Here is a 115,343-nt window from a genome sequence, read left to right on the forward strand (position 1 = left end):
AGTTATGGATACCGGCGGACGTATCGACAAGTTCAACAAGCGTTTCGGTATGCTTGGCAAGAAGTAATTCTTCTGCAAAGAACTCTGAAAAAGGCGCCTATATGGCGCCTTTTTTGTTGCCAGTGACTTTATCTTGTCGATCGGCACGAGAAGAATGCTCATTGATACTAAGGTTATGATATAACTGGTTACTAAGCCGTTAATCTAGGGAAGCGATTAATTATGGGTAAGACTCTGGCATTCTCTCTTTACCTCTGGTCGAGCCTGACCGCCGCTAGCACAAGTGTATGCGCTCCTACCCATTACGACGAGACCGTGGTGTTTAAGTCGGTGATCGATGGCGATACTTTAATGCTGGAAGATGACCGTAAGCTCAGGCTTATCGGCATCGACTCTCCTGAAATTGATACTCATTACCCTGAATTGTCGGAGCCCTTTGCCGATCAGGCGAGAAATTTTCTGGCAGAGCGCCTGGTACCTGGTCAGAAACTCCTGTTGTCTTATGATCGTAAGCGACTGGATCCACAAGGAAAGACACTTGCCTATGTCTATACCGAGTCGGGAGAGCATCTGCAGGAGATCATGCTCAGTCAGGGGTATGCCAAGGCGCGGGTTTATCAAAATGACTATTTCTGGCAGTGTCTGGCCAATATCGAGCTTCAGGCCCGTCAGCAGAAGCGTGGATTATGGAGCCATGAAAGTTATCAGGCCAAATCGCCCAATGAGCTCGATCGCGATGATCGTAATCGCTGGAGAGAGGTCAGAGGAGTGGTGACAGGTTTTGAAAGAAAAGGTCAGCATTTGTGGCTGATTATCGATGAAAGTTTTTATGTGGGTATACCTAGAGAAGAATCTGGTAAATTTAGCAACATTTTGACCCTAAACCTGCTTGAAAGTCCGGTAATAGTGCGTGGTGAGTTGTATTATTCCTACAAAAAGTGGCAGATGATTGCCCATCATCCCTCACAGATAAGTTTGCAAAATAAGCCTTAGACCTTTTAGCTTCATAATAAACTGAAATTTTCTAATATCTTGTTTAAAAATCGTCTAATTTCGAGTATCTTAGCGCCCTAATGGCTCGTGTCGTTTTTCTCGGTCGATGAGGGAGCGAGACGGGGCAAATAAGACCTTACTCTGAATACACTTGTCGCATTTTTTGCAGGATTACTAAAATGGCCGATTTCCGTCAGCAAGCCCTTGACTATCATGAGTTCCCCGTACCTGGCAAAACCGCCGTTAGCTTGACTAAGCCCGCCGAGACCAGCATGGATCTGGCGCTTGCCTATAGTCCGGGTGTGGCAGAACCTGTACGTGAGATCGCCGCCAATCCTGACGATGCCTATCGTTATACCGCTAAAGGGAATACGGTTGCCGTTATCTCTAACGGAACGGCCATCTTAGGTTTGGGTAACCTGGGGCCATTGGCTTCTAAGCCTGTGATGGAAGGCAAGGCATTGCTGTTCAAGCATTTTGCCAATATTGATGCTACAGATATCGAAGTGAAGCACCGCACCGCTGAAGAGTTTATCAACACGGTTGAGGCAATTGCCGATACCTTTGGTGGGATCAACTTAGAAGATATCAAGGCGCCCGAGTGTTTCGAGATTGAGAAGGCTCTGATTGAGCGTTGTAACGTACCAGTGTTTCACGACGATCAGCACGGTACGGCTATTGTTACCGCAGCGGGTATGATCAATGCCTTAGAGATCCAGGGCAAGAAGTTGGAAGACGCGGTATTTGTCTGTATGGGCGCCGGTGCGGCCGCTATCGCCTGTATGACCATGCTGGTCAAGTGTGGCGTGCAGCGTGAGAACGTCTATATGCTGGATCGTAAGGGCGTTATTCACACCCGCCGCGAAGATATCAACGAGTATAAGGAGCTGTTTGCTAACAACACTGACAAGCGTACCCTGCAAGATGTGATCAAGGGCGCCGACGCTTTCCTAGGTCTGTCGGGTCCAGACGTTTTAAGTGCTGAAGATGTAGCCCTGATGGCCGACAAGCCGGTGATCTTCGCCTGTTCAAACCCAGATCCTGAGATCAAGCCTGAGCTGGCGCACGATGTGCGTAAGGATCTCATCATGGGTACGGGGCGTAGTGATTACCCGAACCAGGTCAACAACGTACTCTGTTTCCCCTTCATCTTCCGTGGCGCCCTAGATGTTCGCGCCTCGCAGATCAACGATGAGATGAAGATTGCCGCGGTACATGCCATCGCTTCCTTGGCGAAAGAGCCTGTTCCTGCCGAAGTGTTGGCGGCTTATCCAGATGTGTCTGAGCTGAAGTTCGGCCCAGACTATGTGATCCCTAAGCCAATGGATCCACGTCTATTATCAAATGTGGCGAAAGCCGTGGCACAAGCTGCCATCGAATCGGGTGTGGCGGCATTGCCTACACTGCCTGAGCATTACATGGCCTAATCAGGTCATAGCGATAAGAAAAGGGCCTTAGGGCCCTTTTTTATTGTGCCTTTACTGCTTTATTTGTATGGTAAGTGATGTTACTCAGCTTCGCAGCTAAAGCCTTTTGTTATCCTTGAAGTTAAAGCGGTTTCAGTCGTAAAAAATAATAATAATCCTGCAGGAAGCGGAAATGAAATTAACACAACTCCTCACTAAGAAGTTAACTGGCTTTTGGCTGCTTTCCCTTGCTGCGGTGGCGTTTATCTTTCTGCTGACCGCCCTGGTCAGTTTTATTCAGCTCACCTATAAGTTTCAACAGCAGCAGATCAGCGAGCTTGAAGAGATGTTGCTGCAACATCAGGTGCGCCATGAACTTCAACACCTAGATATCTGGCTACCTCAGATTTTGGCTGCCTACGACGCACAAACATTTACCCTGATCCGGGGTGATGAGACGCTGTACCGCTTCGACCGGGGTAATCATGATCAGAGTGTGGTCAACTACGACAGGGTACTCAACGAGACCTTAGACCTGCATTTTCATATCAGCCTGCCTCAGCCCTTCTTGCTGCATAACATCAGTTGGCATGGCGGCCTGGTCTTTCTGCTGGGCTGTATCGCCGTAATCCTGCTTGTGAGGCGAGGCTACCTCTGGCTGGCCCAGCAGCTGCAAGGCATAGAAGATCTGGCCAAGCGCAGCCATCTCATTCTCTCGGGGGATTATGATAAGGCACTGGCGGAGACAGGTCATGGCCGACCAAGACTGATCAACCGCGCCCTGACACAGATGCTGCTTGAACTGGACGATGCACAGAAACAGCGCGCCAGGTTCGATCAGTTTATCCGCTCCAACACCTTCCTCGATCCCGAATCAGGCATAGGTAATCGCCTTTTTCTCAAGAATCGTCTTGATGCGCTGAGCAACAAGGATGGCATGATGGCCCCTGGGGTGCTCTTGCTGCTGGAGATGGAAGATCTGGATTTGCTACAGCAGGAGGCCGATGAGTTTAGCATCCAGGAACTGCTCAGCCAGACGATTGCCGGTATCAGTCATCTGCTGGATAGTCAGGCCAACAGTATTTTCTCCCGCCGTTCCTACAACCAGTTTGCCATCGTGGTGCCGCAGATCTCTTTGGCTGACGCCGAAAAGCTGGCCGCCCGATTGCTAAAGGTATGCCTGAGTCAACCTCTCGAAGGGGTGAATAACCGTGACGACTTTTTCCATATCGGCGTGGCCTACTTTAAGGTTGGCGAGAGCAAAGAGCAGCTGATCGAAGAGGCAGAGATGGCGCTGCGTGCGGCGCAGTTCCAGGGTAATAGCGGTTGGTTTATGTATGACAAGGGCGCGGTGGATGAGGAGTTTGCCCGAGGCTCTGTGCGCTGGCGCAGTTTTCTTGAATATGCCTTAGTCAATAAACGTGTGGTGCCCTTTACTCAGTCTGTACTGGACAGCGATGGTGAGGAGCATCATAGCGAGGTCTCATGTCGGCTACGTGACAATAATGGCAATCTGGTGCGGGCCACGCTGTTTTTACCTATGGCGATCAAGTGCGGTCTGATCCCTCAGATTGAGCGTCAGGTGATCGAGGCCGTGTTATTCGATCTGTTACCGCGCTCCCCCAAGGATGGTCGCCAATACAGTATTAATCTCTCTTTGGATACCTTAACCAGCCGAGCCTTTATCCGTTGGCTGAAAACCACTTTACTGGAGTATCGTCATCTGACACCTCGGCTGATCTTCGAGATCAATGAAGATATCTTGGTGAACAACCTGACTAAGTTGAAGGCGCCGCTGGATATGATCGCCAAGATGGGCGCTAGCCTGTGTGTCGACCGGGTAGGCCAGCAGGTGGTGAGCACTCAGTATATTCAGTCTTGTCGTTTCGATCTGATCAAGCTACATCGTTCTATTGTGCGTCAGATACACTTACGTCAAGAAAATCAGTTGTTTGTAAGAAGTCTTATCGGTGGGCTATACCGCAGTGAAGTGCAGGTTTTTGCCGAGGGAATCGAGTCGTTTGAAGAGTGGCAGACCCTAAAAATTCTAGGGGTGAGTGCCGGTCAGGGCAGCTTTTTTAGTGAGCCCATGGAAGTGGGGTGATTTTGTTACCGCCTTGCAGGGCTTGATAAAGGCTTGTTAGTGCTGGGTTACTGTTCTATGTTTATCCAAGTGTATCTAATTGATATTTGTTTTTTCTATAAAATTAGGCGATTAGTCGCTACAATAACGCTATTATTTTGACGCTTTCCTCGAGGCAATATCGGCCCTCGTTTTGAGGTAGAGCGATTTGGGACACTCATGGCGCGTGAGTATCAAATTGATGGATATGCCTTAAAATGGAAAACAGTCTTTTGAGTAAGTTTGCCTTTTGGCAAAAAAAACACGATAGAGTCAATTTGGGCGTCTACATAAACGCCGCTACTGTTACCTTTTTTCAACGCGATGGCGATGCTATCCCTTTCTCTCTAGCCATCGATGGCAATAACTGGTCTGCGTTATTCAAGGCATTGACCGACAAGATCCCCGCTCCGCATCTGCAACTTGTGCTCAGTGAAGACTTTTACCAACTGCTGGTGGTCGACAAACCTATGGTCGAACCCGAGGAGTTGCATCAGGCGTTGGTGTGGTCGATCAAGGATATGGTGTCTGAGCCAGTTGAACTGCTGCATCTGGATTATTTTGAGGCACCTGAGTCGACCACCAATAAGGTGACCGTCGTGGTGGTGAACCGCGCTTGGCTTCAGGAGCTTGTAAAGGCGGCGGCACAGCATGATGTGACGATAGCCGGGATCAGTATCGAAGAGATGGCCATTAGCAACTATGGCGCCGAGGACAAGTTGGCGCACATGGTGCTGTGTCATAAGCCAGGTAACGAACTCTTGTTGACAGTGGTCAAGCAGGGCCAGCTCTATATGCAGCGTCGTATTCGTGGATTTAGCCAGATAGACAAGGTGTCGAGCCAAGATCTGCAGCTAGGTGTGGCCGATAATCTTAGCCTAGAGCTACAGCGCTCCATGGACTATTTCGAGAGTCAGCTACGCCAGGCGCCCGTGGCGTCCATTGGACTCCTGATGGGCGGAGAGCATCAGCTATTAGCCCAATTGCTGGCGAAAAATTTTGATCAAGGGGTCGAGGTGATCGCCTGCGACAGGGTGCAGGATAAATTGGCTCAGTGGGCGCTCAATGAGCTTGAACGCCAAACGGAGGAGTTAGCTTAGATGAATCCGAAACTGCGAGTTAACCTCTATAACGCTTCTTTGTTGCCTCCGGCGCAGCGCCTCTCCTTTGCGCGTCTAACACAGTTGGCTCTAGGCCTATTGGTGCTGATGTTGACGGCCAACTTGCTGGCCTATTTCAATCTTAACAGCCTGGAAAGCGACAAGGCTCAGCTGCTTGAACACAAACGCGCTTTTGACCAGCAAAAGGCGCAGCTTGAACAGGCTATTGCTAAGCGCCGCGCCTCGGCCGAGTTGGTGCAAGAGGTGGATTTACTGTCGCAGCAGGTCGAGCTAAAGCGGTTGCTGCTTGGTGAGTTATCTCAGGTAGAAAGTTTGACCAGCAAAGGCTATTCGCCACTGCTTATTGGGCTGGCACAGGTGACCGACGATCAGCTCTGGCTGAGCCGTATTCAGGTGAAACAAGATCAGTTTGTCTTTGAAGGCTTTAGCGCGGCGCCAAATGCCGTGCCGCTTTGGCTGGCACGTCTGCAAGGGGTCGAGCCGCTTAAAGGGCAAGCCTTTAGCACGCTCACCATGAATCGTGGTGACAAGCAGCCGCTGGGCTTTGTGCTGCGCAGTCAGCGTGATGAGGAGCCGATGAAATGAAGCAGCTGATGACACGTTGGGGTGAAGCATTTAATCAGTTAAGCCAGCGGGAGCGAGTGATGATCGCTTTGGCGGTCGTGGTGGTGATTGGCATGCTTCTCTATCTGCCGCTGGAGTCTCAGCTGGAGCAAAGGGGCCGTTTGCAGACCAATATTAACACCTTAAATGCTGAGAATAAGATCTCTCAGCAACAGATAGCCCTGTATCAGGAGACCCTGGCAAAAGACCCAGATCAAGAGTACCGCCAACGTCTGGCCAGTTTGCAACAGCAGATGGCAGATATCGACCAACAGTTGTCGTTTCAGATGGTTGATATGGTGCCGGCCGACAAGATGCCGACCATGCTAGGTGAGTTGTTAGGGCGGGTAAAAGGGATCGAGCTACAGGGGTTTGAATCCTTAGCGCCCACGCCGTTACTGGCTCTGGGCGATGAACAGAAGCTCAATCTTTATAGCCATGGGATTAGGCTTGAATTTGTTGGCGACTATTTTGCCACGCTCAAGTTCATTCAGGCAGTTGAGTCTATGCCAAGCAAGCTTTACTGGCGCCATCTGGATTATGTCGTGGGCGACTACCCCAAGGCGAAGGTGATGTTAGAGGTCTACACCCTCAGTATCAATAAGGATTTTATCAGTGTTGCGAATCAAGAGTAATGTGTGGCTGGCGGTGCTTCTCTGCCTTAGCGTGACTCAAGTGTCGGCGCAGACCCTGAGGGACCCGACTCGCCCCGGCGCTGGGGTGACAAGCGCTGGCTTGGGGCAGGGTGGACAGCCACTGGTATTAAACAGCCTAATGATCACCAACCAGTCGGCGACGGCCATTATTAATAACAAGACGTTCACCAAAGGTGACAGGGTAGCCGGTGTGAGGATCACTCGCATCACTCAGCAGGGAGTCTGGCTTGCCGATGGCCGTCAGCTCAAGCTCTACCCGGAAGTAACAGTGACTAAGGGACAATAAATGACTGCGATGAAAACCATAACACCTCTGATCGTGCTGATGTTAGCCGCCTGTCAGACTACGGATCGTCCCCAGCCAGTCGAGTCAAAGTCGGCTATCGATAATTCGATTGCAGCGGCGCAGACTAAACCTAAAACACCGCCGCCAGCGGCAGTGATGCCTGATTCGGTGCAGCGAGAATTACAGTCATCAGCCTTGTTGAGTTCTCTCTCGCCTAGCCAACCCAGTGAGCGTCGTTTCGATGTGTCGGCTAAAGATGTGGATGCCAAGGTCTTTTTTCCTAGCTTGGTACAGGGTACGCCCCTGAGTGTGGCAGTGCATCCGAATGTGACCGGCACTGTGTCCCTGTCGCTTAAGGGAGTCACCCTGAGTGAGGCGCTGCAGGTGGTTGAGGATATCTATGGTTATGAGGTGAGCCGCGAAGGACGCATTTTACGGATTTTCCCCGCAGGTATGCGCACCGAGACTATTCCGCTGAACTATCTCTACATGGAGCGTCAAGGCCTGTCGTTGACCTCGGTAAATTCCGGACGGATCTCAGACAACAACAATAACAACAGTAATAACAATGGCAACAATGGCAATAATTACAACAATAACTCGAACAACAGCAACGACAGTAGTAACAACAATAGTAACGAGACCACCAATGGTACCTTTATTCGCTCAAAGACTAAGACAGATTTTTGGGGGGAGCTGAAGGATACCCTGGAATCGATAATCGGCAGTACCGGCGATGGCCGACAGGTGGTGGTCAGCCCACAGGCGGGCTTGGTCACCATCAGAGCCTACCCCAATGAACTGCGGCAGGTGAAGACCTTTATCAAGACCGCCGAGAGTCATCTGCAGCGTCAGGTGATCCTCGAAGCCAAGGTGCTTGAGGTTACCCTGTCTGACGGTTATCAGCAGGGGATCCATTGGGAAAGCGTATTGGGTCAAAGCGGTAACAATAGTGTAGAGTTCGGCACTTCGCCCTCTCCTGATGGATTGGGTGATGTGATCACTTCAGCCATTGGCGGTATTACGTCTCTACAGGTGAAGGGCAAAGACTTTAGCACCATGATTAATCTGCTCGATACCCAGGGCGATGTCGATGTGCTCTCCAGCCCCAGGGTCACGGCATCGAACAACCAGAAGGCGGTGATCAAGGTAGGCCGCGACGAGTACTTCGTAACCGATGTCTCCTCGACCACAGTGGCAGGAACCACACCTGTGACCACGCCCGAAGTGGAACTGACTCCCTTCTTCTCGGGTATCGCCCTGGATGTGACGCCGCAGATCGACGAAGAGGGCAATGTGCTGCTGCATATCCATCCTTCGGTGATCGACATCAAGGAGCAGAACAAGTCGATTAAGGTGTCAGACAACACACTCGAGCTTCCCTTGGCACAGAGCGAGATCCGCGAGTCAGATACCGTCATCAAGGCCAATACCGGCGATGTCGTGGTGATCGGCGGCCTGATGAAGAGCGAGAATATAGAGTTGGTTTCTAAGGTACCTTTATTGGGGGACATCCCATTTCTGGGCGAAGCCTTCACCAACCGCTCTAATTCACTACGCAAGACTGAGCTGGTGATCCTGCTTAAGCCTACGGTCGTGGGCGCCGATACCTGGCAGACCGAGCTGCAGCGATCTAAGGCGTTGTTGGATCGCTGGTACCCAGAAGAGAAGCAGGAGTAAAGGCTGTGTATCTGCAGCACTTTAACCTCGTTGAGGCGCCGTTTTCGTTGACGCCCAATACCGGATTCTTTTTCGGTTTGGCGCCCCATGTCGAGGCGCTGCAAGTGCTGCAAACGGCCCTGCAGACGGGTGAAGGTTTTATCAAGGTGACCGGCGAGGTGGGTACAGGTAAAACACTGATCTGCAGAAAGTTACTTAACGATATTCCCGAGCGTTTTCATTGTGCCTATCTGCCCAATCCCTATTTGAGTCCCAGCGAGCTACGCTGGGCCGTGGCGCTGGAGCTTGGACTGAAATATAACGCCGAGCTTGATCAGCAGCGATTAACCACTCTGATCCAGCAGCAACTGATCGCGCTGAGCGCCCATGGTCATTCAATCGTCTTAGTGCTCGATGAGGCCCAGGCCTTGCCAGATGAGAGTCTGGAGGCGCTGAGGTTGTTCACTAATTTGGAAACCGAGAGCCGCAAGCTGTTGCAGGTTGTGCTATTTGGTCAGCCAGAGTTGGATAATCGTCTGCAGCAGGCTAATTTCCGCCAGCTTAGGCAGCGAATCACCTTTAGCTATAACCTCAGGCCGATGACCAGCGATGAGACTCGCGCCTATCAGGCCCATAGACTTCAGGTGGCCGGCTATCGCGGCCCGGATCTATTTGGTCATCGAGAGAGTCGGCTTATTGCCCGCGCCGCCAGAGGAATTCCAAGACTCATCAATATCTTGTCCCATAAATCTCTGCTGCTGACCTATGGCGAAGGGGCGCAGCAGGTGACAACTAGTCATGTGAAGGCGGCGATTGCCGATACCCAGGATGCCGCAAAAAGCAGTTTAGCCAGCTGGTGGTTGGGCACCGCAGGAGCGCTGTCGCTGTGTGGTGGTGCGCTCTGGTTTTGGTTGACTAGGGGGCTGGCATGAGCGTCATCAATACCATGCTTAAAGATCTGGATAAGCGCCAGCAGTCCCATGGCCTGGATGAGCTGCCTGTACCGCCACTGCAATATCGTCAGGCGCCGCAGTCGCGTCTGCCCTGGTTGCTGCTCTTGCTGCTATCACTCTCGTTACTGGTTTTGGGTTATTTTGCCTGGGCACGATTTGGCGCGTTAGAGCGAACCAATCTGGCACTGCAGCAGGACAATCAAGCGCTGACCCAGGAGATCGCCGCCGGTAATAACAATCCTGTGGTGGGGGAAGAGGCTCTAGCATCAAGTGGAGTTGAGCCCTCAGCTAAGGAAGAGCCTTCAGCTAATAAAGAGCCTTCAGCTCAGGAAGAGCCCTCAGCTAATAAAGAGCCCTTAGCTAAGGAAGAGTCTTCAGCTCATGAACAGCCCTCAACATCAATAGTAAATGCGGCTCTAGGTGAAGAGCCTCTGCTGCCAGCAAAGGCATCCTTAGATACTCGGTCTGACAATAGAGGCGAAAGCATCAAGGCCGGCCCTAAGCATGAGGCTGAGCCCAACACCGTCAAACCCGCTGGCACCATGGCGGTGACCGAGGTGCAGCTGTCGCCAGAGGCAATGGCCGAGAAACGCCTTAGTCAGGCCAAGCTGGCCCAAGAGGGTGGAAACTTGTCTCAGGCCGCAGGTGATTTTACCGAGGTGCTGCGTCTTAATCCCGCGCTGCATGAGGCGCGGCAACATCTGGCGGCGCTCTACTATGGTCAGGGGCGTTTCGACCAGGCTGAATCTGTGCTGGCGCAGGGGCTTGCTCTTTATCCACAAGAGTTTGATTATGCGCTCCTGCTGGCCCGAGTGTTGGCAGACAAGGGCGATGATGCCGGGGCACTCGCAGCGCTTGGAAAAATCCCCGACCAGCACTTGCTCGCCAAACAGAAGTGGGTAATGCAGAGTCATCTGGCCCAGAAGAGTGGAGTATATGCCTTGGCTGAAGAGAGTTATCGACACTTGGTAAGCGTCGAGCCTCGTCAGGCCAAGTGGTGGATGGGGCAGGCCTACGCCTTAGATTCCCAGCAAAAGTATGCCAGTGCCAAGCAGGCTTATGGTCAGGCGCTGGCCTTACCCGGCTTGTCAGAGCAGGCGAGCGCCTTCGTTCAGCAGCGACTGACCCAGTTAGGAGATATTGAGTGAAACCCAAGTTAAAGATGCGCCTCGGCGACTTATTGGTACAGGAAGCGATCATCAGCGAAGCGCAGCTGGGTCAGGCTCTGGCCGAGCAGCGAAACACAGGCAAAAAGCTTGGGCGAACCCTTATTGATCTCTCGTGCATCACTGAAGAGCAGTTGCTTAAGTTTTTGTCGCAGCAGCTTAATATTCCCTTCTTGGATATCAGCCGCCGGGCGATACCGCCGCAGGTGGTGAATCTTCTGCCCGAGGTGCAGGCCCGTCGCTATCGCGCGCTGGCGGTCGAAGATAATGGCGACCATGTGCTGGTGGCTATGAGTGATCCGGCCGATCTACAGGCGATGGATAATATCGAGGTCTTGCTGGCGCCTAAGGCGATCAAGATTGCGGTGGTCACCGAGACTCAGCTGCTGGAGGCCTTCGATAATCTTTATCGCCGCACCGGTGAGATCGCGCAGATCGCCGGAAGGCTTGAAGAGGAATATGCCGCCGACGATCAGTTCGATCTGGCTAGCCTGACCGATGCCGACAGCGATAACGAAACCACAGTGGTTAAGCTGCTGCAGTCGATCTTTGAAGATGCGGTGCAGATGCGCGCCTCGGATATTCATATTGAGCCGGGTGACAAGGTGCTGCGGATCCGTCAGCGTATCGATGGTCAGCTTCAGGAGAACACTCTGCAGGAGGTGAATATCGCCTCGGCGCTGGTATTGCGTCTTAAGTTGATGGCGGGGCTGGATATCTCCGAGAAGCGACTGCCCCAGGATGGTCGTTTTCACATGGAGATCAAGGGCCACAAGATAGATGTGCGTATGTCGACTATGCCTATCTATCACGGAGAGTCAGTGGTGATGCGCCTGTTAGATCAATCCGCGGGCTTGTTGACCTTAGATGAAACCGGCATGCCAGCCGAGATGCTGGCGCGGGTGCGCAAACAGATCAAACGCCCTCACGGCATGCTTCTGGTCACCGGCCCTACGGGTAGCGGTAAGACCACGACGCTTTATGGCGTGCTGAGCGAACTGAACACCGCCGATCGTAAGATCATCACGGTGGAAGACCCGGTGGAATATCAACTGCCGCGTATCAACCAGGTACAAGTTAACCATAAGATAGGCTTGGATTTTTCCAATGTGCTGCGCACCACCTTGCGTCAGGACCCGGACATCATCATGGTCGGTGAGATGCGTGACCAGGAAACGGTCGAGATCGGCCTTAGAGGTGCACTTACGGGCCACTTTGTGCTATCGACCCTGCATACCAACGATGCGGTCACCAGTGCCTTGCGTCTCTTAGATATGGGCGCTGCCAGTTACCTGGTGGCCAGTGCCCTAAGAGTGATCATCGCTCAGCGTCTGGTGCGCCGCGTGTGTCACAACTGTGCTCAGCCCCATCAACTGAGCCCTGCCGATCAGGCTTGGCTGGGCAGCATCAGCGAGCGTGATTTTAGCCAGGCGAAATTCAGTATAGGCACGGGTTGTCAGAGCTGTAACGGTAGCGGCTATCGCGGCCGTATCGGGGTGTTTGAGATCCTGGAGCTGGATGAGTCGATGATTGAAGCGATGCGTAGCGGCAATCCGCAGGCGTTTGCCAAGGCGGCTTATCAGAGTCCTAACTTTACGCCGCTGGCCGAGTCGGCGTTGCAATATTTGGCCGAGGGAATGACAACTATCGAAGAGGTGGCCAAGCTTATTGAAGATGCCAGCGATGCCCAGATCCCGCTCTCCCAGGAGATGATCCACCAACATGAGATTGAGGGCTAACTATGCCTGTATATCAGTACAAGGGTCGTGATGCGCAGGGCAAGGCGGTGACGGGGCGTGTCGATGCGACTAACCAGAGCGCCGCAGCCGATCAGCTGCTTTCTCGCGCCGTGATCCCTCTGGAACTGGTGGAGGCTAAGGCCGCGCGGGAATTTCAGTTAGCTAGCCTGTTCAAGAGCAAGGTGGGCCTGGATGAGCTGCAAATTTTTACCCGGCAGATGTATTCGCTGACCCGCTCTGGCATTCCCATTCTGCGCGCTATCGCTGGCTTGTCGGAAAGCTCTCATTCTAAGAGGATGAAGGAGGCCCTGAATGATATTTCAGATCAGCTTATCTCGGGGCGGCCGCTGTCGTCGGCGATGAACCATCATCCCGATGTGTTTGATGCCTTGTTTGTCTCCATGATCCACGTAGGTGAAAACACGGGTAAGTTGGAAGATGCCTTTATTCAGCTGTCGGGTTATATCGAGCGTGAGCAGGAGACCCGTCGGCGCATCAAGGCCGCGATGCGTTACCCCATTTTTGTACTGATCGCTGTGGCGCTGGCCATGGTGGTGCTCAATATCATGGTTATTCCTAAGTTTGCCGACCTGTTTGCCCGCTTCGGTGCCGATCTGCCCTGGGCCACCAAGCTGTTGATCGGTACCTCTAACTTCTTCGTCAACTACTGGTACCTGCTGCTTGCGATGCTGGTGGCGGGCTTCGTGGGGATCCGTTACTGGCATAACACAGAGAAGGGCGAGAAGCAGTGGGACAGATGGAAGCTTAAGATCCCGGCGGTGGGCAGCATCATAGAGCGCTCGACCCTGTCGCGATATTGCCGCAGCTTCTCCATGATGCTGAGTGCGGGCGTGCCCATGACCCAGGCATTGAGCTTGGTGGCCGATGCCGTGGATAACGCCTATATGCATGATCGCATTGTGGCTATGCGTCGGGGGATAGAGTCCGGCGAGTCTATGCTGAGGGTGTCGAACCAGAGTCAGCTGTTCACCCCGTTGGTGCTGCAGATGGTGGCAGTTGGTGAAGAGACGGGCCAGATAGATCAACTGCTTAACGATGCTGCTGATTTTTACGAGGGTGAGGTCGATTATGACCTCAAGAACCTGACCGCCAAGCTCGAACCGATTTTGATCGGTATCGTGGCGGTGATTGTCTTGATCCTGGCGCTGGGTATTTACCTGCCTATGTGGGACATGCTCAACGTTGTGAAAGGTGGTTAGCCATGATGGCCTTAAGCCTCTTATTTGCCGAGAATTGCTGATGAAAAATCAACAGCGAGTCGATGGAGAGCTAATGCAGGCCTATGGCAAGGTAGTGGCAATCTTGGTGCTCTTGTTGATCTTAGGCGGGCTGGGTTATGGCTATTTCGCTAAGGTGGATCAGGTGTCATCTCAGGGGCTTAGGTTTGAGCATAATCGCTTGTTGAATGTGTTGGCTATGGTACGTTCTCAGTGGTTGGTGCAGGGACGCCCCAAAGAGATGCGTCTCGATTGGTCGACGGCTATCGATCTGGGAGACGGCCAACAGCCATTGATTAAGATGAGCGACCAAGGTTGGCCAACCTTAAGCAAAGTGACTCAAGACGGGTGTAAAACACTCTGGTGGCAACTCCTGGGTGGAAGAAACGAGTTGTCTAAAATTATTACCCAGGCGGATGAAGCCGGAGAGGTTTGTAGTTATATTGCTAATAATGGTGATCGATTGAGTTATCAGCTGCACTCCGGGCAAGTTATTTTTTTGACGGATCGTTGAATTTAATCATGTCTAAGGTTTTATAGTTTGATGTAAATGCTAGAATTATCAGGATTATCTAAGGGAGATTTTTATGAACATGCGAGCCCGCAATAAGGCAGCCAATCAGAGTGGTTTCTCTCTGATCGAGCTAGTGATTGTGATAGTGATTCTGGGGATTTTAGCGGCAACGGCCATTCCACGTTTTTTGAATGTGACCGATGATGCCGAAGATGCTAGCGTAGATGGTGTTGCGGGCGGTTTGGCCACGGCGGTTAGCTTCGTGCGTTCGCAGTGGGAAGTCGATGGGCGTAACAATGCTAACGTGGTCTTGGATGGTACCCAGATCTCTCTCGATACCCGCTTTGGTTTTCCTACAGGGTCAACCTCAGGCAGTGGTATCGTTAGCGCTACAGGTATGACAGACGCCGCCTGCCAGGAGGTTTTCCAGAATATTTTGCAGGGCGCACCGCGTAATGTGTTGTTCAATCAAGATGCCCGTAATCAGCGCTTTACCGCACGGGTATTAGATGGTGCTGGTGGCAATGGCGTGGCGATCGATGGTACCCAGGTGACCAACTTAGACCTCTGTGTTTATCATCAGGTGACTTCCCTGGTGTTAAATACCACTACAGGTGTGCCCACACCCGCGCCGGATCTCGATACGGCCAATGCCAAAGGGATCCTTTATAACCCAGGTACCGGCCAGGTGTTGAGTTTTACGAATTAATTTTGAGCTTTGCCCCGGGTGAGGCTAACAACATTTAATGCAAGAGCGCATAACAAGGAAAAGCAATGAAGAAGCAAAAAGGCTTTACACTGATCGAGTTAGTGGTCGTGATCATCATCTTAGGGATTCTGGCCGTGACCGCAGCGCCTAAGTTTATTAACTTACAGAGTGATGCGCGTGCATCTACATTGGAAGGTTTGAAAGCATCATTACAAGGTGCGAATACCTTAGTTTACTCCAAAGCAGCTATCCAAGGGCAGGAGTCAAAGTTGGCTGGAACTGTCATTTTAGATGATAAAGGTGATAGTGATGCGAGTAACGATATAACAATCAATTCAGTGTATGGTTATCTAAAGCAAGCATCTGCAGATTTGGTTTTGGCCTTAGATATAGATACGACTTCTACTCAGCCCGAATGGACGATAGTTGATACACCTTCAGTTACAACGACTTTAGCTGACGCAATTATTATTCATCCAGGTGATAAAGCACCATCAGATACGTCTAAATGTTGGGTCGAGTACAAAGAGTCCGCATCTAATGGTGCGCTTCCACAATATAAAGTTGAAAAATCAGGTTGTTAATTAGGGTATGGCGAAAATGAATAATCAAAAAGGTTTTACACTAATCGAGTTAGTTGTAGTTATCATTATCTTAGGCATTTTGGCTGTTACAGCCGCACCTAAGTTTATTAATCTTCAAAGTGATGCTCGTAAATCAACCGTCTCTGGATTGGAAGCCGCTATAAAAGGCGCCGATAGCCTAGTGCAATCTAAATCATTGATTGCCGGTAACGAAACTCAAGCAAGTACAGCGACTCCTGCTCCGACTGTAACGGTAGATGCTGCTGGTACAACAGTGGCATTGAATTATGGTCATGCCAAGGCTGTTTGGGCGGGTAGCTTGGCAAATGCCTTAGACATTAATGCATCGGAATCTGATAACAGTACAGAATGGTTATATGTTGAAGATTCGGCTACGAATAGCATTTACTTCTATCCACAGGGTCAGGCTAGTCCTAAAGCTCAGCAAAATCCTGGCACCTGTTATGTGCAATACGTAAACGGATTAACCGCTTATGGAGCGATTACTGTCAATACCGTGGTTACTGGCTGTTAAGCCTGTCTCATTTCCAAAGGCCTGCAATGCAGGCCTTTTTTGTCTTAGGCCAAGAGACTAATTACTGAAATAGATGGCAATATTTGCCATACTCTGTAGGTTATTAGAAAGTTTAACGCTATCAGCGTGTTGCGGCTGGGGTGTCGATGAATAAACAACAAGGTTTTACCCTTGTGGAGCTGGTTACAACCATCATCTTGATTGCCATTTTATCTGTGGTGGTCTTGCCGCGCTTCTTTACCGCCTCGAGTTACAGTGCCTATACCCTGAGAGATGAACTGATTAGTGAGTTGAGAAGGGTGCAGCTGATGGCGCTTAATAATCTGGATCGTTGCTACAAGGTGAGCGTGACAGAAGCGGCCTATCGGGCCGACACCTACGGCGCCGACTGCAGCAGCCTGTTGGTCACAGGAACGCCTCAGTCACTGCCCCGTCAGACCAGCTTAAGCTTAGGTGGGCTGAACAGTTTTACCCTGCAGTTCGATCGCGATGGTAGGGTGGCGGGGAGCTGCACGGCCGGTTGCAATATAAAGGTGGCCGCCGATGACACCTTAGATCTCATCATAGAGAGTCAGGGGTATATTCATGGACGCTAGCAGATTAAAGGCATCTCGGCGCGCTTCAGGCTTTACTTTGGTTGAGCTGGTCGTGGGTATGATAGTGCTGGGGATCGCCCTGACCATGTTGACGACTTTGTTGTTTCCCCAAGCGGATCGCGCCGCCGAGACGCTGCACAGGGTGCGCTCTGCCGAGCTGGCTCACTCGCTGCTTAATGAGATTTGGGGTAAGCGTTATGATCAAAATGCTAACCCCAATGGCGGTGTGCCTGCCTGTGGTGCGGCGGCGCGGCCAGACCTAGGTTTGCCTGCTGGACTTCCCTGTACCGACGAGGCCAACTTTGGCCCGGGCGGCCTCGCACGTAACGCCTATCGCGATGTGGATGACTATCATGGCCTGACTCAGGCCAGCAAGATGCTCAACTCGGATCGCACCTATGCCCAGGAGTACCTCAACTACCAATTGTCGGTCAGCGTCAGCTATTCCGATAGCGATAAGAGCAGCAAGCTGGTGGCGATCAATGTGACCACCCCAAGTGGTGAGGTGATCACCTACCATGCCCTGCGGAGTAACTATTGATGCGCCAGTCACCGCAGATGAGCAGACAAGGTAATAGGGGCTTTACTCTGGTAGAGATGGTAACCGTTATCATCATTCTCGGTATCTTAGTCGTCGGGGTGAGTAGCTTCGTTATCTTGGGAACCCGTATTTTCGTTGAATCCAGCTCTGTGGATCAGGTGCTCAGTCAGAGCCGATTTGTGATTGAGCGGATGACGCGGGAGCTGCGTAATGCTTTGCCAAACAGCATTCGGGTGGCCAGCTCAAGCGATGCACAATGCATAGAGTTTATGCCCATTACCGCGAGCGCCAGCTATATTAGCCTGCCAATTGCACCAGAGAATGCAGCACGCAGCGGCAGTGTGATGCTCCCAGCGCAGGGCATTAACCTGGCCCACAAGATAGTGGTCTATCCGCTATCGCCAGGGCAGATCTATCAAGACACGCCTTCGACGACTCAAGGGCGCATCTTCAATGTTAAACAGTTGATCGGCAATCAACTTGAGTTTGATAATCCGCTACGTTTCGATGAGGCCTCGCCCCAGCGGCGTTACTTTATGGTCAATGGTGCCGTGAGTTACTGCTTCTTAGGCAGCGGTGATATCAGGCGCTACGACGGCTATGGGATTCAGACCAGCCAGCCGACACCCGTGCAGATGGGGACGGGCGCCCTGATGGGCCAGCATGTGGTTAACAATCTGAGCAGTGAGGCGCCGATCCATTACACGCCGGGCACCTTGACTAATAATGCCGTGGTACAGTTGTCGCCCCGTTTTGAAGTGAATGGCCAGACCTTTCAATATCAACATCAGGTACAGGTGATCAATGTTCCTTAATCGAGCCAGGCAGCAAGGCAGCGCCCTAGTGATAGGTATCTTCATCATTACCGTGATGTTTTTAATGGCGGCGGCACTCGTCAATATCGTCAGTGATGCCGATGAGGGGGTGAATCTGGAGGTTCTGGCGACCCGCGCCTTTGCCGCAGCCAATAGCGGCGCCGATGCCGCCCTTGCGCAACTATTTCCCTTAAGCGGCGCCGTGGTGGGGTGCGCTAGTGTGTCATCGAGCTGGACGCCGCCCGATGTCGTGGGTTTTCATGGCTGCAGCGTGGCGTTAACTTGTAGTCAGACTTCTGTCGGGGCGGGGAGCGACATGGTAACCCAGTATCTTATCGGCAGTGAGGCGACCTGCGCCGTGGGCAACTGCGACGGCGATGCCTGTCTGCGTGTCAATCGCAAGGTGGAGGTCGAAGCCCGTGAATAGAACGCTTCTATCCCTGCTCGCTGGCCTGCTCTATCTGCTCTTCTCCACAGCCGTTTTCGCTGTACCTCAGTGTGACGAGATTTTTACCGACCCACCAACGGGCAACCATAATCCTGGTTTGGTGCCTCCCGAAGATATTGGACCTCGGCTAGGCAATCTCACCTGTACCAAGTGGGGATGTAATTGGCCCAATTCGGAGTTCTCACCTGGGGACTATGACTTTGCTACTGGTGATTTTCAAAATAAATCCTATATGAGCACCACGGGGAAAACGGCTCGCCTCTACTTCGATAACCTGTCGATGAATAATGCCAGCATCAATGCATCTGGCAATACCGAAAACTTGATCATCTATGTCAGGGGCGATCTCTCTGTCGCCGGGCAGAACTATATCAACGGCATCCTCTATGTTGCCGGCACTGTGACCTTTACCGGCAATGCCTGGATAGATGGCGCCATCGCATCCGGGGGGAGTCTGAGCTTTGGCGGCAATGGCGGTGCGGATGTCGATCTCGATGTGGTGGATGATGCCGATTTCGACGGCATGTGCGACAAGGGCGGTGTAAGTGTCGATCATTACCGATTGGAATTTACCTCTGATGCACTGAGCTGCGTGGCCAAAGATATCCTGCTGCGTGCCTGTGTTAACGATGACTGCTCCACTCAGGCAACTATCTCTTCCAGCGTCCAGCTGACTAAGAATGGTGTGAAATATGCGGATGTTGGTTTTATCGGTTCGACTCAGACCCAAGTGTCGCACCCTGATGGCGGCAGTGTGCTTCTTGGGCTTGGCACCACGGTGCCCTCCGCGTCCTATCGTTGTTATATCGACGGCAGTTTGGTGGCTAATTCTCAGTGTTTGCTTAACTTTGAAGACACGGGGTTCTATTTCGATGTGCCCGACAGCACAGCCTGTAAGACGGGTAGCAGTTTTAACCTATTCGCGGTGACCAAAGATACCCAGACGCAGCAATGTAAGCCCCTGTTTGCTAATCAGACTAAGACTGTCAACTTCGGCTTCGATTATCTGCGCCCGGCCGTGGTCAACAACCCAGCTCAGCTTACCCTGAATAGCCTGTTAACCCCGGCGGATACGGTAGCGATTGATGGTGGCGGCGCTCAGGCAATGCAGGTGCACTTCAACAGTGAAGGGGTGGCGAGCCTGTCGGCCAATTATCCCGAGGCGGGCGTGGTGAAGCTTAGCGCCGAACATCGCCACACGGTTTCGCAGCCTACGGGCGGCACAGAGACCCTGATTCTCACCCACAGCGACAGCTTTACCTCGGCGCCCGCGGGATTTCATTTTGCCAATGTCAGTGCCAATGGGCGCTGTGATGCCAGCGATCCCTATGACGCAGGCTGTAAGGTACTGGCCGCGGCGGGTAAGCCCTTTAGCATGCAGGTGACCGCCGCCTGTTGGCAGAGCGATGATGACAAAGACTTCACTAACAACAGCGCGCTGCAAAATTTCGAACATGGCGGCCTGTCTGTGGTGTCACAGGTAGTGCAGCCTGATGCCGGGGTCAATGGCGTGTTAGGCCGTGATAGTTTGGCTTTTTCGCTATCACCTGGTGCCTCGGCGCAGATCATCGATGATCAAAGCTGGAGTGAGGTAGGTACCATGCAGGTGGCGCTTGGCGCGGATGTCAGTTACGAGGGAGTAACCATTTCTGCCAGCCACTCCAGCAGCGAGGTGTTTGGCCGCTTCACACCTGCTTATTTGGATGTGACGGCTAATAGCCCTGAGGCACTAACAAGTTGCGGCGCCTTCACCTATCTGGATCAGCCCTTTGGTTTTACCACAGGTCTGGAGCCGCGTATTCAGGTGGCCGGTTTTAATGCCGAGGATAAGGTGACCACCAACTATCAGATAGCTGATTGGTGGCGCTATAAGCACAGAGATGAGGTAGAGCGCAATCAGTGGGCTGAGCGCAGTTATCAAGACAGCACAGGGCTGGCGGTGATAGCCGATAGTCAGGTGCCTGCACTCTCGGGTCAGGTCAATTACCTTAGCTCCCCCAACATCGCCGAGTTGATCGGTGCCGAGCCCAGTTATCAGCGTACCCAAACGCCACTGGCGCCTTTCGATGCCAAGTTTGATCTGGTTTTGTCTGTGCTGGATGTCAGCGATGAAGATGGTATCTGTTATCGCGACAGCGCCACGGCTGCTTGTCGCGGATTTACCTTTAGCGATATTGCCGACGGCAAGGCCTTTGAACTTCGCTATGGACGCCTGGTGCTGGAAAACGGCTATGGCCCTCAGTCGGAGAGTCTACGTCTGCCGCTACGCAGCGAATATGTTTCAAGCGTGACCGCTGGTGTGCCCACCTGGACATTAAACGGCGACGACAGCTGCTCTGTGTTTAATACCCAGACCTCCTTAGATGCTGGCGAGAGTGCAACGACCGGCCTGTACCGCACACTACCCACGGATTTTCCCGATCTGCAGGCCTATAGCAACGCCGCTTTGTCACTGCGCAGTGGCGTTTTAGTCAACGGCGTCGCTAATCTTTATTTTTCGATCCCAAACCAGGCGGGTGAGGTGCCGCTTAAACTGCATGTTTCGCCATGGCTCAAGGGATATTGGAATTATCCGGGAGACGCCGCGAATACCCTGTTTGATCCTAGAGCAAATGCTTATTTTGGTACCTATCGTGGGCACGATAAGATTATCTTTTGGCGTGAAGTGAAATAGTCGGCCTAATAATTGCTGAGCGAGTGTTCACTTAGGCTGACACAAGGCCCAATGATGAACAGATATTTATCTAAGGATCAGCATAATATCCTTGTGGAATGCAGGGGGCATTGATAAAGTTACCTGATTTTTATTTTTCCGACTCCACTGAGACAGGCTGGTTACATGTTCAAGAAGCTGCGTGGCATTTTTTCTAACGATCTATCGATCGATTTGGGTACGGCTAACACCTTAATTTACGTTCGCGAAGAGGGCATAGTGCTAAATGAGCCTTCGGTTGTTGCAATTCGAGGCGAACGGGGCAGCGGCGGGCAAAAATCGGTTGCCGCCGTGGGCACTGAAGCTAAGCAGATGTTGGGTCGTACGCCGGGTAACATCCAGGCAATTCGTCCTATGAAAGATGGCGTGATCGCCGATTTCTATGTGACCGAGAAAATGCTACAGCATTTCATCAAGCAGGTGCACAACAACAGCGTTTTCCGTCCAAGCCCACGCGTCTTAGTGTGTGTGCCAGTGGGCGCGACACAGGTTGAGCGCCGTGCAATTCGTGAATCGGCTATGGGTGCCGGTGCTCGCGAAGTGTATCTGATTGAAGAACCTATGGCGGCCGCTATCGGTGCTGGATTGCCTGTATCGGAAGCAACGGGTTCTATGGTGGTCGATATCGGTGGTGGTACCACTGAAGTTGCCATCATCTCGCTAAATGGCGTGGTCTACTCTTCTTCTGTTCGTATTGGTGGTGACAAGTTTGACGATGCCATCATCAACTATGTGCGTCGTAACTACGGCAGTCTGATCGGTGAAGCCACGGCTGAACGCATCAAGCACACCATAGGTACTGCCTATCCTGGTGATGAAGTGCTGGAGATCGAAGTGCGCGGCCGCAACTTGGCCGAAGGGGTACCACGTAGCTTTACCCTGAACAGCAACGAGATCTTAGAAGCACTGCAAGAGCCATTATCTGGCATCGTCAGTGCCGTCATGGTAGCACTGGAGCAGTCTCCGCCAGAATTGGCGTCTGATATCTCTGAGCGCGGCATGGTGCTAACCGGTGGTGGCGCATTGCTGCGTGACCTCGACCGTCTGTTGATGCAAGAGACCGGCATTCCAGTGATGGTTGCCGACGACCCGCTGACTTGTGTGGCTCGTGGTGGCGGAAAGGCACTAGAGATGATCGACATGCATGGTGGCGACCTCTTCTCTGACGAAAACTAATTCGGCCCAAATAAATAGGCAGCAAGACTTTGGTTTGACCCCGGGCGAGACATCGACTTAGATGGTTCGCCGCCCAGATACCGCAAGGTGTTTGGGTAAAAAGCGGGCACCGGGTGTCGCTGCCTTAAGTGTTTTATGAAACCTATTTTTGCCCGCGGTATTTCGAATCAATTCAGGCTCACATTGGCAATTATTTTGTCGGTGATCTTACTGGTGGCCAACGATAGGCTGGAACCAGTGCGTCAATCTATCTCCTCTGTGCTTAGCCCATTGCAATATGTTGCGAATATTCCTGGCGCCGTGCTCGATTGGTCGGCCGAGAGCATCGCCACGCGCAACATGCTGGCCAAGCAAAATAAACAACTGCTTAGACAACAACTCCTGATGAGCGAGCGTCTGCAACGTTTCGAACACCTGAGACAGGAAAACGATCGTCTGCGCGCCTTACTGGGCTCTCCGGTGCACATGGACTCCAAGAAGGTGGTCGCCGAGGTGATGGAGGTGGCCAGCGATCCTTTTCGTCACTATGTGGTGTTAAACCATGGTGCCCGCAGCGGTGTCTTTGTGGGCCAACCTGTGGTCGATGCCCACGGCGTTGTCGGCCAGGTGGTTGAAATCAGTGAGTTGACCAGCCGTGTATTGCTGATCTCGGATGTGACCCACGCCATCCCTGTGCGGGTGACCCGTAACGACGTGCGTCTGGTGGCACAGGGAACCGGTGAGCTTGATGAACTCGAGCTACGTCATGTGGCTAAGAGTACCGACCTTAGAGTGGGCGACCTTCTCGTATCGTCCGGTTTAGGCATGCGTTTCCCTGAGGGCTATCCTGTGGCGCGCATCATGAAGGTGGAGCGCGACGACGGTCAGAGTTACGCCACAGTGACGGCGCAGCCATTGGCAGCATTGGATCGAATCCGCTATCTCTTGCTGATCTGGCCCGAAACCAATCAGCAGGAGCAAGCCGAGCCTGTCGAAGCCGAGCCGAAAACCGAGGAGACGCCATGAGCATGCATATTCCCCACGGACGTTGGGTAGTCTGGCTGAGTTTCCTACTGGCCATGTTATTTCAGATCATGCCTTTGCCTGGCATCGTAGAGCCGTGGCGCCCGGACTGGTTGCTGCTGGTGATGATCTACTGGGCGATGGCACTGCCGCATCGCTACAACATACTGTCGGCCTGGTTGTTGGGGGTGATGTTGGATATTTTGTTGGGGGCGCACCTTGGTATTAGAGCGCTTTCCATGTCACTGGTGATCTATGTGGTCGTGCTGCACTTTCAGCGGATGCGTAATTTCCCCATGTGGCAACAGGCATTAATGGTCGCCAGTTTAGTCTGTTTGCATCATCTGTTGGTGTTCTGGATACAGTTTGTGGTGAACGTGGCTAGCTTCGAGGCTAGTCTATTTCTACCAGCCCTGTCGAGCTTGGTCATTTGGCCCTGGGTGTTTTGGATATTACGGCGTATTCGTCGAATTTATAAAGTGAGATAATGATGCAGCTGGTATTAGCCTCTTCTTCCCCCCGCCGTCGTGAACTCTTAGCTCAGGTGGGCTTTGGCGATCCTGAGTTTGGTTTCGAGGTCTTAGCCGCCGATATCGATGAGAGCCATAGGGCTGGAGAAACTGCCGAAGATTTTGTCGTGCGCCTGGCAATTGAAAAGGCCAGTGCAGGCTTGGCGCTTTGGGGAAAGCCAGATGCTGTGGTGCTCGGCTCAGATACCATAGTCGTATTGGACGGTGAAATCTTAGGAAAGCCTAAGGATGAGCTTGATGCCAAGCAGATGCTTAGCGCCTTGTCGGGCCAGTGCCATAGCGTGATGACGGCGGTGGCAGTGACTGATGGTAAGCAAACCCTGTCGCGATTAGTTGAAACTAAAGTGCAATTTTGCGGCCTAACAGAACAAGATATCTTGGCCTATATTGCCACAGGTGAACCCATGGATAAGGCCGGTGCATACGGTATTCAAGGACTAGGCGGTTGTTTTGTCGAGTCTATCGATGGCAGTTATTCAGCGGTGGTCGGTTTGCCTTTAGTGGAGACCCGAAACCTGCTCGACAAGATCAAGGTAGCAGCGATTTAGGCCTGGCTCTGAAGAGTGAGCCGTTTAGGTGTAAGCTATATCTATGATTAACGGTCCGTTTGGGCCGTTAATGCATTAATCCTATTTAAGTGAGTAAGCATGAGTCACATAGTCAAAAACAAAGTACAGAAAAAGATAGGTTCTGAGCTATTGATCAATGTGACGCCGACCGAGGCCCGTGTTGCTCTGGTGGAATACGGTATCTTGCAAGAGGTGCATATCGAGCGGCGCATGAAGCGCGGCCTGGTAGGCAACATCTATAAAGGCAAGGTCAGCCGGGTGTTACCAGGCATGCAGGCGGCCTTTGTCGATATCGGTCTGGATAAGGCGGCGTTTCTGCACGCCTCAGATATTGTGCCTCATACCGAGTGTGTGGCCGATGTCGAGAAGGGCAACTTTGTGGTGCGCGATATCGGTGAGTTAGTGCGTCAAGGCCAGGACATCATGGTGCAGGTGGTTAAAGATCCGCTGGGTACTAAGGGTGCGCGTCTTACCACAGATATTACCCTGCCTTCTCGTTATCTGGTATTTATGCCAGGCTCCAGCCATGTCGGCGTGTCGCAGCGCATCGAATCTGAAGAGGTACGTGCGCGGCTTAAGGGATTGACCGAACCTTTTGTCGACGAAGATGGTGGCTTTATTATTCGCACTGCCGCCGAGAATGCTGGCGAGCAGGAACTGGTGCAGGATGCGGCTTTCCTTCGCCGAGTTTGGGCTAAGGTGTGTGAACGCCGTAAGCGCCCAGGCGTCTCGCTGTTATATCAAGACCTTGCCCTGCCGGTACGCATAGTGCGTGACTTTGTCGGCACAGAGCTGGACCAAATTCAGGTGGATTCGGGGCAAACCTATGAGGAGCTACTGCAGTTCACTCAAGAGTTTATGCCCGAGATCGCCGATAAGATAGAACACTATTCGGGCCGAGTGCCCATCTTCGATCTCTATGATGTGGAGAACGAGGTGCAGCGCGCCTTGGGACGTAAGGTAGAGCTTAAATCTGGCGGCTACCTCATCATAGATCAGACCGAAGCCATGACCACAGTCGATATCAATACCGGCGCCTTTGTTGGTCACCGTAACTTAGAAGAGACCATCTTCAACACTAACCTGGAGGCGACCCACGCCATCGCTCGTCAGTTGCGCCTGCGTAACTTAGGTGGGATCATCATTATCGACTTTATCGATATGCTGAACGAAGATCATAAGAAGCGTGTGCTGAGCACCTTAGAGGCCGCGCTGGCCAACGACAGGGTGAAAACCAATGTCAGCGGTTTCTCCGGCTTGGGGCTGGTTGAGATGACACGTAAGCGCACCCGCGAAAGTCTCGAGCATGTGCTGTGCGGCGAATGCCCCGCGTGTTTGGGGACGGGCACCTTGAAGACGGTCGAGACAGTCTCCTATGAGATCTTCCGCGAGATCATCCGCCTCAATCGAGGTTATGATGCCGATGAGTTTTTGGTTTACTGCGCGCCGGCTGTATATAACAGCCTGACCGGAGAAGAGAGTCATCTGGTAGCGGAACTGGGTGCCTATATTGGCAAGCGTGTACGTCTGCAGAACGAGCCTATGTATGCACAAAATAAATTTGATGTGGTGATAATGTAGTGTCACGCCCATTTTGCCCTCGCACCTTTGGCCGTCTCTGCTGGCAGACGATCGCCATCATAGTGGTGATCTTTGCCCTGAGCGTGAGTCTGTTTAGGGGACTGCTGCCCAAGCTAGACCAAGTACGCCAGGAATTGGTTAACTATATCTACCAAGAATATCAGGTGAAGGTTGAGGTGGGTGAACTCACCGCCGAGTGGCAGGCATTTGGCCCTGCGGTGACGGTCAAAAATCTGGTATTACCCGTGCAGGAAAACCTGCCGGTCACCTTCATTATAGACAATGTTCATCTTAAGTTGGATTTTTGGGACACCTTAGTGTCTGTCTCGCCGCAGATTGAAAATGTGATTTTCGAAGGGGTTAAGGTCGCCCTGGATATGGATCGCATTCATCGCCAGGAGCAGACCAGCGATGCGCCCGTTGTGGAGCAAAACACCGACTGGATATACTCCCTGCTACTGGAGCAGTTCGAGCGCTTTGCTATCACAGATGTGACCATGCAACTGATCAGCAAGCATCACAAGTTCCGTCCTATTCATATCAAGAATCTGCGTTGGTATAACCTTAATGACAGTCACCGCGCCGAGGGGGCCTTGTATCTTGATGAAGATGCCTCGGAGGTTGAGCGCCTGTTATTGGGGGTCGATATTCGTGGCGATGGATACAGCCCTGAGTCTTTGACTGGCCAGTTCTATCTGTCGGCAAACGCCCTGGATCTCGGGAAGTGGGCCTCACGGCAGGAAAATCCTTATGATTCGAGCAAGAAACTCCCCCTAGAAGGCGTGGTTAACTTGCAGGCTTGGGCTGAATTTAGCCATCGGCAGTTCAATGCTGCCACAGTGGCCTTTAAGCCCAGTTGGTTACAATGGCAGCTTAATGGTGAGCAGCAAAAATTTGAGATCCAGGGAGGACAGCTTAATTGGGCTCCTCAGGCATCGGGCTGGCAAGTCAGTAGTTCAAACCTTGCCTTTGTCACTAATGAGCAGAGCTGGCCTGAGCTGGATATTGGAGCCCTGAGTCGTGATGGTCGGCTAAGTGCCTATATCAATCAGCTCGATGTGCAGATGTTACTTCCGCTATTGCCACTCGTGCCAGCCGTGGAGTTAAACGCTCTTAATCACTGGCAGACGATGCAGCCCAAGGGAAATATCAAGCAACTTAAGTTTGGTTATAACACACAGGAAGGCTTTGCCCTGTCGGCTCAGTTAGCGCAGGTCTCCTGGCAAGGGGTTAAAGCTATTCCAGGATCTGAGCCTATCGATCTGACACTCGGCATACAGGGCGATAACCTCTATCTGTCTGCACCAGAGCAACAATATTTATTGGATTTCAACGGAGGTTTCGAGGAGCCTTTGTCGCTGGCGGGGGACGCTTTTACGGTCAAATATGCCCTAAGCCAAGCCGCCCTCTTTGCACCTAAGCTGCATTTTTACAATGATGATTTAGATCTGGATGCTGCCATGCAGTTCGGCTTTGCCGATGAGGCAAGTTTGAACCTGCTGGCCGATGTGCAGATTAAAGATGCCGCCAGAGCCAAATATTATTTTCCCAAGCGTGGCATGAGCGCCTCGCTCATCGCCTATCTTAGTGGCGCCCTTAAGGCCGGACAGAGCCAGAATGCCAAGGTAGTATGGAATGGCCCCTTGAGTCATTTCCCTTATGACGACAACACAGGCGTATTTCAGGCCGGTTTCACTTTAGAACAGGCGCGCTATGAGTTTCAGCCGACTTGGCCTGAGGTGACTCAGCTTAGTCTTGATGCCCTGTTTGAAAATGCCGCTATGGATATCTGGGTCAACAAGGGGATGTTAATGGACGTCCCGGCCGATGGCGCTCATGTGGCGATTCCACGCATGAACCACCAGAGCCTGCTGACGGTTAAGGCGGATCTTCGTACTCAAGGCGAAGCCGCCAAGCAGGTGTTGCTGCGCTCGCCGCTGGCTAAAACGGTGGGAGCGACCCTTAAAGTGGTACAGGTGCAGGGCGAGGTCTCGGGTAAACTGGATCTCACGATTCCTTTGTATCAAGGGGGGAAGGAGCAGATTCTGGGTCAGGTGACATTTGACGATACCCCTGTGTATATCAGTGAGCCGGGTGTGCAGCTCGTGGGTGTTAGTGGTGAGGTCTATTTTGCCAATGAGGTAGTGACAGGTGAGGGGATCAAGGCCCAATTATTTGAACAGCCGGTGACTTTTACCTTTGATACCGGTCGGAGCAATAAGCATTATGGCCTTAACCTGGATATGCAGGGGCTGTGGGATCTGCAACAGTTGCCCGATGCCCTCAATAATCCACTGAGCGATTATTACCAAGGACAATTGGACTGGCAGGGAGCGATGACGCTGATCTTTGATGAGCTGGGTTACCGTATTCAGGCACAAGTAAAGAGTGACATGCAGGGCGTGGAGCTTAGCCTGCCGGGTAAGTTTGCTAAGGCCGCCGACAGTAAGAGGGCGCTTTCCTTCGAGCTGATTGGTGACAACAAGCAGGCTTCTTTAGGGGCAAAGCTTGGCGATCAGATGGAGTTTTGGGGGGGATTCGATGAGCAGTCTGGGGATCACCTGGCTCATTTCGATCTACTGCTGGGACGCCTGTTTAAGCCAGGCGATCAGCTAAAGCGTCAGGCAGGACATCTGCAACTGGATATGCCTAATACCGAGTTTGGGCCTTGGCTGCCTATCATCAAGGGTTTTATGGGCAAGCAGCAGCTCGAATCATCATTGGATCTGGCCATGCGTCAGGTGCTAGCCGAGCAGTCATCTGAGACGCCCATGATAGACACAGTTGCCGAAGTTGAATCGAATGGCTTCTTCCCGCCGCTAATCTCGGTAGAGGGACAGATACAGCAGCTCAATCTTTATGGTCAACCACTTAGCGAGCTAAACCTGGAGGCATATCCTACAGAACATGGTTGGCGTTTTGAGGGGAATGCCCAGGAGTTTAGCGGTCGGGTGGACTTTTACCCAGATTGGTCGACCCAAGGGCTTAAGCTGGTGGCCAGCCGCTTTAATTTGACGCCCCTGAGTGAGACACCGGATGCCGAAGCGGTTAGCAATCATGAGGTGCTCAATCATCTGCCCCCCTTGGCGGTGGATGTAGATCAGTTTAGTGCCTATGGTAAGTCGCTTGGGCATCTAGTGTTGCAGGCAACACCAAACAATGGCGATTATCAGATCCAGACGCTGACGCTCACCACGCCTGGGATCACCCTTAAAGGCAAGGGAGCCTGGTCGAACAGCGAAGGGCAGAATCTGACCGAGTTACAATTTGATCTTAATGCCAAGCAGTTTGACGAGGTGTCAGAGCGTTTAGGGATAGACCCTGGCCTCAAGGAGGCGCCGCTGGATCTGCAGGCCCAGCTTTCTTGGCATGGTGCCCCTTATGCATTCTCGCTCGAAACCCTAAATGGCCAGATAAACTATAAGTTGGGCAAAGGCCATCTGTCTGAGGTGAGCGATAAGGGCGCGCGTATCTTCTCCCTGTTCAGTCTGGATTCCTTGCTGCGTAAGTTGTCGCTGGATTTCTCGGATGTGTTTGGTAAGGGGCTTTACTTCAACTCCTTTACAGGCACCTTGAAGCTGGACAATGGCGTAGTGAAAACTACAGATTCTGAAATGGACGCCGTGGCTGGCAATATGAAGGTGCGGGGCTATACCGACCTCACCACAGAAAGCCTTAACTATGACATACGCTTCGTGCCCCAACTTGCTTCTAGCGTGCCGACAGTGGTGCTACTTAGTACAGGTGGTTGGACGCTCGGCTTAGGCGCCTTTGCCTTAACCAAGGTGTTAGAGCCGGTGATCGAAGTGATCTCTGAAATCCGTTTCAGGCTGACAGGTACCATGTCAGAGCCTAAGCTTGAAGAATTGGAGCGTAAGAGCAAGGAGATAGAGATCCCTGAGTCTGTCTTGCCACGTCAACCGGCGCAGCCAGAGCTACAACCAGAGTCACAACCAGAGTTACAACCAGACTCACAGCCTGAGCCTGAGTTAAAGTCAGAGCCTATTGAGCCTTCTGAGCAGGTGATGCCTTCAGGCGTTGAGATCCCCAAGCCTGCTGTTGAAGCTATGCCAGACTTTAAGGAAAACCGTCCTCAGCAGGAAATGCCAAGTAAGCCAGAGTCACAAGACAAGCCAGTGCAGAAGGAGTCGGTCGATGCAGGTCAGCTTATTACAATGTCAGAGTGGTCGCGACGTCGAGGAGAACCTCAGTTTTATTCGCGAGCAGCTTGACGCATTAACTATAGGGGAGGCGCCACATCTGGTGGTGTTGCCCGAGTGCTGTTTACTGTTTGGCGGCCACGAGAGCCAGCAGTTGGCCCATGCCGGTGATGATGCAGCGAGTGAGTTGAAACAGGCGCTGGCCGCGATGGCGAAGCAATATGGCATCTATTTAGTGGCCGGAACCATTCCCATCTTAGCCGATGACGGACGAGTCTATAGCCGTAGTTACCTGTTTAATGACAAAGGGGAGACCCTGGGCCATTATGACAAGTTGCATCTGTTTGATGTTGACGTCGATGATGGCACTAAATCCTACCGAGAAAGTGATACCTTTTGTCCCGGTGAAAACATAACCGTGGTCGATACGCCTTTCGGTAAGGTCGGGATGGCGATATGCTATGACATTCGATTTGCCGATCTGTTTCGTGCCATGCGGCTGCAAGGTGCAGAGATCATCGTTCTACCGGCGGCCTTTACACGAGTGACCGGACGCGTCCACTGGTTACCCTTGCTGCAGGCGAGAGCGATTGAAACTCAATGTTTTGTATTGGCCGCTGCCCAGTGGGGCGAGCATAATCAAGGGCGGCGTGAGACCTGGGGACATTCTTGTGTCATCGACCCTTGGGGTGAACTGGTCGCGGTAAAACCTGAGGGATGTGGCTGGTTGTCGACAGAGATAAGCTTAGATGCTATCGAAAAGATCCGCCGTAACATACCTGTGGTTGAACATAATCGTTTTGCAGCGCCGACATTGCAGGCGGCCCGCCAGAAAGAGACTATAAAATAGCGCCATGTAGCGCTTCAAAGAGAGAGAATTAATGCCATTTTTAACCCAAGTAGAACAGAGCCTTTTGCAAGATGGATTGTCGCTGGATCAGTTGCAAGGCTATATCAATAGCATTCATCAGCATCAGGTGGATTTTTCCGATCTCTATTTTCAGGGAAGCCGTCATGAGTCTTGGGTGTTAGAAGATGGCATAGTTAAAGAGGGCAGCTTTCATATCGAGCGTGGTGTGGGCGTGCGTGCGATCAGTGGCGAGAAGACAGGTTTTGCCTATGCCGATGAGATCACGCCAGTGGCGCTGAGCGCTGCAGTCGAAGCGGCTCGCGGCATCTCCATGGCGGGTAATAGTGGCCGTGTTCAGGCCTGGAAGCAACAAAAGGCGACGCCTTTGTATCAGAGTGCCGATCCCATTGCCGCCATGGAAGAGGTCAAGAAGATCGAGCTGCTTAAGCAGGCCGATGCCTATGTGCGCAGCTTAGATACACGCATCATCCAGGTGGTGATCAGCTTGTCAGGCGTGCATGAGGAAATTTTAGTGGCGGCGAGCGACGGTACCCTGGCAGCCGATATTCGTCCGCTCGTGCGTTTTAACTGTAGCGTAGTGCTAGAGCAAGATGGCAAGCGTGAGCGCGGCGCCAGCGGCGGCGGTGGCCGTCATGATTATCAAGTCTTTTTCGAGTCGGGCGACAATGGTTTGCCAAGCTGTTTCGCTTTTGCCCGCGAAGCGGTGCGCCAAGCTTCTGTGAACCTGACGGCTATCGATGCACCAGCAGGTGAGATGCCAGTCGTATTAGGTGCAGGCTGGCCAGGTGTCTTACTGCATGAGGCCGTGGGTCATGGCCTGGAAGGTGACTTTAACCGTAAGGGCAGCAGTGCCTTTAGCGGTCTTGTCGGACAGCAAGTCGCCTCTAGTTTGGTCACCGTTGTCGATGACGGTACCCTGGTTAATCGCCGCGGTTCGCTGAGCATAGACGACGAAGGCGTGCCAACACAAAAGACGGTATTGATCGAAAACGGCATCTTGAAAGGCTATATGCAAGACAAGCTCAACGGCCGTCTCATGGGACAGGCATCTACGGGTAATGGTCGCCGTGAGTCTTATGCGCACCTGCCGATGCCACGCATGACCAATACCTATATGGAAGCGGGCGACAGCTCGCCTGAAGAGATCATCAAGTCGGTGGACAAGGGGATCTACGCCCCTAACTTTGGTGGTGGGCAGGTGGATATCACCTCTGGCAAGTTTGTCTTCTCGGCATCAGAAGCCTATCTTATCGAGAAGGGCGAGATCACCCAGGCGATCAAGGGAGCGACCCTGATCGGTAACGGCCCTGAGGCCATGGGGCAGATCTCTATGGTCGGTAACGACTTGGCGCTCGATAAGGGCGTTGGTGTCTGTGGCAAAGATGGGCAAAGTGTGCCCGTAGGAGTGGGTCAGCCGAGCCTGAAGCTCGACAGGCTGACAGTGGGGGGAACGGCCTAGCAAGTGGCTGCGGCGTGTCTGCTGAGACGCCGCGATTGATGAGGGTTTTTGCCCTTAATTGCCAGGTCATCTTTTCAACACTCCCTTAGGGTGTTAACATTCGCCAAGGAAATAGAGTAATAACTCTAGAGGTATTAATGAAATATTTGTATACGATCTGGCTGTCCTTGGTGGTCCTGGCGGCGCAGGCCGCTCATGGCCAAGAGCTTGCCTTTGGCGAGGCGTGGCAGCAGCTATTGCAGGTGAGTGATAAGCTGCAGGCCAGTCAGCAAGAGGTTAATCGTGCCCTGGCGGAGAAAGACGCTGGGGATGATCTTAATCTGCCCTCGCTGTCGATTAATGGCAGCTATACACGCTTGGAGAAGCCACTAGAACTGGACTTAAGGGATCTCAATCCCTTAGCGACTCTCGATCCTGCAAGTTTACCCCCAGCCCTTGGCTCTGCCTTGGGGGCGATTCCCGGCTCACTGTTTATCACTCCTTTTACCGAGCAAGATATCTTCCGCTCTAGCTTGCAGGCGATGTGGCCCATCTATACCGGTGGTCGTATCAGCGCCGCCCAGGGCATACATGAGGCTCAGGTGGCCGAGAAGGAGCAGCAACATCAGCTATCGACGCGGGATCTCTTTGTCCAGCTGGTGGATAGATACTATGGTGTGGCAGTAAGCCATGCCCTGATGGCGACAAGAAGCCAGCTGGTCGATGCACTGACCGAGCATGCCGATCATGCCGTTAAGCTCGAGCAGCAGGGACAGATCGCCAAGGTGGAGCGTCTTAACGCTCAGGTGGCATTGGAAAATGCCCGGGTAGACTATGCCAGTGCCCAACGTCAGCTAGAGATGAGTCAGATTGCCCTGTCACGCATGTTGCATCAGCCCAATGTCGATACCGTCTCTAAGTTGTTTCTTCTGGAAACTCCGCCTTCTTTGGGCCAGCTGAGTCAACTGACGCTTTCTAGTCATCCGGCCCTTAAGTTGCTGGAGGCCAAAGAGCTTCAGGCCAATGGCCTTATCGATGTGGAAAAGGGCAGCTATTACCCTACCGTCTTTCTTTACGGTAACTATACCCTGTATGAAGACGACTCCCTGCTAGCCAAGATGGAGCCTGACTGGATGGTCGGCGTTGGGGTTAAGATTCCGCTTATCAGTCGCGACGGTCGCAGTGGTAAGGTCGAGGCCGCCCGTAGCGCCCTGTTGCAGGCGCGTTATACCAAGGCCCAGACTCAGCAAGATCTCAGTCTCTTGCTGGATCAGAGCTATCGTCAGCTGCAGCAGGCCAGAGAGGAGACAGAGTCGTTAAACCTCTCCTTGTCTCTCGCTAAGGAAAACAAACGCCTGCGAGATCTCGCCTTCAGTCAGGGACTGTCTACGTCGATTGAGAAGGTGGATGCCGAGCTTAAGCTAAGCGGAGTGCAGACCCAACAGTTGGCTGCTCAGTACCGCTATGTACAGGCCTACGCCAGATTGATGGCCATCAGCGGTCAGTTAGATGAATTTATCGGTCGTTCACGCACCGCCCAGGAGAGAGCAGATGCGCACTAACAGAATCTTAGCCCTTGTTGCCCTAGTCGCCTTGATTGTCATCTTGGCCTATGGACTCCATTTGGCTCACACTCCTAAGGTCACGCGTTTGCAGGGACAGATCGAGGCCAGAGAATATAATGTTTCCTCCAAGGTGCCCGGGCGGGTTGCTCAGGTCATGGTTCGCCGGGGTGACCAGGTGGCCGAAGGCGATCTACTGTTTGCTATCGACAGTCCTGAGCTCAATGCCAAGTTAATGCAGGCACAAGGGGGGCGTGATGCCGCCAAGGCGTTGCAGCAAGAGGCGGATAATGGCGCCCGTAAACAACAGGTATCGGCGGCGAAAGAGCAGTGGTTAAAGGCAAAAGCGGCGGCCACCTTGGCCGAGACCACCTATAACCGGGTAGAAGCCCTGTTCAGTGAGGGCGTGCTGGCGCGTCAAAAGCGTGATGAAGCCTTTACCCAGTGGCAGGCAGCCAAGTATACCGAGCAGGCGGCCTATGCCATGTATCAGATGGCGGAAGAGGGAGCCCGTGAAGAAACCAAGGCGGCGGCCGAGGGTAATGCCCGCATGGCCGAAGGGGCCGTTAAAGAGGTCAGTGCCATCTTGGCTGACAGTCAAATGCGCTCGCCTAAATCGGGTGAGGTTAGCGAGGTGCTTCTGCAAGCTGGCGAACTGGCGCCTAGCGGTTTTCCTGTGGTGAGTGTGATCGACATGCAGGATGCCTGGGCAGTGTTCCAGGTTCGAGAAGATCAGCTTAAAGACTTTAAGGTAGGCGATACGCTAGAGGTGGAGCTCCCTGCGCTCGGCCAACGTTTTCCCTTTAAAGTGGCGCACATTAGCGTCATGGGACACTTTGCCACCTGGCGCTCTACCGAGAGTGGCCAGGACTTTGATATGCGCACCTTCGAGATGGAGCTAAGACCAATGGAGCCCATTGCCGACTTAAGGGTGGGTATGACCAGCTTACTGGTGCCTTAAGCCTTGGCTTCCATGGTCAATCTTATAAAGCGAGAGCTCAGGCGACTATGGCAGTCGCCCTGGCAACTCGCCCTGGTCAGCTATCTGCCTCTGCTGGGCACGCTAGTGCTTTGGTGGTTGTTTAGCGCAGGATTGCCGACCGCACTGCCAGTGGCGGTTGTGGATCAGGATCAGAGTCAGCTAAGCCGTATGCTGGTACGTCAGTTAGCGGCCAATTCGGTTGTTAAACCCATTAGTTATCAAGATATAGGTCAAGCCCAAGCGGCTATGGAGAAGGCCGATGTCTATGCCGTGATGATATTGCCATTTCAGCTTAACCGTAAGCTAGTGCTTGGCCATCAACCCACGATAGATATTCGTTACAACGCCCAGTTTTTACTGGTGGGAAAATTGCTCTCCAGTCAGATACAGATGAGCCTGGCCGACGGTCTTAAACAGAAGGCAAGACTGAAAATGCTGGCCTCTGGCGTGTCCCCCGAGCAGGCCAATATCAATCTGAACATGATAAAGACTCAGAGCAGTGCACTCTACAACGCCAATAACAACTATGTCGCCTTCCTGGTACCACCTATTTTGATCGCCTTGGTGCAGATAGTGGCCATGTTGGTGTTTGCCAATGCTTTGTCTGATGAGCTAAGACACAATACCTTGCCCGAGTGGTTTGCCTTAGGTACTTACAAGGTGCTTTGGGCTAAGGTGCTGGTTTATACGCCGCTGCTGATGTTACAGATGGGGGTGATATATGCTTGGCTCTATGGTTATCTCGGCCTGCCGCTAAGCAGTGGTCTGGGTCAGTTGTTTGCCGCACAGGTGATGATGTTGCTAGTGGTATGGTTGATCGTGTTGACCATCTTTGCTGTGCTGCAGGACGGTGCAAGGGTGATCAGTCTCTGCACCGCTCTGTTTGCGCCATCATTTGCCTTTATGGGCGTCACTTTCCCCACCCATGAGATGCCTATGTTGGCTCAGTGGTGGCGGCAGATCATGCCTTCCAGTCACTATGTCGATACCCATATCGGTGTGATCGCCTATGACCAAGGCATTGACGCGTTATTGCTGCAGCTCTTTAGCTATTGGGGCTTTCTGCTGCTGATCCCCGTGATCGCCGTGTTACTGACAAAGATCCGCCGAGACCAGGCTAAAGAGCAGATGGCGGAGGTGCAGGGATGAACTTTTTCAGCCTGATGTTTGAGGAGTTCAAGGCCATAGTCTCAGACAAGGCGATTGCTATTACTTTGTTTGGTGGCGTGCTTTTTTATTCCGTGCTCTACCCTTTGCCTTATCTCAATGAGGTACCAACAAAGCAGCAAATTGTCGTGGTCGATGGTGATAATTCCAGCTTGAGTCGCTTGGTGATTCGTCACGCGCAGGCGAGTCCTAAACTTGATGTCGTCGCTCATGTGGCTAACTTGACCCAAGCGCAGGCGGCCGTCAATGCCGGGGAGGCTCATGGTTATCTGGTTATCCCTGAAGGATTCCGTCACAATCTGCTGCGCCAGCAAGGCGTTACCTTAGCTTATGGCGGCGACGCCAACTATTTTCTGGTCTACTCGGCCATTTTAGAAGGGCTGGTTTCGGTCGGCATAGAAGCGGGTAAATACATACAGTTTACCGGTTTACTTGCCATGGGAGAGACGGCCAAGCAGGTACAGCTTGAGCTGGATCCTATCCACCTTAACAGTGTGCCAGCCTTCAACCCGAGCTTGGGTTATACCTCCTATGTGGTGCCCGGCGTTCTCTTGCTTGTGCTGCACCAGACCTTGTTAATCGGTACTGGGATCCTCGGGGCAGGCCAATGGCAGCGTCAGGGCTATTGGAATCAGGTAAGCTTAGGCCAGCTTCTGTGTGCCAGGGTGGCGACCTTTTCGGTTATCTACAGTATTTTTACTGCCTTCTACATAGGCTTTTGCCATTACTGGTATCAGGTGGGAGTACAGGGCGAACTCGGGCAAGTGTGTTTGTTTCTGCTGCCCTTTATTCTGTCGACCAGTCTGGCAGGTGTCGCCTACAGCAGCCTGTTTGTTCGACGGGATCTGCCGACACAGGTGGCACTGCTTATCTCTATGCCGATCCTGTTTGCGTCGGGCTTTGTCTGGCCGGTGGAGTTGATCCCCGTGCCATTGCAGGCCGTATCACAGCTGATCCCTGGTGTGGTGACCATTAAGGGGATGTTACAGCTTAATCAGATGGGTGCAGACTGGAGTGATATCGCCCCCATGTGGTGGCAGTTGTGGGTGTTGGTCCTATTCTACCTTCTGCTGGCCTATCTGGGGATGCGCATTAGGCTTAAGGCAACAAAAAGCCCGCACTAGTGGCGGGCTGTTTCGGCGAGACACAGGCTTATTCGGCGGTCTCGGCGCGCAGATACTTGACCAGTTCTGTTGCGGATTTAGAGGCTTGTTCAGGTTGCTTAGATAGCTCCTTGTTGGCCTGTCTCACCAGTTGGCGAAGCTTCTGGCGCTCAAGGTTAGGATACTGCTCAAGCAGGGCCTGAATGGCATCATCACCGCCACTTAGCAGTTGATCTTTGTGCTTCTCGGCAACATTGAGCTTGGAGCTTTCGTTGCGATTCTGGTTGAGCACGTTTTTCAACTTGGCCTGCACTTCTTCGATATCGACGTTACGCATCAGCTTACCAACATAATGCAGTTGACGGCGATGGGCCTCGCTGTTGATGCGAATCGTCTTAGCCTTCAAGATGTTGTCATGAAGTAATTCATCCAGCTCTAGTTTCTTGAGCTGGCTCTTGCTGAGGGCAACTAGCTGCTTACCTAGTTCCTGGTAAACGGCGATCTCGCGCTTTATATCGGCTCTGCTGACGTAATCATCGTCATGATCGAAGGGCTGTTTAAAGTGTTCTGAGTCACCAACAATATTCATATTTAAAAAAATCTCTTGGGTCCAAGCCATAACTACCCTAATCATAACATTTCCGGCCAATATCGCCTACGAAACGACTCAGTTATTTAATGTGAAAGCCCAGCGGGTTTGCTATGCTACGGCCACGATTGACAACAAAAGAGTAGATTTGTGCCTTCTCCTAGCATCGAAACCGAATTGAATTCATTGAAAGACGCTGTGTCTATGGCATTGGAATATGCTGCCAAATTAGGCACCTCGGGGGCCGAAGTGGCCATCAGCAAGCAGCAGGGGCTCTCAGTCTCGACACGCTTGAAAGAGGTTGAGACCGTTGAGTTTAATAAAGATGGTGCGTTGGGGATCACCTTGTTTAGAGATGGGTGCAAGGGTAGCTCTTCCACCTCAGATCTTAGCCCTGAGGCCATTCGCCGTGCCGTAAAGGCCGCGGATGATATCGCGCGCTTCACTTCGGAAGACCCCTTCAACGGCCTGGCCGATGCCGAGCTGATGGCTAAGCAGATCGAAGATCTTGAGCTCTACTATCCCCACGAGACTACGCCGGCCGAGTTAGAAGCCTTGGCGGCGAGCGCCGAAGCTGCTGCGTTAGATAGCGATGCGCGTATTAAAAACTCTGATGGTGCCAGTGCCAACGCCCATACAGGTGCCAAGGTGTATGGCAATAGCCATGGTTTCTTAAACGGTTATGTCAGTTCGCGCTACAGCCTGAGCTGTGTAGTGATCGGCGAGCAAGATGGCCATATGCAGCGTGACTATGACTATACGGTAGCTCGCAATTTCAGCGACCTTTGGACGCCAGAGGCGGTGGGCCTGAAGGCTGCCCAGAAGACCCTGAGTCGCCTGGGGGCGCGTAAGATAGCGACCACCAAGTTACCTATTCTGTTTGCGCCTGACGTAGCGACCGGCCTGATGGGACATCTGGTGGGGGCCATCAGTGGTAGCAGCCTGTATCGCAAGTCGAGCTTCCTACTCGATGCCATAGATACCCAGATCTTCCCCGAGTGGTTCTCGATTGCTGAGCAGCCACACCTCAAGGGCGCACTGGCCAGTGCCTGTTATGATAGCGAAGGGGTGGCCACCATAGATCGCAACATCATCGACAGCGGAATCCTCTCCACTTATTTGCTGACCAGCTATTCGGCGCGTAAGTTAGGCCTGACTAACACAGGCCATGCTGGTGGTATCTATAACTGGACGCTATCCCATACCGGACAGACCTTCGATGAGCTGGTGAAGCAGATGGATACAGGCCTTATCGTCACAGAGGTGATGGGGCAAGGCGTGAATGGCGTGACCGGTGATTACTCACGCGGCGCAGCGGGTTTCTATGTGGAGAAGGGCGAGATCCTCTATCCGGTCGAAGAGGTCACCATTGCCGGAAACCTTAAAGAGATGTACCGCAGCATGGTGGCCGTGGGCAAAGAGCGAGATCTGCGTTCCTCTATCCGTACCGGTGCCATTTTGCTCGATGAGATGAAGATTGCCGGTAATTGATCCTCAGGGCTTTGCCTAACTCAGGGTTACCTGACTTAGTGATGCATAATTGAAAGAAAAGCGAACCTTAACCGGTTCGCTTTTTTTATGTTTGCAGCACACAAGAGAACTTGTATATATGAAAATTCATATATATGCTTATCCATATGTTCAAGCGCCCATATTTTTGAGAGTAACAAGCCAATGGCCGTCGCAATCTTTAAAGCCCTTTCCGATGAAACACGTCTGCTTAGCCTGCTGCTGATTAAGGCTGAGGGTGAGCTGTGTGTGTGCGAGTTAATGGCGGCGCTGGACGAGAGTCAGCCAAAGGTTTCGCGCCACTTAGCACAGCTGCGTAAGGCTGAGCTGCTGAGTGATCGCCGTCAGGGACAATGGGTGTTCTACCGGATCAATCCCGAACTGCCTGTCTGGGCGGCGGAGGTGATCGAAAGGACGCTGGCGGGCAATGCCGAGCTACTGGATCAGGCCAAGGCGCGTCTGGGTGAGATGGGGCAGCGCCCCGAGCGGGTACAAGTTTGTTGTAAAGGATAGAGCCATGGGATTATTTGAACGTTTTCTGAGTGTCTGGGTGGGACTGGCCATAGTTGCTGGCGTTGCCTTGGGTTATCTGCTGCCGGAGCAGTTTGCTCTGATCGCTTCCTTTGAGTATGCCAGTGTCAATCTACTAATAGCAGTGCTTATCTGGGTGATGATCTACCCCATGATGGTGCAGATCGATTTCTCGGCAGTAAAAGATGTGGGCAAGCGTCCTAAGGGCTTGTTGCTGACTCTGGTGGTGAACTGGCTGATTAAGCCCTTTACCATGGCGCTGCTAGGCTGGCTCTTCTTCCGTGTGCTGTTTGCCTCCTGGGTGGATGCGCAAACCGCCAGCGAGTATATCGCCGGTATGATCTTACTGGGCGTTGCGCCCTGCACCGCCATGGTGTTTGTCTGGAGTCAGCTCACTAAGGGCAACCCTAACTACACTCTGGTGCAAGTATCGGTGAACGACATCATCATGGTGTTTGCCTTCGCCCCTATCTGTGCCTTCCTTTTGGGGGTGAGTGATATTCAGGTGCCCTGGCAGACCCTGTTGATTTCTGTGGTGCTCTATGTGGTGTTGCCGCTGGTGGCGGGTATCGCGACGCGCAGGGCATTAAATAGAAAGGGCCATCTTCTGAGTGTTGAGGCCTTTGTCGCCCGCCTCAAGCCCTGGTCTATCTTGGGCCTGCTGGCCACAGTTGTGCTGCTGTTTGGCCTGCAGGCCAATACTATATTGGAACAGCCGCAAAATATCTTGCTGATCGCCATTCCTTTGCTGATCCAGACTTATGGCATCTTCTTTATCGCCTATCTGGCGGCCAAACGATTGAAGCTAGAGCAGGATGTGGCGGCGCCCGCCTGTATGATAGCCACCTCTAATTTCTTCGAGCTGGCGGTTGCCGTGGCTATCTCGCTGTTTGGTCTGCATTCAGGAGCGGCGCTGGCGACTGTGGTAGGCGTATTAGTGGAGGTGCCAGTAATGCTTTCCCTGGTGGCTTTTGTTAATCGGGATAAATCCAATTATTTACGCGGTCTGGGCAAGGTCTAAGCCGCAACAGAAACAGCGAATCTAAAGCATAGGACGATAAAATGACAATCAAAGTGGGAATTAACGGCTTTGGCCGTATGGGACGCCTGGCGCTGCGCGCCGCCTGGGAGTGGGACGATATCGAGTTTGTGCAGATCAACGACCCGGCGGGTGATGCCGCCACGCTGGCGCATCTGTTGACCTTCGATTCTATACATGGTCGCTGGGCCCATGAGGCAGTCGCCGAAGGCGAGCAGATTGTGATAGGTGATAAGCGTATCGACACCAGTGCCAACCACGCCATCGGCGATACCGACTGGTCTGGCTGCGATCTGGTGATCGAGGCCTCAGGGGTGATGAAATCTAAGGCGCTGCTGCAAGCCTATCTGGACCAAGGGGTAAAGCGTGTGGTGGTGACCGCGCCGGTGAAAGAGGAAGGCGTGCTCAACATCGTCATGGGGGTTAACCATCATCTGTATGACAAGGATAAATACCCCATAGTCACGGCGGCCTCTTGCACCACCAACTGCCTGGCGCCAGTGGTGAAAGTGCTGCATGAAAAGATAGGCATCAAGCATGGCTCCATGACCACTATTCATGACATCACCAATACCCAGACTATCCTAGATGCGCCCCATAAGGATCTGCGCCGCGCCCGCGCCTGCGGTCAGTCGTTGATCCCGACCACCACGGGCTCGGCCACCGCCATCACCCACATCTTCCCTGAGCTAAAGGGTAAGCTGAACGGTCATGCGGTGCGTGTGCCTCTGGCCAACGCTTCTATCACAGACTGTGTGTTCGAGATGCAACGCCCCGTCACCGAACAGGAGGTTAACGCCCTGTTTAAGGCGGCAGCAGCCGGTGAGCTGCAGGACATTCTCGGCTACGAGGAGCGCCCGCTGGTTTCGGTGGATTACAAGACAGATCCCCGCTCCAGCATAGTCGATGCCCTGTCCACCATGGTGCTCAACGGCACTCAGCTTAAGCTTTACGTTTGGTACGACAACGAGTGGGGCTATGCTAACCGCACCGCCGAATTGGCGCGTATGGTCGGCCGTATGGATAAGGCCTAACATTATGCTTGCCAGCCTGCGCGCCCTGCCAAGCGAGATGCGCCAGTATCTCTTGGTGACGGGCAACTATTGGGCCTTCACTCTTACCGACGGCGCGCTGCGCATGCTGGTAGTGCTCCATTTTCACCAGCTTGGTTATTCGCCTTTGTCGATTGCCATGCTGTTTCTCTTCTATGAGATCTTCGGTGTGGTTACCAACCTGGTGGGCGGCTATTTGGGGGCTCGCCTTGGACTCAATCGCACTATGAATATCGGCCTAGGGCTGCAGGTGGTGGCGTTGGCCATGTTGTTGGTGCCAAATAGTTGGCTTGTCGTGCCTTGGGTGATGGCGGCCCAGGCGTTGTCGGGCATTGCCAAAGATCTCAATAAGATGAGTGCCAAGAGCAGTGTGAAGATGCTGGTGGCCAAGGGGGAAGAGGGCAGGCTGTACAAGTATATCGCCGTGTTGACCGGCTCTAAAAATGCCCTTAAAGGGGCGGGCTTCTTCCTCGGTGGCGCCTTGCTCGCCCTGATGGGCTTTAAGGGTGCGATAGGTTTGATGGCAGCCCTGCTCAGTGTCGTCTGGCTAGTTAGTGTTATCAAGCTCAAACAAGATCTGGGCAAGGCCAAGAACAAGCCTAAATTTACCGAGATTTTTTCAAAGAGCCGTTCAATCAATATATTGTCAGCGGCGCGTATGTGCCTGTTTGCCGCCCGTGATGTCTGGTTTGTGGTGGCGCTGCCCGTCTATCTTGCCAGTCAGTTCGGCTGGGATCACTATCAGGTGGGCGGCTTCCTGGCCCTGTGGATTATCGGTTATGGTGCGGTGCAAAGCCTCGCCCCTAAGATCACCGGAAGAGCCAGCGGTGTAGTGCCGGACGGTCGCAGTGCCATGTGGTGGGCCAGTGTTCTTACCCTAATTCCAGCGCTGATCGCTTATTTGATGAGTGGTGAGTTCGCGGCAGCATCCCCTGACGCTAATCAAGGCATACTCTTAGTGGGGTTGATGTTGTTTGGCGCCCTGTTTGCCATCAACTCTTCTCTGCATAGCTACCTTATTGTGAGCTATGCCAGTGACGATGGCGTCTCCTTGGATGTGGGCTTCTATTACATGGCCAATGCTATGGGGCGTCTGCTGGGGACGATACTGTCGGGCTGGGTGTATCAGGCCTATGGACTGGGGGCTTGCCTGTGGATCTCAACTGTGTTGCTGGGGCTGACCGCGTTGATTAGCGTGGGGTTGCCGAGGCGCTAGCCTTGGAATGTAAAGCTTTGGCTGTATTGAATATTCTAGTGACTGTGGAAATAGTTTAAGAGCTCATATACCAAGACTTAGACTCTTGGTGTAACAAAATCAAGAGAATTTGGTTATAGTGACTCTAGGTTCGACACTAATTGTTTGTCAATAGCAATCTGAATTAAAAAGGGATTTTTATGAAAGACTTAGAAAAGATCAAGATTTTAACCCGGGGTGAGAAGGGCGTTGTCGCCGGCGTGTGCGCTGGGTTGGCTGACTATTTCGGTTGGCGAGTCAACGGACTGCGTGTCACTTTTGTCTTAATGAGTCTATTCTTTTTCCTTCCTGTCTTAGCTTATTTGGTGTGTTGGTTGATATTGCCGCAATACCCCACGACTCAGGCGATGCGACGCCAGTTGCAACGTAAGGCTGCTCTCCCGCGCTGATTTCAATTTTTTGGAGTTCGATGGGACTAGCGGATTAAAAATGTTATATGCCTTTAATTAATTGATAAAAAATAAATTTGTAATTTTAGCGACTATTTTTATTGAAATCTTTTTAACTCTAATGTTTTAGCTTAATGTGTGAAAAATTTATTATTTAAAAAGATTGCTTATTAAGTCTATGGGTCCTAGATTTGAGAGGGCTGAAGTAACTCTGTCTCTTGGATGATTTTATATAAAGCAGCTAGTTATGGTGTGGCGCTGAATTGGTAGGGGGACCTCCCTATATAAAAAGGTAAATAGAATAAATTTGTTGTTTGTTCATTAAGGAAAGTGATTATGACAAAATATTTGAAGTATATGGCGACTGTTGTTCAGGTGGCTGTAGTAAGTACCAGTATGTCGGTTGCGGCGGCTGAAAAAGCCGATTTTTCATCGATGCAGATGAAAGGGGTGGAGCAGATATCGGTGAAGGTTGAGCTTGAGCCAGCGATCGAGCGATTATCGAAAGCGGTACAGTTTCGAACTATCTCGAATCAAGACAGAAATGATTTCGATGAGAAAGCCTTTAGTGATTATCACACGTTCTTAGAAACCTCCTATCCCAATGTCCATAAGACCCTCAAGCGCGAGGTATTAGGTTCACCTCGTCCTTTCAGTCTCTTATATACCTGGAAAGGTAAAGACCCCTCTTTGCCGCCAGCACTTTTTTACGCTCACCAAGATGTGGTTCCCGTTCCGAACGAGTCTCGAGATCAGTGGGAGGTTGACCCCTTTGCCGGTACCGTAAAAGATGGCTATATCTGGGGCCGTGGCGTGTTAGATGATAAAAATCAGATCCACGGCATTTTAGAAGCGGCCGAGATGAAAATTAAAGAGGGTTGGCAGCCATCACGCACCCTTTATTTTGTTTTTGGTCAAGATGAAGAGGTGGGCGGGCCTGAAGGTGCCAAGCATATTGCCGATGTGTTAGAGCAGCGCGGTATTAAAAAGTTTGCCTTCATCATTGATGAGTCGGCGCCTTTAACGCCGGGTATTTTTCCTGGCATTCCAGACAATACGGCGTTGATTGGGATTGCCCAAAAAGGTTTTATCAGTCTTGAGCTGGCGATGAATGGTATTGGGGGGCACTCATCTCAGCCGCCTGAAGAGTCCAATATCGGTATTTTGGCTAAAGCAATCACCAAGCTGGAGGCCGCTCAGTTCCCTTATCGTATTCATGAGGCTGTACGACATCAGTATCGCTACATGGGCCCAGAGTTGAGTGAAGAGAAGAAGCCAATGTATGCGGCAGTGGCTTTTGGTAAGGATGACGAGATCACCCCATTGGAGCAGAAGTTCATTGATGAGATGACGAGCCAGCAGGTCACTCGAGCAATGATGCATACCACCATTGCGGTGACCATGTTTAATGCTGGCATTAAAGATAATGTCTTACCGCCTTCCGCTACGGCAGTGGTAAATTTCAGACCCATGCCGGGTGATACCCCTGAGGTGATTATTGCCCACGTGAAAAAAGCCATAGGTGATGAACGCATTACGGTCAGAGATATTTCGGCTTCAACTCCTGCAACCAGTGTGGCCGACCCGACCAGTAAGAGTTATCAGCAGCTTGAAAAGACCATACGTCAGATCTATGGAAATGATCTTATTGTGTCACCTTTCTTCGTGATAGGGGGATCCGACTCTAAGCATTTTCAAGCGCGTAAGTTTGCGCCCGATGTCTATACCATTACTGGCTTACAACTGGATTCGTTGAAAGAGTTTGCCGGTTTCCATGGTGTGAATGAGCGCATCAAGGTCAAGGAGTTCGGCCGCACAATCGGATTCTTCTATAAGCTAATGGATAATTTAGAGGATCTATAGAGCTCTCCCCAATGTGCCTGGCCTAGCCAGGCACATTGCTATCTCAGTCTTACCTATCTATCTGTTTCAATTCGTTAACAATCGCTGCTTTCATTTTGAACGCTTTTCGTTGTACTCTGGAATGTAATCAACAAAGCGTGGCGAAGATCACCAAAATAACGATAAAAATGACGAGGTTTGAATGGAAGGTATTACTGAATTTGTCAGTATGATCAACGGATTTGTATGGGGTACTCCCATGCTCGTGATGATCTTAGGTGTGGGTCTCTTTCTCTCTTTTGGCTTGCGGTTAATGCCGATTCTTAAACTGGGGACAGGCTTTAAGCTGCTCTGGTCGGGACGCATTCCCGATAAAGATAAACAGATGAAAGGGGAGATCAGCCCTTTCAATGCCTTGATGACCTCGCTATCGGCCACCATAGGTACGGGTAATATTGCCGGGGTGGCGACTGCCATCTTTATCGGCGGCCCAGGAGCTCTGTTCTGGATGTGGTGTACCGCTTTGGTGGGGATGGCGACCAAATTTGCTGAGGCCGTGCTGGCGGTGAAATACCGTGAAGTTGACGATAACGGTAACCATATCGGCGGCCCCATGTATTACATCAAGAATGGTCTGGGTAGTAAGTGGGCCTGGTTGGGAACCGCCTTTGCTCTGTTTGGTTCATTCGCGGGTTTCGGTATCGGCAATACGGTACAGGCCAACTCGGTCGCCGATGCCCTAAGAAGTAATTTTGATGTGCCAACCTGGGTCACAGGTGTGGTACTTATGGTGCTGGTGGGCGCCGTGCTGATGGGGGGGATCAAGCGAATTGCCGATGTGGCAGGTAAGCTGGTACCGCTAATGACGGTATTCTATATTGCCGCTGGTCTGTCTGTGATAGTGGTTAATGCCGCAGGAATTCCCGATGCGATAGCGCTTATCGTTCATAGCGCCTTTAATCCGGTGGCGGCTCAGGGCGGCTTTGCCGGTGCTGCTGTTTGGGCGGCGGTGCGTTTTGGTGTGGCTCGCGGCGTATTCTCTAACGAGGCGGGTCTGGGTAGTGCGCCCATTGCCCATGCGGCGGCGCAGACCAATAACCCGGTCGCTCAGGGCTTAGTGGCCATGCTAGGGACCTTCATCGATACCCTGGTGGTGTGTACCATTACGGGCTTGGCGATTGTTGTCTCCGGTGCCTGGACTTCTGGTGAGAATGGCGCCGCGCTGACTTCCTATGCTTTCTCGCATGCTTTACCTATGGGTAATTATATTGTGGCTATCGCCCTCTCTATTTTTGCCTTTACCACTATCTTGGGCTGGAGCGTCTATAGCGAGAAGTGTGTGCAGTATCTGTTTGGTGTGCGTGCGGTGAAGCCGTTTAGAGCCATCTGGGTCTTAGTTGTCCCGTTAGGGGCTGTCAGTTCACTCGACTTCATATGGCTGCTTGCCGATACCCTGAATGCCATGATGGCAATCCCTAACTTGATCGCCTTGGCACTGCTTAGCCCTGTAGTCTTCGGGTTAACCCGTGAGTACTTCATCAAGAAGCGCCAGCAGGAGGCCGAGGCTAAGAGTTAAGCGCTAAGAGTTCGCAACACAAAAAAAGCGCCCTTGGGCGCTTTTTTTGTGTTGCGAACTCTGTCGCTAGTGAAAATGCTAGTCGAGGCGCTTGGTGAAGCGCAGTGAGGCGACTAGGATGCCGAGCAGGGTGAAACCGATCAACCAGAGGGCATCAAATGGCATGTCGCTCAGGGCACTACCGCGCAGCAAATAGATTCCGCTGCATGGAGCCTGGCCCCATGCAGCCTTTGATGAGCAGTTGCGGGGGAGTTCAGTAGAAGTCGCCTCCCATGGCTCGTTTTAGCGCCGCCTCTTCGAGTAGCTCCTCCAAGCGGCGTTTAACTTCGCGTCTGTGTTGTAATTCGCAGGCGGCTTTAGGGTTCTTAGGTGCTGTGATCGCTTCGATTTCAGCATCGTTCGGAATAACATCGAGTAACTGAGCCATAGTGAAATCCTCGTCAAATAAAGTGCTTGAGCATTCATTTGGTGCTACTTAGCACTGATTCGATTTAACATAAAGTCAACTGAGTCAAAGTGTTAGCCTTTTGGTCTCCCAAGGTGTCATCTGAGTTCAGAGCACATTAGCGAGCGCTAATGAGAAAAGTAGCAGGGGATTTTGGTTTTTTGTTTGATCGAGTTAACACAATTGCATTTGTCGGTGTTTACGATAAAAACTGTGCAGTTTAACCGAGAGGGCTAGGTTAATAATCTGTTTTTAATAGATTTATTTTTTTGGGGATGGTGAGTTGCCAGCTAAATTAGTGGCAACTCATCTAAATTTGGATCACAAATCGAAACTATAGCTGTAGCTCACCAGTACTTTTGGGTCGTCATCATCAAGGTCGGTATCGCTGACCATGAATGAGAAAGTGCCAAATTCGCTTTCTTTATCCAGTGACACTGAATAGTCCGCGTAGTTGTCTGTGTCGAACCAAGCATTGACGACATCACCGCTTGAGTAACCATAGTGAACATTTAGCGACAGGCTCTCTGATATCGGGAAGCTGATCCCAGCATTGATATATTGGAGATCTTTTTCGTCATAGGGATCTGAGGCGACATCGCTATCGGCATTGACGACATGGGAATAGGAAAGACTCAACCATTTCCAGCTTATGCCCACGGAAATTTCGCCAAAGTCTATGCTCGAATCGCTGTCGGGATAGGCGTAGTAGAGGTAGCCGATATCATAACCAAAGTCCTCGCCAACGCTGCCGGCATAGCCACCGTAGAAATCGATCTCATAGGTGGTGTCGTCGCCAAAATCGACATTAGAGGCCCAGGTGCCCAGGTAAAGGCCGCTGTCATGCTCATAGTCGATACCGCCTTGTATCGCGGCGGCGTCACCGGTTTGTGTGGCACCTCGCCATAAGTAGTTAGAGGTGGCGCCTATGTTGCCTGTTACGCTAGCGCTGGCTGGTAAGGCAACCATTAAGGTTCCCGCAAGGATGCTAAGGGTTCGCAATGCTTGTTTCATACTCATTCCTTTTATTGGTCTATGGGAGCGGCTCTGCCTGTTGTTATGAGTATTGTCAGGCCGCGTACAAGTTAAAGCGAAGAGTGTGCCAAGTATTTATTTGTTATTTTTCATAAGGTTATTTTGTTTGCATCATATTTAAGCAATAAAGTGGTGAAAAATGATGCATAAAATGCACTAGAAAAGTGCATAAAAAAACCTCCAAGTGGAGGCTTTTTCTTTGCGAGTAAAAAAGTAGCGATTTAGTTTACGCTGTCTTTTAACGTCTTACCGGCTTTAAACTTAGGTACTACGGCCGCTGGGATCTGAATTTCTTTGCCCGTTTGTGGGTTGCGGCCTGTACGTGCTGCGCGGCTAGTGGTCTCGAACGAACCAAAACCTACAATAGAGATTTTTTCGCCGTTCTTCATCGCTTCCGCTACCGTTTCTTCGAAAGATTTTAAGGCGCGAGCAGCTTCAGCTTTAGTGAGTTCAGCGCTTTCCGCTATTTTTGCAACAAGTTCAGTTTTATTCATTTGGATAGTCTCTTCTTTCCGTAGATTTAGTAATACCAATTACATTAGATACTTGCAATTGCTGGACTTAACATGCCACAAGCATCCCTATAATGAAAGCGGTTTTATGCACTTATACGAGGCTTTAGTCAAAATCAGTAAAAAATTAATTGCCATCTAGGGTAAGAAGGCAATCTGGGCGTAGCGGCTTTGTCAGTCAGACGACTTAGATGATTTAACTACCTAAATAAAGTGGGCCATTGAGTAAGGCCCACTAGGTGGGATTTAGAGGTTGGACTGAAATTTATGCCTTTTCACCGATATCTACAGGAGCGGCTAGGTAGTGCTTTAACCCCTTAGAGAAGGCCATATACCACTGAAAACTCAGCAGGATGAGCACGACCATGGCGATAGCCCAGATGGGAAGTTCCTGGCCGCGAACGACGACCTTAACGTCTTCTGGCGTGATCTGATAGGCGATGATGGCCGTGGCGCCCAGTGCCGTAACCCCAAGCGTCTGAATGCCGATATAGATTTTCAATACCAGGCTGGCCCAAGCGGTTCTGGCTATCAGACCTATCAACACGGGAATTACTCCTAGCGTAAAGAGATCAAAGGTCTGGCTTTCCAGTGCGCGCCAACCGGCGAGAATGGCGATGACAATATAGAGGGCGATCAGTAGCAATATGCTGGATGTCGGTCGATTCATCTTAATTAGTGTGCGGTTAATCATTTGCACCGCAGTGTAGAAAAATGGCGCAGCTTAGTCCAATGCTTTACCCAATTTAACCGCTAATGCTGCCTAGGCGCCTTGCTTAAGGTAATATGTCGCCCAAGTTGATAGGGTAACGGCAGTGAGCGGTTATCCACTGAGCGCCACGCCTTATGATGAGAAGAGCATGAAAGAAATTGAATTTTGGCAGTTAGTCACCCGCAGTCAGCCGCAGCAAGATCAAGAGAGCCTGGCCGCAGACCTGAAAGGGAAGCTTATGCTGCTGAGTGACGAAAAGCTTGCGGCTTTTGACAAGATCTTTTCCCAACAGATGCGTCGAGCCTATTTGTGGTCGCTCTGGGGGGCGGCGTATATCGTGACAGGTTGTGACAGCGAGTATGGCTTTGCCGAATTTCGCTGTTTCCTGATCTCTCTGGGTCAGGAGTGGTTTGAGAAAGTGTTGGTCGACCCTGATCAGTTGGCTCAGCTACCAGCTTGGCCGGAGAAAGATGGCTATGCCTATCCTTTTGTGGACGAGTATGACCTGATCGCTGGTCAGATCTATGAGGATCGCACAGGACAGGAGCTACCCTTTGTGCCCTCGGGTCAGGCAACGCCTCAGGGTAAGAAATTCTCACATAAGAAAAAACAGCTGAAGGCGACTTACCCTCAGCTGTTTCAGTTGTTTCCTTTTTAGTGACAGCCTAGCAGCCTGGGCTTAAAAGCAAACCTGGGTATTGCTGTCGAACTGCAATTCATGCTCGGCACAGGCGCCTTCCATGAACTTTTCTTCGGCCTGTTCTAACTGGGCGTCGAGATCAGACTGGAAGGTATCTAATACCTGATTTTCATTCTCTTCCTGATGCTGATCCAGGATCTGGTAATGCTGCTCAACCGCGGCGCGTTCGCTGTCGGTTAACTCATTGGCGTTGGCGCCTGAAATGAAGGCGAATCCCAGGATGAAGGTGGCCAATAGGGCAATTCTGCCTGAGAATGTTGGACGGATTAGCTTGCTCATGCTCTTAGTTCCAGTCGGTGTCTTAAATTAAGTGGTTGCCGGTATCAGCACCTGCTTGTGCCGTGTTGCACTGGTGGTGGGCGCTGCCGTTTGCGTGGCATCTATTTTAACGGCGATTTCTTGAACCTTAGCTGAACAAAAAAGCAACAGATTAGCTTTTATTCAATTAGCTAAATGCAGTCAACCATTTAGAGGGCGTTAGTGATTTTGCATGGCATCGCACTGGAAGCCCTGACGGCTGTTGTCGAAGCGACATCTGAGTCCACATTCCCATAAGACATCTCCCAGCGTTTTAGATTGCTCTATGGCAAAGGTCTTACAACTTTCATAGTCGTCAAAGTCATCCGTTTTTTTGTAGCGACCCGAGTTATAGCCATGGGCATAGACAAAGGCTGACCAGGTTTCGGGTTGTTGCTGGGTTTCTTCTGCAGTGATCCAGTAGATGACGCCTGCCAGCAGAGCGAAGAGTATGAAGACAAAGAGAATGGGAGTACGATTTTGCATGATTAACCTTGTGTAAAGCATTCACTTGATGAGTTTACCCCAGGCTCGCAGCAAATTGATACAAATTGGGTTAAAACCTGTTTGCTCGGGAGAAAAGGGACCCTCCCACTTGTCCAAAAGGTAACGAGACGATGAAAAGACTCGCGAGCATTTTGTATTAAGCCTATATTCAGGTTAGCTTTTGTACACTGATGGCAATAGGAAACCCTAACCTGTGACCCTTTGCTTGGGCGATTAAGGAGGCGTAATTATGAAGTTTCAATCTCTACTCTTGGTGGGGGCATTGGTGTCGCTGAACCTTGCTGCCGAAGAAGTCAAAGAGAACCCAGTTACCGAGACGGGTGTGGTTAAGATCACCTGGCAAGATGTGGATAGCTATCGCGATGTGAAAGCCGTGGGAGATATTCAGTCCCGCTACGAGCTGCGCGTGTTTGAGACCTTGACCAAAAATCTCAACAAGTCGGCAGAAAAAACACTTAAGCCCACCCAAAGACTGGAAATGGTGGTGACTGATCTCGACTTGGCTGGTGATGTGAGGCCGACTTTTGGCGCCACACCAAATGACATTCGCCTTATTGAAGATATCTATCCGCCGCGAATGACCTTTAGTTATCAGGTATTAGAGGGCGATCAAGTCATTATCGCTGGTGATGAGAAACTCAGAGACATGAGTTTTATGCACACAGTTGGCACCATGAACGATAGACCCCTCAGATATGAGTCTAAGATGCTGAGCAACTGGCTGAAAAAGTCGGTGGAGCCCAAACTTTAGTGCACTGACCCATGGGTTAAGCAAACTTAAGCGGTCGATACATGGCGATCGCAGCGTCGTTGGGCGCAGGTGTAAACAGGCTAAAGCCAGTGATAGTGGCTTTGGCCTGTTTTTTTGCCGCTGCACTGTAGGCTGACAGCCCCTGCTCGTCGCAAAAACGCGTGACTTCCGGCGGCAGTAGTCCGACACAAAGGCTGATTAAGGGATGAGCCTTTAATTGACCCTGTCTGTCTTCGGCCATCATCTGCTGACGTTGCCAGTCGGCCTGATGATAAAACTGCTGCTTATTAGCGTTGAAGCGGTTTAGCAGGTTGCGGCATTGCTCGACAAAGCCATCGCTTGTGCTGATCACCACAAAATCATCGCCGCCAACATGTCCGACAAAATGGTCATCGCCCAGCACTTGTTGCAGGCACAGGGCCAAAGATTGAATTACCTCATCTCCACGGCAGAAACCATAGATATCGTTATAGGGTTTAAAGTGACACAGGTCGAAATAGGCGAGATAAAAGGCGCGATCCTGCAGACGAAGGCGTTGTAACTCCTCCTGGATGGGAATATTGCCCGGCAAGCCGCTCAAGGGGTTGGCATGTCTGGCCATCTTGATGCGTTGTTCCGTGATCTGTTGTAGGAGATCTTTGGTGTGTCCTATGCCTAACAGGCGTTGATCGCGCATCACGATAAAATGCGGGGCCACAGTGCCGTGCTCGGCGGTCAGGCGTTGACTCACTTCAGAGATCGGCGTGCAGGCTGCTACACGGAGCACTTTATCGTTCATCACTTTCACTACAGGACAATTCTCGTGCAACGCCCTGCCATAGGGCGTGCTGAACAGCTCCATCAGTTGCGCCCGGTCGATGACCCCAAGGGGTTGCTGCTGCGCATCGATAATGGCCACTACCTGCAGATGTGGTGAGCGGGTGAAGCGGTTACTCAGCGCCTTGAGTTTAGTCTCGGGCGTGACTGATATGGTGCGGGTTGCCAGGCTCTCAGCCGATTCGGCGTAGCGCGTTTGGCGCTGCTTGATCTCCAAAGGGGCGATTTCCGCCAAGTCTTGAATTGGCTGGGTTTGTGGGCGCCCCAGCAGATATCCCTGACAATAGACTATGCCCAGCTGGGTAAGCAGTGCCAGCTCGGCAGGTGTCTCTATGCCTTCGGCGATCACCTTACAACTCAGGCTTTGACAGAGATCTATGATGGAGCGAACAAACTCTTGTTTGACCGGTGATTGATCGATTTGATGGATAAAGTGTCTATCGATTTTCACATAATCTGGTGCCAGTTCAGACCAGAGTCTCAGCCCTGAGTAGCCAGTACCGAGATCGTCGATGGCGGTAAGAAATCCCTGACTACGGTAGTGGTTGAGGCAATCTTTTAAAAGGTCGATATCATCGGCGGGATACTGCTCCGACAGCTCAATCACTATCTGATCCGGCGATAGTCCCAGCTCCTGCACCAGGCTAAGGGTTAGGCCTTTGGCGTGACTGGGTTCCAGCAGTGCCTTGGGGGAGATGTTGATAAACAGCTTGCCCGGTAGCTCGCGGGCATCGAATTGCCTGATTGAGTGACGACGGCAGATCTCTTCAAGCTCAGACAGGCGCCCCTCGTGGGCCGCAGTTTGAAACAGGGGCACAGGGGAGAAGAGGGCGCTATGTTCAGGGCCTCGGCTCAGGGCCTCGAAGCCGTGCACACGTTGACTGTTGATATTGAAGATGGGCTGAAACAGTACATGGATCTTCTCATTCTCGATGATCTTATCCAGTTCACTGCTCAGGTCGATTGCTGTCATGTGGGGCCGCCTCATATTAAACTTACGGCGATTCTATGACCATGCCATGACAGCAATATGACACTAAAGAATGAGCTTACTTGGCCTGACTCTTAAAGGCTTGCAGGGTCTGCAGCAGTACACCGAGTTTACGCAAAAAGCTTTCCAGCGCTGGGGCCAGAGCTTCAGCGTCGGTCGGAAGTTGGGTCATCTCGTCAGCCAGCTCCTGTACATAGGGGCCGAAGCGGTTGCTACGTGCCTTAAAGCCTTCATCTTGGGTAAAGATGGTGGTGAATTTACCGTGGCCGGCCTTCTTTAATTCATCCAGTTTGGCATCGGCGTCGATCGCCTGGCGATAGGCGACTTGCAGATTTTCTTTCAGTTGCTCTATTAGGTGACTATGTGGCATAACAGCCTCGTATTGAAAAATTTAGCCGAATTATAAGGGGCAAGCCTGATGGCAACAAGTCGACCGCGATTATTAACCATAGGGATGTTACTGCTGACAGGGATATTGTCACTCAATGCGCTGGCAGCTCCTGAAGATAAACCTCCTTTTTATAAAATCAGTTATCAAGACAAACAGGCCTATTTGTTGGGCTCTGTCCATGTTGGGCTGGCTGACTTTTACCCCATGGCGCCTCAGATTGAGGCGGCGTTTGCCGAGGCGGGTGCCTTGGCGGTCGAGGCAGATACCAGCAAGGCTGATATCATGGGGCTTATCCGCCAATATGGGCTGACTCAGGTGACGGCCGATGCCAAGACGCAAGCGCGGATGCAGCGCTTTTGTCAAAACCGCGCCGAGCTTTGCAATCAGCTGCAGCCCTATTCGCCCTGGATGCAGGCGATGCAACTGAGCGTGATGCGCTTTTCGGCGCTGGGATATCAGGCGCAGTGGGGCGTCGATCAGGTGTTACAGGGTAAGAATGGATCGCGCCCGGTTATAGAGCTGGAAAGTACAGAGTTTCAATTTCAGCTGATGGCATCTTTTAATGCCAATACTCAGTGGGAGATGGTGCTTGAGGCGATCGATGCGCCGGACGATGAGATGCAGCAGTTGATTAAGGCTTGGCGCAGTGGTGATGAAGCCGCTTTGGATGACTTGATGCAAGGACAGATGTTACACGATGGCGATCAAGCGCTTATCGATAAGATGCTCTGGCAACGTAACGAGCAGATGACGACCAAGATCCTGTCGCTGATGACGAATCAGACCACGCCGTCACCCTTGTTTGTGGTGTTGGGGGCTGGCCATGTCGTGGGTGACAAGGGGATTCCTGCCAAATTTTCCCGTATTGAGGGCGTTAAGGTACAAAACTGTTGGCAGCAAGCCTGTAATTAGGGCTCAGCGGAAACTCAGTCGCTTAGTCTGTGTTTGGCTATACTGTTAAGCAAGATTACCTTAAGCCGAGTTGTCGCTGAGCGCTTTTAGCTGACACTCAAGGATGCATGGAGGCAAGATGCAGGCTGAAGCGACCCTTTTCCCAGTACGCCCGGAGTTTCAGGCGATCCCCCGCCAATGGGATTCGCGCCATGACGCCGTGGTGGCCCGTGTCGATCCCGGTAGCTTCTACGTCACCGCCCACGATGAATTAATTTTTACTCGCTTGGGGTCCTGTGTGGCCGCCTGTATCTGGGATCCTTTGTTGGGGATTGGCGGTTTAAACCACTTTCTGCTGCCTGAGCGTCAACTGCACGAAGATTGGCATCAGCTCACCAGTTATAGCTGCCGTTATGGTAACTGGGCCATGGAGCAGTTGATCAACAATATATTGAGTCTGGGTGGAATGCGTAATCGACTGAAAGCCAAAGTGTTTGGCGGCGCGCAGATGACGCAGACCAGCGTGCTTAACGTCGGTGAATCTAATATCAGCTTCGTAAAAAACTACCTCAAGACAGAGGCGATAGAGATAGTGAGTGAAGATCTCGGTGGGCCTTGGCCGCGTAAGGTGCTGTTTCACCCCAACAGCGGCAAGGTCAAGTTGATGCGTCTGTCACCGGATCGCATCACCAAGATGATGTCCGAGGAGCAGCGTTATCTCAAGCAGATCGTTACCGCGCAAGAAGATAGCCAGGTGGAGCTGTTCGACTAAAGCCTGCGCGTGATGAAGTGAACGTAGCGCCCCAGGCCTATATAGGCTGGATGCGTCGAGTATTGCAGCTCCATCTCCAGCAGCTGGCTAAAGTCGCTGTTGGGAGGCTGGTGGGTTTTGAGATAATCATGGATCACTCTTACCCCTGACTCTGACACCAGCTCCATCTGCCATTCCTCTACCCATTTTCTGACATCCTGGATATAAAGAGGGTAACTGGGTGTGAGTCCAACCTTCTTCTTTACCTTAAAGTCGGCGGCCACATAATCAAAGTTGCCCGAGATTAGGCTGTGAAAACGCATCGCTTCCTTGTTGTAGAACATTAGCGAAAACAGGCCATCAGGTTTTAATAGCCCTGTGAGATCGCCTAGGGTCTGCTTGGCATCACTGAGCCATTCGGCAACCGCATGGCAGAGGATGAGATCGAACTGGCCAAGTGTCTCTTGGGTCAGGGATTGAATCGGCGCGTGAATCAGGCTGATATCCAAGGTCTCGCCACTGCTCTTTTCATAGGCTTCAATCTGCGACTTGCCCAGAGCCAACATCTCACTGGAGATATCACACAGGGTAACGCTATGGCCGAGTTTGGCCAGTTTCTGGCTGAAGAAACCAAAACCACCGCCGGCGTCCAAAATACGCAATGGCCCCTTGGGCAGCTGTGCCATTGCCTGGGACAGATCACGCCAGAGCACGGCGGCACGCACTTCGCCCTTTGGGGTACCATAGATATTTTTGGCAAATTTACCGGCTAATGCATCGAAGTTTTTGTCTTGCACTGGGTGACGTCTCATGGGAAAGCAGAGTGATAACAGGGAGGCTATTTTGCCATAGCGCCGTGCCACGCGCATTAAAGAGACTTAAGGTTTAGGTAAAAAGCGTGATTTTGGGGTATAATCGCGCGCTTGCAATTTTAGGCAGAGTAAAGTTTGAAGGGTTTGGATAGCGTGGATAAAGAAATTTGTGTTGAACTAAAGGCGATGCCGTCGTTGTTGTCGCTTTATCGCAAGATCTTTTTTGGCCGAAAGCCAGGCTGGGATGAGCAACCTCTACCCCATGTCAAAGTGACCTGTCCACAGGTGGCTGTGCGTGCCGATAAGGTCGCTCAATACGCTAAGGTCTGCGGTTTCGAATTTGATGGCCAGCAGCTTCCTCTGACCTATCTTTACGTCATGGTGTTTCGTCTGCATGCCAGCATCTTTACCTTAGATGCGATTACCTTTCCCTTGCTGGGAATGATCCACCTGAAGAACAGCATCACACAGTACCGCACCACTCGCGTGGACGAACAGTTCGATCTCGAGTGTGAGTTGACCAGTAGTCAGATGACAGACTCAGGTCTGGAGTTTGAACTGGTATCGCGCGCCTTTGTGGCTGGCGAACTGGTGTGGGAGTCGCTGTCGACCTATCTCTATCGTATCGAGGGTAATGGCAAGCGTGTCCGTCCGCCTAAGGCAAGCCCTATGAGTTGGGAAAATCCGATCAACTGGGAGTTGAGCGAAGATCTTGGTCGCCGTTATGCAAAGGCATCGGGCGACTATAACCTTATTCACCTTCACCCTGTGCTTTCTAAGCGTTTCGGTTTCGATCGCGTTCTGGCCCATGGCATGTGGTCCAAGGCAAGAAGTGTGGCCCAGCTGATGCCAAAGATAGGTGACAAGCCCTGTACCGTCGAGGTGGCCTTTAAGTTGCCTTTGCTGATGCCAGCCAAGGTGAGCTTCGACTCTGAGACCGAAGAAGCCGGCGGCTTGATGTTTGAATTACGTGACGCTAAGGGGCGTAGACCTCACCTGACAGGTCAGGTGAAGTTTCACGACTAAGCTCGTATCTGAATCGTTAAAAGCCAGCATCTTGCTGGCTTTTTTGATCTTGCTTAGGGGACGCTATGGCCGGTGGAGGCTTGCCAGATGCTAAACCACTCCTGCCTGTCCAGGCTTATCTCGCTAGCGGCGACCGCAGCACTGATGCGGCTTAAGTTACCACTGCCAATGATGGGCTTAGGTTTGGCTGGCAGAGCCATTACCCAGGCATAGATGATCTGGCTGATATCATCGGTGCCATGATTCGCGGCAATCTGACTCAGGGTCTGACGTAGCCTTTGGGCACGTTCACTCTGGCTATTGAAGATCTCACCGCCCCCCAGACAAGACCAGGCCATAGGCGAGCAGCGGTACTGCTGGCATTGGTCCAGGGTGCCATCGCTTAGTGTGTGCATGGCGAGCGGCGAGATTTCTAGCTGATTGGTGACCAGAGGTCGCTCCAGCCTAGACTGCAATAGATCGAACTGGGATGGCGTAAAATTGGATACCCCAAAGTGTTGCACCTTACCGGTTTGATAGAGCTGCTCGAAGGCCTGTGCCACCTCGTCGGCATTCATCAGGGGATCTGGCCTGTGGATCAACAACAGGTCTATCTCCTCGACCTGCAGGGCGCGCAGTGAGTTGTCGACGCTCGAGAGGATATGCTGGTAGCTGGTGTCATAGTGATTGACGTAGCGATCGGGCGTCGAGGCAAAGGCGGGCTTGATACCGCACTTGGTGACTATCTGCATCTGTTGCCTTAGTGAAGGTTTGAGGGCCAGGGCGCGGCCAAACAGCTTTTCACAGCTGTATTCGCCATAGATGTCGGCGTGATCCATGCAGGTCACGCCTAGGCTGAGGTAGTGTTCAATCAGTGCCAGGGTCTGTTGTGGCGATTGCTGCCAGCTATCGAGACGCCAAAAACCGGCGATAAAGGGGGAAAGTGTAAAGCTTTGCTGACTCATCTGAGGCTCCGTTTGGATTAATTTTTTTCACTAATAATCATTTTATTGATTTAGATTCATAAATCCTTAATTAACGCTGACAGTGGCAATGAATAGGTTTGTTGCGAGCACTATTTACTCTATATTCGCTTCAGCTCGCTTTTTTCCTCTCTTATTTATCGTAGGAGCCCATATGCTGACTGACATCGAAATCTCACGCCAAGCCAGCTTACAACCCATAGAAAATATCGCCCAGGCTTTCGGGATCTTGCCAAATGAATTAACCCCTTACGGCAAGACTAAGGCCAAGGTCGATCTGACCATCACCGACAGAATCAAAGATAACAAACAAGGTAAGTTAGTGATAGTCACCGCGGTGACGCCGACCCCTTTTGGTGAAGGTAAAACCGTAACCAGTATCGGCCTTACCCAAGGCCTCCAAGCCATAGGTAAGAAAAGCTGTGCCTGTATTCGCCAGCCGAGTATGGGCCCAGTGTTCGGCATTAAGGGCGGTGCCGCCGGTGGTGGCATGGCTCAGGTGGTGCCGATGGAAGACTTAAACTTGCACCTAACCGGCGACATTCATGCGGTGACCAGCGCCCATAACTTGGCGGCAGCCGCCATTGATGCGCGTCTCTATCATGAGCAGCGCTTGGGCTGTGATGCCTTTCGTGAGCAATCGGGGCTCGAGCCGCTAAATATCGATCCCGAGCAGATCCTGTGGCGCCGGGTGGTGGACCAGAATGAACGTAGCCTGCGTACCATCACTGTGGGTTTAGGTGAGGTCAATGGGCCTGTACACCAGGGAGGCTTCGATATCAGCGCCGCCTCTGAGCTCATGGCCATCTTGGCACTGAGCCGGGATCTCAAAGATCTGCGTGATAGAATCGGCCGCATTGTGCTGGCGCAAAATACCGAAGGTGACTATATCAGCGCCGAGGATCTTGGGGTGGCTGGTGCCATGACAGCCATCATGAGTCAGGCTATCTCACCGACCCTGATGCAAACGCTAAGCGGTGCCCCTTGTCTTATCCATGCAGGTCCTTTTGCTAATATCGCCCACGGTAACTCCTCGATCATTGCCGATGATATCGCCTTGAAGCTGGCAGATATCGTGGTGACCGAGGGGGGCTTTGGCTCCGACATGGGCTTTGAGAAGTTTTGTAATATCAAGGCGCGTCAGTCGGGCAAGGCGCCTGATGCTGCCGTATTGGTGGTGACCATTAAGGCGCTAAAGTCACACGTCAGTGACGAAGGCTTAAGCGAGATGGATAAGCTTGCTGCCGGTTATGCCAACCTCAGCTGGCATATCGCCAATGTGGGTAAGTATGGTTTGCCTGTCGTGGTGGCGATCAACCGATTTGCCGACGATACAGAGCAAGAGCTTAACTGGTTAAGGGAGCGCGCGCTGCAAGAGGGTGTGTTTGCCTGTGAGATCTGTGAGGCCTTTGCTCAAGGTGCCGAGGGCGCTGTGGACTTGGCCCATGCGGTCGTGCGCGCCACCGAGGAGCCCAATCATTTCCATCATCTCTATGATACGGATCAGTCCATTGAAGCTAAGTTGCTGACCATTGCCGAGGCCGGTTATGGTGCCAGTGGCATTAGGTTATCCGATAAGGCCAAGTCGCAGCTGGCTCAGTTGCAGCTCCAGGGTTATGACAAGCTGGCGCTTTGTATCGCCAAGACGCCTATGTCGGTTAGCCATGATCCTAAGCTTAAGGGCGCGCCGCAAGGCTTTGAACTGCCCATCACTGAACTTAAGTTGAATGCTGGCGCCGGGTTTATCACGGCGTTAGTGGGTAAGGTGATGACTATGCCAGGTTTGGGGATCCGTCCCGGCTATTTGAATATCGATATCGATGAGCGCGGTGAGATAACCGGCCTAGCCTGATTAGGACAATAGAGTAAAAAAAGCGCCTGCATTGCAGGCGCTTTTGGTTTTATTTGTCTGTCTGATAGATATGGACATCTCGCTGCGGGAACGGAATCGAGATCTTCTCCTCGTCGAAACGCATCTTCACCGCTCGGGTAATATCCCAGTAAACATCCCAGTAATCTTCCGGTTTCACCCAAGGGCGCACCACAAAGTCCACCGAGGACTCGCCAAGCAGGTGTAACTTCACCGTTGGCTCAGGCTGCTTAAGCACCTTAGGATGCTTATCCACTATGCCACGCAGCACAGTTTCGGCCTTCTCTATGTTATCGCCGTAACCTATGCCGAAGGTCATGTCGACGCGGCGTTGATGCTCAACGGTAATATTGTTGATGGTGTCACCCCAGATCTTGTTGTTGGGGATGATCAAACGCTGGTTGTCCAGGGTCTTGATGGTGGTCGATACCAGACTCATCTGACTTACCCTGCCCGTCACGCCGGCGGCATTGATCAGATCGCCGACGTCATAGGGGCGATAGATGAGGATCATCATGCCCGAGGCGAAGTTTGATAGTGTGTCTTGCAGGGCAAAACCTATGATGACACCGGCAACCCCGAAACCTGCCAGTAGTGGACCAATCTCAAAGCCTAGTTGTGACAGGGCGATCATCAGTCCCAGAGCAAATACCGTCTTGCTCGACAGCGAGATGAAGAAGTCTTGCAGTAGCTTGCTAAATTTAAGCTTGGAGTTGCTGACCATCTTCTTAACGATCCGCTGCACCACCTTGCCCGCTAGGTGAGCGAGGAAGAGGATAAGCAGAAAGATAAACAGCTTAAACAGCAGGCCTGGCCCATTGTCCAGTGCCTGACTTTTAGCCTTGCTCCACCACTGATCCAGCAGGTTGCTGGCGACATCGACATTGAGTACATCTTGGGTGATATCTCCCGAGATGCTAAACAGGGTCTGTTTTAGGTTGGCCGTATCCTGGTTGAGGCCATCAAGTAGTTCGATTGCCATCGACAGGCTGGTGCTGGTGAGGCTGAGGCGCTCATTGAGGTTGGTGACCAGTGCCTTTTGTTCGCTGGTGACATCCTTACCCGCCTTGGAGGCTTCGTCCACCGCTAGCTTGAGCTTGTCCTGGGTAAAATGAACCAGGCTGTTGAGCATGTCTGAACGTTTTAACAGCTGCTCGGTCAGTTTCGCCTTAGCTGCTTGGGTATCTTCGCCTAGGGTGCTTAACCAGGTGAGCGTCTCATACTTAACACTGAGGATCTCGTCGCGCTCCCGGTCACGCATCGCCAATTTATACATGACGTTGGTATCATCATTTTTGCCAAGCTGTTGTTTAAATTGAGCGATATCATCGGCGTAGTAGTGACTCACCTTGTCGATAAAGGCCAGATGCTTTTGCACTAAAGGTAACAGCTGCTCTTTATCCAGTGGCTCTTGGCCCATCAATAACTTGAGCTTGTCGTGCAGCTGCTGGGCATGTTCCTTAATGCGGTACTCGATAAACTGCTTCATCTCACCATGTGTATTGGCAAGTTTAGCGATATCTGAATCTATGGTGTGTTGCAGTTGGGTCAGTTCGACAAAGGGTTGTGGGGGCTGGGTAGTCTCTTGGGCGTTGGCGGGCAAGTTTGCCAGTGCCATTATCGCCATCAGAGCCAAGGCTAGGGTGCGTAACATAATATCCGTCCTGTGTTAGCTAGTGCAGCGATCATAATCTCTTCTACCTGCGCTGTAAATTGACAACTCGGCGCGGCGCAATCTGGTAGACTAGCACTCTTTAGCTTAATTCGAGAATTTGTTGTGTTGTGTCCTCATTGTAGTCACTCTTTTCGCGCCGATCGTGTTGCTGCCCAACGTGGCAAGGGGCTAGCGTCTCAGATCCAATGTCCTCATTGTGATGCATGGCTAGGGAAGAGTGCCATCTTGATGCGATTGAAGATCTTAGGGTTTTATCTGGGCCTATCGATGTTGCTCGTGGGCTACTTTATGCCCGAGTGGCGTAACCTCACGACAGCGGTAGCGATTTTTTCGGCAATGATACTCTTGGTAAGTCATATGATGGACCATCTCAAGGTGATGCAGGCGCCGCCACAAAAAGTGGTGGATGACAGTGAACACAGGCGGAAGTATCGTTAATCCCAGCACAATAACGTGAGTGCAATGACGTAAGTGCTGTTACGGTAAGTGTCATCGCGCATTGAGTGGTTTAGCAGAACGGGTGGGATCGCTGGCCGGGACCAGCGAAAAGCGATTTATTCGACGGCTTATTCAATCACCTGGACTTGGGCTTCGAGTGCTGACTCGACATAGTAGATGCCACCTAAGATGGCGATAAAGAAAATCGATGTCCAAAACAGGAGTTTGAAATTCTCACGAAAAAATTCTTTCATGCTGGTATTTTCCTTTAGCCGTCAATATTGTCTGGGGGCAGATTCCCCCTTCAGTTTATGAAACTTATATTAGTGTGGGTAACTTAAGTCAGACTTAATTTTAGCCAGGCCACTGTGACAGGGAACACGCTTTGGCGCTACATGTAAGTAAAATATTAGAATAACTTTTGTTACATTCCACTCCGATGCGCTGCCAATTCTGGCTTGACTTCATTTCTCTTATCCCTAAACTTGGTCGCAATTTCAATGTTCACAGCATGAGCACATGGCAATGACGGTTAAAGGCAAAGTAAGAGGAGTAGCGATATGGCTTAGTGCCCTATTGTTCTGCTTGTCTGTCTTGGCTCCGGCTCACAGCCTAGAACATATAGATGATGATGGTGCGAAGACACACTGCACCTTATGTATCCAAAAACTGCAGTTAAACAGTGCCTTACCTGTAGGTGAGTTCAGTTTTAGTCTGCCTAGTCTCTCGGTGGAAGCGCCGCAGCGTGAGCTGTTAGGTTCTGCTAGCGTCCATGTCGTTTATTTCCAGAGTCGCGCTCCGCCAGCGCATTCGTAATACCTAAAAAAATCAATATTTTATTACTCTGCGCCAATTGGCAGCAGAGTCGTTTGTGTATTTTTGGAGATATTATGATGAATTTGAATGCTCGCTATTCAGCAATCGCGCTTGCCTGTGCACTGGTCCCGAGCCTGAGTTTTGCTGCCGATCCTACTCTGACTAATCCGGCGATCAGCGCCGTGCTCGATGGCTACTATCAGAGCGGCGAACGTCCTATGGCAGAACGTGTCGAAGGTTTTGGCCTGGGCCATACTGAGTTAGCACTGAGTGCCAATATCGATGATATGTTTTATGGCAAGTTGACGGCTATTCTCGAGATACATGAAGGTGAAACTGAATTGGGGCTCGAAGAGGCCTTTATTCAGACGCTAGCTATGCCTGGTGGCTTCTCCATACGTGGCGGTCGTTTCCTGTCAGATATTGGTTACCTGAATAACCAGCATGTGCATACAGATGCCTTCTCTGATCGTCCTGCGGCTTACCGTGCCTTTTTAGGCAGCCATTACTTTGATGACGGTGTGCGCCTGGATTATGTGGCACCCACAGATCTTTATTGGACCTTGGGTATCGAGGCCTTTAAAGGTGATGGTATGCGCGCCGAAGATGAGCATGGTGAGCGCGAATTTAAGAATGTGGGTGTGTATACGGCCTATACTAAGCTCGGTGGCGATATCGGTGTGAGCAGCTCATGGCTACTGGGCCTGAGCTACCTGCGCAATGAAAATGGCCGTTTGACCGCCGAGGAAGAGCATGAAGAGGTGGTGGTCGAAGAGGAGGGCCATGATCATAGCCATGTGGCCAAGTATACGGGTGAGAACACCTATATCGCTGATTTCGTTTATAAGTGGGCGCCTCAAGGCAACTATAAGTATCAGCATCTGACCCTGAGCGGCGAGTATTTCCGTGTCAGTGATTATGCCCCTGCGGACGACCATGACCAAGAGATAGCCGAGGATCACGATACGTCAAAGCCCGATGCACACACAGGTTGGTATGTCAGTACTGTCTACCAGTTCTCGCCTAACTGGTCGGCGGGTCTGCGTTATGGTCAGGTCGATACTCACCTGCTGCATGATGAGCACTTCGATGCCCAAAAACTGAAAGAGACTGAGGTCAGCCTAGCCTGGCATCACAGTCATTTCTCAACGGTACGCCTGCAATATACCAATCAGCAAGGCACTAATTTTGAAGGTATTTCAGACGATAATATTATTACGCTTCAATATGTTATGACTCTGGGGGCTCACGGTGCGCATCAATTCTAACTATCTTAAGGCTGGCGCTGCGGCGCTGGCGCTGAGCTTTGCCTGCAGCGCGCAGGCAAAACTGAATATTTTTGCCTGCGAACCTGAATATGCCGCTTTGGCCAAGGAGTTGGCGCCAGATGCTAAGATCTACGCCGCGACGACGGCGATGCAAGATCCTCATCAGGTACAGGCAAGGCCTAGTTTGATTGCTAAGATGCGCCAGGCGGATCTTGCGGTGTGCGCCGGCGCCGATCTCGAAGTCGGTTGGTTGCCTATGCTGCAGATGAAATCGGCCAACGCCCAGGTGCGCTCAACCGATAAGGGACTCTTCTTTGCTGCAGAGCATACTCAGACCTTAGATCAACTCGATAAGGTGGATCGCAGCATGGGGGATGTGCATTCTCAGGGAAATCCTCATTTGCATTTTGACCCTGAGCGTCTGCTGGAAGTGGCGAGCGCGCTGTCGGCTAAAATGGTGCAGCTTGACCCTGACAACCGTGCGGCCTATGAGTCGGCCTTGGCTGGTTTTAGCCAGCGTTGGCAGGAAGCTATTCCCCGTTGGCAATCTCTGGCGGCACCACTTAAGGACAAGAAGGTGATCGCTTATCACACTAGCTTCCGTTACTTGTTCAATTGGTTGGGTTTGGAGCAGGTTGGCGATCTCGAGCCTAAGCCTGGATTGCCGCCAAGCACAGGACACCTGGCGCACCTGCAGGGGCGAGCCCAGCAGGGAGATGTGATGGCGATTATTGTCGCCTCCTATCAGGATGAACGTGGTGCACACTGGTTAGGAGAGCGTACAGGCTTGCCTGTGGTAACCTTGCCTATGTCAGTTGGCGGCAACGATGACGCTCAGGATCTATTTGGCCTGTATGAGAGCGTGATCCATTTGCTACTCGGTGTGAACCACTAATCCAGAGCCAAGACGGCGCCGAGCAATCGGCGTCGTTGTCAGCTTTTATCGGTACCCAATCATGTTTGATCTCGATATCTTGTCTATTTTGTTACCCGCTCTGGCCGCGGGGATCTTGGTGCTTTCCACCCATGTGCTGCTGGGCAGTCAGGTATTAAAACGTGGCATCATCTTTATCGATCTGGCGATTGCTCAGGTGGCGGCTTTGGGGGCTATCATAGGCCACACTAATCATGAGCTGGAGCACCTGCCTTACGCCAATGTCTGGATGCCGGCACTGTTTGCCTTGCTTGGGGCGGGGTTTATCGCCTGGTTAGCAAAGCGTATGGCCGATGAACTGGAGGCGATTATCGGCTGTTTCTATGTGTTGTCGGCGGTGGCGGCTATGCTGCTGCTCTCCAATGACCCCCATGGGGCCGAGATGTTAAAACAGTTGATGTCGGGGCAGATCCTTTGGGTTACCTGGTCGCAATTGGCATTACCTGCCGTGGTGTCGGCGTTGGTATTGGCCGTGATTGCCATCAGGCCTGCGATACTCAATGGTGGTGGATTCTATCTCCTGTTTGCTCTGGTGATCACCCTGTCGGTGGAGTTGGTGGGGGTCTATCTGGTCTTCAGCTCGCTGATCTTGCCGGCGTTGGCGGTTAACAAGATGCAGGGCAAAATCAGATGGCCGATGGCTTATCTGGTTGGCCTATTAGGCTATGGGGTCGGTCTGTTTTTATCGGCCAGTTTTGACCTGCCTAGTGGCGCGGCGATTGTTGCCACCTTGGCGGTGAGTGCCGTGCTATTTCGTCTGCTGCAGCCTAAGTTGTTTCGAGAAAGCTCGATTACAAAGTAAAAGGCTAACGAGTAAATTCGATATAAAAAGCCCTTGATGTGAAATAAGCGGGAGTTGCCCATGGGGTGATTCTCGCTTTTTTTTCTCGAAACCATTCGCTGATAATTTCTTTTTCGCTGATATTTCCAAGGCTTAATAGAGCAATAACCGCTGGGCGTGGCGCTGGGTGAATGTGAGCTTAAGACTACAGGTGTAAGTCAAAAAAGCTGCTGCTATAATGTCGCCACTGAAATCACAGGAGTAAGTTGTGCTGTTAATCTTCAGATCTCTGATCTTAGCCATCATGTTGTTGCTGGCTTTTGTCTTTGGTGGTCTCTATTGTCTGTTGCGCCCGCGCCATAGAGACAATGTGCACCTGTTTGCCAAGCTTTTTTCCTGGGCCGCACCAGTACTGGGTGTAAAAGTGGTAGTGCGTAAGCCTAAGGTGGAGCCCAGCGAGCCCTGTATCTTTCTGGCGAATCACCAGAATAATTTCGATATGTTTACCCATACGGCTGCCGTGCCTAAGGGGACAGTCAGTCTGGGCAAGAAGAGTCTGGCCTGGATACCGTTTTTCGGTCAGATCTATTGGCTGTCGGGCAATATTTTGATCGATCGTAATAACCGTAATCGTGCCTTCGAGACGATGGCGCAGACGGCGAAGAAGATTAAAGAAAAGTGCCTTTCAATCTGGATCTTCCCTGAGGGAACGCGCTCCCGTGGTAAGGGGCTGTTGCCTTTTAAGTCGGGCGCTTTCCATACCGCCATCGAAGCCGGTGTGGCTATGGTGCCAGTGCTGGCCTCTAACCAAGAGCATATTAAGCTTAATCGTTGGAACAATGGCGTAGTGATCATCGAGGTGATGGATCCGATAGAGACCAAGGGGCTTGCCAAGTCACAGGTCAAGGAGCTTTCTACTCGAATTCATGCCATGATGTCGGAAAAACTGGCTCAGCTTAATCAGGAAGCTGGTGCCTTGATGGCCAAGAAAGCTATTTAATTTAGAACACTATTTTATTCGGAGAGATCCATGTCTACAGAACGTCAGTTGCAGGAACAGAAGCAGGAAAATCAGGAGATCGTCGATGCGATTCTTGCCGATGGTTCTGAGCCAGATGCTGAATACACCATAGAACATCATTTTTCAGCGTCTAACTTCGACAGACTGGAGAAGGCTGCCGTTGAGGCCTTTAAGATGGGGTTTGAAGTTAACGATGCCGAAGAGATGGAGCTTGAAGATGGTTCTGTGATCTTCTGTTTCGACGCTATCGCCCATCATAAGTTGGATGTCGCTTTATTGGATAAGGCCTGTGAGGATTTGATCCAACTGGCAGCCAAATTAAAAGTCGATTATGACGGTTGGGGCACTTACTTCATCGGTGATGACGCCGAGCTGGATGACGATGAAGAGTATGAAGAGGAAGACTCTCGCTTCCACTAAGCATAGTCTTGCTCGTCTGCCACAAAAAAGCCCATCATTGATGGGCTTTTTTGTGGCTCATTTGGCTGGGTTATCGGGGGTGAAGATGACGCTGCAGTTACGTCCCTGTTGCTTGGCCTGGTAGAGGGCGTTGTCTGCCTGGGCGAGCCACTGGGCACTATTGCTCAGCTGATCATCTATGCCGCAGATCCCTATGCTTACCGTCACCTTGAGGATGACGCTTTCAAACCTGAGTTCGGATGCGGCAATTTTCTCACGTAGGCGATCGGCAAAGTAGAGTGCCGAGTCGGCATTGGTGTTTGACAGCACCACGGAAAACTCTTCACCACCGTAACGTCCGGCACAATCGGTTTCGCGCAGTGACTGACGCAGTATGTGGGACACATGCTGGATAACTTTGTCACCGGCAATGTGACCATAGGTGTCATTGATCCGTTTGAAATGGTCAATATCTAACATCACTAGTGTTGTGGGGTCACCGTAGCGGGTATGGCGGTCAAACTCCTTCTGCATACAGAGCTGCCAGTGACGGCGGTTATGCAGCTGGGTCAGGCCATCTGTCTGGCTCAGGTGTTCCAAGCGTTCGTTGGCCGCCTTGAGCTGCAACTTGTTGATCGCCACGTCGGTGACATCATAGATGATCATACTGATATGGGTGATCTGGCCGGTCAGCGAAGAGAGCGGCAGCAGGGTAACATTCTGGTACATAAAGTCGGCGCGGCCTGTAATGGGGCGGTAGTTACCGAACTGAAACACATAAGGGCGCTGCTCCCAGCTGATAAAGGCGCGGTTCTTGAGGAGAAATACCGATTCCATCTTCTGCTTTAGCCAAGTGGCGGGCAGGTAATCGAACTGATCAAACAGGTTTTTACCTTTGATCGAGTTGGGGGAGATACCGCTGTGGTTCTCCATGAATCCATTCCAAAGTTGGATGTTGTAGTTGCGATCAAGCACCACCAAGCCAACCTCTATGGTTTGCACCATATCAATTAGCCAGTGGAGCTCGTTCATCGCGCTTTGGTCATATGCCATGTTTAAAATCCAGCTTAATCCAGCAGATAGCCAAGCTTATAGTTAAGCGTTGGCAGTGACTCTTCGGTAAACAGCAGCAGAAGGTCACATTGAATATCATGGCCTTCGATACGGTAGTTGATCTCCATCGCCAGGGTCCGTGCCCATTTTTCCGAATTGTCGTGAATAAGATCGTTTACCGTGCAGTGACGGCCCAGCACCACAGGATGGCTCTGGCTAAACTTCATGTGTAATTGTTCTGAGATGCCGCTAAGAAAAGCGCCGATCAACACATTGCCTGTGTCTATCATCACTTCGATTTCGGTATTGGTGTCTTCCGGGTTCGCCAGTCCCATCAGTTTGGCCATATCCTGGAAGGAGGAGTCGTGAAACAGCAGCAGTGCTTCCCCCGCGACGCCAGCGCCAATAAACCCTTGGCACAGGGCGGAGACAGTACCGTACTGCTCAGTGGCCTTGAGGGTCATGGTCAGCTCGCTGACTTCCAGCACATTGACATTGGGGATAGGCAAGAGCACAAAGACATCCAGCAGCTTGGCCAGTAGATCGGCGGCACGGCCCATAGCGACGTTCGCCACCTCCTGACAGGCATCACGCAGATCCACTTCTATCATGGGGGTGTCGCTGTCCAGATCGCCCAGGGCGATGGTGAGAATGCCATATTCTTGCAGTATGTTGCTGATAGCGTCGGCACTGACCGGCTTCTGGATAAAATCCAGCGCGCCTAGGGCTTTTACCTTTTCATGGGCCTTGATCTGTATGTCGCCTGACACCACGATCACTAAGGCGGGGAGATCTTCTTTTTGAATGGTTTCCAGTACCTCATAACCATCCATGACAGGCATGTTGAGATCCAGAAAGACGACTTCGCCTTTGCCGGCCCTGATCGCCTCAATCCCTTCGGCACCGTTATTGGCGAAGGTGATCTCGACATCCCACTCTTTTGGCAGGGTTCTGGCCATCTGCTTGCGGGCGAGAGCTGAGTCATCGCATATGAGTACGGGAATCGACATCTAGTTATAACATCCTCATCTGCCTTTACTCTTGAAGATAACACCAAATCGCTTACTTGGTATTTAAAAGCTTCATCCAGAGGCAGTATTTATTGGTTTGTCTGAGGTAAATTTTGGGCTTAATGGGGGGCTCTGCCGATATATTTAGCCGAAGGATCTACCCGAGCTGTGACCATTTGAATCTTTCCGTGGCAACAGAAATGACACCTTCTGTCCTAATGTCATTATCTATCAGCTTGATTAACTGACGTAAACTGCGGGGTGACATTTTTTTGACAATCGTCAAAAATTGTTGCCATGTTATAACTTTTAGGGATATTTGCCAAATGTGTTACATTCCTTCTGGACTGACCAGTAGCAGGTTTTGAGGAGTAAAGGAATGCAACATCCCCATGTCACACTGACCATAGAACAGGGCATCGCCTGGGTAGAGCTGTCACGGCCAGAAAAATACAACGCACTCAATTATGCTTTGTTTGAGTCTATCGTTAAGGTGCAGAAAATTATCGCGAAACGCCGTGATGTGCGGGCAGTGATCTTAACTGGCAGTGGCGGTAATTTCTGCTCAGGGCTCGATGTAGGCAGTGTAATGAAATCGCCTATGCAGGCGATTAAACTCCTGTTCAAATGGCTACCGGGCAATGCCAACCTGGCTCAGCGGGTTTCTATTGGCTGGCGCCGACTGCCTGTACCTGTGATCTGTGTGCTCGAAGGGATCTGTTACGGCGGGGGAACCCAGATAGCCTTAGGCGCAGATATGCGTATCGCTGCGCCCGATTGCCGCCTCTCTATCATGGAAGCGAAATGGGGTCTGGTGCCCGATATGGCCGGATTGGTGGGGCTTAGGGAGCTGGTGGGTAAGGATATCGCTATGCAACTGACCATGAGCGCCGAGGTGATCGATGCCGAGCAGGCCAAGGCTTTTGGCCTGGTGACTCAGGTGAGCGAGTCGCCGCGAGAGGCCGCTAAGGCACTGGCCCTGCAACTGTCTACGACCTCTCCCGATGCCATTGCGGCGATTAAGTTGAGCATCAATAAGAGCTGGCGCGCCGGTGAGCGTAGCCTGTTGGCACGGGAATCCTTGAGTCAGGTACGTCTATTGCTGGGTAAGAACCGGGTTATCGCGGCCCTACGTCAGACTAAAGATCCCGACCGTCCTTACCGCATTCGCCAAGCCTGGTGGCGTTAAGGCTGTGATGTATAAGTTAATTTCACTGTGATCTGCTTCACACAACGCTGTGCCGGGCAAGACGAAGTTGCTGAGGGCCGCTAGTATCCCGCTGCCAAATTTTGATAAAGGATACAAGCATAATGCGACAAGGGTTTGAACGATTTCTCTGGAGTAGCCGCCTCTCTGTGATGATAGGGGTGTTTGCCTGCGTGTTGGCGGCCTTTGTGGTGTTTATCATGGGGATCAAGGATGCGGTCCATATGATTGATCTGCTATGGGAATATGTGCTGACGGGTAGCTACGATGTGCGCAACGATCTCGTGATGGTGGTGGTGGAGATTTTAGATACCTTCCTGCTGGGCTCTGTGTTGCTGATTTTTGCCTTCGGTCTGTATGAACTGTTTATCAGTAACCTGCAGGCGGCAGAAGATAGTGTCGCCGGTGGCAAGATCTTAGTGATTAGCAGCATAGATTCGCTTAAGAGCAAGCTGGGTAAAGTGATCCTTATGATGTTGATCATTAAGGTGTTCTCTTACTTTAGCGAGATGAAGCCCACCTCAATGCTCGAACTGCTCTATATGGGCGTCATCGTGGTGTTGATCGCGCTGGCCTTGATGCTGAGTAAAGATAAGAAATAATCTTAAGCCTTTAGGGATTTGCTCGCTGGATACGCTGGGCGAATCCCTGAACCAAGGTCAATACCTCCTGCCAGGCGGTGGGCTGATCGAGATTCAGCGCCAGCAGTTGCTGTTCATAGCGCAAAGGCTGTCCCATAGGTGAGAGGGCTTTGCGCACTTGCTGGGTCGTCAATGAGGCGGGAAAGGCATCGGGCGATTGAATGTCCAACACTGGCAGTTCAAGTTTGGCCAAGATTGTGGGTAATTCGCGATTTTCCGCTTCTAGCTCAAGGTAGGGGTTGATCACTACTAGTAGATCTGGGCTAGGTAGCGCCGCGCCTGCCAGCATTTCAATAACCAGTCCTGCACTCTGCCCATTAGCGATCAAGATTCGCTTCCCCGGATAGGCCTGACCTAAGCTGTCGAGTTGGTTCAGGGTCTGACTCAACTGTTGTTTCTGCTTCTCTCTGAGCGCTGCCCAGGCTTGCTGGCTGTATTTAGGCAGGCTTTGATTGCCCTTTTCGCTGAGCTGCTGCTCACCCGGTTTGGGGATCTCACCGGCATCGGTAATATGGTTAGGCTGTACCGCATTCTCTGGCGCCTCAATGCTTAAGGTCGCCCAGCCCTTGGGGGCGAGTTGACGCCTGAGAAAGGCCACTAGCCCATCTGGATCGGCATCTTCCCCCAAGTCTCCCAGCAATATTGCCGCGCCATGTTGATGGCGGCCCAGCCAGGGACGAATCAGTACCGCTTGCTCCTGCTCACCTAGTTTAATCTTAGTCACCTCCTTGGGTGGCAGATAATCATAATCGGACGCGGCATTGCTTTGGGCAAGGACGAACAGGGGGAGTAGGCTTAAGAGTATGGTGCGTAGATTCATCGGCGATTAGGCAATATGGCTAGGGTTAAATAGGGTTGGCTATGGCCTCAGTATAAGCCTAAGTGCTTGCCGTTGGCGATAAAATGAGGAAGAAAGAAGAGGGCACCGACCAGAAAGGTCAGTGCCATCAGGAGAGGCTTAGAGGCCCAGTTAGGCGTGGCTGACCAGCACCAGACGCACGGCGTCCAGTTGTAGCAGACAACCATCCAGGTAGTTGTTGAGCTCACTCATCTGATTTCTCAGGTGCTCAAGCTCCTCGTTACGAATGTTGGGGTTAACCGCTTTTAGCGCCTCAAGACGTTCCAGCTCGCCAGTGAGCTGCTGGGTCATCTTACTTCTGGCTTCGTCGGTCAGTTGTTGCAGCGCCGCCTGGGCAAACTCTTCACCCTTGGCAAACAAGGGGTGCAGCAGGGTTTGTGAGGCATTCACCAACTTGCTGGCGATATGACGATTGACCGCGCTGAGCTGCTTGTCGAAGTTTTCATAGCTGACATTCTCCGACAGGTTATTGCCATTCTTATCCAGTAACACGCGCACCGGAGTCGGTGGCATGTAACGGTAAAGCTGGCTGGCCTTGGGCGCCGAGGCGTCGGCCATATAGATCAGCTCCAGGAAGATGGTGCCCGCAGGTAGCGCCTTGTTCTTGAGCACCGCCACGCTGGTAGTACCGGTTTCCGAAGAGGTGATCAGATCCAGCCCTGTCTGTACCAGAGGGTGTTCCTGAGTGATCAGCGCAATATCGTCCCGAGACAGCGCCATCTCACGATCGAAGGTGACGGTAATGCCATCTTCGGGCAGACCCGGATAGGTAGGGAACATCATATGCTCGCTCGGGTGCAGTACTATAGCGTTTTCACCGCTATCTTCCTGCTCTACGCCGATAATATCCCACAGACGGATCACCGAGCCGATAAGCCCTGTGTCTTGATCCCGCGCCGCCAGGCTCTCCACTAACTTAAGCGCCTTGTCGCCGCCGTGAGAGTTGATCTCCAGCAGCTTGTCTCTGCCCTGTTCCATCGCCTTTTTCAGCGCCTTGTAACGGGTCTGAGTGTGGTTAAGCAACTGGGTAAACTGGTCATCGTCACGGTAGACCAGTTGGGTCAACAGCTCTTCGGAAAATTCGTTGAACAGTATGTGGCCGGTTGGGCAGGTCTGCTCGAAGGCATTGAGCCCCTTGTGATACCAATTCATCAGGTTTTCCTGCGCAGTATTGGCCAGGTAGGGCAGATGGATCTCGACATCGTTGGCCTGACCGATACGGTCAAGACGGCCGATGCGCTGCTCCAGCAGATCTGGGTTAAGCGGTAGATCGAACAGCACCAGATGGCTGGCAAACTGGAAGTTACGACCTTCTGAGCCGATCTCACTACAGATCAGTGCCTGGGCGCCGCCAGTTTCCTGAGCAAAGTAGGCGCCTGCCTTGTCGCGTTCAATGATCGACATGCCTTCGTGGAATACGGTGGCTTGAATCCCTTCGCGGGTACGCAGTGCTTCTTCCAGGCTCAGGGCGGTTTCTGCCTGGCTGGCGATGATCAGCACCTTCTTGCTGCGGTGATTCTTTAGGAAGTCAATCAACCAATCGACCCTAGGATCAAACTTCCACCAACTGGCGCTGTCGCTCTCGAACGCCTGGTAAAGCTTCTCTGGGCTCAGGGCCTGTTTCACCTTGGCGGTGAGATCTGAGTCTGCGCCCATCATGGCCGAGACTCTGGCAGCCGTCTCATATTGAGTTGGCATGGTCTGCGGGTGAGCATGGAAGAGTCGGGTCGGGAAGCCCTTCACCGAGGCGCGGCTGTTGCGATAAAGCACGCGGCCGGTACCGTGTCTGTCTAACAGCTCCTGTAACAGCTCGCTACGTGCCTGTTCGCGCAGTTCGTCATCGACACTCTCATCTTCAATCAGACGCAGCGCCGGAGTGATATCTTTCTCGTTGAGCAGTTCGGTCAGGCTGGCAACGGCTTCGTCGGGCAGACGCTTACCGCTGGCGAGTGCATCGGCGGCGCTGGCTACCTCTTTATAGCTCTCCTCCTCTTTGAGGAAGGCCTGATAGTCGTAGAAACGATCTGGATCCAGCAGGCGCAGACGGGCGAAGTGACTCTGATGGCCCAGCTGATCTGGGGTCGCGGTCAGCAGCAGTACGCCGGGAACCACTTCACTCAGGGCTTCTACTACGCGGTAGGCGCGGCTCGGTGCCTCTTCGGTCCACTCCAGGTGGTGCGCCTCGTCAACGACCATAAGATCCCAGTCGGCATCCAGGGCTTGATCCAGGCGCTTCTTCTTACGCAGTAGCTCGAGTGAACAGATCACCAGCTGCTCTGTGTAGAAGGGGTTGTCATGGTCGGCGTAGGCCTCGACGCATCTGTCTTCGTCGAAGACCGAGAAGCGCAGGTTAAAGCGGCGCAGCATTTCGACTAACCACTGATGGCGCAATGTGTCTGGCACTATGATCAAGATACGTTCGGCGCGGCCGGTCAACAGTTGCTGATGTATGATGAGGCCCGCTTCGATGGTCTTACCTAGGCCCACCTCGTCGGCTAAAAGCACGCGCGGCGCAAAACGCTGGCCCACTTCATGGGCAATCCACTGCTGATGGGGGATAAGGCCAACACGCGGCCCCTGTAGGCCCAGCAGATCTGAGGTGGCTAGCTTGTGGCGTAGCAGCTGGCTCTGGTAGCGCACACCAAACCGGTCGAGACGATCGATCTGGCCGGCAAACAGTCTGTCCTGGGGCTTGTTGAAACGAATATTGTGGTTGAGCAGAGTCTCTCTCAGGCTGACCTGTTCACCAGTTTCACTGTGAATACCATGGTAGATCACCAGCTGGTCTTTCTCTTCCACCTGCTCGACTGTCAGGCTCCAGCCTTCGTGGCTTTCAACGGTATCGCCAGGGTTATAGATCACTCGGGTTAGCGGGGCATCGTCGCGGGCGAACATGCGGGTATCATCGGTGGCGGGAAACATCAGGGTAACCATACGGCCTTCTAATCCGACGACAGTACCTAAACCGAGTTCCGATTCGGTATCACTAATCCAACGTTGACCTAAGGAAAAGGGCATTTACAAATTCTCATCTACAGGGTGAATCACGAAAGGGCGCGTATGTTATCCAATCGAGACTATGATGTCGAACATATCTGCCCCGTAATTGCCTCGTTAAAAATTCTAATTAGATTACAAATTACCCAATCAGAACCACTGCGCCCGCCTTGTCATCTTATTGTCATTTTAGGCCACCAGTCTCGAATTGGGTCGGGCAATTTTATCGTTGAAGCCGTGAGATTTTGGTGTCAGTATGGATTTAACCCCTATGTGCTTTGTTGCGCATCACCAGACTGATAGAAAAGGAGGCTAATGACCCACTGAGTTTGCCCGACTAAAAAATATTATCCCCTACGCACAAGTGGAGGCGCCATGGAACAAAACGACAAGAAGTTGTTTGTACTGGATACCAATGTGTTACTGCATGAACCCTTAGCCATTTATTCGTTTAAGGAACATGATGTAGTTGTCCCCATGACTGTCCTTGAAGAGTTGGACCAGATCAAAGACAGAAAACGAGATGTTAGCCGAGATGCCCGAGTCGCCATTCGAGCATTGGAAGACATACTCGGCGGAAAGACCACCCCCGAAGAGATTATTAGCGGGGTGCTCCTGCCCAAACGTGAAGGACACGGTGACGCCATAGGTTCCCTCTCAATTTTCCCCGACCATCAACTCGAATTTACACAGGCATCCCTGCCTGGCGACAACAACGATAACCGCATCATTAACACCGCCCTGCATCTGCAAAAGCAGTTTGCCCCGCGCCACGTGGTGCTGGTCACTAAAGACATCAACATGCGCCTCAAGGCAAAAGGCGCTGGCATTAATCTGGTCGAAGACTATCGTACCGACCAACTGATCGATGATATCCGTTTTCTAACCAAGGGCTTCCATCAATTTGAGGGAGATTTCTGGGCGCGCAAAGAACATGTTAATACCGAGGGACAAGGCCGTCATACGGTGCACCGAGTGCCTGTTAAAGAGGTGGGTGAAGAGAACTTCTATACCAACCAATATCTGATCGACGAAGACTCTAACTTCTGCGGCAGGGTGCTGAGCAATAACGACCAGGAGCTGGAGATCTTAGATCTCGGCCGAGATCGCCTGCTTAACTTAGATGCCTGGGGAATTAAACCTAAGAATATCTATCAGGGGATGGCGTTGCAGGCACTGCTGGATCCGGATATCGATCTGGTGATCCTCACAGGTCCCGCAGGTTGTGGTAAGACGCTACTGGCGATGGCGGCGGCATTGGAGATGGTAGTAGAGCGCGGTCTCTATGAAAAGGTTATCGTCACCCGTAATACACCTGAGATCGCCGAGTCTATCGGCTTCCTGCCCGGTACCGAAGAGGAGAAGATGGCGCCTTGGCTCGCGGCCATTACCGATACCTTAGAGGTTCTGCATAAACATGATGTTAACCCAAGCGGCAGCATGAACTACATCATGGATAAGGCCAACATTCAGTTTAAATCGATTAACTTCATGCGCGGCCGCTCGATACAAAATTCCGTGGTATTACTGGATGAGTGTCAAAACCTGACGGCATCTCAGATCAAAACCATGATCACCCGTATGGGCGAGGGGACTAAGCTTATCTGTAGCGGTAACCTGGCGCAGATCGACTCTAACTATTTGACGGCGGTGACTTCAGGACTCACCTATATCGTCGAGCGTTTTAAAAACTTCGATGGCAGTGCCAACGTCTACCTTAATGGCGTGGTGCGTTCTCGTTTGGCAGAATTTGCCGAGGAAAACCTCTAGTGGGTGAAGACTAAAAGACTCCTTATTTGGAGTCTTTTGTCTAAATTTAGGCAGCCGGTCCAAGCGGATTAAGGCTGAAATACTTTGGGGTGTTTGCAGCTAACTCTTTGGCGGACTGAGATCATTCTGGCAAAAGCGGTCGCCCTTTGTATTCCATTGGGCTGGCTTCCTGATACTATATGCAGAATATGATGCGCCGCTCAGGTAAAGTCCTGGGGCAGACTCTTGTTTTCAAAGGTAATCAATGAAGTCGACAGAGCCGGACTTACAGCTTAAGTCTCCGATTCAAAAAAACTATAATCGCGCGGTTTTTTATACCTATATCGGCGTGATCATCATGGCGTTGCTGACGGCCTGGATCTTCTTCGAGCGTCAGAAGACGCAGATGATGGATCAGCGCGAAGAGTTGGTTGAGCGTCATGTATTGCAGATCGACTTGTTGTTGGAGTCCAGCATCCGCGCGGTAAAGAGCCTGCGCAATGTGGCGGTGGATCACCTGCGTCTGGGTGAGTTAGTGCGTACCGACCGCCTGCCTCAATATGAAAAATTTAATGAAAGCGGTCAGTTTTTTACCTTAGAACCCAGCTATGCCCAGAGCGGTAAACCCTTTACCAACATGGGACGCATTACTGGGGCGGGGTCGCTCAATGGTCGCAGCGACAAGTTCTATCAGGAGTTGGAGATGCTGTTTGAGCTCTCACTCTCCTTCCCGGTCGCCAGACAGGCGGCCCCCAAGGCCTCCTCTATCTATTACATCTCCAAGCACAGGATGATGTCTTACTATCCCTGGCCCTCAGATGAGCAGCGCTTTCGCGATGAACTGCTGAAGAAGCAGCAGTTCCAGCTGGTCACCCCAGCCATGAACCCTCAGCGTAGTGTGGCCTGGAGTCCGGCCTACGTAGAGCCCAACGGCAAGGGCTTGTTGACGACAGTTGGTGTGCCCATCTATCTGGAAGATGAGTTTATCGGCTCCATTAACCTGGATATGACGCTCTCCTCCCTGGATAAGCAGATCCGTCTCTACTTCAAGATGCCGGGCACGGTTATCTTGCTGGATCAGCAAAACAATATTCTCTCTCATAGCGATATCAACGCCGCAGACATCAATCGGGTGTTCCATATCAGCCAAAAGATCCCCTCGGCGCTTCACTCTGTGCCCGAGTCTGAGCTGTTCGATGCCCACGAAGGGATCATGCGCAACGGCTACTATATTCACTCTGTGGCCCTGCAAAATGCCCCTTGGCGTCTGCTCTATCTGCAAGATGAAAATGAGCTGTTCAAAGATTCCTGGGAGAAGCTTGAGCTGACCTTCCTGTTGGTGGTGATCGCCCTGTCGGTCCTGGTGACCATAGTGCACTGGCAGACCCGTCGCTCTTTCGTTAACCCAGCTTCTCGCCTCTTGTCGCATCTCGAGGGGTGTTCTCAGGAGCCGCGCAAGCCACCCGCCAAGATCACCCAAGGCTGGGAACCCTGGTTCCAGCTGGTGAGTCGAATATTTGAAGAAAACCAGCAGTATACACGGCACTTGGCCGAGCAGAACCGCCGCCTGGATAATCTGGTGGCGCGGCGCACCGAACGACTGAGAGAGACCACAGAGCGACGAGAGCGGGAATACGCTTTGCTGCGCTCCCTGCTCGACTCTATCCCTGAGGCGATTGTCTTCAAGGATAAAGAGGGTAAATGTCTTGGCTGTAACAAGTCGGCCGAGCGCATGCTGGGCTTTACTGAGAGCGAGATGATAGGTCAGGACACGTTGGCGATGACCAGCAACGAGCAGTCGATGCGTATTCGCGCCGAAGATGAGCGTGTCTTGTCCGAACGCACGCCACTCAGGTATCAGGAGAAGGTCGAGCTGGCCGGTAAGCCAGTATTACTCGATACCCTTAAGCTGCCTTTCTACAACCGCCGCGGTGAGCTGCTGGGCCTTATCGCCGTGTGGCGTGATGTCACCCGTGAATATGAATCCGCCGAGCAGCTCAGGCTGTCGGAGGAGCGTTACCATCTGGCGATGGACGCGGTAGAAGATGGCCTGTGGGACTGGTATCTGGATTCCGAGCAGATCATCTGTAACCCGGCCTACTACACCATGCTCGGCTATAAGAGCAATGAGTTCCCGGCCCTGGTGTCGACTATAGACGATCTGGTGCATCCCGATGATCGCATTCGCGTCGAGGAGTATCGTGAGCAGTATCTGGCCGATCCTATTGGTGCCTATGATATTGAGTTCCGTATGCGCGGTAAGAGCGGCATGTATCACTGGGTACTCAGCCGTGGCCGTGTGGTGGAGTTTACCGCTGACAATCAACCTAAGCGTATGGTGGGGACTCACAAGGATATTACCCGTCATAAGAGCAACGAGGTGGCGCTGCTGGAAGCCAAGCAGGACGCCGAATCGGCCAACCTCTACAAGAGTGAGTTCCTGGCCAATATGAGCCATGAGATCCGCACGCCGATGAACGCCATTATCGGTATGTTGCAGCTGGCCAGCCGCACTCAGTTGACGCCGCAGCAGGCGGATTATCTGGATAAGGCCGGTTTCTCGGCGCAATCATTGCTGCGGATCATCAACGATATTCTCGATTTCTCTAAGATTGAGGCCGGTAAGCTGGAGCTTGAGCGAGTCGCCTTCCCACTGGATAAGGTGCTGGATCACGCGCTGGATCTCAACGCCCTCAAGGCTCAGGAGAAGGGCGTCGAATTACTGCTTTACGCCCCAGTCACTGCTGGCTTGATCCTCGAAGGGGATCCACTGCGTCTCGGGCAGGTGTTGATCAACATGCTCAGCAATGCGGTGAAGTTTACCCAGAGCGGTGAAATAGAGCTGGGCTGTGAAGATGTGGGCGAGCGCGATCATCGCATTACCCTCAAGTTCTGGGTGCGTGATACCGGCATAGGGATCAGCAAGGAGCAGCAGGAAAGCCTGTTCGATGCCTTCGCCCAGGCCGATGGCTCGACCACCCGCAAATATGGCGGTACAGGACTAGGGCTCTCCATCAGTAAACATCTGGTGTCCATGATGGGCGGCACTATGCAGGTGCAGAGTGAGCTGGGGGTCGGCAGTACCTTCAGCTTCACCATCAGCTTCGAGATCGCCGAAGAGGCCGAAGTAAAACCGCTTATCGTGCCCGAGGTGATAGGTAATCTGAAGACACTAGTGGTGGACGATAACCCGACGGCGCTACAGATCTACTCGACCGCCATGCGAGACTTCCACTTCGACGTGGATACCGCCTCCAATGGCGCCGAGGCCCTGTATAAACTGGAACACAGGCCGGTGGATCTCCTGCTGCTGGACTGGATGATGCCTGAGATGGATGGCATAGAGGTGATTCGAGCGCTCGATGCCATGGTGGCCGACGGTCGCCTTGAGAAGCGCCCGGTGATCATCATGATGACCGCCTACGCCTCCGAGCCGCTCAAGGAAGACTTGGACGATCTCGATATCTACGCCATGCTGCAAAAGCCATTTAAGGCTTCGGCACTGTTTGACGAGATCATCGCCGCCTTTATCGACAAGCCGAAGATCAATCCGGCGGTGGAGCTGCCCGCAGAGGGCAATGCCACGGGCTCGGGGCAGATATTGTTGGTGGAAGATAACTTTATTAACCAGCAGGTGGCCACCGAGCTGCTTAAGAGCGCGGGTTATGAGGTGGATGTGGCCGAAAATGGTCAGATTGCGCTGGATATGGTGGATGCCAAGCAGTACGACGCGGTATTGATGGATATCCAGATGCCTGTGATGGACGGTCTGACGGCAACCAAAGAGCTGCGTAAGCGTTACTCCAAGGAGGAGCTGCCGGTGATCGCCATGACGGCCCATGCCATGTCGGGCGATCGTGAAAAGAGTCTGGCGGCGGGCATGAATGCCCATATCACTAAGCCTATCGTGCTCAACGAATTGTTCGATACCTTGGCTCACTGGATAGTGCGTCACTAGCGACAGGGCGACAGAAGAGAAGGGGCTTAGGCCCCTTTTTTGTGGCTGGTGGTTTTGACGCAGGCAAAACCTAGGCAGGGCAAATGTGTGCCTGAATTATTTGCACTTGAGCGAGAATTGATACCTGTTAAGCTAAGTGGTTGATATTCACGAGACCCATAATATTTGAACAACTAAGTCTCCCATCATAAGTCTCAGCAAGGAGATAACATGAGACCCTCTACACTCGCGCTGGCCCTTGCCTTAACCTTTATGCCGACCGCTTCCCTACTCGCGGTGGAAAACAGTGCTCAGGTGCTTAAGAGCAGTCAGGCCGCGAAAGGCTTTATTAACCTGTTTTATCAGCAAAGTTCGGGCGACCTTTACCTCGAAGCCACGCGGCTCAATCAACCTTTTCTGCTGGTGACCAGTCTGCCACAGGGTGTGGGGTCTAACGATATCGGCCTGGATCGCGGCCAATTAGGGATGACCCGCTTGGTGCAGTTTGAGCGTCACGGCCCCTATCTCATTCTCAAACAGCTTAATACCCGCTACCGGGCGACAACAGACAACGGCGCCGAGCAGCGAGCGGTAAAAGAGGCGTTCGCCGAATCTGTACTCTGGCGCGGCAAGGTGCTTGACGGTAAACAGGCGCTGGTAGCCATCAATGAGCTAGTGCTCAATGATCTGCATGGCATCAAAGATACCCTGGAGCAGACCAAGCAGGGCCATTATCAACTGGATAAAGAAAGCTCGCTGATTTTGCCTCAGGGCGTAAAGTCCTTCGAGCGTAACAGCGATGTCGACGTGCTGCTGACCTTCAAGGGGGCCAAGGCCGGACCTCAGGTGGCAGAAGTCACCCCAGACGGTAAGGCGCTGTCACTGCGGATGCGCTACTCCTTCGTTGCGCTGCCAGACGATAACTATCAGCCCAGAGCCTATCACCCTAACAGCGGCTACCTGTCTGATGAGTATCTGGATTACGGTACTGAGATCGACCGTGACATAGTGCAGCGTCATCTATTGCGTCACCGCTTACAAAAAGTGACCCCGGGTGATGCGCCCAGCGAAGTCGTCAAACCTATCATCTACTATCTGGATCCCGGTGTGCCTGAGCCTATTCGCAGCGCCCTATTAGAAGGGGCTCGCTGGTGGGAAACCGCCTTCAACGAGGCGGGCTTTATCAACGGCTTTAAGGTGGAGCTATTACCGGAAGATGCCGATCCTCAGGATATTCGCTACAACGTGATCCAGTGGGTGCATAGGGCGACACGTGGTTGGTCTTACGGCAGCGCCATCGCCGATCCGCGCACAGGTGAGATCATCAAGGGGCATGTAACCCTGGGCAGTCAGCGTGTTAGGCAGGATCATCTGATCGCCCGCGGCCTTACCGCAGGTTGGGACGACAGAGACGCCGCAGAGCAGGCGGTCACCGAGTTGGCCCTGGCGCGAATTCGTCAGTTGTCGGCTCATGAGGTGGGTCATACCCTGGGGCTGGATCATAACTTTGCTGCCTCAAGTAACGATAACGCCTCTGTGATGGATTACCCTCACCCTAAGGCGACACTCAAGGGCGACAAGATAGATATCTCCGCACCTTACGATGAAGGCATTGGCGCCTGGGATAAGTTCACCATTGCCTATGGTTATGGTCAGTTTAGCCCGGCAGATCAACAGGCCAAACTCACCGAGCTGATGCAGGCAGTCGAGCGTCAGGGGCTGCGTTATATCGGCGAGGCCGACTCACGTAGCGCAGATGCCAGCCAGGCCTACGCCAGCCTGTGGGACAATGGCAAGGATCCCGTGGCCGAGCTGAGTCGCCTGGCTAAGGTGCGCGAGGCGGCTATCAATGACTTTAGTGATTCGGCGCTGCTGAGCGAGCAGCCCTATGGTGAGCTGCGCGATGCCTTGGTTCCCATCTATCTGTTGACCCGCTATCAGATAACCGCCGCCGCCAAGTTTATCGGCGGTACAGATTACAGTTACTCCATGCAGGAAGGGGGACGCACCTGGCACTATATGGCGCCCGAGTTGCAAAAAAATGCCTTAGAAACCCTGCTACAAGGATTGGACGCCGATGCCTTGGTGCTGCCGCCCAAGGTGATCGATGCCTTAGTGCCTAAATCGGGTAACTACCGCGCCACGCGAGAGAGTTTCGATGGTGCCACCGGCGTAGTCATAGATCCACTCGGTATGGCCGAGGTGCTTAGTCGTCACACCTGTCAGCAGCTGCTGCGCCCAAGCCGGCTGAATCGTGTCAATCAGGGCTATTTCGCCGACAAGGGACAGCTGTCTGTGGTGACTCTGGTGAACAAGCTGCTGGGCAAGACGCTGTTTGCCGATGCGCCGACTTGGGCCTCACAAGGGGTGTGGATGCGGGTGAATGCCGTGGTGCTCGACACCCTGCTGGCCAGTTATCATGACCAGGCAAGCTCGCCAGAGGTGAAGGCGCAGCTGGCGGGCCGCTTGGCCTTTGCCGAGAAGCAGCTCAGTCGTCTGGTGAAACGCAGCAGCGATTATGAGTCGGCCCATTATCAATGGTTGCTTGAGGGGATAGAGAAGGGGCTTAAAGACGCTAAGTTTAAGCTGATGGACAAGCCGCTGGCCATGCCGCCGGGCTCGCCTATCTAGTCATAAAATGCCCCGCTAAGCGGGGCTTTTTTATGGGTAAGAGTATAAAAATATTGGCGAGAGTATTGAAAACTCGCTGTGCTAAAGGCGCTGTGCGAGAGGCGCTGTGGTGAGTCGAGAAAGTGGCGGGTGGTCTGCTCTTCGCGACTGGATTGATGCAGCCTTTGCAAAGGCTCACGGCATTGAGTTCAACTTGTAGGTTTTTAATGGATAGGGGCAAACCCGTGTTGGTAGCCAAAGTCGATCGCAGCCTCCGGGCTCGCCAGTTTGATCAGGTGCGACAGGTCTATTTCCTTATCTGCTTAGCTCGTGGCTAAGGGGTATCCGCAACCCATGACCGAGAGTCGGCCGAGATTCAGATATGACCCGGCAAATCGAATTAATAACAAATTTAGGAGCGAAATACTGACCATGCAAAAAGTGTAACAATTTGCATGCTTTACTGTGATCTTGTTCAAAAAATGTGACATTTGGGTTAGTATCTTTGTTAGCTAATTGTGGTCATAAAAAGATTGGAGTACATAATGAAGTTGTTAGCCAGCACGACCTTAGCTTTAGCCTCTTTACTGTTTACAACCCAGGCGCTTGCCGAGAGACCCGATTTCTCCAAGACCGCTGCAGCAAGAGCCGATTACGTTTTTGCCAACAATCCCGTCGCTCAGCATAAAGATCTGCCGTACTCGAGCAGTCGTCATGATTTTTCCAAGACGACCGCAGCCAAGAGTGAGTATCGTTTTGCCGATAATCCACCGAGCGATTTGGTGATGGATGAGCCGAGATCGACTCAGCATGATTTTTCTAAGACAGAAGCGGCAAGAAAACAGAGCTGAATATCACCCTATTGCGAAGGAGCCGACCAGGCTCCTTTTTTTATGGGCGTTTGACCAGGGCGGTAGTATGCGGCCTACTCTTGTGCAGTCGTGCTCGCTTCTTGCAGCATCAGCTTTTTGCCCTGACGGTAGGCGTCAATGATCCCCACCAACCAGCCTAAGATAAAGGCCCAGGTGGCGACATCGACCCAAAAGGCCTCGCTGCCTTGGGGCACCTGGCTTATCGCCGCATAGATGGCGTTAAATTCCAGTGGCACCTCTCCCGACAGTATCTTATCTGACACCGCCTGCGCGCGATTAACCGCCTGATACAAGAGATAGACCAGCCCGCCCAAGCTAATGCAGGAGAGCAGGGTGCCCGTGTTGTAACGCTTAAGGTAGAAGTGGCCCGAACCTGGGCAGATGAAAGCCGACATAAGGGCGGCGGTGATAGCTTTATTCATAATATTCGCTTTGGGCCAAGTGGTTATATTCTGCATTATTCCAAGTCAATTCGCCTAATCGCCGCCTTTAGGTGCTCGGCCTGAGCACGCAGCGCCTCGGGGGCCTGGTCGCCATGGGCTGCCAGTTGACTCTCTAGGCCGCTAAGTTGTTGCACCAGCCAGCCGCGAATCATCACATAATAGCGTGAATCCGTGCCGTAGCGGGCGATCACCTCAAGATGCTCGGCAGATGGCGTCGCGATTGCCTGCTGTAGTGCCTGCACCATGACCCCCAATTCTTGTTGCTCTGTTTGCGCTTGGCTTTGCGCTTGGGATTCTTCCTCGGATAGCCCAGGGCTATCGGCGCAGCCGGTCAGCAGAAATGCAATCAGCAGGGCCAAACTAAACGGGTAACGCATCAGAGTTTCCTAGGAGATATCTTAAGGATGCGTTTGATAATAACAGGTCTTTAGTATCTGTTTATCTTGCGGGGGTAATTTTTGTTCAATCTCAAGGTATTTAGATAATCCCCGTTATACAGCGCCTGTAGGCCTGCTCTCATCCCTTACCGTTAGTCTGCGCAGAATCACCAGATCACTCCGGCACTTTATTGTTTAAATGAGATAGGTTGCTGAAAAAATAAACAAGGAAGGCCAACAGGCCCTAGATAAAAAGCCACCGCCTTGTGGCGGTGGTTAGCAGGTAGAAAGGCTAGTTCTGTTTAGCGCCTTCATCTATCCAACGTTTGATAGTGGCGATCTGCTCGCTGCTAAGTGGCTTTCCTTCGCCTTGCGCAAATTTATCATTGTGGTGCGGTGGCATCTGGATCTTGCTGTCGACCTTGTGGTCTATCGCTAAGTAAAGTGTGCTGGATGCGGCACTGCCGGGGACCACGACTGCGCCCAGCTGAGTTCCGCGCATGACACCTTGATAGCTATCCAGTGCCAAATGAGTGCGTGACATGCCTTCACCTGAGCCTGAATGACAGCTGACACAGGAGGCGGTTAATATGGGCTGTACTTCAGATGAGAAGCTCACCGGCCGCTCACAGCCCGGCAGCGCCGTTACGGCCAATGCCGCTACAAGCAACAGGCGCCAGTCGATGGAGTGATGAGCATACATAGTATCCTCCAATAACCTTGTATTATGTACGGTTTAAGTATAGTCCCGTGAACACAAAAGCACCCAGATCCTATGCTAGGGAAGGTGAGAACAAGTCGTCGCACAGCTCTGGCTTTGATCGCAGCGACAGTTCAAGGCATTCAACTGAGGGCATGCCGAGGCCTGCTGAAGTTGAATAATGCCGAAATGGTGTTGCTATCAAAGCCCCGCAGGGCGAGGCTTACAGCGGTATTTGCTGCGTTACAGTTCTTGCGAAGGACTAGGGCCATTCGCTGCAAACTGTGCCTTGCATCTATCCACTTTAAGCACACGCAGAGCAAGCACGGGACTTATTCGCACCTTCCCTAGGACTATGTTGGCGCTCGCTTGTCTGTAAAGCTGACTTGCCGCAAAGAAAAAGCCCAGCTCCGAAGAGCCGGGCACGCCGGGAAGCGTTAGGGGGAGGCTACTTAAGCTGGCTTAGGCACCTTGATGCCGAACACTAAGGTATAGGTTACCGGCAATACCAAGAGGGTGAGCACAGATGCAAAGCCGAGTCCGAAGATGATGGTGATCGCCATTGAGCCAAAGAAAGCGTCAGACAATAGCGGGATCATCCCCAGCATGGTGGTGATTGCCGCCATCAATACTGGCCGAACGCGACTCACGGCCGAGTCAAATACCGCCTGGTATTCCGCTTTGCCTTGGCTTAGCTCCAGGTTTATCTGATCCACCAGGACTATGCCGTTCTTGATGATCATCCCCGTCAGGCTCAATAGCCCGAGCAATGCCATAAAGCTAAAGGGTGCATCGAATAACAATAGGCCAGAGACCACACCGATCAGCGCCAGCGGCACGGTAAACCAGATCACCAGCGGCTGCCTGACCGAGTTAAACAAGAGCACAGTAATGAGGAACATGGCCAGATACCCCAGCGGAATCGAACTGAATACCGACTCTTGCGCCTCTAGCGAGGTTTCATATTCGCCGCCCCATTCCAACTGGTAGCCACTGGGTAAGGGGATAGCCTCGATTTTTGGCCGCACCTTTCTAAATACCGAATCGGCAGTCTCGTCCGTGCCATTGACGGGATCGGCCAGTACCGATACCACACGTTTGCGATCGCGGCGGATGATCAATGGATCTTCCCACTCGGTGACGAAGTCGCTGACCACTTGTGTGATAGGCACAAATACCTGGTTGTCGGCGCTCCATATTTGCAGCGCAGAGATGCTGTCGGCATTGAGTCGTTCATCGGCGGGGGCGCGGGCGATTATCGGCAGCAGATGACTATTGTCGCGATAGATACCTACCTGCTTACCGCTGAAGTTAGTCAGCAGTGCATTGTCTAAGTCTTGCTTGCTGATACCGGTTTCGCGCGCCTGGGCTAAGGCCAGTTGTGGGCGGATCAGGGTCACCTGATTGCGCCAGTTATGACGCACGCTGGTGGCCGTAGGTTCCTCCCTGAGGATATCGCTCGCCTGCTGTGCCAGCTGTCTCAATACCGCCGGGTCTTCACCATAGAAACGCGCCTCAATTTTGGCGGCAGGGCTAGGGCCGTTCTCCATATACTTAAAGCGGTACTCGGCCTCTGGGTAGTGCTGCACCAGATCCTGTTCCAGCCTACGCATATAAAGGTTCAATGATTCCAGATCTGTCATCTCAATCAATAGCTGGCCGTAAGACTTGTAACCTTTCTCTGGTACATAGGGCAATACGAAACGCTGGGCCCCTTGGCCAACCACGCTGGTGATATTCACCAGACCCGCGTCAGTCTGCTGTTGCTGAGCAAGCAGATCCTGTTCGATACGTCCAAGCAGTGCCTCGGTAGCCTTGATGTCAGAGCCTTCAGGCATCCACACATCAACGAAAAACATCGGCGTGTTTGAGGCGGGGAAAAACACGTTTTTCACCTGACTAAACCCCATCACGGCGCTCACCAGTGCCGCGATCACCACGAGTAGCGTCAGGGCGCGAAAACGCATCGCCAGACTCAGCGTGGTGCGGTAAAGCTGAAACAGCCAACCTTGGTAGGGATCTTGCTCTGCCTCTTCTGGCTGCGAGCCATCTTTAAACATGATGTTGCAGAAGAAGGGGGTGAGTGTCATGGCGGTGATCCAGCTGATAAACAGAGAGATCAACAGCACTAGGAACAGTGAGATACAAAACTCGCCGGTGGCATTGTCAGACAGGCCTATGGGGGCGAAGGCGATAATGGCAATCACAGTCGCGCCCAGCAGTGGCCACTGAGTCTGCTGAATTACCTGCTTAGCTGTCTCTAACCTAGATTGACCCCGCTTCAGGCCGATCAACATCCCCTCAGTGACCACGATGGCATTATCCACCAACATCCCCAGGGCGATGATCAGCGCCCCCAGTGAGATGATCTGCAGCTCGATATTGAGCACCTTCATCATGATAAAGGTACCCAGAATGGTCAGTAGCAGCACCAATCCCATCAACAGGCCAGAGCGTAGCCCCATGAAGATCAGCAGCACACCTATCACTATCGCAATCGATTCCGCCAGGTTGATCAAAAAGCCCTGTATGGTCTGATCTACCATCTTGCTCTGATCGTAAACCGTCGTCAGCGTCATCCCCACCGGCAGTTCGCTGTTGAGTTCAGCCATTTTAAGGTTGACGGCTTCACCCACATTCACCACATTGACGCCGCTGGAGAAGGCGATACCGATAGAAAGCGCATGCTTGCCGCCGCTGTGATACAGGTTCTCTGGCGTCTCGGTGACCGCCTTATACACTTTGGCGATATCGCCCAGGTAGATGAGCTTAGTATCGCCAGGCGCGCTGACAATCAGGTGGTTGAGCTGGCTGACATCATCAAATTCTCCCGTGGGATGAATACGGATGCGATTGTCGCCCACCTTGATGCTGCCGGCGTTCGACACCACGTTGCGGCTGCTGATCAAACCGTAAATATAATCTTGGTTGAGTCCCAGGGCGTTGATCTTCTGGGTCGAAATTTCAACCACGACTTGCTCTTCGACAGTACCGGCGATATTGACGCGTTTAATCCCGTCGACCAGCACCAGCTCCCGGCGTAGGAAGTCGGCGTAGTTTTGCAGCTCGCGCTCGCTGTAGCCATCACCCGTGAGGTTGAGCAAGATGCCATAGACATCGCCAAAGTCATCGATCACCGATGGCGTCATGGCGCCGGGAGGCAGTGTTCCTGTGATATCGCCAACCTTACGTCTCACCTCGTCCCAAACCTGTGGGAGTTCGGTGGCATCGAAGTTGTCGTTCATCTCGATCTCTATCTGCGACAAACCGGCGCTGTTGATTGAGGTGATATGTTTTACGCCATCGAGTTGCTGTAGGGCGTCTTCCAGCGGCAGGGTGACCTCCTCTTCGACCTGCCGAGGTGACGCGCCAGGGTAGGCGGTGACGACCAACGCCTGCTTAATGGTAAATTCGGGAAATTCGAGTTGGCCCAGACTAAAAAATGAGATGCTACCGCCAATCAGCAATAGCAAGGCAAACATCCAGCTAACGACTTTATGAGTGATGGAGTACTCGGCAAAATTCATCGGTTATACACCTCGTTGCCAGCGAAGTGGCTTCACTTGCTGCGCCTCTTTAAGTTGCTGCACTCCGGCCACCACGACGCGATCGCCAAGACCGATACCGTGGAGGATCTCTATGCCTTCACTGGTCACCTTACCCAGGCTGACTTCGCGAGATGATACTGAGCCTGTTCCCAGATCATAGGTCCACACAATACTCTTACCATCCTGATCACGCTTAACCACGGCGCTGGCAGGCACCACGGCGCTCGCCTTGTGCTCATTCGCTTGGGTGATATCTAATGTGAGTTGGGCGCTCATGCCTGGCAGCACCTTGATGTCGCTGGGGACTGGCAAGGTAAATACCACTTCATAACTTTGCGTGCCGGGGGTGACCTGCGTGGCAAACTCTTTCAGGCGGGCGGCATATGCTTTATCGGGCTGGTTGCTAAAGCTCACCATGGGCAGCGACGGTGAGTTAGGGTTAAACGAGGTGACGCGACTGGCCAGTGATTCTGGCACCTGAATCACCACGTCGATAAAGCTATCTTTTTGCAGCAGCAGGATAGGCTGATTGGCCTGCACTATCTGATGATTCTCTATCTGTGTCTTAGCAATGGTGCCGTCGTAGGGCGCCTTGATCACAGTGTAACTCAGCTGATCCTGGGCGTTAGCCAGATTGGCGGCGGCAGATTTAAGTTGTGCTTTAGCCAGATCGTATTCGGCCTGGGAGATCAGCTCACGGCGCAGGAGTTCGCCCTTACGTTTAAAGTCGGCAACGGCCAGCTCATGGTCTGCTTCGCGATTGAGCAGGTTGTTGCGGGCATCTCTGTCATCGAGACGCGCAAGCCCTTGCCCTTGAGTGACCTGCTGACCTTCTACCAGAGTGAACTCTACCAGTTGACCCGATAATCGAAACGACAGTTCGGCCTGCTTAGTGGCGGCCACTTTTGCAGGAAAGCGGCGTAATGAGTTTTGGTTTAACTCGGTGATCTCAAGCAGCTTAACTGGGCGAACACTCTCTGGAGTGATCTCGGCAGATTCTGTAGTGCAACCGGCAAGAACTAGAGTTAATACGAGTAGTGATGATGCGGTTGTCAGGTGTTTCATATCGTAAACTCCATTATTTGTGACAAGTTGTATCCCATAGGCGGATAAAGATAACAGTGGGTTACTCTTAGTAAAATGGAATTAAATGGAACCTTAGGTTCCAAAAAATGAAACTAAATTGGCTTGATTTACGCCTATGAGTGTGGGCAAAGTAATAGTGAGCTGGGAGTGAGCCCTATTGTTAAGCGAGTGAGAAAGCCATGAAAACCGAAGATATTGCCTTGTTCCACCGCATCGTTGAGACCGGCAGTCTGGTTGAGGCCGCCGATATTCTCAATGTGCCTAAATCGACCCTGAGTCGACGGCTGCAGGCGCTGGAGGATGAGCTGAGTGTCAAGCTGTTTCACCGCCAGAGTCGGGCCATGACCCTTACCGCCTCAGGCAGTCATTTCTATAATAAAACCACCCCTTTGCTGGCCACCTTGGAGCAAACCTTCTCCGAGCTATCGGGGCAGGAAGCGGCGGTCACCGGCCATTTACGTATCTTGATCTTTCCCATTCCGGAAATATTGCATATCACCCATGCGATATTTGAGTTTATGGATCTCAATCCTGAGCTGACGGTGGAGATCATTGTCAGTTCCGAGCCTAAAGATATGATCCGCAACAATATCGACTTGGCCTTTATGCTCGAAGATGCCTTCAACGAAAATGAGATGGTGGCGCGGCATGTCATCAGCGAAACCGTGCACTTCTTTGCCAGTCCTGAGTATCTGGCGCGGGCAGGTACGCCTACGACGCCTGAAGAGTTGGACGGGCATAACTCCATTTTGTTTCGTTACCCCAACGGCAGGATCTTCAACGAAGTACCCTTTGGAAAAGACAGAATTATCTCGGTAAAAGGTAACCTGTGTGTCAATAGCCTGGGCACCTGCTTAGAAGCGACCCTGATGGGACGCGGCATTGCCATGATGCCACTGCCGATAGCGCAAGAATATGTGGAAAACGGTAAGTTGGTGATGTTATTCAAAGAGATAGAACCCTATGAGGGCAAGTGCTTCCTCGTCTATCCCTCACGGCGTTTTATCAGTCTCGCCAGCCAACGTTTTATCGACCATATGATGAGGGCGTTAGAGGAGTGTATTCAAAACGGCGCCTGCGATCGCGAAGCCAGAACCAAGGGGGCGATTAAGCCGTTAATTTAACGGCGCTCGCCGTCAAGGCTCAGCCTAAACGCCCTTTATCTTTTGCTAACGCTTATAGATCTCGACATGCTTGGGCGTGGTGTTGGGCTCTGTGATACGACTGGCCAGGATATAACAGGCGATACCCATCACGGCATTGGTAATAGGCAGTGCCAGCAGCAGTCCCTTCACCCCGCCTAGATAGGAGCCCAGCGCGGCCAGCGGCAGCAAGAGCAGAAACAGGCGGCAGAGGTTAAGCACCAGTGAACTCATCGGCCTGTGATAGGCGTTGAGTGAGGTGGCGGTGAGGATCACCATTCCCAGCGGCCCATAGGCGGCGGGCAGGGCGATGATGTAGAAGCTGAGCCACTCGATCACCTGAGGATCTTTACTGAACAGCTGGGCGATAGGCGTCGCCATGAGTGCCAGCGGCAGGTAGATGAGCGTCTGAAATATCAGCACGAAACGCAGCGATAGCATCAGGGCCTCGCGGGCGCGCTGTGTCTGTCCTGCACCCAGATTTTGGGCGATAAAGGGCACCAAGCTGGAGGAGAGCGCCATCACGGCGATCAGCAACACAGACTCCAGACGGGTACCGGCACCAAAGGCCGCCACCGCACTGTGGTCGATGCGGGCCAGCATGGCCATGATGATGGCATTGGCCACAGGGTTGAGCAGGTTCATCAGCGCCGCAGGCTGGGCGATATGGGCCAGCTGGCGCCAGTTACAACGAATGCGCTCTAAATTAAACTCGGCAAAATCCACTAGGTTACGCTTGATGATCAACAGGTAACCCGACAATGACAGCGCCACGACCCAAGAGATCAGCGTGGCGATGGCCGCGCCCTGAATCTCCAGTCGTGGGAAGGGGCCCAGACCAAAGATCAGCAGTGGGTCGAGCACCAGATTGATTAGAGACGCCAGCGCCATGATCTTGGCCGGTGACTTGGTATCGCCGGTGGCGCGCAGCCCCTGGTTGCCCACCATCAGCAGCACCAGCAGCGGCGCCCCCAGATACCAGAGAAACATATAGTCGTGGATCAGCGGCAGGCTGGAGTCGTTGGCACCCAGCAGAGTAAACAGCGGGTCTATAAACAGGCTGCCCAGCAAGGAGATAGCGGCGATCAGCCAGAAGGTGATCAGCAAGGCATCGTGCAAAAAGATTCTGGCCTTGGGGCTGTTACCACTGCCGATAAGGCGGCCCAAGTTGGTCGATACCCCAGCGCCTATGCCGATGGCAATACTGGAGACAATCAGGGTGACCGGAAAGGTAAAACTAATAGCCGCCAGGGCTTCAGTGCCTAGCTGACTGATAAAAAAGGTGTCTATAAGGCTGAACCCAAGAATGGTGAGAATACCAATCAGGTTCGGGAGGCTCATATTTAGCAGTACACGACCGATTGGCTGGCTGAGCAGCCCGTGTCTGTCTCTCATTTAAGTGGATTGCCTTGGTAACAGAAGGAGGGCAATTCTATCAGGAATGGCTGATGTTTTATAAAACCCAGTTAAAAAAAATCAGATTTTTTTTGTAAAGCCCTTGGATCTCATCAACCCCATCCCCATATATCGAACATCCCGCGGCGAAAGGTATGTCGCCGCACTTTATTTTGATAAACCGCCAACGTTTGTTGGGCAAAAAAATCATTAGGAGAGTCCGTAGATGAATATTCGTCCATTACATGACCGCGTCATTGTTAAGCGTTCTGAAGTTGAATCAAAATCAGCCGGTGGCATCGTACTCACAGGTAGTGCAGCCGAGCAGTCAACTCGCGGTGAAGTTCTTGCTGTAGGCAATGGCCGAATTCTTGAAAATGGTACTGTGCAGCCACTCGACGTAAAAGTGGGTGACATAGTGATCTTCAACGAAGGTTATGGCGTCAAGAAAGAGAAGATCGACGGTGAAGAGGTCTTGATCCTTTCTGAATCAGATTTAATGGCTGTAGTGGAATAAACCACTAAGTTACTTACTATCCCGTTTAAACCAGAATTTTATTAAAGGATACAGAACATGGCAGCTAAAGAAGTTTTATTTGGTAATGATGCTCGCGTAAAAATGCTTGCGGGCGTAAACGTACTGGCTAACGCAGTTAAAGTCACCCTGGGCCCTAAAGGCCGTAACGTAGTGCTAGACAAGAGCTTCGGCGCACCACTGATCACCAAAGATGGTGTATCGGTTGCTAAAGAGATCGAACTAGAAGACAAGTTCGAAAACATGGGCGCCCAAATGGTGAAAGAAGTTGCTTCTAAAGCCAACGACGCTGCTGGTGACGGTACTACTACCGCTACCGTACTGGCGCAAGCTATCGTGACCGAAGGTCTGAAAGCCGTTGCCGCTGGCATGAACCCAATGGATCTTAAGCGTGGTATCGACAAGGCGGTTGTTGCTGCTGTTGCCGAGCTGAAGACCCTGTCTCAAGAGTGTAGCGACACTAAGGCGATTGCTCAGGTAGGTACTATCTCTGCTAACTCTGACGAGTCAATCGGTGAAATCATCGCAACTGCGATGGAAAAAGTCGGTAAAGAAGGCGTGATCACCGTTGAAGAAGGTCAAGCGCTAGAGAACGAGCTGGACGTGGTTGAAGGTATGCAGTTCGACCGCGGTTACTTGTCTCCATACTTCATCAACAAGCCAGAAACTGGCAGCGTTGAACTTGAAAACCCATACATCCTATTGGTTGACAAGAAAATTTCTAACATCCGTGAGCTACTGCCAATCCTTGAAGGTCTGGCGAAAACGGGTAAGCCACTGATGATCATCGCCGAAGACGTTGAAGGCGAAGCCTTAGCGACTCTGGTTGTGAACAACATGCGCGGTATCGTTAAAGTTGCTGCGGTTAAGGCACCAGGTTTCGGTGACCGTCGTAAGGCGATGCTACAAGATATCGCTATCCTGACTGGCGGTACTGTGATTGCCGAAGAGATCGGTCTAGAGCTTGAAAAAGCGACTCTGGAAGACCTAGGTACAGCTAAGCGCGTTGTGATCACCAAAGATGACACTACCATCATCGACGGTAATGGTGAGCAAGAGCAGATCTCTGCCCGTGTTGCCCAGATCAAGATCCAGGCAGAAGAATCTACTTCTGACTACGACAGAGAGAAGCTACAAGAGCGTATGGCTAAGCTAGCCGGCGGTGTTGCAGTGATCAAAGTTGGTGCGGCTACCGAAGTTGAAATGAAAGAGAAGAAGGCTCGCGTAGAAGATGCGCTACACGCGACTCGCGCCGCCGTTGAAGAAGGTGTGGTTGCTGGTGGTGGTGTTGCCCTGATCCGCGTTGCCTCTAAGATCGGCGAAGTTGAAGTGGCTAACGAAGACCAGAAGCACGGTGTGACTATCGCACTGCGCGCCATGGAAGCGCCTCTACGTCAAATCGCAACCAACGCGGGTGAAGAAGCCTCAGTGGTAGCGAACAACGTGAAGAACGGCTCTGGTAACTATGGTTACAACGCTGGTAGCGACGTATACGGTGACATGCTAGAGATGGGTATCCTTGACCCAACTAAAGTGACTCGTAGCGCCCTACAGTTCGCGTCATCTATCGCAGGTCTGATGATCACTACCGAAGCTATGGTAGGTGAAGTTCCACAAGAAGCTGGTGCCGGCGATATGGGCGGCATGGGTGGAATGGGTGGTATGGGCGGTATGGGCGGCATGATGTAAATTTTACGGGCCTAAATCTGTGATAGCTGCGTTGCTTCACCACTCGTTTAGTACACTAAACGTCGCGGTAAAGCGCCTTGCTCTAACAAGATTTATACCACGTAAAATGGTCTGCTGGTCTAAAGCTTAACAGCCTGAAACCAAGTTAGTAAAAAGCCCCGATGTCTGACGACATCGGGGCTTTATTATTTGGATCTGCTAAAAAGATTTTGTTGTAGGAAAGCGAGTTATTTGAATTGTTATCACACTACGAATAAAGCCCCTGAATCTATAAGTATTGAGTAAACTTCGGCTTAAGCTATTAGTGCTAGATCTAATGATTCTATCGCTAATAGAATAGTATTAACTGAATTTCTATCAAATTCCGCTCTGTCTATTTCTTCGTGAGTACCTTTATTCAAATATCGCCATTCTCGAGAGTCGCCATTAACACCTAATAATTGTGTTAGAGGTAATAGGATATTTTGTTTGTTTGGATCAGCAAAGTCACCTTTATTGATTTTGGTTTTAAGTTGCTCGGTTAATTGACGTAACTCAATAGGTGCGTTAGCTGCGCGAAGTTTGATACTTAAATTTCCGTCACCGTACCTGCTCACATATCGCCAGACTTTATTCTTAGTTAACGACTCTAACGCTTGACGTGATTTACCTAGTGCAAATCGTAATTCATTTTTGCGAAAATGCTCTAGTGCGCCTTCAACATAATTTCTCGGAGCACAGTTGAAATCAACTTGAATATGGGGTTCATCAGTACGAGGCAAAAACGCCAGTCGCTGGCTACTTTTAGCTTGCTCTGCCGACAATAAGTTTTGAATATCCTTAAAGAACTCTTCTCCGTGGCAGGTGAGGATAATTTGTTTACCATCAAAGTAATTATCTTCAAAAAGTGTACGCCGGATAGACTCGCGATGATCATCATCAATTGCATTAACAGGATCGTCAAAAATAAGAAGAGGACAGCCTTCCTTGATGTTTTTTGCCAATAGTATCGCCAAGCCAACACAGCGAATGTGACCTTCACTTAATACGTGAAGCGCATCGAAATATTTATTAGGCTCGTTTTGATAAGACATCTTCAGTTTTTGATTTTGCTCTAATGGTAATTGAATAGATGCCATTAGCTCTGTCGGTGCATCGTTTCGGTTAAATGCGTTATAAAGCTGTACTACCATATCACCCAAATTTTCAACTAATTGTGCTGGTAGTTTTTTCCGATACTCATTTAGCAGAGTTACAAACTGTTGGTAAGAATTTTTGATTTCGATATTTTGTGCAACAATTGGTTCTTCTTTTTTTACTTCATAAATAAGCTCTTTGTTAGCTTCATCAAATTCATTTATGAGCTTTTGAGCACCTTCAATTGCTTTGATAGCTGCACCTTTCGTTGCTGCTATCTTCTGTGCATCTTTAAGGAAACCTTTTAATCGGTTTAGCTCCTCTTGCAGAGAGTCTTTATTTTTTTGAATATTAACAATCTCAACATCTTGCTTCTCTAGGCAACTGACTTGTGTGTCAATATGCAGTATGGCTGTTGTGTTATCGTCTAAATTACCATGTAAACTTTCCCACCACGCCAGATTTAATCGTGACATATCCAATAACTTAAATGGCGTTAGCTTGTTGTCTCTTGGATAAAAATTTAAGCAAGTTAATACTATTTGATAAAGCTCAAGAAGCTTTTGCTGCACCATTTTATCAAGCTGCGCTATAGTCCTTTGCAACTCAGCTAAATGCTGAAGTTTAGCGAGTTCATCTTTTGCATAGCTGTAAGGGTCAATGGTTACTTTTGTTAATGGTGTTAAGCAAGCAGGGCATTTATCAGGACTAATTGGCTGCACTTGTTTAACTGCTTCAAATAAATTTTGGAAGGATACTTGTTGGCTAGCCTCTGCTAATTCACTGCTTTTCTGCTTATATTCATTTATACTTTTTATCAGTGTTTGTTTTACAGTTTTTAGATGTGCAGATGTCAGGTGACTTTTCTGTGGAATCGGTTTTTGCAGTTCAGCTTCGAGTATAGGTACTCTTCCCGGTTTATTTTCAGTACCTTCAAGTTCGAACTGCATTTTGTGTAAGTTAAAACCTTCTTTATAGCGAGATGCTAAGGCTGTTTCATCATTTATTGCTTGCTCAACAATACTTTGATTGAGCTTTATCTGCTGAATAGCTCCTTGAAGTTGCTGCCGTTTTTGAGTAAGTAGCTTAGCTTTCACACCTTCTATATCAATATACCTTTCATCGATTTCAAGTGAGAAATTTTTAACAAACTCATTAAATGCATCTAGACCAAATAATGTTGATATGAGCTCCGATTGTTTAGCTGGAGCTTGTGCCGCAATACGCGAAAAGCTGTCTATTCGATTTTTCTCAACAAAGCAAAACCGGTAAAGCGCATCATTAGGTTTGATGTGTATATCATTGCCATCGGAATCTGTGCCTAATAATTTAGGGGGTGTAAATTTATTTGTATGTGCATTTCTCAGGTAAGCTCCAACATTTTTAAAGCGCTTACTATCAGCTTCTGCTACAGATCCTAATAGCCCATATTCTAGGGCTTCACAGAAACTTGATTTACCAGTTCCATTTGGCCCAAAGATTAGAACTAAATGGCTCTTCAGATCGAATACCTCTTTGCGACTAAAACCTCTAAACGAATCGACAGACAATTCTTTTAGTTGAGTAAAAGATGCTACATCAGATGTGACATCTTTTAGATCTGTAGGGATATCTGCACTTAAACTAGCCCATTCTAGTGAAGCAATCTTAGCGATATGCTTCACTCTTTGTCCTTGATGGGTTCCTAGAGGAGCTAATTTATCTAGGTGTTTTAACACCAAATTTGCAAATTTATGAACAGGTTTAGTGGATGGAGATAATAATAAAGTTTGGAGAAAGCGCTGAAATTCAGATTGGATCATATCTTCCCTTATATTAATTTACATTTTAATAGTAATAAGTAGAGTTGTGTCCGTATTCACCTTTACTGCTAGTCAACCAATTCAGTTTCAAAAACAAATTCTTGGTAATGTAACGTGTAGTTTTCTTGTCTTTTTACACTCGCACTTTCTTTGTGCTGAGCTTATTTCCCACTCTTCTTGGCTCGTTTGCATTCTCTGATCCACATAACTGAACCGTTGGTTTTTCGCATCTCGAATAGGTCTATGGCGGCGAAGAGATCGCTGAGTTTCTTAAAGCCATAGTTTCTTTGGTCGAATGAGCTGTGGTTCGAAATGTGAGAGCCTATGGGGCCAAGTTGTGCCCAACCATCGTCCTCTTCGGTTGCCTCAATTGCCTGTCGCAGCAGGTGAATTAATTTGGCATCACCCTTAAGGTTTTGTTTGCGTGGAACACTGGCTTTTGTGGCTGGGGTGACGGTTTTAGCTTCTTTCTCTGTTGTCGGCTCTATTGCTTTCTCGACTTGCTGTTCCACTTCGGTTTCGATTTCGGGTTCTGCGTCCAGGTAGAGGAAGCGGGAGCAGCTGTTAACGAATGCGGTGGGGGCTTTGCGTTCGCCAAAGCCGAATACCTTTTTGCCGTCTGAGAGCACTCTTGTGACCAAGGGGGTGAAGTCGCAGTCTGAGGAGATGAGGCACATGATATCTATGTCTTTGGTGTATAAGATGTCCATGGCATCGATCACCAATGCGATATCTGTGGCGTTCTTTCCTTTGGTCAGGTCGAACTGCTGAATAGGTTGAATGGCATATTCGTGGAGAATGTCTTCCCTGTGCTTCAGGCCTGGGCTTTTCCAGTTGCCGTAGGCCTTGCGAATACTCACCACGCCATGTTTGGCTAGCTCAGCCAGTACCACGTCAAACTTTCTTGCCGGTGCATTATCTGCGTCGATAAACACCGCTATTTTTGCTACGTCTTGCATTTAAACCATTCCTTTGAAAATGCATCTCTGAGACTTGTTGATTAGATGCAGGTAGCCTTACATGAAGGGTACGGGATTAAGATTGCCCCAACCCCCGCTCGAAGGAGATTTCCGCTTCGTCGCGGGTCGCAAGGGATTGATAAGGCGATTGCTCGTAGAGCGTTTATGAGCGCGAACCATGGATGGTGAGCTGGCTCTTTTGCATGGACGCAATTTCCTGTCGAAACGGCCCCTTTCCACCGGTGTGGTGTGGAACACCACGACCTTAGCCAAGCGCAGCTTGGCATCTTAAATCCAAAGCGTTGGCACTGTCGAAAGCGATAGCTACCGCAGAGAATCCTAGCTATCCCAGAGCGATAAAAGATCAGATTAATCTAATAAAAACATAAAGCTATCAAGCTGCCGCAGATAAAACCTTATCCAAGGTCACAAACTGTGCAGTTTGCTTAATGTGCTTTGCTATTGCGTTAAAGTTGGCTGAGTCAGAGCCAGAGAGGGGAGTTTGAGGTGAGGTGTGAAAAGCTGTCCTTGCCTTATGCAGCTCTTTTAAGAGCGGCGCCATCCCTGACATTCATTCGCGTACTTTAGTGAGCGCTTAAATCTTGTTTTATCAACAAAAACTTAACTTATCCTACAATATCGCCGCCGCGTAAGGCAATAGTGGGTAAAGCACCGTTTCGGAAGAGTTGGGAGCCGTTAGAGTTGTGTCGATGGTGATTTGCGGTGTAAGAGACTCTGATAGTGTAACAAGTGACACTTTTGGCCCATTTGCTAACTTGAATAGATAGAAGGTGTATGATGTTACACTTTTTGCTCCATTGGTCTTGTTAATACTTAAAAAGTGTATGTTGCTACACTTTTATGTTGAATCATCCCTTTATCGTGGCTAAAGTGTAGCAAAGTACACTTTATGATGATCTTATGAGCTCCTCGTTAAACCAAGATTCGTTGGGATTACTGATTAAAACCCGCAGGAAGGAAGCGGCGCTGACTCAAGAGGTGGCGGCAATGTTGTGCGGTGTCACTAAGAAAACCTTGATTCGTGTCGAGAAGGGGGAAGATGTCTACATCTCTACCCTATTCAAGATACTCGATGGTCTGGGGATTCGGCTCTCTGTTGAATCAAAGTCGGATGCCGGCTCAAGTGAGTGGTACTAGCTATGGCCGAATCACCAATCCTTGTGTTAGATATGCTTCTCTGGTTGCAGACTCTGGGGGTGAGAACTCCACTAGATCAAACTCTATCAGGTAGTTCTTTAAGCACGTCAATGGCTACATTCGAACGACAATATCAAGCGTAACCTAGCCTAGGTAGCCTGTTCTTTTTCTCACCCGTATTCAACTTGTGATCTTAAAAACTTGCAACTATCTTAAATATTGCTTGGTTAAATTTTATGCAATCAAGGTGTGTATTGCATACTTGTTTAAAGTAAGGATCACACAATGAAAAAGCTCAGTTTTATCCTGATTACCATGGTACTTGCCGCCTGCGCATCGTCTCCAGAGCCTGTAACTTGGAAAGGTATGTCAGAACGAGATATTGTTGCTTGGAAAGACATAGGCTTTAATGCTGAACAGGCACAAGCTTGGCGACAAAACGGATTCACTCCCGAGCAGTCTAACACTTGGTCTAAAGCCGGATTCGATCTCAATAGTGCAATTGCATGGAGTAAGCAGTCTTTTAATGCAGAAGAAGCAAGTAACTGGAAATCAGGTGGTTTCGACTTAGAAACCGCGATTAAGAGTCGAGAACAAGGCCTGACACCGCTCAAAAAAGAGATGTGAATCAGTCTAAGATAACTTGTTTCTCACATAACATGCTGAATCAGTAAGTTTTAATAAGGTAACTTTCGGGAGGGCAAATACGGCAGTATTTGCCCTCGTCATTTTCTTGCGCGTTTATCCAATAGATGGGGCAGTTATTACCTTACGAATGAGAAGTGGGGGCTTAGTCAGGCTCCTTAAATCAAGTCGCTTTAACCACGTGCTATAGCGCACATACTGAGGACACCTTGGTGGTATCCTCGACTCTGTCGGTAGTATGCTCGGCGATGTCCATTAGGCATTTATAGTAAAGGTACGTAAATGAACGAGGTATTACTACAGATAAAGGCGCTCACCAATGGTGACCCTTTGTTGACGGCTGTAATTGTTGGAGTATTAACGTTCGCGTTAATTGGACTCACAGGCTACATACTAAAAGATATCTTCACTAAGGTGTTTAGTTGGCTCGGTAGCCTGCTGTTTATACGGCTGACAATCGATGACAGCCATAATGCGCGCACAGAGGTATTCAATAAACTGTCCTTTTTGATCAGTAATACTACCATTCCGCTTTTTTCACGCTCTATCTCTGAGGCCGTTTACTTTGACTACAGTGTGAATTACGACGGCCGTATCAGTGTTAAGTCTATCGGCTATGGTATGCACCTGTTTAAATACCAAGGCTGCTACATGTTGGCGACTCGCGCTAAGGTCGCTAGCACTATGGCATACGACACCATTACTGTTATCGCACCATGGTGGGCAAAAGATAAGCTACATAGTCTTTTAGAAGATACGCGTGGAGACATATCGACTGCGCCAAAAGTGAGTATTTTTGAGGAAACCGAATGGTGCCGCTATGGCACACTGAAATCAGAGGGTTTCAGTGAATTAGTGCTAGATGCTGGGTTCAAGCAGGAGTTCATGGGGGAAGTTGATAACTTCGCCAGTAGCGGTAAAGGGGTTGCAAGTAAGCTCACCATATTGTTACACGGAAAAACGGGGACGGGTAAGACGGGTATCGCCAGAGCCTTGGCCGTTGAGTATTGCCGCGATCTATACATATTGAACCTATCGACTGTCAATGATGCCACGATTCATAAGGCCATCAGAAAGGTACCGCCCGGATCTATGCTGTTGATAGAAGACTGTGACTGTGTAAAAGCGACGGTATCACGCGCTGCTGAAAGTAATGTCGATAATCCACCATTAACCTTAGGCGGCGTGCTAAACGCCTTAGATGGAGTCATTCCACTGGATGATTGCCTGGTCGTCATGACCACTAACCATGTTGAGAATCTCGACCCCGCGCTGATACGTAAAGGTCGTGTCGATGTCAGCATTGAAGTCCCGCTTATCAGTGCAAAACAAGTCAACGAAGACTACTTTGAGCGTTATGGCGCAGTACTTAACAGAACTGAGCCAATGCTAGGGTGTGAGGTTTATGAACTGCATCGTCGAGCAAACTTAAGATACAGTGTGTGTTGCAAGCCTTTGTAACCGCTTCCTCTTAAATAGACTCATTGAGTGGTCAGCTCATGTTGGCCACGCCTTTCACAAATTAAGTACTTATTAGGGGCTGAGTAGGTTTTCCTCAGACCCTTCGGCTGTATCAGTGGGCTCATAATAAATAGGCTCATAATAAGTGGGGTCATCATCAGCGGAGCCAGAGTAAGCGGGATCAGAGAAGGCTTTATGTACTTGCCTTACAGGGCCGACCCATTTTCAGTAAATATGCCGATTATCGCCAGGCACAGATAAACGAATCGCCACTGATTTCCTTTTCTCTCTTTTTACTCATCTGTCAGTAAGGTTGACCGGGTAAATCGTACTTTTTTGTACCACTCCCTTTGATTGACCAGGCCAAGCACTACAAAACACCAAGCGTTACAGTTAAGCACTTTGTAGCATGTTGGCGCTTAAATCATATGGATTGATTTAACTGTTTTTAAGATTTGTCTCAGCTTATTGGGTTAGCATGATGACTATATCGTGTTTGGAACAGTCATTAAGGGAGTGAGCATCATGGATAATCAGCAATTAAACGGCGTTAAGCGAGGGCCTTGGGTAGCCATTGGCGTAAGCTTGGCAGTCGTAGCGCTGATCGGTTTATTGCTGGCGATGATGCCAAAAGGGTTTAAGGCGACCCATGAAGAGATAGGTACAGGTAAGCCAGCTGTAGTGTTTGTTTACGATCCTAATCTGGCGGTGAGCCATAGTCAGACCGAGCAGATGAACGAAGCGCGAGGTCACTTAGGCGACAATGTACTGTTTTTACTCGCTAGAGTCGGCACGCCAGAGGGCGATAATATGATCGCTAAGTATCGTGCTGGATCCGCCGAACTGCTGTTATTTGATGGCTCGGGTAAGCTGGTAAAACGTCAGTTTGCAGTGCAAGACGCCAATCAATTGATGCGCTGGGTGCGCTAATCTTCTGTTGAGGGAGTTAGCCATCTGTTGGGTGAGCGGGTTATTGTCGCGCTCACCCTATTAATATCTTAATCCGCTCGTTCAACCACTTATCCTAAGCAGCTTTGCTGTGTCTCTGTTTCCCCGTTTACTGAACATTTGTTAATCGAAAAAGTCGTTGTTGAAACCCGCAGGGGTGTTAAAATGCCGCTCGGTTTGCCGTCGCTGTTGTTGCAATCGTCGTGAGTAACAGTTTTAAAAGCGCTTGTTTGCCTGATTACATCTTATTTTTTACTAATCACTAGAGTCTCTATGAAACGGATTTTATGCTTATCCCTGCTGGCCTGTTCTCAAATGGCCATGGCCGTCGAACCTTTGATTCAAACCCCAAAAGATATGGAGCCCACCTGGGTCGATGAGATCCTTGACGTGTTTGGCGCCGACGGTGAATTTGATGACAGCAAGCCCATAGATATGAGTTACCTGCCGACCGCCTATTACACCCCCGAGAAGAAGTTCGGCGTGGGCCTCTTGATGGTCGGTCTGTATAAGACAGAGGGCGCGGCGCCCGAGGAGCAGCCTTCATCATTGGTGCTCAACTCTTTTGTGTCGATGAACAACTCATACGGCGTTGAAGTGGAAAACATGACCTTCTTCAACGGTGGTAAGCAGCGATTGCTACTGGGGCTGGAGCTACATAACGAGGCGTCTGTTTACTATGGCCGCGGGATTGCCGATGGCAATATCGACAGCAATCACCATGAGTTTGATGAGCAGCTATACAGCTTTACGCCGCGCTGGATGACCCAGGTGGCCGACAACTATTTTATCGGTGTGGGCGCCGACTTTACCTATGTCAGCGCCGACAAGTTCACCCGGGTAGAGGGGGATATTCCTCTGCCATCTGATGGCATTTTGCCGGACAACTTTAGTTCGGGCCTGGTGGTGACCAGTATCTATGATTCGCGCGACTATCGCCTCAATGCCACCAAGGGCTGGTTGTTCCAGCTCGATGCGGGCTTGTATCAAAACAGCGAGTACGACAGCTTCGCCAAGTATGATCTTGAGCTGGCCAACTATATCGATCTCAGCAGCACTGCTTTGTTAAGCACTATGCCTGGGCTTATTGCCTGGCAGGTACAGGGCCACTTTACCAGTGGTGATGTGCCGTGGAACATGTTGCCTGATCTTGGTGGTTCCAGTGCTATGCGCGGTTATATCAAGGGACGTTATCGCGACAAGCAGATGATGATGGGCCAGGTCGAGTATCGCCTGCCTATCTTCCAGCGTTACGGTATGGTGTTCTGGGGCGGCGTGGGTAGCGTGGCCGATAAGGTAAGCGAGTTAAGCGATGAGCTGCTGACCTCTTACGGCGCAGGTTTCCGCTTCAAGATTAAAGATAATATCAACCTGCGTTTCGACGTGGGTGTGGGTGAAAATGAGACCAATTTTTACCTTAATGTGAACGAAGTCTTCTAAGTATGCCTGATTGTTCTGAGCCCAAGACTTGGCGATGGCCAAGGTCACTATCCTCACTCCTGGCAGTCGCCGTTTTTGCGGCGAGCCCGCTAGCGCTTGCTGGTACGAGTGAGGTCGCCTCTGGCGGCGCACCGATGAGTGAGGACAGATCGCTTGCGGAACAGGCACTTGAGCAAACGCCTGAGTGCACGCGCAGCTCAGAATATGACATCTATCTTAGCGGCATACACACAGGCACTATGAGCCGCACCGAGCATTGGCAGGGCCAAAGCGCCGTGGTGACCTCTAACAGTGAGGCCAGCATCTTAGGCATAGGCACTCGCTATCGGCAGCGGGCTGAGCTGGCGTGGTCGCGTGATACTCAAGAGTGGATCACCCAGGCGTTTCATCAGCAGGTGAGCGGTTTTCGTAGCAGGGACATGCAGGTGCGTTTTAGTGACAATGGCCGCGCCGCAAGGGTGGATCTGGACGGTGAGGTGACCCACTATCGCTCCGATGAAACGGCGCTGCGTGATGTGGATACCCTGGCGCTAGAGATCCGCCGATTGTTAATGCAGGGGCGGAGCCAGTTTGCCTTGATCCGCCAGGCATCGGATGCGACCGAGCGCTATCAATACTATGTTAAGGCGCCACAGCTGGTAGAGGTGGCCCCTTGGGGGGAGCTGATGCTGGTGCCGGTGGAGCAGACGGGGGCCGAAGAGGTGACCTATTACTTTGCTCCAGAGCTAGACTATCAGCTTATCAAGGCGCGCTATCATGGCATCTTGCTGCAAGGCCTTATCCAGCTTAATCACTACAGTTCTACTTGCGACTCAACCCCTTCGGTGTGAGTCGCTCACCTCATGATGACATCATTTGATGTCAGCCAAGTTTAGTTGCCTGACGCTTAGCCATTTTCATAGTGGGCAATGGGTAGCTGGCTGACGCTATCGAGCCGCCAGGCGCCCTTTTCATACACAAAGCTGACACTATGCAGGGCATCTTTGAAGTCATAGCGTGTGCGCGAGTCCGGCAGTGCATGGTTAAATTCGATCTGAATGTGTTGATAGCCATCGCTAAGGGACAGTTTGCCAAGATGGTTGGGCAGGTCGATCAAGCGGCTCAGCGCCTTATCTAATTCGCGATCTTGTATGGGCAGTTGCTGTTTAAAGCGTTCGCTAAACAGCGATGCGAAAGCCTGTTTATCTTTGCTGTGGGTGTAGGCGGCAATCGTCCAATCGGCCAGCAGTAGCTCGAATGCCTTGTCGGCCTGAGTCAGAGAAGCGATGGGCGTCTTGTTATCGTTGGAGAGGTAACGATTGAGTGTCGCCTCGGCCTCTTTGACCGCGTCGGTGAAGATCTGCGCCACCTTGCTAGCCGCCGGTTGCTGGCTCGCCTTAAGCTCAGCTGTTACTGCCAAAATGGCATCGACGCGATCCTGCCAGCTGTTGAAGCCTTTCATGAGCCCTTCGAGCGAGGACCTGTGCTGCTTCATTACCTCGGGAACGGCAGCATCGTCTTTACGGGCTTCCCTTGCCTTAGTGCCGACATAGTCGCTATAGGTGCTGCTTAGCAGGCTCTGGGGCGAATCGAAGTAGAGACTCGCGCCGCTATAGGGGTCGACCCAGAGATCTGAGGTATCAATAGGTGCTATGGACTTGGGCGACATGCCGTCAAAGTAGAGGCTGGCCAGCGTCGTCTTGTGTTTATTGATGAAGTCGCCTTTGGCTTTGCGGTCTGAGGCGGGCAGCTGTTGGTACTGGGTTGCCAGTTGTTGCAGCGCCGTCGATGTTTGGATTCTCTGGCTGGCATAGTAGCCACAGCGCAGGTCGCAGGCCCGCTGGGTCAGGCTAGAGGCCGCCCCTAAGTTGATCGCCTTGCTTTGCACGAACACCTCGGCGGTATAGATGCCTCTGGGGAGGGCGCCGCTCTTATCCTTCAGGTAGATCGTGTTGTTGGGGCTGTGACGTCCCACAACTTGGAGATCTTGCTTACTGACGCAGAGGGAATAGTCGCGGCTGGTGACTGGCAGTTCCTTGTTATAGGTGGAAACGACCAGCTTATCCAGGCTGACGCCTTCGGGCACCGTACCTGTGATGCTGAGGTCACACTGCTGGGCGTTGGCACTCAGAGCCATCGCGCCTAAACCTAGGCCGATAATTAGACATCCTTGTTTCATGGAGCTTCCTTGTTATTGTTGATTTAAATAGGTTCTGTGTGATCCCTTAGCGACACCACTGTCGTTCACAGGGAATGCCATCGCCGTCGCCATCCATTTGGGTACCGGGACAGTTGCGATTGTAGTAGGTAGCCTCTTCGCAGGAGCGCATCTGGCTGCAATGTGTCTTGCCGGCCTCGCAGCGAAATTTGGGTGTGGCCGGTTGCCACTCTTGGGTGTTTAACTTAGGCAAATCCTCGTTGGTGATGATTGGCGTCGCATTAAGCGCCTGATATTGTTTGAAGCCAAAGCTGCCGATACTCACCAGCAAGACAATGAAGATCACCCGCTGCAACAAGGAGCTGGAGCGGCGATGAGAATAGTGGGGCGACGGCGTACGGTCTCTTCTTGGTGCGGGCTTTGGTTTGGGAGTGTTAGCCAGTCCTGACACTACGCCAGAGACCACGGCGACGCCTTCGATACTCGCCTTAATGGCTTTAAATTTGCCATCACTTTGCTGCTGGCGTTGGTAGATGATTTCATCACCCACCACAGGCTTTCTCGCCATCTGTTTCAGGGCCGAGATATGGATAAATACGTCTTGGGCATTGGGCGTGTTTGGCTTGATAAAGCCAAAGCCTTTGTCGTCGTTCCAGCGAACTAGGGTGCCTCTTTCCATGGCGGCTAGTGTCCTTTATATGTGTTATTTGTATGTCTATTCGGAGGCTAAGGGGAGCCACCGCGCTTATGCTAGCGTGAAACGACCTCTTTTGTCATCAGCTAAGGGTGATTAGGTTTAGCACCCAGCCCATCAGGGTAAAGGCGACCAGAAGCAAAGCAAACAGCAGGGCCAACAGGCGCCACTGCATCACTTGTTTGAGCATCACAAATTCGGGAAAGCTGGCGGCTACGGTACTCATGCAAAACGCCAAGGTTGTGCCCAGAGGAACGCCTTGTATCAGCAGGCTTTCCAGTACCGGGATCACTCCGGTGGCGTTGGCGTAGAGGGGGATCCCCATTAGCACTGCAATAGGCACTGACCACCACTGGCCGTCGCCTAAATTGGCCTCCAGATAGCCGGCGGGAACAAAGCCGTGCAGCGCCGCGCCTAAACCGACACCTATGATGACCCATTTCCATACCCGGCTAAAGATATCCCGCGTTTCTGCCTTGGCAAATTGGTGACGCTGGCGCCAGCCCATGGACTGGCGTTGCTGGATGGTCACGGCGTTTTGCTGTGGCTGCGCCTGTCCACGGTTGTAGGCGTTGGCGGCAAGGGGTTGCAACCAGCGCTCAGCGTGTAACAGGTCTAGCAAGGCGCCGCCGAGCATGCCTATAGTGATGCCGGTAAGAAGGTAGAGCAGGGTGATCTTAGCGCCAAGCAGGCTAAACAGCAGCAGTATGGCAACCTCGTTGATCAGCGGTGAGGTGAGCAGGAACGCCATGGTGATCCCAACCGGGATGCCTGCAGAGGTAAAGCCGAGAAATACGGGAATGCTGGAGCAGGAACAGAAGGGCGTGATGGCGCCAAAGCCTGCGCCCATTCCGTAGCCGAGAAACTTAGGTTTGCCCGCCAGATAATCCCTTACCCGTTCGACATTGAGGGAGGCTCGCAGCCAGCCAATGCCATAGATCATCAAGATGAGCAGGGCGAAGATTTTAGTGGTGTCTTCGACAAAGAAGTGCAGCGCCTGCCCCAAACGGGTATCACTGGATAAGCCTAAGAGGCCATACACCAGGCCGTCGGCGAGTAGTGTAAACCAGGCGAACATAGACACTCCTTAGTGAATGTATGGTTTGAGCTTCTGCTTGGACCCTAGGTGGTGGGTCCAAGTTATCGCGCAGTAGCTATCGCGCAGTAGCTATCGCGCTAAGGCGAATTAATTACGCCTGATTGGCTTGATTTAGCAACAGGGCTAACTCAGCTTCCGATGGAACATGGCCTGAGGTCACCACCTTGCCGTCGATCACGATCGCCGGGGTCGACATCACGCCATAGGCGGCAATCTCAACCATATCGGTAACTTTTACCAGTTCCATCTCTATCTTTAAGCTATCGGCCACCTTCTGTATGTCGTTGGCCAGGTTGGTGCACTTTTTACAGCCACTGCCTAATACTTCTATCTTCATCTGTTTTTCCTTATCTGACGGATTGAATTTTCATGCCCGGCGCCCTTTAACAATGATGAACTATTACTTACCGCAGCAGCTGTCAGGCGTTTGCGTATCGAGGACGGTCTCGATACAGCTCAGCATGCTTAGCAGGCAAGGCGTTTCCAGGCGGTAGTAGATTTGCTTGCCCTCACGGCGACTGGTGACGATCCCCGCTTTTTTGAGCTGTGACAGATGCTTGGAGACGGTGGAGATGTCGGCATCGACCCCGTCGGTCAGCTCGCAGACGCATCGTTCCTGGTGTTCCAGCTGTTCAACTAGCCAGAGGCGGGTAGGGTGGGCCAGCGCCTTGAGTACGCCAGCGCGGGCATTGAGCCTGGTTTGCTGTGTTTGCGTCATCTTAGGATTCATCGCGCGCCTTAAAAATGTGTTGGCTTCATTTGGCATAATAGCCAAATGTTTTTTGGGAGAATAGTTTTTCATCAATGGCTTAGGGCTAAATCGTGATGGGTGTTTCACTTTTTATGGCTTTGTGAACTGGGTGTGAATCCTGTTTTGCGCTATTTGAAATTGCGCTTTTTCTTAGAGGTTCTACTTATTTCCTTGAGACTGGAGTGGGGAGATTGCGACTGGCGAAAAGGGCTACAGCTTTGTTATCGATAGCGCTAAGGTAGTGGGGTTAAGTTTGGTTTAAGTTTAAGGCACGATCATCTAGGCTAAATCAAAATAAAAACAACTTGAAGGAGAGGACGCGTGAAGAAAATAGTCACCCTGTTGCTGTGCATCTTGATGCCGGTAACAACTGTGTTTGCCGAGACGGGCAAGCCACTGTCGGTGGAGGTGCTCTGGCAGCTCAGCCGTATTGGCAATCCTAGCATCTCCCCCAATGGCGATTACATCATCGCCCCTGTGACTGAGTACGATGTGCCAGAAGATAAGGGCAATACTCAGTTGTGGTTGTTCGATAAAGACGGTGAGCAGCAGCGCGCCCTGACCGCTAAAGGGATGCGGGTCAGCGAGCCGGTATTCTCGCCAGACAGCAAGACTCTGGCTTTTATCAGTAAGCGTGATAAGGATGAAGCCGGTCAGATCTACCTATTGCCTATGGATGGTCCGGGCGAAGCTCAGCGCTTGAGTGAGGTGCCGAGCGGTGTCTACGGCCTTAAATGGGTGGGTGAGCACCTCTACTTCATCAGCTCGGTTTATCCCGGTAAGAACTGGACTGAGATAGGCGAGCAGCTCAAGGCCGATAAGGATGACAAGGTGTCGGCTCAGCAGTGGAACGCGCTGCCCTATTCAAGTTTCGATCACTGGATTGATGAAGGCCGTCAGGCTCATGTGTTCCGTATTCCCGCTAAAGGCGGTGATGTGGAGGCGATTACTCAGCCCCTAAACATTGAGCTGCCGCGCTCATACCAAAGTGCGGGAAGCTATGATATCAGCCCGGATGAAAGCTGGATTGCCTTTAACGCCAATGGCAGTGATGATCAGGTTAACCCTAAGATAGATATCTTCCTGGCGGCTATTGGTAGTGGCAAGGCTGAGAATATCACCCCAGACAATCTGGCACCGGACAGCAACCCTAAGTTCAGCCCTGACGGAAAAACCTTGGCCTTCACCCGCCAGCACATTCAGGGGTTCTACGCCGACACCGCCAAGCTGATGCTGTTTGATCTGAACAAGCGCAGCACTAAGATGCTGGCCAAAGAGTGGGACCGCTCGGTTTCGCGCTGGGTGTGGACGCCAGACAGTAAAGGCTTTTACGGCGCCATCGACGACGCGGCCACCGTTCGCCTTTATCATATCAATGCTAAAAACGGTAAGGTGAAGGCCATTACCAAGGCGACCAACTTCGGTCAGCCTGCTGTGGCGAATGACGGCACGCTAGTGGTGGCCAACGACAGCTTCTTATATCCGGCGCGTCTGGTGAAGCTCAATCCCAAGAACGGCAAGATGACGCGTTTAGACAGCTTTAACGACGAGATCCTTGCGGGTGTCGACTTAGGTACCTATGAGTCGGTGACCTACAAAGGCTATCAGGACAAAGAGATCCAGATGTGGGTACATTACCCACCAGGATTTGATCGCAGCAAGAAGTACCCTTTGATGATGCTGGTGCATGGCGGGCCACACAACGCCATCTCTGACGGTTTCCACTATCGCTGGAACGCTCAGACCTTTGCCTCTTGGGGCTATGTGACAGCCTGGCCTAACTTCCATGGCTCTAGCAGCTTCGGTCAGGAGTTTGCCGACAGCATCAACCCAGACTGGAAAAACAAGTCACTGGAAGATGTGCTCAAGGCGGCCGATTGGTTTAAGCAGCAATCCTGGATCGACGATAAGCGCATGGTGGCTGGTGGTGCCAGCTACGGCGGTTACCTGACCTCTATCATTCTGGGGCAGAAGCATCCCTTCAACGCCCTGCTGATCCACGCTGCCGTATACAACATGTATTCGCAGATGGCGGCCGATTTTTCTGTGCATAGTCCACGCTTTGGCAACTACTGGGATAACCCAGAGATCTACCAGTCTATCTCGCCTCACTATGGCGCGGCCAACTTCAATACGCCGACCCTAGTGATCCACGGTCAGCTGGATTATCGCGTGCCTGTGGGCCAAGGCTTTGAGCTGTTTAGAACCCTGCAGACCCGTGGTGTGGAGTCGCGCATGATCTACTTCCCTGACGAGAATCACTGGATCATGAAGCCCAATAACTCCATCTACTGGTATAACCAAGTGAAAGATTGGATGACCCGCTTCGCCGAGCCGGGCGGAAAATAATCCGCTTGTAATAAAAAAGGCTGCCCCGATTTATTCAGGGCAGCCTTTTTTTCACTCATCTGGCTTGATTAAGGTTGCTGTAGCTGGGCCTTGGCCGCCTCTACCTTGGCGAAATCTAATCCCAGCTCGGTCACGGCTTCTTTGATAAGGGCCGGGTTTTGCATCACCAGCGCCATCAGCTGCTGCAGTTTTTCAGGGGCGATGCCCAGCTGGCCAATGGTGCCCATCGCCATCAATGGGTTTTCGGTCAGGGCCTGAAACAGCTCCTGGATCTGAGTGTCGCTGACATTGTGTTCTTTTAAGATCGCAATAATGGGATTCATTGCATTACCTTATCTTGGTTAAAAGTAAAACAGGCCGCAAGTTTAGCATCCTCTGCGACTAGCTCAAGCCATTCTCCTTGAAGCAGGCGACAAAAGCCTTGTCTTCCTTTTGGATATGCTGGCTAAGCCAGTTTTTCAGAAACGCCATCAACTCATCACCAATATCTTCTCCCTGTTCGACCCGGCGTTGAAACGCCAGCACCTTGCCCACCAGTTGGTGGTGGAAGTCGGTATGTTGCTTGTCCTGGGGATAGCCGAATTGTTCAAACAGCGTCTCCTCATACTTAAAGTGGTTGGCGGTGTAATCGATCAGCCCCTGTACCACCCGCTTGATAGAGGCCAGGCCATAGTTGTGATGCAGTAGGTAATAGAGTTCGTTGATCAGGTGTATCAAGGTTTGGTGCTGGCGATTGATCTCGGCCAGATTAAGATCCAGTGCGTCGCTCCATTCGATCAGTTTCTCGCGGCGCTTATCTTCGCGGGCTATCTGTTCGCTGTCGGTGGCAAAACGATGCAGTAGTGAGTCGATTTCGCCCGCCAGATTTCGCACTGTGATACTGGCCAGCAGGGTTTCCTGAGTTGCTTTAACATTCTCATCTGACACCTTATCCACTTCCACCAGACAGGTATCCAGCAATTGAGTCTGTTCAACCTGTTGTTGCGAAGCCTCGGCGATCTGATGGCCTAGCGTGTCTATGCTTTCAATTTGTGCCACGAGTTGTTCGAAGTGGCTTTCAGCCTCTTTGGCGACAGATTGCGAGTGCTGCACGCTCTGGCGATTTTTCTGCATAGTGGTAATGGCGCTACTGATCTGAGTTTGCAGGTTAGCGATCTTGTTGCTGATATCTTCTGTGGCTTCCTGGGTACGCTGTGCCAAAGATCGCACCTCGTCGGCCACCACGGCGAAGCCTCGACCCAATTCGCCTGCCCGGGCACTCTCGATAGCGGCGTTGAGGGCTAGCAGGTTGGTCTGCTCGGCGATGCTGCTGATGGTTTCTATCACCTGACCAATTTGCAGACTCTCCTGCTTCAGCAGCTCGAAGTTTTCATCTGAGGCGGCAAACTGTTCGCCCACCTCTTCCAGCGCTAGCTCAAGGGAGCGCATCTCTTTCTTGCCTCTATCTGCCTGAAGTTTCGACTCGCTGGCGAGCTGCGAGGTGGACTCACAAAAGCTAGAGACCTCGGCTGTGGTTTCAAATAAGCGAGCGACGATCTGCTTGGCCTCCAAAACATCGGCCTTTTGCCGTATCGCGCCGCCTTTCGAGGTCTCTGAATCTGTCTGTACCGTATCGGCCACATTGACCAGTTTCAGGGTCGACTTATTGAGGGAAAACAGGGTGCGAGAGAGGTCTTCGCCTATCTGATTGAAGGCCTTGAACAGCGGCCCACCAATGGCGGTTTGAGTCTCTAAGCGGACGCGAAGATCGCCCTCAGAAAGCTGAATTGCGGCGTTGCGCAGTGTGTTTAACATGTTACGCATCGACACTTGCACAGAGAGAATAAGCAGAAAGTAAACCAGTAGTAATAATAACCAGGGCCATTGGCCTTGTTGCAGGAGGAGATAAGCTATCGGTAGTAGGGGAACGCCGAGCAGCAGACTCCATTGAAAGGCTGTCAGCGAAGCGATCCTTTTCGCCATTTTATCAATCATTCCGAAACCTTATGTTGGGTGGGGCTCCTTAAAATTTAGTCTAAATTTACCAAATGGGTACTATTGCGAATGATTCAACCGCCGGACTGCGAGTTGATAGCAGTCAGGCGGTTTGCGAGACAAGCCTAAGGGGGCTATCTGCCCCTGTCAGCTTTAGAGGAGTGGATCGCTGGATTTGCTCTCGACTTGGCCAATGATTTCGATATCGCTGAGGGTAGAGAGTACGCCCCATTGCTGAATCGTCATCATATCTTTAACCTCTTGGGCCTTAAAACTCAGTCTCAGGCCATCTTTACGGTATTCCTGTGCTAGGTTCTGCGGCAGGATCTGGCGGCCATCGTCTGTGATAATGCCCCAAAAACCGCCTTCAAGATTGAAATATCTAACCGTGCCTTGTGTCATATTGATGCCCTTATCCGGTGAATGGGGTTGCTCGACTGAGAGGCCATTAGGAACTGCGGCGAGTTCATCGGCGCTGGGACGTTCGGCCTTAGGAGCCACTTGTTCTACTGGGGCTTTTGCTTGTTCCGCTGGGGCTTTTGTTTGTTCAGGCGTGGATTGCTGTTCTTGATCGCAGGCGGTTAAGGCGAATGCGGCGATTAGGGGAAGCGAGATTTTGGTAATGATACCCACAGATTAATTCCTCATATTCGAAATTGACAAGGAATACTGTAACAGAAAGCAGACCAATGCCTAGCTCAACGGCGGATAATTTAACGGTAACAGTGAGATGACGGTGGCGCATAGCCGGGGCTGAGGTTAACCTAGGGCTATATTTTCTTCTGCTCGCTGGCCAAGTAACATAGCCAACAAGATATAGACTCTATAAGCAATTGCCG

104 protein-coding genes (1 of these 104 only partly in view) are annotated in these 115,343 nt (G+C 51.5%); 71 read left to right on the forward strand and 33 right to left on the reverse strand.

Annotation, left to right across the window (positions count from 1 at the left end):
- From rpmE to L2712_RS14320, 34 genes are all read left to right on the forward strand, one after another.
- On the forward strand, positions 1 to 67 hold the end of the coding sequence (gene rpmE / locus L2712_RS14155) for a 50S ribosomal protein L31 (RefSeq protein ID WP_011864187.1). 146 nt of this gene lie to the left of the window's left edge; 67 of the gene's 213 nt are visible here — the last part of the coding sequence; its start codon lies beyond the left edge, outside the window; it ends in the stop codon at positions 65 to 67.
- Between the two features lie 155 nt (positions 68 to 222).
- Positions 223 to 993 carry a thermonuclease family protein gene (locus tag L2712_RS14160; RefSeq protein ID WP_248978146.1) on the forward strand — a complete coding sequence of 257 codons (771 nt, stop codon included), beginning with the start codon at positions 223 to 225 and terminating at the stop codon, positions 991 to 993.
- A 179-nt stretch (positions 994 to 1,172) separates the two neighbouring features.
- The gene (locus L2712_RS14165; RefSeq protein ID WP_248978147.1) at positions 1,173 to 2,420 is read left to right on the forward strand and encodes a malic enzyme-like NAD(P)-binding protein; all 1,248 of its coding nucleotides are present in this window, start codon (positions 1,173 to 1,175) and stop codon (positions 2,418 to 2,420) included.
- 172 nt (positions 2,421 to 2,592) lie between these two features.
- The gene (csrD, locus tag L2712_RS14170) at positions 2,593 to 4,503 is read left to right on the forward strand and encodes an RNase E specificity factor CsrD (protein WP_248978148.1); all 1,911 of its coding nucleotides are present in this window, start codon (positions 2,593 to 2,595) and stop codon (positions 4,501 to 4,503) included.
- Positions 4,504 to 4,739: 236 nt separating this feature from the next.
- Positions 4,740 to 5,621: an MSHA biogenesis protein MshI gene (locus tag L2712_RS14175; RefSeq protein ID WP_248978149.1), complete on the forward strand. Its 882-nt coding sequence runs from the start codon at positions 4,740 to 4,742 to the stop codon at positions 5,619 to 5,621.
- Positions 5,622 to 6,227, forward strand: a complete 606-nt coding sequence (locus L2712_RS14180; RefSeq protein WP_088903669.1) for a PilN domain-containing protein — start codon at positions 5,622 to 5,624, stop codon at positions 6,225 to 6,227. It begins immediately after the preceding gene.
- On the forward strand, positions 6,224 to 6,880 hold the full coding sequence (locus L2712_RS14185) for an MSHA biogenesis protein MshJ (protein ID WP_248978150.1): 657 nt from the start codon (positions 6,224 to 6,226) through the stop codon (positions 6,878 to 6,880). Before L2712_RS14180 ends, L2712_RS14185 begins: the two co-directional genes overlap by 4 nt.
- Entirely contained in the window at positions 6,861 to 7,187 is a 327-nt protein-coding gene (locus tag L2712_RS14190) for an MSHA biogenesis protein MshK (protein ID WP_248978151.1), read from the forward strand. Before L2712_RS14185 ends, L2712_RS14190 begins: the two co-directional genes overlap by 20 nt.
- Positions 7,188 to 8,867 carry a pilus (MSHA type) biogenesis protein MshL gene (gene mshL, locus L2712_RS14195; protein ID WP_248978152.1) on the forward strand — a complete coding sequence of 560 codons (1,680 nt, stop codon included), beginning with the start codon at positions 7,188 to 7,190 and terminating at the stop codon, positions 8,865 to 8,867. It abuts the gene before it with no gap.
- A gap of 5 nt (positions 8,868 to 8,872) precedes the next feature.
- On the forward strand, positions 8,873 to 9,778 hold the full coding sequence (locus L2712_RS14200; protein WP_248978153.1) for an ExeA family protein: 906 nt from the start codon (positions 8,873 to 8,875) through the stop codon (positions 9,776 to 9,778).
- Positions 9,775 to 10,947 (forward strand): tetratricopeptide repeat protein, encoded by a 1,173-nt coding sequence (locus L2712_RS14205; RefSeq protein WP_248978154.1) that lies wholly within the window; start codon positions 9,775 to 9,777, stop codon positions 10,945 to 10,947. Before L2712_RS14200 ends, L2712_RS14205 begins: the two co-directional genes overlap by 4 nt.
- Positions 10,944 to 12,704 (forward strand): GspE/PulE family protein, encoded by a 1,761-nt coding sequence (locus L2712_RS14210; protein ID WP_248978155.1) that lies wholly within the window; start codon positions 10,944 to 10,946, stop codon positions 12,702 to 12,704. The genes L2712_RS14205 and L2712_RS14210 overlap by 4 nt, the downstream gene beginning before the upstream one ends.
- A 2-nt stretch (positions 12,705 to 12,706) precedes the next feature.
- Positions 12,707 to 13,924 carry a type II secretion system F family protein gene (locus L2712_RS14215; protein WP_248978156.1) on the forward strand — a complete coding sequence of 406 codons (1,218 nt, stop codon included), beginning with the start codon at positions 12,707 to 12,709 and terminating at the stop codon, positions 13,922 to 13,924.
- Positions 13,925 to 13,964: 40 nt separating this feature from the next.
- Positions 13,965 to 14,456, forward strand: a complete 492-nt coding sequence (locus L2712_RS14220; RefSeq protein ID WP_248978157.1) for a hypothetical protein — start codon at positions 13,965 to 13,967, stop codon at positions 14,454 to 14,456.
- Between the two features lie 73 nt (positions 14,457 to 14,529).
- On the forward strand, positions 14,530 to 15,165 hold the full coding sequence (locus L2712_RS14225; protein ID WP_198387108.1) for a type II secretion system protein: 636 nt from the start codon (positions 14,530 to 14,532) through the stop codon (positions 15,163 to 15,165).
- 65 nt (positions 15,166 to 15,230) lie between these two features.
- Positions 15,231 to 15,749, forward strand: coding sequence for a type II secretion system protein (locus tag L2712_RS14230; RefSeq protein ID WP_248978158.1), 519 nt, complete (start codon positions 15,231 to 15,233; stop codon positions 15,747 to 15,749).
- Positions 15,750 to 15,765: 16 nt separating this feature from the next.
- Positions 15,766 to 16,284 carry a type II secretion system protein gene (locus L2712_RS14235; RefSeq protein ID WP_033539063.1) on the forward strand — a complete coding sequence of 173 codons (519 nt, stop codon included), beginning with the start codon at positions 15,766 to 15,768 and terminating at the stop codon, positions 16,282 to 16,284.
- Positions 16,285 to 16,430: 146 nt separating this feature from the next.
- A complete protein-coding gene (locus L2712_RS14240; protein WP_248978159.1) occupies positions 16,431 to 16,880 on the forward strand; it encodes a type II secretion system protein in 450 nt (149 codons plus the stop codon).
- Complete coding sequence (locus tag L2712_RS14245; protein WP_248978160.1) at positions 16,870 to 17,421, forward strand: type IV pilus modification PilV family protein; 552 nt, start codon at positions 16,870 to 16,872, stop codon at positions 17,419 to 17,421. The genes L2712_RS14240 and L2712_RS14245 overlap by 11 nt, the downstream gene beginning before the upstream one ends.
- Positions 17,421 to 18,236 (forward strand): PilW family protein, encoded by an 816-nt coding sequence (locus L2712_RS14250; RefSeq protein WP_248978161.1) that lies wholly within the window; start codon positions 17,421 to 17,423, stop codon positions 18,234 to 18,236. The genes L2712_RS14245 and L2712_RS14250 overlap by 1 nt, the downstream gene beginning before the upstream one ends.
- Positions 18,226 to 18,663 carry an MSHA biogenesis protein MshP gene (locus L2712_RS14255; protein WP_248978162.1) on the forward strand — a complete coding sequence of 146 codons (438 nt, stop codon included), beginning with the start codon at positions 18,226 to 18,228 and terminating at the stop codon, positions 18,661 to 18,663. Before L2712_RS14250 ends, L2712_RS14255 begins: the two co-directional genes overlap by 11 nt.
- Positions 18,656 to 21,358 carry a DUF6701 domain-containing protein gene (locus L2712_RS14260; protein ID WP_248978163.1) on the forward strand — a complete coding sequence of 901 codons (2,703 nt, stop codon included), beginning with the start codon at positions 18,656 to 18,658 and terminating at the stop codon, positions 21,356 to 21,358. The genes L2712_RS14255 and L2712_RS14260 overlap by 8 nt, the downstream gene beginning before the upstream one ends.
- Positions 21,359 to 21,523: 165 nt before the next feature.
- The gene (locus tag L2712_RS14265) at positions 21,524 to 22,573 is read left to right on the forward strand and encodes a rod shape-determining protein (protein ID WP_011864209.1); all 1,050 of its coding nucleotides are present in this window, start codon (positions 21,524 to 21,526) and stop codon (positions 22,571 to 22,573) included.
- 135 nt (positions 22,574 to 22,708) lie between these two features.
- Positions 22,709 to 23,578, forward strand: coding sequence for a rod shape-determining protein MreC (gene mreC, locus L2712_RS14270; RefSeq protein WP_248978164.1), 870 nt, complete (start codon positions 22,709 to 22,711; stop codon positions 23,576 to 23,578).
- Positions 23,575 to 24,063: a rod shape-determining protein MreD gene (gene mreD / locus L2712_RS14275; protein WP_033539056.1), complete on the forward strand. Its 489-nt coding sequence runs from the start codon at positions 23,575 to 23,577 to the stop codon at positions 24,061 to 24,063. The genes mreC and mreD overlap by 4 nt, the downstream gene beginning before the upstream one ends.
- Positions 24,064 to 24,065: 2 nt before the next feature.
- Positions 24,066 to 24,653, forward strand: a complete 588-nt coding sequence (locus L2712_RS14280) for a Maf family protein (RefSeq protein WP_283104869.1) — start codon at positions 24,066 to 24,068, stop codon at positions 24,651 to 24,653.
- A 99-nt stretch (positions 24,654 to 24,752) separates the two neighbouring features.
- Entirely contained in the window at positions 24,753 to 26,255 is a 1,503-nt protein-coding gene (gene rng / locus L2712_RS14285; protein ID WP_033539055.1) for a ribonuclease G, read from the forward strand.
- Positions 26,255 to 30,487 carry a YhdP family protein gene (locus L2712_RS14290; RefSeq protein WP_248978166.1) on the forward strand — a complete coding sequence of 1,411 codons (4,233 nt, stop codon included), beginning with the start codon at positions 26,255 to 26,257 and terminating at the stop codon, positions 30,485 to 30,487. The genes rng and L2712_RS14290 overlap by 1 nt, the downstream gene beginning before the upstream one ends.
- A complete protein-coding gene (locus L2712_RS14295; RefSeq protein ID WP_088903684.1) occupies positions 30,411 to 31,265 on the forward strand; it encodes a carbon-nitrogen hydrolase family protein in 855 nt (284 codons plus the stop codon). Before L2712_RS14290 ends, L2712_RS14295 begins: the two co-directional genes overlap by 77 nt.
- A 31-nt stretch (positions 31,266 to 31,296) precedes the next feature.
- The gene (gene tldD, locus L2712_RS14300; RefSeq protein WP_248978167.1) at positions 31,297 to 32,745 is read left to right on the forward strand and encodes a metalloprotease TldD; all 1,449 of its coding nucleotides are present in this window, start codon (positions 31,297 to 31,299) and stop codon (positions 32,743 to 32,745) included.
- A 137-nt stretch (positions 32,746 to 32,882) separates the two neighbouring features.
- Positions 32,883 to 34,286 carry a TolC family protein gene (locus L2712_RS14305; protein WP_248978168.1) on the forward strand — a complete coding sequence of 468 codons (1,404 nt, stop codon included), beginning with the start codon at positions 32,883 to 32,885 and terminating at the stop codon, positions 34,284 to 34,286.
- Positions 34,276 to 35,247, forward strand: a complete 972-nt coding sequence (locus L2712_RS14310; RefSeq protein WP_248978169.1) for an HlyD family secretion protein — start codon at positions 34,276 to 34,278, stop codon at positions 35,245 to 35,247. The genes L2712_RS14305 and L2712_RS14310 overlap by 11 nt, the downstream gene beginning before the upstream one ends.
- Positions 35,248 to 35,259: 12 nt before the next feature.
- Positions 35,260 to 36,417, forward strand: coding sequence for an ABC transporter permease (locus tag L2712_RS14315; RefSeq protein WP_248978170.1), 1,158 nt, complete (start codon positions 35,260 to 35,262; stop codon positions 36,415 to 36,417).
- Entirely contained in the window at positions 36,414 to 37,559 is a 1,146-nt protein-coding gene (locus L2712_RS14320; protein ID WP_033539048.1) for an ABC transporter permease, read from the forward strand. Before L2712_RS14315 ends, L2712_RS14320 begins: the two co-directional genes overlap by 4 nt.
- 28 nt (positions 37,560 to 37,587) lie before the next feature.
- Here the strand turns inward: L2712_RS14320 and yjgA are convergent, their stop codons facing one another.
- Entirely contained in the window at positions 37,588 to 38,127 is a 540-nt protein-coding gene (gene yjgA / locus L2712_RS14325; RefSeq protein WP_033539126.1) for a ribosome biogenesis factor YjgA, read from the reverse strand.
- 150 nt (positions 38,128 to 38,277) lie between these two features.
- Here yjgA and pmbA point away from each other — a divergent pair, with 150 nt between their 5' ends.
- The 8 genes from pmbA to L2712_RS14365 all read left to right on the forward strand — a co-directional run bounded on the left by pmbA (position 38,278) and on the right by L2712_RS14365 (position 47,320).
- Entirely contained in the window at positions 38,278 to 39,618 is a 1,341-nt protein-coding gene (gene pmbA, locus L2712_RS14330) for a metalloprotease PmbA (protein WP_346347566.1), read from the forward strand.
- Positions 39,619 to 39,801: 183 nt separating this feature from the next.
- On the forward strand, positions 39,802 to 40,149 hold the full coding sequence (locus L2712_RS14335; RefSeq protein WP_248978171.1) for a metalloregulator ArsR/SmtB family transcription factor: 348 nt from the start codon (positions 39,802 to 39,804) through the stop codon (positions 40,147 to 40,149).
- A 4-nt stretch (positions 40,150 to 40,153) separates the two neighbouring features.
- Entirely contained in the window at positions 40,154 to 41,188 is a 1,035-nt protein-coding gene (gene arsB, locus L2712_RS14340; RefSeq protein WP_248978172.1) for an ACR3 family arsenite efflux transporter, read from the forward strand.
- A gap of 41 nt (positions 41,189 to 41,229) precedes the next feature.
- The gene (locus tag L2712_RS14345; RefSeq protein ID WP_248978173.1) at positions 41,230 to 42,240 is read left to right on the forward strand and encodes an ArsJ-associated glyceraldehyde-3-phosphate dehydrogenase; all 1,011 of its coding nucleotides are present in this window, start codon (positions 41,230 to 41,232) and stop codon (positions 42,238 to 42,240) included.
- A 4-nt stretch (positions 42,241 to 42,244) separates the two neighbouring features.
- A complete protein-coding gene (gene arsJ / locus L2712_RS14350; RefSeq protein ID WP_248978174.1) occupies positions 42,245 to 43,474 on the forward strand; it encodes an organoarsenical effux MFS transporter ArsJ in 1,230 nt (409 codons plus the stop codon).
- Between the two features lie 179 nt (positions 43,475 to 43,653).
- Entirely contained in the window at positions 43,654 to 43,902 is a 249-nt protein-coding gene (locus L2712_RS14355; protein ID WP_088903695.1) for a PspC domain-containing protein, read from the forward strand.
- Between the two features lie 336 nt (positions 43,903 to 44,238).
- The gene (locus L2712_RS14360) at positions 44,239 to 45,765 is read left to right on the forward strand and encodes a M20 family peptidase (RefSeq protein WP_088903696.1); all 1,527 of its coding nucleotides are present in this window, start codon (positions 44,239 to 44,241) and stop codon (positions 45,763 to 45,765) included.
- A 181-nt stretch (positions 45,766 to 45,946) separates the two neighbouring features.
- On the forward strand, positions 45,947 to 47,320 hold the full coding sequence (locus L2712_RS14365; protein WP_248978175.1) for an alanine/glycine:cation symporter family protein: 1,374 nt from the start codon (positions 45,947 to 45,949) through the stop codon (positions 47,318 to 47,320).
- Positions 47,321 to 47,573: 253 nt separating this feature from the next.
- On the opposite strand, the gene L2712_RS14375 is transcribed toward L2712_RS14365, so the two are convergent.
- From L2712_RS14375 to L2712_RS14390, 4 genes are all read right to left on the reverse strand, one after another.
- Positions 47,574 to 47,747 (reverse strand): hypothetical protein, encoded by a 174-nt coding sequence (locus tag L2712_RS14375; RefSeq protein ID WP_011864234.1) that lies wholly within the window; start codon positions 47,745 to 47,747, stop codon positions 47,574 to 47,576.
- Positions 47,748 to 48,086: 339 nt separating this feature from the next.
- Positions 48,087 to 48,779, reverse strand: a complete 693-nt coding sequence (locus tag L2712_RS14380) for a TorF family putative porin (protein WP_033539038.1) — start codon at positions 48,777 to 48,779, stop codon at positions 48,087 to 48,089.
- A 242-nt stretch (positions 48,780 to 49,021) separates the two neighbouring features.
- The gene (locus L2712_RS14385; RefSeq protein ID WP_011864236.1) at positions 49,022 to 49,294 is read right to left on the reverse strand and encodes an HU family DNA-binding protein; all 273 of its coding nucleotides are present in this window, start codon (positions 49,292 to 49,294) and stop codon (positions 49,022 to 49,024) included.
- Between the two features lie 283 nt (positions 49,295 to 49,577).
- Entirely contained in the window at positions 49,578 to 49,982 is a 405-nt protein-coding gene (locus tag L2712_RS14390; RefSeq protein ID WP_248978221.1) for a hypothetical protein, read from the reverse strand.
- Between the two features lie 190 nt (positions 49,983 to 50,172).
- Between L2712_RS14390 and L2712_RS14395 the strand changes: the two genes are divergently transcribed.
- Positions 50,173 to 50,682, forward strand: coding sequence for a DUF4240 domain-containing protein (locus L2712_RS14395; protein ID WP_248978222.1), 510 nt, complete (start codon positions 50,173 to 50,175; stop codon positions 50,680 to 50,682).
- 21 nt (positions 50,683 to 50,703) lie between these two features.
- Here L2712_RS14395 and L2712_RS14400 read toward each other — a convergent pair whose 3' ends face one another.
- Both L2712_RS14400 and L2712_RS14405 read right to left on the reverse strand, forming a co-directional pair.
- Positions 50,704 to 51,003, reverse strand: coding sequence for a hypothetical protein (locus L2712_RS14400; protein WP_088903699.1), 300 nt, complete (start codon positions 51,001 to 51,003; stop codon positions 50,704 to 50,706).
- Positions 51,004 to 51,201: 198 nt separating this feature from the next.
- Complete coding sequence (locus L2712_RS14405) at positions 51,202 to 51,507, reverse strand: periplasmic protein (protein WP_033539036.1); 306 nt, start codon at positions 51,505 to 51,507, stop codon at positions 51,202 to 51,204.
- Between the two features lie 250 nt (positions 51,508 to 51,757).
- Between L2712_RS14405 and L2712_RS14410 the strand changes: the two genes are divergently transcribed.
- Positions 51,758 to 52,279 carry a DUF3016 domain-containing protein gene (locus L2712_RS14410; RefSeq protein ID WP_248978176.1) on the forward strand — a complete coding sequence of 174 codons (522 nt, stop codon included), beginning with the start codon at positions 51,758 to 51,760 and terminating at the stop codon, positions 52,277 to 52,279.
- 16 nt (positions 52,280 to 52,295) lie between these two features.
- Here the strand turns inward: L2712_RS14410 and L2712_RS14415 are convergent, their stop codons facing one another.
- Positions 52,296 to 54,068, reverse strand: a complete 1,773-nt coding sequence (locus L2712_RS14415) for a bifunctional diguanylate cyclase/phosphodiesterase (protein WP_248978177.1) — start codon at positions 54,066 to 54,068, stop codon at positions 52,296 to 52,298.
- A gap of 76 nt (positions 54,069 to 54,144) precedes the next feature.
- Positions 54,145 to 54,456: a prephenate dehydrogenase gene (locus L2712_RS14420; protein ID WP_248978178.1), complete on the reverse strand. Its 312-nt coding sequence runs from the start codon at positions 54,454 to 54,456 to the stop codon at positions 54,145 to 54,147.
- A 48-nt stretch (positions 54,457 to 54,504) separates the two neighbouring features.
- Here L2712_RS14420 and L2712_RS14425 point away from each other — a divergent pair, with 48 nt between their 5' ends.
- Together L2712_RS14425 and L2712_RS14430 are read left to right on the forward strand one after the other, a co-directional pair.
- Complete coding sequence (locus tag L2712_RS14425; RefSeq protein WP_248978179.1) at positions 54,505 to 55,389, forward strand: TraB/GumN family protein; 885 nt, start codon at positions 54,505 to 54,507, stop codon at positions 55,387 to 55,389.
- A gap of 118 nt (positions 55,390 to 55,507) precedes the next feature.
- Positions 55,508 to 56,140 (forward strand): chemotaxis protein CheD, encoded by a 633-nt coding sequence (locus tag L2712_RS14430; protein WP_088903704.1) that lies wholly within the window; start codon positions 55,508 to 55,510, stop codon positions 56,138 to 56,140.
- Here the strand turns inward: L2712_RS14430 and L2712_RS14435 are convergent.
- Positions 56,137 to 56,916 carry a methyltransferase gene (locus L2712_RS14435; protein ID WP_248978223.1) on the reverse strand — a complete coding sequence of 260 codons (780 nt, stop codon included), beginning with the start codon at positions 56,914 to 56,916 and terminating at the stop codon, positions 56,137 to 56,139. The two genes, L2712_RS14430 and L2712_RS14435, sit on opposite strands and share 4 nt — an antisense overlap.
- Before the next feature lie 201 nt (positions 56,917 to 57,117).
- On the opposite strand from L2712_RS14435, the gene L2712_RS14440 reads away from it, so the two are divergent.
- Positions 57,118 to 57,957 (forward strand): MaoC/PaaZ C-terminal domain-containing protein, encoded by an 840-nt coding sequence (locus L2712_RS14440; protein WP_248978224.1) that lies wholly within the window; start codon positions 57,118 to 57,120, stop codon positions 57,955 to 57,957.
- Between the two features lie 53 nt (positions 57,958 to 58,010).
- Here L2712_RS14440 and L2712_RS14445 read toward each other — a convergent pair whose 3' ends face one another.
- Positions 58,011 to 58,901 (reverse strand): aldo/keto reductase, encoded by an 891-nt coding sequence (locus L2712_RS14445; RefSeq protein WP_248978180.1) that lies wholly within the window; start codon positions 58,899 to 58,901, stop codon positions 58,011 to 58,013.
- Positions 58,902 to 59,073: 172 nt separating this feature from the next.
- Here L2712_RS14445 and L2712_RS14450 point away from each other — a divergent pair, with 172 nt between their 5' ends.
- Positions 59,074 to 60,771: a formate--tetrahydrofolate ligase gene (locus L2712_RS14450; RefSeq protein ID WP_248978181.1), complete on the forward strand. Its 1,698-nt coding sequence runs from the start codon at positions 59,074 to 59,076 to the stop codon at positions 60,769 to 60,771.
- 49 nt (positions 60,772 to 60,820) lie between these two features.
- On the opposite strand, the gene L2712_RS14455 is transcribed toward L2712_RS14450, so the two are convergent.
- Positions 60,821 to 62,443: a mechanosensitive ion channel family protein gene (locus L2712_RS14455; protein ID WP_248978182.1), complete on the reverse strand. Its 1,623-nt coding sequence runs from the start codon at positions 62,441 to 62,443 to the stop codon at positions 60,821 to 60,823.
- A gap of 123 nt (positions 62,444 to 62,566) precedes the next feature.
- Between L2712_RS14455 and L2712_RS14460 the strand changes: the two genes are divergently transcribed.
- Complete coding sequence (locus tag L2712_RS14460) at positions 62,567 to 62,902, forward strand: hypothetical protein (protein ID WP_033539027.1); 336 nt, start codon at positions 62,567 to 62,569, stop codon at positions 62,900 to 62,902.
- A 128-nt stretch (positions 62,903 to 63,030) separates the two neighbouring features.
- Here the strand turns inward: L2712_RS14460 and L2712_RS19135 are convergent, their stop codons facing one another.
- A complete protein-coding gene (locus L2712_RS19135) occupies positions 63,031 to 63,156 on the reverse strand; it encodes a hypothetical protein (protein WP_258311744.1) in 126 nt (41 codons plus the stop codon).
- 265 nt (positions 63,157 to 63,421) lie between these two features.
- On the opposite strand from L2712_RS19135, the gene L2712_RS14465 reads away from it, so the two are divergent.
- From L2712_RS14465 to rraB, 6 genes are all read left to right on the forward strand, one after another.
- The gene (locus L2712_RS14465; RefSeq protein WP_140946856.1) at positions 63,422 to 63,718 is read left to right on the forward strand and encodes an ABC-type zinc uptake system zinc chaperone; all 297 of its coding nucleotides are present in this window, start codon (positions 63,422 to 63,424) and stop codon (positions 63,716 to 63,718) included.
- A 74-nt stretch (positions 63,719 to 63,792) separates the two neighbouring features.
- The gene (locus tag L2712_RS14470; protein WP_033539026.1) at positions 63,793 to 64,986 is read left to right on the forward strand and encodes a membrane protein; all 1,194 of its coding nucleotides are present in this window, start codon (positions 63,793 to 63,795) and stop codon (positions 64,984 to 64,986) included.
- Positions 64,970 to 65,881 carry a metal ABC transporter solute-binding protein, Zn/Mn family gene (locus L2712_RS14475; RefSeq protein WP_088903708.1) on the forward strand — a complete coding sequence of 304 codons (912 nt, stop codon included), beginning with the start codon at positions 64,970 to 64,972 and terminating at the stop codon, positions 65,879 to 65,881. The genes L2712_RS14470 and L2712_RS14475 overlap by 17 nt, the downstream gene beginning before the upstream one ends.
- Positions 65,882 to 65,942: 61 nt before the next feature.
- Positions 65,943 to 66,722 (forward strand): metal ABC transporter permease, encoded by a 780-nt coding sequence (locus L2712_RS14480; protein WP_088903709.1) that lies wholly within the window; start codon positions 65,943 to 65,945, stop codon positions 66,720 to 66,722.
- Positions 66,723 to 66,969: 247 nt separating this feature from the next.
- Positions 66,970 to 67,701, forward strand: coding sequence for a 1-acylglycerol-3-phosphate O-acyltransferase (locus L2712_RS14485; protein ID WP_033539023.1), 732 nt, complete (start codon positions 66,970 to 66,972; stop codon positions 67,699 to 67,701).
- A gap of 30 nt (positions 67,702 to 67,731) precedes the next feature.
- Positions 67,732 to 68,142, forward strand: coding sequence for a ribonuclease E inhibitor RraB (gene rraB, locus L2712_RS14490; protein ID WP_033539022.1), 411 nt, complete (start codon positions 67,732 to 67,734; stop codon positions 68,140 to 68,142).
- A 57-nt stretch (positions 68,143 to 68,199) separates the two neighbouring features.
- Here the strand turns inward: rraB and L2712_RS14495 are convergent, their stop codons facing one another.
- Positions 68,200 to 69,174 (reverse strand): GGDEF domain-containing protein, encoded by a 975-nt coding sequence (locus tag L2712_RS14495; RefSeq protein ID WP_248978183.1) that lies wholly within the window; start codon positions 69,172 to 69,174, stop codon positions 68,200 to 68,202.
- Positions 69,175 to 69,188: 14 nt separating this feature from the next.
- Positions 69,189 to 70,184 carry a response regulator gene (locus L2712_RS14500; protein WP_088903711.1) on the reverse strand — a complete coding sequence of 332 codons (996 nt, stop codon included), beginning with the start codon at positions 70,182 to 70,184 and terminating at the stop codon, positions 69,189 to 69,191.
- Positions 70,185 to 70,563: 379 nt separating this feature from the next.
- Between L2712_RS14500 and L2712_RS14505 the strand changes: the two genes are divergently transcribed.
- The gene (locus L2712_RS14505; protein WP_033539019.1) at positions 70,564 to 71,373 is read left to right on the forward strand and encodes a crotonase/enoyl-CoA hydratase family protein; all 810 of its coding nucleotides are present in this window, start codon (positions 70,564 to 70,566) and stop codon (positions 71,371 to 71,373) included.
- Positions 71,374 to 71,495: 122 nt separating this feature from the next.
- The gene (locus L2712_RS14510) at positions 71,496 to 71,993 is read left to right on the forward strand and encodes a YqhA family protein (RefSeq protein WP_033539018.1); all 498 of its coding nucleotides are present in this window, start codon (positions 71,496 to 71,498) and stop codon (positions 71,991 to 71,993) included.
- Between the two features lie 10 nt (positions 71,994 to 72,003).
- Here the strand turns inward: L2712_RS14510 and L2712_RS14515 are convergent, their stop codons facing one another.
- Together L2712_RS14515 and rapA are read right to left on the reverse strand one after the other, a co-directional pair.
- Complete coding sequence (locus L2712_RS14515; protein ID WP_248978184.1) at positions 72,004 to 72,852, reverse strand: DUF3530 family protein; 849 nt, start codon at positions 72,850 to 72,852, stop codon at positions 72,004 to 72,006.
- 150 nt (positions 72,853 to 73,002) lie between these two features.
- Positions 73,003 to 75,909, reverse strand: coding sequence for an RNA polymerase-associated protein RapA (gene rapA, locus L2712_RS14520; RefSeq protein ID WP_248978185.1), 2,907 nt, complete (start codon positions 75,907 to 75,909; stop codon positions 73,003 to 73,005).
- 354 nt (positions 75,910 to 76,263) lie between these two features.
- Between rapA and L2712_RS14525 the strand changes: the two genes are divergently transcribed.
- The 4 genes from L2712_RS14525 to L2712_RS14540 all read left to right on the forward strand — a co-directional run bounded on the left by L2712_RS14525 (position 76,264) and on the right by L2712_RS14540 (position 85,035).
- On the forward strand, positions 76,264 to 77,658 hold the full coding sequence (locus L2712_RS14525; protein WP_248978186.1) for a PhoH family protein: 1,395 nt from the start codon (positions 76,264 to 76,266) through the stop codon (positions 77,656 to 77,658).
- Between the two features lie 244 nt (positions 77,659 to 77,902).
- Positions 77,903 to 81,595, forward strand: a complete 3,693-nt coding sequence (locus L2712_RS14530) for a response regulator (RefSeq protein ID WP_033539014.1) — start codon at positions 77,903 to 77,905, stop codon at positions 81,593 to 81,595.
- 210 nt (positions 81,596 to 81,805) lie between these two features.
- Positions 81,806 to 84,205, forward strand: coding sequence for a zinc-dependent metalloprotease (locus L2712_RS14535; RefSeq protein WP_248978187.1), 2,400 nt, complete (start codon positions 81,806 to 81,808; stop codon positions 84,203 to 84,205).
- A 524-nt stretch (positions 84,206 to 84,729) separates the two neighbouring features.
- On the forward strand, positions 84,730 to 85,035 hold the full coding sequence (locus L2712_RS14540; RefSeq protein WP_248978188.1) for a hypothetical protein: 306 nt from the start codon (positions 84,730 to 84,732) through the stop codon (positions 85,033 to 85,035).
- A 74-nt stretch (positions 85,036 to 85,109) separates the two neighbouring features.
- Here L2712_RS14540 and L2712_RS14545 read toward each other — a convergent pair whose 3' ends face one another.
- The 5 genes from L2712_RS14545 to L2712_RS14565 form a co-directional block, all read right to left on the reverse strand.
- Positions 85,110 to 85,478 (reverse strand): DUF6677 family protein, encoded by a 369-nt coding sequence (locus L2712_RS14545; protein WP_033539121.1) that lies wholly within the window; start codon positions 85,476 to 85,478, stop codon positions 85,110 to 85,112.
- 35 nt (positions 85,479 to 85,513) lie between these two features.
- Positions 85,514 to 85,876, reverse strand: a complete 363-nt coding sequence (locus L2712_RS14550; protein WP_248978189.1) for a hypothetical protein — start codon at positions 85,874 to 85,876, stop codon at positions 85,514 to 85,516.
- Between the two features lie 292 nt (positions 85,877 to 86,168).
- Positions 86,169 to 86,579, reverse strand: coding sequence for a c-type cytochrome domain-containing protein (locus L2712_RS14555; RefSeq protein ID WP_248978190.1), 411 nt, complete (start codon positions 86,577 to 86,579; stop codon positions 86,169 to 86,171).
- A 449-nt stretch (positions 86,580 to 87,028) separates the two neighbouring features.
- Complete coding sequence (locus tag L2712_RS14560) at positions 87,029 to 90,103, reverse strand: efflux RND transporter permease subunit (protein ID WP_248978191.1); 3,075 nt, start codon at positions 90,101 to 90,103, stop codon at positions 87,029 to 87,031.
- Between the two features lie 3 nt (positions 90,104 to 90,106).
- Positions 90,107 to 91,189, reverse strand: coding sequence for an efflux RND transporter periplasmic adaptor subunit (locus L2712_RS14565; RefSeq protein ID WP_248978192.1), 1,083 nt, complete (start codon positions 91,187 to 91,189; stop codon positions 90,107 to 90,109).
- A gap of 200 nt (positions 91,190 to 91,389) precedes the next feature.
- Between L2712_RS14565 and L2712_RS14570 the strand changes: the two genes are divergently transcribed.
- Positions 91,390 to 92,334, forward strand: a complete 945-nt coding sequence (locus L2712_RS14570; protein ID WP_248978193.1) for a LysR family transcriptional regulator — start codon at positions 91,390 to 91,392, stop codon at positions 92,332 to 92,334.
- Positions 92,335 to 92,379: 45 nt separating this feature from the next.
- On the opposite strand, the gene L2712_RS14575 is transcribed toward L2712_RS14570, so the two are convergent.
- Positions 92,380 to 93,747 carry an MATE family efflux transporter gene (locus L2712_RS14575; protein WP_248978194.1) on the reverse strand — a complete coding sequence of 456 codons (1,368 nt, stop codon included), beginning with the start codon at positions 93,745 to 93,747 and terminating at the stop codon, positions 92,380 to 92,382.
- A 226-nt stretch (positions 93,748 to 93,973) separates the two neighbouring features.
- Between L2712_RS14575 and L2712_RS14580 the strand changes: the two genes are divergently transcribed.
- Together L2712_RS14580 and groL are read left to right on the forward strand one after the other, a co-directional pair.
- Complete coding sequence (locus tag L2712_RS14580; RefSeq protein ID WP_033539005.1) at positions 93,974 to 94,264, forward strand: co-chaperone GroES; 291 nt, start codon at positions 93,974 to 93,976, stop codon at positions 94,262 to 94,264.
- A 57-nt stretch (positions 94,265 to 94,321) separates the two neighbouring features.
- On the forward strand, positions 94,322 to 95,971 hold the full coding sequence (gene groL / locus L2712_RS14585) for a chaperonin GroEL (protein ID WP_088903719.1): 1,650 nt from the start codon (positions 94,322 to 94,324) through the stop codon (positions 95,969 to 95,971).
- 293 nt (positions 95,972 to 96,264) lie between these two features.
- Here groL and L2712_RS14590 read toward each other — a convergent pair whose 3' ends face one another.
- Together L2712_RS14590 and L2712_RS14595 are read right to left on the reverse strand one after the other, a co-directional pair.
- On the reverse strand, positions 96,265 to 98,889 hold the full coding sequence (locus L2712_RS14590; protein WP_248978195.1) for an AAA family ATPase: 2,625 nt from the start codon (positions 98,887 to 98,889) through the stop codon (positions 96,265 to 96,267).
- A gap of 161 nt (positions 98,890 to 99,050) precedes the next feature.
- Positions 99,051 to 99,848: an NYN domain-containing protein gene (locus L2712_RS14595; RefSeq protein ID WP_248978196.1), complete on the reverse strand. Its 798-nt coding sequence runs from the start codon at positions 99,846 to 99,848 to the stop codon at positions 99,051 to 99,053.
- A 921-nt stretch (positions 99,849 to 100,769) separates the two neighbouring features.
- Here L2712_RS14595 and L2712_RS14600 point away from each other — a divergent pair.
- The 6 genes from L2712_RS14600 to L2712_RS14625 all read left to right on the forward strand — a co-directional run bounded on the left by L2712_RS14600 (position 100,770) and on the right by L2712_RS14625 (position 106,330).
- The gene (locus tag L2712_RS14600) at positions 100,770 to 101,006 is read left to right on the forward strand and encodes a helix-turn-helix domain-containing protein (RefSeq protein WP_033539000.1); all 237 of its coding nucleotides are present in this window, start codon (positions 100,770 to 100,772) and stop codon (positions 101,004 to 101,006) included.
- 285 nt (positions 101,007 to 101,291) lie between these two features.
- Complete coding sequence (locus tag L2712_RS14605) at positions 101,292 to 101,633, forward strand: hypothetical protein (RefSeq protein WP_033538999.1); 342 nt, start codon at positions 101,292 to 101,294, stop codon at positions 101,631 to 101,633.
- 300 nt (positions 101,634 to 101,933) lie between these two features.
- Entirely contained in the window at positions 101,934 to 103,112 is a 1,179-nt protein-coding gene (locus tag L2712_RS14610; protein WP_248978197.1) for an AAA family ATPase, read from the forward strand.
- A 525-nt stretch (positions 103,113 to 103,637) separates the two neighbouring features.
- A complete protein-coding gene (locus L2712_RS14615) occupies positions 103,638 to 104,042 on the forward strand; it encodes a hypothetical protein (RefSeq protein WP_033538823.1) in 405 nt (134 codons plus the stop codon).
- Positions 104,043 to 104,333: 291 nt separating this feature from the next.
- On the forward strand, positions 104,334 to 105,500 hold the full coding sequence (locus L2712_RS14620; protein WP_248978198.1) for a BamA/TamA family outer membrane protein: 1,167 nt from the start codon (positions 104,334 to 104,336) through the stop codon (positions 105,498 to 105,500).
- A 134-nt stretch (positions 105,501 to 105,634) separates the two neighbouring features.
- On the forward strand, positions 105,635 to 106,330 hold the full coding sequence (locus tag L2712_RS14625) for a hypothetical protein (RefSeq protein WP_248978199.1): 696 nt from the start codon (positions 105,635 to 105,637) through the stop codon (positions 106,328 to 106,330).
- A 56-nt stretch (positions 106,331 to 106,386) separates the two neighbouring features.
- On the opposite strand, the gene L2712_RS14630 is transcribed toward L2712_RS14625, so the two are convergent.
- The 5 genes from L2712_RS14630 to L2712_RS14650 form a co-directional block, all read right to left on the reverse strand.
- A complete protein-coding gene (locus tag L2712_RS14630) occupies positions 106,387 to 107,658 on the reverse strand; it encodes a hypothetical protein (RefSeq protein WP_248978200.1) in 1,272 nt (423 codons plus the stop codon).
- Between the two features lie 46 nt (positions 107,659 to 107,704).
- Positions 107,705 to 108,316 carry an excalibur calcium-binding domain-containing protein gene (locus L2712_RS14635; RefSeq protein WP_248978201.1) on the reverse strand — a complete coding sequence of 204 codons (612 nt, stop codon included), beginning with the start codon at positions 108,314 to 108,316 and terminating at the stop codon, positions 107,705 to 107,707.
- 97 nt (positions 108,317 to 108,413) lie between these two features.
- On the reverse strand, positions 108,414 to 109,409 hold the full coding sequence (locus L2712_RS14640) for a permease (protein WP_248978202.1): 996 nt from the start codon (positions 109,407 to 109,409) through the stop codon (positions 108,414 to 108,416).
- A 112-nt stretch (positions 109,410 to 109,521) separates the two neighbouring features.
- The gene (locus tag L2712_RS14645; RefSeq protein ID WP_033538817.1) at positions 109,522 to 109,767 is read right to left on the reverse strand and encodes a thioredoxin family protein; all 246 of its coding nucleotides are present in this window, start codon (positions 109,765 to 109,767) and stop codon (positions 109,522 to 109,524) included.
- 63 nt (positions 109,768 to 109,830) lie between these two features.
- Entirely contained in the window at positions 109,831 to 110,148 is a 318-nt protein-coding gene (locus L2712_RS14650) for an ArsR/SmtB family transcription factor (RefSeq protein WP_248978203.1), read from the reverse strand.
- 354 nt (positions 110,149 to 110,502) lie between these two features.
- On the opposite strand from L2712_RS14650, the gene L2712_RS14655 reads away from it, so the two are divergent.
- Positions 110,503 to 112,530: a S9 family peptidase gene (locus L2712_RS14655; protein WP_248978204.1), complete on the forward strand. Its 2,028-nt coding sequence runs from the start codon at positions 110,503 to 110,505 to the stop codon at positions 112,528 to 112,530.
- Between the two features lie 68 nt (positions 112,531 to 112,598).
- On the opposite strand, the gene L2712_RS14660 is transcribed toward L2712_RS14655, so the two are convergent.
- The 3 genes from L2712_RS14660 to L2712_RS14670 all read right to left on the reverse strand — a co-directional run bounded on the left by L2712_RS14660 (position 112,599) and on the right by L2712_RS14670 (position 115,137).
- Positions 112,599 to 112,853, reverse strand: a complete 255-nt coding sequence (locus tag L2712_RS14660; protein WP_033538815.1) for a DUF2999 family protein — start codon at positions 112,851 to 112,853, stop codon at positions 112,599 to 112,601.
- Between the two features lie 58 nt (positions 112,854 to 112,911).
- The gene (locus L2712_RS14665) at positions 112,912 to 114,504 is read right to left on the reverse strand and encodes a bacteriohemerythrin (protein ID WP_248978205.1); all 1,593 of its coding nucleotides are present in this window, start codon (positions 114,502 to 114,504) and stop codon (positions 112,912 to 112,914) included.
- A 153-nt stretch (positions 114,505 to 114,657) separates the two neighbouring features.
- Complete coding sequence (locus tag L2712_RS14670) at positions 114,658 to 115,137, reverse strand: hypothetical protein (RefSeq protein WP_033538813.1); 480 nt, start codon at positions 115,135 to 115,137, stop codon at positions 114,658 to 114,660.
- Between the last annotated feature and the right edge of the window lie 206 nt (positions 115,138 to 115,343).

This window comes from Shewanella marisflavi (genome assembly GCF_023283925.1).
Taxonomy (GTDB): domain Bacteria; phylum Pseudomonadota; class Gammaproteobacteria; order Enterobacterales; family Shewanellaceae; genus Shewanella; species Shewanella marisflavi.

Coding starts and splice junctions, on each gene's coding strand:
- L2712_RS14160 (WP_248978146.1), top strand. CDS start 223: ATGGGTAAGACTCTGGCATTCTCTCTTTACCTCTGGTCGAGCCTGACC.
- L2712_RS14165 (WP_248978147.1), top strand. CDS start 1,173: ATGGCCGATTTCCGTCAGCAAGCCCTTGACTATCATGAGTTCCCCGTA.
- csrD (WP_248978148.1), top strand. CDS start 2,593: ATGAAATTAACACAACTCCTCACTAAGAAGTTAACTGGCTTTTGGCTG.
- L2712_RS14175 (WP_248978149.1), top strand. CDS start 4,740: ATGGAAAACAGTCTTTTGAGTAAGTTTGCCTTTTGGCAAAAAAAACAC.
- L2712_RS14180 (WP_088903669.1), top strand. CDS start 5,622: ATGAATCCGAAACTGCGAGTTAACCTCTATAACGCTTCTTTGTTGCCT.
- L2712_RS14185 (WP_248978150.1), top strand. CDS start 6,224: ATGAAGCAGCTGATGACACGTTGGGGTGAAGCATTTAATCAGTTAAGC.
- mshL (WP_248978152.1), top strand. CDS start 7,188: ATGACTGCGATGAAAACCATAACACCTCTGATCGTGCTGATGTTAGCC.
- L2712_RS14205 (WP_248978154.1), top strand. CDS start 9,775: ATGAGCGTCATCAATACCATGCTTAAAGATCTGGATAAGCGCCAGCAG.
- L2712_RS14215 (WP_248978156.1), top strand. CDS start 12,707: ATGCCTGTATATCAGTACAAGGGTCGTGATGCGCAGGGCAAGGCGGTG.
- L2712_RS14220 (WP_248978157.1), top strand. CDS start 13,965: ATGAAAAATCAACAGCGAGTCGATGGAGAGCTAATGCAGGCCTATGGC.
- L2712_RS14225 (WP_198387108.1), top strand. CDS start 14,530: ATGAACATGCGAGCCCGCAATAAGGCAGCCAATCAGAGTGGTTTCTCT.
- L2712_RS14230 (WP_248978158.1), top strand. CDS start 15,231: ATGAAGAAGCAAAAAGGCTTTACACTGATCGAGTTAGTGGTCGTGATC.
- L2712_RS14235 (WP_033539063.1), top strand. CDS start 15,766: ATGAATAATCAAAAAGGTTTTACACTAATCGAGTTAGTTGTAGTTATC.
- L2712_RS14240 (WP_248978159.1), top strand. CDS start 16,431: ATGAATAAACAACAAGGTTTTACCCTTGTGGAGCTGGTTACAACCATC.
- L2712_RS14245 (WP_248978160.1), top strand. CDS start 16,870: ATGGACGCTAGCAGATTAAAGGCATCTCGGCGCGCTTCAGGCTTTACT.
- L2712_RS14250 (WP_248978161.1), top strand. CDS start 17,421: ATGCGCCAGTCACCGCAGATGAGCAGACAAGGTAATAGGGGCTTTACT.
- L2712_RS14255 (WP_248978162.1), top strand. CDS start 18,226: ATGTTCCTTAATCGAGCCAGGCAGCAAGGCAGCGCCCTAGTGATAGGT.
- L2712_RS14265 (WP_011864209.1), top strand. CDS start 21,524: ATGTTCAAGAAGCTGCGTGGCATTTTTTCTAACGATCTATCGATCGAT.
- mreC (WP_248978164.1), top strand. CDS start 22,709: ATGAAACCTATTTTTGCCCGCGGTATTTCGAATCAATTCAGGCTCACA.
- mreD (WP_033539056.1), top strand. CDS start 23,575: ATGAGCATGCATATTCCCCACGGACGTTGGGTAGTCTGGCTGAGTTTC.
- L2712_RS14280 (WP_283104869.1), top strand. CDS start 24,066: ATGCAGCTGGTATTAGCCTCTTCTTCCCCCCGCCGTCGTGAACTCTTA.
- rng (WP_033539055.1), top strand. CDS start 24,753: ATGAGTCACATAGTCAAAAACAAAGTACAGAAAAAGATAGGTTCTGAG.
- L2712_RS14295 (WP_088903684.1), top strand. CDS start 30,411: ATGCAGGTCAGCTTATTACAATGTCAGAGTGGTCGCGACGTCGAGGAG.
- tldD (WP_248978167.1), top strand. CDS start 31,297: ATGCCATTTTTAACCCAAGTAGAACAGAGCCTTTTGCAAGATGGATTG.
- L2712_RS14305 (WP_248978168.1), top strand. CDS start 32,883: ATGAAATATTTGTATACGATCTGGCTGTCCTTGGTGGTCCTGGCGGCG.
- L2712_RS14310 (WP_248978169.1), top strand. CDS start 34,276: ATGCGCACTAACAGAATCTTAGCCCTTGTTGCCCTAGTCGCCTTGATT.
- L2712_RS14315 (WP_248978170.1), top strand. CDS start 35,260: ATGGTCAATCTTATAAAGCGAGAGCTCAGGCGACTATGGCAGTCGCCC.
- L2712_RS14320 (WP_033539048.1), top strand. CDS start 36,414: ATGAACTTTTTCAGCCTGATGTTTGAGGAGTTCAAGGCCATAGTCTCA.
- yjgA (WP_033539126.1), bottom strand. CDS start 38,127: ATGAATATTGTTGGTGACTCAGAACACTTTAAACAGCCCTTCGATCAT.
- L2712_RS14335 (WP_248978171.1), top strand. CDS start 39,802: ATGGCCGTCGCAATCTTTAAAGCCCTTTCCGATGAAACACGTCTGCTT.
- arsB (WP_248978172.1), top strand. CDS start 40,154: ATGGGATTATTTGAACGTTTTCTGAGTGTCTGGGTGGGACTGGCCATA.
- L2712_RS14345 (WP_248978173.1), top strand. CDS start 41,230: ATGACAATCAAAGTGGGAATTAACGGCTTTGGCCGTATGGGACGCCTG.
- arsJ (WP_248978174.1), top strand. CDS start 42,245: ATGCTTGCCAGCCTGCGCGCCCTGCCAAGCGAGATGCGCCAGTATCTC.
- L2712_RS14355 (WP_088903695.1), top strand. CDS start 43,654: ATGAAAGACTTAGAAAAGATCAAGATTTTAACCCGGGGTGAGAAGGGC.
- L2712_RS14360 (WP_088903696.1), top strand. CDS start 44,239: ATGACAAAATATTTGAAGTATATGGCGACTGTTGTTCAGGTGGCTGTA.
- L2712_RS14365 (WP_248978175.1), top strand. CDS start 45,947: ATGGAAGGTATTACTGAATTTGTCAGTATGATCAACGGATTTGTATGG.
- L2712_RS14375 (WP_011864234.1), bottom strand. CDS start 47,747: ATGGCTCAGTTACTCGATGTTATTCCGAACGATGCTGAAATCGAAGCG.
- L2712_RS14380 (WP_033539038.1), bottom strand. CDS start 48,779: ATGAAACAAGCATTGCGAACCCTTAGCATCCTTGCGGGAACCTTAATG.
- L2712_RS14385 (WP_011864236.1), bottom strand. CDS start 49,294: ATGAATAAAACTGAACTTGTTGCAAAAATAGCGGAAAGCGCTGAACTC.
- L2712_RS14390 (WP_248978221.1), bottom strand. CDS start 49,982: ATGAATCGACCGACATCCAGCATATTGCTACTGATCGCCCTCTATATT.
- L2712_RS14395 (WP_248978222.1), top strand. CDS start 50,173: ATGAAAGAAATTGAATTTTGGCAGTTAGTCACCCGCAGTCAGCCGCAG.
- L2712_RS14400 (WP_088903699.1), bottom strand. CDS start 51,003: ATGAGCAAGCTAATCCGTCCAACATTCTCAGGCAGAATTGCCCTATTG.
- L2712_RS14405 (WP_033539036.1), bottom strand. CDS start 51,507: ATGCAAAATCGTACTCCCATTCTCTTTGTCTTCATACTCTTCGCTCTG.
- L2712_RS14410 (WP_248978176.1), top strand. CDS start 51,758: ATGAAGTTTCAATCTCTACTCTTGGTGGGGGCATTGGTGTCGCTGAAC.
- L2712_RS14415 (WP_248978177.1), bottom strand. CDS start 54,068: ATGACAGCAATCGACCTGAGCAGTGAACTGGATAAGATCATCGAGAAT.
- L2712_RS14420 (WP_248978178.1), bottom strand. CDS start 54,456: ATGCCACATAGTCACCTAATAGAGCAACTGAAAGAAAATCTGCAAGTC.
- L2712_RS14425 (WP_248978179.1), top strand. CDS start 54,505: ATGGCAACAAGTCGACCGCGATTATTAACCATAGGGATGTTACTGCTG.
- L2712_RS14430 (WP_088903704.1), top strand. CDS start 55,508: ATGCAGGCTGAAGCGACCCTTTTCCCAGTACGCCCGGAGTTTCAGGCG.
- L2712_RS14440 (WP_248978224.1), top strand. CDS start 57,118: ATGCCGTCGTTGTTGTCGCTTTATCGCAAGATCTTTTTTGGCCGAAAG.
- L2712_RS14445 (WP_248978180.1), bottom strand. CDS start 58,901: ATGAGTCAGCAAAGCTTTACACTTTCCCCCTTTATCGCCGGTTTTTGG.
- L2712_RS14450 (WP_248978181.1), top strand. CDS start 59,074: ATGCTGACTGACATCGAAATCTCACGCCAAGCCAGCTTACAACCCATA.
- L2712_RS14455 (WP_248978182.1), bottom strand. CDS start 62,443: ATGTTACGCACCCTAGCCTTGGCTCTGATGGCGATAATGGCACTGGCA.
- L2712_RS19135 (WP_258311744.1), bottom strand. CDS start 63,156: ATGAAAGAATTTTTTCGTGAGAATTTCAAACTCCTGTTTTGGACATCG.
- L2712_RS14465 (WP_140946856.1), top strand. CDS start 63,422: ATGGCAATGACGGTTAAAGGCAAAGTAAGAGGAGTAGCGATATGGCTT.
- L2712_RS14470 (WP_033539026.1), top strand. CDS start 63,793: ATGATGAATTTGAATGCTCGCTATTCAGCAATCGCGCTTGCCTGTGCA.
- L2712_RS14480 (WP_088903709.1), top strand. CDS start 65,943: ATGTTTGATCTCGATATCTTGTCTATTTTGTTACCCGCTCTGGCCGCG.
- rraB (WP_033539022.1), top strand. CDS start 67,732: ATGTCTACAGAACGTCAGTTGCAGGAACAGAAGCAGGAAAATCAGGAG.
- L2712_RS14495 (WP_248978183.1), bottom strand. CDS start 69,174: ATGGCATATGACCAAAGCGCGATGAACGAGCTCCACTGGCTAATTGAT.
- L2712_RS14500 (WP_088903711.1), bottom strand. CDS start 70,184: ATGTCGATTCCCGTACTCATATGCGATGACTCAGCTCTCGCCCGCAAG.
- L2712_RS14505 (WP_033539019.1), top strand. CDS start 70,564: ATGCAACATCCCCATGTCACACTGACCATAGAACAGGGCATCGCCTGG.
- L2712_RS14510 (WP_033539018.1), top strand. CDS start 71,496: ATGCGACAAGGGTTTGAACGATTTCTCTGGAGTAGCCGCCTCTCTGTG.
- L2712_RS14515 (WP_248978184.1), bottom strand. CDS start 72,852: ATGAATCTACGCACCATACTCTTAAGCCTACTCCCCCTGTTCGTCCTT.
- rapA (WP_248978185.1), bottom strand. CDS start 75,909: ATGCCCTTTTCCTTAGGTCAACGTTGGATTAGTGATACCGAATCGGAA.
- L2712_RS14525 (WP_248978186.1), top strand. CDS start 76,264: ATGGAACAAAACGACAAGAAGTTGTTTGTACTGGATACCAATGTGTTA.
- L2712_RS14530 (WP_033539014.1), top strand. CDS start 77,903: ATGAAGTCGACAGAGCCGGACTTACAGCTTAAGTCTCCGATTCAAAAA.
- L2712_RS14535 (WP_248978187.1), top strand. CDS start 81,806: ATGAGACCCTCTACACTCGCGCTGGCCCTTGCCTTAACCTTTATGCCG.
- L2712_RS14540 (WP_248978188.1), top strand. CDS start 84,730: ATGAAGTTGTTAGCCAGCACGACCTTAGCTTTAGCCTCTTTACTGTTT.
- L2712_RS14545 (WP_033539121.1), bottom strand. CDS start 85,478: ATGAATAAAGCTATCACCGCCGCCCTTATGTCGGCTTTCATCTGCCCA.
- L2712_RS14550 (WP_248978189.1), bottom strand. CDS start 85,876: ATGCGTTACCCGTTTAGTTTGGCCCTGCTGATTGCATTTCTGCTGACC.
- L2712_RS14555 (WP_248978190.1), bottom strand. CDS start 86,579: ATGTATGCTCATCACTCCATCGACTGGCGCCTGTTGCTTGTAGCGGCA.
- L2712_RS14560 (WP_248978191.1), bottom strand. CDS start 90,103: ATGAATTTTGCCGAGTACTCCATCACTCATAAAGTCGTTAGCTGGATG.
- L2712_RS14565 (WP_248978192.1), bottom strand. CDS start 91,189: ATGAAACACCTGACAACCGCATCATCACTACTCGTATTAACTCTAGTT.
- L2712_RS14570 (WP_248978193.1), top strand. CDS start 91,390: ATGAAAACCGAAGATATTGCCTTGTTCCACCGCATCGTTGAGACCGGC.
- L2712_RS14575 (WP_248978194.1), bottom strand. CDS start 93,747: ATGAGAGACAGACACGGGCTGCTCAGCCAGCCAATCGGTCGTGTACTG.
- L2712_RS14580 (WP_033539005.1), top strand. CDS start 93,974: ATGAATATTCGTCCATTACATGACCGCGTCATTGTTAAGCGTTCTGAA.
- groL (WP_088903719.1), top strand. CDS start 94,322: ATGGCAGCTAAAGAAGTTTTATTTGGTAATGATGCTCGCGTAAAAATG.
- L2712_RS14590 (WP_248978195.1), bottom strand. CDS start 98,889: ATGATCCAATCTGAATTTCAGCGCTTTCTCCAAACTTTATTATTATCT.
- L2712_RS14595 (WP_248978196.1), bottom strand. CDS start 99,848: ATGCAAGACGTAGCAAAAATAGCGGTGTTTATCGACGCAGATAATGCA.
- L2712_RS14600 (WP_033539000.1), top strand. CDS start 100,770: ATGAGCTCCTCGTTAAACCAAGATTCGTTGGGATTACTGATTAAAACC.
- L2712_RS14605 (WP_033538999.1), top strand. CDS start 101,292: ATGAAAAAGCTCAGTTTTATCCTGATTACCATGGTACTTGCCGCCTGC.
- L2712_RS14610 (WP_248978197.1), top strand. CDS start 101,934: ATGAACGAGGTATTACTACAGATAAAGGCGCTCACCAATGGTGACCCT.
- L2712_RS14615 (WP_033538823.1), top strand. CDS start 103,638: ATGGATAATCAGCAATTAAACGGCGTTAAGCGAGGGCCTTGGGTAGCC.
- L2712_RS14620 (WP_248978198.1), top strand. CDS start 104,334: ATGAAACGGATTTTATGCTTATCCCTGCTGGCCTGTTCTCAAATGGCC.
- L2712_RS14625 (WP_248978199.1), top strand. CDS start 105,635: ATGAGTGAGGACAGATCGCTTGCGGAACAGGCACTTGAGCAAACGCCT.
- L2712_RS14630 (WP_248978200.1), bottom strand. CDS start 107,658: ATGAAACAAGGATGTCTAATTATCGGCCTAGGTTTAGGCGCGATGGCT.
- L2712_RS14635 (WP_248978201.1), bottom strand. CDS start 108,316: ATGGAAAGAGGCACCCTAGTTCGCTGGAACGACGACAAAGGCTTTGGC.
- L2712_RS14640 (WP_248978202.1), bottom strand. CDS start 109,409: ATGTTCGCCTGGTTTACACTACTCGCCGACGGCCTGGTGTATGGCCTC.
- L2712_RS14645 (WP_033538817.1), bottom strand. CDS start 109,767: ATGAAGATAGAAGTATTAGGCAGTGGCTGTAAAAAGTGCACCAACCTG.
- L2712_RS14650 (WP_248978203.1), bottom strand. CDS start 110,148: ATGACGCAAACACAGCAAACCAGGCTCAATGCCCGCGCTGGCGTACTC.
- L2712_RS14660 (WP_033538815.1), bottom strand. CDS start 112,853: ATGAATCCCATTATTGCGATCTTAAAAGAACACAATGTCAGCGACACT.
- L2712_RS14665 (WP_248978205.1), bottom strand. CDS start 114,504: ATGATTGATAAAATGGCGAAAAGGATCGCTTCGCTGACAGCCTTTCAA.